A 115343-nucleotide genomic window follows, 5' to 3' on the forward strand; every position below is an offset into this window, starting at 1 on the left:
ATCGATGACTACGGGATCTTTGTCTTTGTCATCAGAGCAGGATACCAAGCCTAAAAAGGCGATGTAGAAGAAGAACAATACTTTTTTCATGGTTTTATCGGTTTTGATTTGAGTCAAAATTGCCCGAAGAGTATCACGAAAAAGTCACGGAAGTTTAAAGCTTTCTAATAGTCCTCAGAAGGATTGCAAAAGCGCTTTTCGGATTTGGTGCTAAACTTCGGTTTTTCAATCAGAAGGTTGTCCATTTATAGGGTAGAGAAAAAAACTCGAGAAAAAATTTGCATTTCGTATTTCGTTAGTTAGTTTAGTGTCATAATACACTATGACACTATTCAAATGGGAAAAGTAGTAATCGAACAAATGGGTTTTTCTTATCCTGGAAAGCCAAAGCTTTTCGAAGGATTGGATTTGACATTAGCGAGTGGACAGGTGGTAGGTCTGCTAGGGAAAAACGGGGCGGGGAAGTCTAGCTTTCTTCAAATTCTTGCTGGCTTATTATTTCCAAATGACGGTCAATTGTCTGTTTTCGGCTATATTCCTGAGCAAAGGTCACCGGCATTTCTTCAGGAGGTATTCTTTGTGCCGGATGAAAATTTTCTTCCTGAGCATCTATCCGCTCAAGCATATCAGCTGATTTTACAGCCTTTTTATCCCCGATTTGATAGGGAGACTTTTACACGGTTGCTAGATCGATTTGAAGTGAATTCTCAGGAAAAGATTAAAAACCTATCCTTTGGTCAGCAGAAAAAAGTTGGATTGGCAATGGCCTTGAGTTCAGGTTGTGCACTGATTCTGTTGGATGAGCCAACGAATGGACTAGATATTTCGAGTAAATCCGCTTTTCGAAAGGAACTGATTTCAGTGCTTAGCGAAGATCAGACTGTAGTAATTGCCACACATTTGATTCGGGATTTGGAGAATACACTGGATCGGGTGATGATTTTGGATCAAGGGCAAATTAAACTGGATGCAGACCTTAGTGATCTAGCCGATTCACTGCATTTTGGTTTTAGTCAATCGGAGGTGTCTGATGCGATTTTTTCTCAATCTTCAGCTTTGGGTGTCCAATTCATTCAGGAGCGAACTACTCAAGCCCAAACGGTAGTGAACCTAGAATTACTCTTCGAAGGGGTCACCGCAGGGGTTCCGATAGCTTCTTTTCTTTCAAAAACTAATTCCTTGACGGTATGAAAAAGGCTAACACAATCAGCTTGACCAGAATGGGCTGGCTTCTACAATATTATTGGGCTACCTATAAAAAGACTTATTTGACTGCCTTATTGGGATTTGTTGGGTTAATTATTCTGGTTTACCAATTGATCCTATTTTCCAATCATGGCTATCTCACTTTCGAGACAGGTTATGTTCATGGTATTTTTCTCAGTGGGTATTTTGTTATTTGTTTGCTTTGGGTAGGACAAAGCTTCCTAGCTCTGCGAAACCCTCAAAATGCAAAAAGATATTTGATGCTGCCGGCAAGCAACGCAGAGAAATATATAGTCGAGCTTTCAATTAAGATGGCCGGCTTGTTCATCATTTATCCCATTATTTTTTGGGTATCTTCAAATTTAGGTTTGGGCTTATTCCAATTGTTTGGTTCGATTTTTTTTACAAATATCACCATAGATTATTTAGGGATTTTGGAATGGAAGGAGTTTTGGCTGATAGAAAATTTCGGAGAGCAGTTATTTTTTGTAAAGTTGATTCTGTTAGGTCTTTTTGCTCTGATTCCATCTTTGATTTGGGCCGGAAGTTTGATTTTTGGAAAGTATAATTTTATCTGGATGCCATTCAGCTTTATTGTGGTCTACTTGGCAATCAGTGCGACTTCTATCGCATTATCATGGATTATGTTTCCAGGAACTATAACCGTCAATGAGCAAGTGAAATTTGAAATCCTAAAATTTGATCAACCCGAAATACTCCCTGAAACGCCCTTGCTTATCGTAATGGCAGCTATCTGGATTTGGCTGGCGGTCATACTTTCCTATGTGGTTGCGTATTTCAAGCTTACTGAAAAGCAGGTGTAAGATGGACTTTAGCGAACATAAAAACATCTTTCTGCAGATCCGGGATTGGATGGTCGATCAGATACTCACGGGAAAGTTACAACCGGGTGATAAAATCCCCTCAGTTCGGGAGTTAGCAGCGGATATCGAAGTGAATCGAAACACGGTTATGCGAAGTTATGCGCTTTTGGAGGAGGAGGGAATTTTGGAAAATAAGCGAGGGATAGGATTTTTCGTGTCTTTGGGAGCTAAATCAACCCTGTTGAACATTCAGCGAAAAGAGTTCTTTTTGGAGGTTTTGCCTCCCATCATTCATCAGATTCAAGTCTTAAATCTCAATTCAGGTGATCTTGAATCACTTCTTACAGTTATTCACTCAAATGACAATAAATATGAAAAGGAGCAATAAGTTAATCTTTGGATATTTAAGCTTTTTGTGGGTTTCCTTGATGATTACCCTCGTGGTTTCTTTTAGTTTGACCCCTCAAAGAAGCTTTTCCTTTGCAGGTGAGGGGAGGTCAGAAAAATTTGAAATAGATGATGTTTCGGTAGTGAAAATACAGAATACCAGCTACCTAAGAATAGTAAATGCTGACTCAAGCTACTTGGAATACTTTTCGATGCTTGGAGGTGATGTGAAGCCTCCCAAAACAGAGCCTATTCGAAATTACAGGGTCATCAATGATACCTTGTATATCGATCAGCTGCAACAAGCTTCCAATGGAAGTTTTTTGTTAAAAGTGAAAAGCCTCCGTCAGATTCAGGTTATGGATGAGAGTGAGGTGATCTTGAAAAATCTGACCATGGATTCTTTGGTTTTCCAAACCCCGCTCCATCAATTGCAAATCATCGGGCTTGACAGCGGATCGGTAGATTATCGCTCTGGACAGCTATTTCTCAAGGGAACGATCGGGGAATTGAAGGGAAGTATCAAAGATCGGGCTTGGCTGACCATTCCGAGTAAAATCGGGAAAATCAATCTTGAAAAAGGGGGGAAAGCAACGGTATTTGTGGAGTAGAAGTCAGTCTTTTTAGGATCGGAATCTGATGTTTCTCGATCGTAATCGAAAAAATGCACGTTTATTTTCGGTTACGATCGAGAGTTTGCATTAAAGAGGTCATCTGTGATTTTTTTCAGCTTTCCAACTTCATCCTTCTGAATTCCACACTGCCGACTACGACTGGTTCCTGGCTAGTGGTTTGTTTGCATTGCTAACTAAAAATTGGTTTATGAAGACTAGGCATTCATGTATGCTTTAGGGTTGTTCATTAAAAATTTGGTGTTTTTTCAATTTTACCCCTTGACTTACACACATACACACACCATATTTTAGTTTCAAAAAGTAGCTAAATGAGAGTTGGCAGCCCACTAAAGTCGGGGATGTGCAAGCGAGAAACCACTTAAAAAACCTGAGAGTAGCGTGTAAGAAGTTTAAACAAATTTTAACTTTTAAATCAAAAAAAATGAATTCAAAACAAATTAAATTTAGAATCCTAGCTCTCATTTTTATAGCTTTTAGTTATGCTGGTTTTGCCCAGGAAAGTCTTCCGGGTTCATCGGGTGGGGGATGTGAAGTGAGTATGGCATGCAGCTCTAATGAAAATGATTATGTGAGATGTTCAGGTTCAGCATGTGAACGAGACCCGCTATCAAGATCTGTTACCTGTGATGGGGTGACTACTTCGTGTTAATTGATTTGGAGCCTCATTTCATAATTGAGATGAGGTTTTTTTTTAATTAAAACAATAAAAAAGCTATGATTCAAAAGACTACTTTCAGAGTTGTAAGTATTTTGATTTTTATAATTTTCTCAATCTCGTGTAAGGAATCCGAAGAATTAACTATTCCAATTGAAAAATTAACCAAGAAGGCTTCCTTTTTCAATGATTCAAGTGATGAGTTTTTTCTGGTCAATCCCAGTGATATGTTTCAGCTCAATGATAAGATCTTCATTGCAGAGGCAGAACTTAGTCATCTGGCTATTTTTGATTTGAATTTCAAATTCATTAAAACAGTTGGTCGTTTCGGAGAGGGGCCTGACGATTTTTTTTATTTGGGAGAAATGGGGAAAACACCCGAAGGGTTACTGTATTTACATGACCGAGGTCATGAACTCTTAAGATTATTTGATTCAGATGGAGTTGAAAAGAAGAGAATTTCTGTTCCCGAGTCTTTGTATTCTAAAAATTTCATTTTCACTGATAATTCAATTTGTTTTTCTGTTGTGAATGGTCAAAAACCATTTGGCTGCTTTGATTTCAATGGCCAAAAAACAAGAGAATTTGGTGATTTTTTGAATTCGTACCACAATGATTTCCAAAGAAATCAACGAAGCATAGGCGCACTATATCGAGTCGGTAAATCTTCTTATATAAAAATATTACCCACAGAATCAGAGATTTCACTTCTTGACAGCAATGATGTCAAAATTGATTCAGTTGATATTTTTTCAATACCAATTTTCACATCCTATAAGAATAAGGTAAGTCAATTTTATTCTAAGAATTCCGGAAAGAGCTTTATTTCTGTTTTCAAGGATCATTATTTGCATGATGATAAATTATATCTGCTGACATATTCCAGCTACTTGGATGTAGAGGGCAACGAACAGGTAAATACAAATAAAGTGGTTGTTTTAGATGTCACTTCCGACCGAATCACAATTAACTCGGTGTTAGATCTTTCGTCGGAAGTTGATGTTTATTCACAAATCCTGATTTTTGACGGATTTATTCATGCTTTTGACAAAGAGGGTGGAAAGCTAGATCAATTTGAAATACCATGAATCTCACACCTCCATCCCATTGAATGGATTGAACCTTCTCCTTCCCACACCCATGGCTACGGCGCGGCAGACGGTTTTGTCGCCGTATTTGACATTAAGTCGGTCGAGGGCCTGATAGAGGTTGATCTGCTCTTGGCTGTCTTCGAAGAGTTTGATCTGGTAATTGCCATAGACCAAGCTGCTGAAGCGCACGCCGATCAGGCGGATAAGGAGACGACGGCTGTAGAGTTTGCGGAAAAGGTCTTTTACCACAGGCAAGAGCGTATGGTCCGCCGAAGTGTAGGGAATCCGCTGCTGCATGGTGTGTGTTTCAAAGTCCGAGTAGCGAATCTTCACGCTCACGCAGGCGGTGAGTTGGCCTTTTTGCCGGAGCTTGGATGCGAGTTGCTCGCACATGGCGATCATCGTGGCCTCGAGTAGCTTGACGTCAATGGTATCTTCTTCGAAGGTGTTTTCAGAGGAGACTGATTTGGCTTCGGAGTAGGGGATGACCGGAGAGCGGTCGATGCCGTTGGCTTTTTCCCAGATCATTTTGCCGTTTTTCCCAAACGTAGCCTCCAAGAGCTGGGCAGGCATCTGCTGCAGGGTATGGACTTTTTTGACGCCCATACTGTAGAGCGTTTGGGAGGTTTTTTCGCCGATCATGGGGATTTTTCGCACGGATAGGGGAGCGAGAAAGGGCTTTTCCTCGCCGATTGGTATTTGCTTCTCGTTGTTGGGCTTGGCCTCTCCGGTGGCGACTTTGGAGACGGTTTTGTTTTCCGATAGGCCCATGGAGATATTCAGACCGCTCTCGCGGATGATGCGCTGCCGGAGTTCGTGGGCGAGCTTGAAGCAGCCAAAGAAGCGATCCATCCCTGTGAGATCGATGTAAAACTCATCGATGGAGGACTTTTCGAAAAGCGGCACAGATTCCTTGATGATCTCGGTGACTTCGTGGGATTTTTGGCTGTATTTCTCAAAATCCCCCCGCACGATCACCGCCTCGGGACAGAGTTGCCTCGCGGTCCGCATGGGCATGGCCGAGTGTACGCCAAACTTCCTCGCCTCATAGCTGCACGAGGCCACGACTCCCCGGTCACTCGAACCCCCGATGAGGATGGGTTTGCCAAGGAGTCGGCTGTCAAAAAGCCGCTCCACCGACACAAAAAACGTGTCCAAATCCATATGCACAATACTTCTCTTCCCTTCCATGGCCTTTTGTTAATTTTATTGACATTTTGATGTTTATAATTTAATCAAAAAGAGTAGATTTGGAATCGGTAAAGACGCGGGTTGTCTTGAAAAAAAGATATGCTTCGCGAGATAAGGAGATATGCTTGGCAAGATAGGGCTTATCTGACGCAGTCATATCTTGAAAATATCTGCGCAGCTGTCTTTAGGTGAATCAAGTATACTATTGATATTTAAACTATTATAGTGATGGGCGAAAGATCAAAATATATCCCGCTCAAAGAATTGACGATCTATAGATTGGCAAGGGAATTATCCGCTAAGGCTTGGCTGATTTACGAGCGATTGGGATATCATCAGCGTAAAACCTGGGGAGATCAAATGTTAGAGGCGATCGATTCGGTGGGTGCAAATATTGCAGAAGGTTATGCCAGGTATCATTTCTTGGAGCGGATTAGGTTTTATTATATCTCTCGAGCCTCACTTTCTGAGGGAATGGATCATTGGATTGACCTTGGTTTTGAGCGAGGTGTAGTCACTAAAGAAGAACATGAAGCCATGTTTTTGATCGCAAAAAGCCTACAGATTAAATTGAATAGCCAGATAAAAACAACTTATGAAGCCAAGAAGGATTTGGGATAGTTTCGAACTATCTCGCGCAGCATATCTTCATCAGTATCTCAGCTTCAGCCATATCTTAAAAAATATCTCGCGTAGCATATCTTCAAAAGTATCTCAGCTTCAGCCATATCTTAAAAAATATCTCGCGTAGCATATCTTCAAAAGTATCTCAGCTTCAGCCATATCTTAAAAAATATCTCGCGTAGCATATCTTCAAAAGTATCTCAGCTTCAGCTATATCTTAAAAAATATCTTGCCCAGCATATATTAAAAAGATCCATGATATTAAATACTAACCTCAAATTCCTGCGAAAAAAGAAAGGCTTCACACAAGAATCCCTTTCCGAGTTATTGGGAATTTCCCGCTCCAAGCTTGCCGGCTATGAGATCAATATCACCCCGCCCTTGGAAACCCTGGTCAAAATCTCCGATCAACTCGGTGTCTCTATCGATATCTTGCTCAGGGAAGATCTAACTACCTACTCCGAATACAAACTCCGCGAACTCCTGGAAACAGACAAGTTTCTAAGAGGAAGAAAGCTTCGAATCTTGTCCACGACAGTGGATGAGCAGGGAAGAGAATTGATCGAAGTGGTCTCCCAAAAGGCGAAAGCAAGTTACTTGGCAGGATTTGCCGATCCGGAGTTTATCTCCGAATTGCCGAGATTCTCCTTGCCATTTCTACCAATGGATAAAAAACATCGGGTTTTCCAAGTGGATGGAGACTCCATGCTGCCGATTCCTGATGGAGCTTGGATTGTCTGCGAATATGTGGATGACTGGATGGCGATCAAAGATGGAGAACGCTATGTGATTGTCACCGAACAGGATGGGGTGACTTTCAAGATTGCCTACAACAAAATCAAATCCGAACAGAAGTTACTGCTTTGCTCCGCCAACCCGATCTATGTTCCCTTCGAAGTGGATATCGAGCAGGTCAGAGAAGTGTGGAGATACAGGCTGGCAATGGCGGGCCAATGATCAATTTTCAATGACCAATGAGCAGTGAGCAATGAACAATGACCAATTTTCAATAACCAATGTGCAATAAGCATTGGCCAATGGACAAAGTCAAATGACTAATTATCGATGGAAACTGAATAATTTTCAATTCTTCAGTTTGGAGTCCATTTGACTCATGAATTTGTTCATTGAGTTTGAAAATTGATTATTGATCATTCCTCGTTATCCTCCAACTCTACGATCACCTCAATTTCCACAGCAATATTATTAGGCAAAGCCGCTACTCCTACTGCAGATCGGGCATGCTTGCCTTTTTCCCCGAAGACTTCCACCATCAAGTCCGAGAAGCCATTGATGACCCTGGGATGACCTGTGAAGTCAGGTGCCGAATTGACCATACCCAATACTTTCACAAACTGCTTGATCCGGCTCAGGTCTCCTGTGGCGGCTTTGAGGACAGCGATGATCTCCAATCCGGTCAGCCGTGCAGCTTCGTAGCCTTGCTCAGGGGTAAGATCATCTCCCACTTTTCCAAACACATCGGGACCATTTCCTGCCAAAAACAAAAGGTTGCCAACCTGCTTCCATTTCACATAGTTGGCCATGGGCTGACTTACTTCTGGCAGTTCCAGTCCCATTGCTTTCAGTTTTTCTTCGGGAGTTTGGGCAAGTAAAGGGGATGAGACAAAGGCCAAAAAGAGGATGATTCCTGTAAGAGTTAGTGTTTTTGAGTTCATGGGTTTTCAAATAGATTCAGGTCTAAAATAGAGTTTATTTTTCAATACTCAGTTGGCAGTAAGTATTTTAGCAGTAGCTGGAAAAGCTAATTTTTATCAGGTAATGCCCTGATTTATAGCAAATGATTTTTCACTGAGGAATTCCAACTTTAGGCAACGAACCAATCCCAACTAACCATGAAAACGCTAGTAGTTCCTTTCGATTTTTCAGTTTACTCGCTTGCAGCCCTCAAAACTGCTCAGAGAATCAGTACGAAGATGGATGCCCGAATCCTCTGCGTGACGGTGATTCCTTCGGAGGTAGATTGGGATTTGCTTAGCGATGATGCAAAAAACAAGTATCCTGACTTGATTCAGGAAAGGCAGGAAGCAATCGATGTCCTTCCGGAATATATCCGCACAGTCGCACCGGCCAAAGCACAGATCGAGCCGGTGGTGAAAATTGGCGTACCCCATGAGCAAATAGTCCGAGTAGCAGATAAAAACAAAGCCGATATGATCATTATCGGTGCCTACGGCAAAGGCTATCAGGAGGGAAAATTCATCGGTTCTAATCTTCAAAAGGTGTTGAGAAATGCAAATTGTCCCGTTTTGGCGGTCAAAGAAGCCTTGGATGGCAATGCTTTCAGAAAAATAGCCTTCGCCACGGCTTTTGATGCTTCTTCCAAACAAGCCTTTTCCAACATTCTTCCTTTAGCCAAAGCTTTCAAAAGTTCCGTTCATCTGTTGCATGTGAACACACCGGAGCATTTCACCAATTCTACAGATTCTGATCGTGAAATGGCGGAATTCGCCAAAGGCCACGAGCAGTTTGTCATTCATCGGCATGTATTCAATCACCAAGATGCAGATGAGGGAATTGTGGCTTTTTGTGCTGAAAAGGGGATAAACCTAGTTGTCTTGGTTTCTTCCAACCGCAAAGGCAGTTCTTCCTACGTGATTGGGACCACCGAAACGGTAATCTTTAAATCTCCTGTGGGAGTACTCAGCATCAAGTCAAGTTAGGAGCCATTTCCGTTTTCTTGAGTTTGGAAGTCCAGGACTTGGCTGATTGGGTGCTGCAGATGTACGACTGCAGCACCTATGTTTTTTAATCCCTGAAATACCTGCTCTTCGATATGGATCAATGTGGAAATCTGGACCTCGGGTGATTTTTTTTCCATCTGTTCATAGACTTTTTCAGTGAGCTGTTTTTGCCACTTTTTCAGTCCGTGAAATTGCGCTTCGATCGCCTTGAGTGCATCTTCTTTTTCCAAGGCTTCATTCACTTGGCTAAAAATATGAGTCACTTTGGTCCTGACTTCCTTCAGTACAAATTCGGCTACAGGATCTTCCGAATTTTCCAATTCCTTCAAATTGTGGAGAATATCTTTGAAATTTTTGGCTGCATAGATCAGCAGCCTAGTGGTCAAAGTATAGGATGCATAGAGGCTGGCCGACTCATCATCCTGGATTTTCTTTTGCAGCTGCAGGTTGAATCGGGTGATTTCTTCTTCGATTTCTTTCAGATGGGCATACTTCACATCAAGGTGCCTGGACTCCCGGATGAGCCTTGCCCAAATCGACTCCTTCTGTCCATCTGACCTTCTTGTGCCTTTGACGATGAGAAGGATAAAGTCCTGCACCTTTTCCCATAACTCCAGATTCTCTTTTCGCAGTGCCTCTAGTGCCACTTGGGGGATTTCCGGATCGGCTTTTTGGATGTATTCCGTGGGAGAGTTTTCCTCAGTTGCCTGGAAGTTTTTCATCAGCCATTTTTCCAGTTTGGGTAAAAACGGATAAAAAATCAGGATTCCTGTGGCATTAAAGAAGGTGTTGAAAAAAACCAGTTGGATCAACTCCCCCGAATCCGGCAATAGGGACTGGATCAGATGAATGCAGGGATTCACAAAGGGGAAAAAGATCAAGCCTGTGGTCAGATTGAAGACAATATGGCTGATTGCCAACCGTTTTTTATCGGGCTTGCCTCCAAAAGCGCCCAAGCTGATGGTCACTGTGGTCCCGATATTGGCGCCAATGATGACTGCAGCACCTGCTTCGATTCCAATAACCCCGGCATGGATGGCACTTAGTAGAATCACCAAGGTAGCTGAACTGGATTGGATCAGGGCGGTAAGGATGATGCCGGTGAGGAGAAAGACCCAATTCCCATAATCGGCGAGTTGGGAAAAATCTACCCGCTCTGATAGATCCTCAATGGCTGTTTTCATCAAATTCAAACCAAAAAAGAGCATGCCAAAGCCCAAAACAATCAATCCCAAAAAGGATAGGATCGGTCTTTTGGAAAATGTCAGGTAAGTCAGTGTTCCGATGCCAATAAAGGGGTAGGCAAATGCGGAAACCGATATTTTGAATCCCAGCAAGGCTACAATCCACGCGGTCATGGTGGTGCCGAGGTTTGCTCCCAAGATGACGGAAATCGCCGAGCTCAAATTGATCAATCCAGCGCCGAGAAATGCCAAAACCATCAAGGTCACCAAGGAGCTGCTTTGCAAAATGGCTGTGGTCAGAGTACCTGCCAATATTCCTTTCCAGGGCTTATTGGTAAATCCCTGCAAAAATCGACGGAAAGTAGGGCCTGCCATTTCCCGAAACCCATGCTCCATCTGAGACATGCCCAGAAGAAAAAGGGCAAGTCCGGCCAGAAACAGCCAGAAATCTGCAGATTGACTTTCCATAGTTATTTGCTTCTTCTCCTTCCTTGCTGTAGAAGAGGAGGCAATTGATTACCAGAATCGGAATCTCTTTTCGTAAATTCTGTCACGGAAGATCCAGTTATCCCAAATGTCTCTTGACAGGAATATTTCCACTCCCACATTTAGGGTCATGTATCCATCGTATCGATGAGTAAGACCCGAGCCTCTTCGGATTCTTCCGCGGTTATTCAGGATAGCTTGCACATCCGGTTCCCCGTTGTCCAGCATAAATTGGGGATTGCGTATGGCTAATCGTAATCTATCCGGGTTTTGACCGGTGACATAGTCATTGACCAAATCCAAATAGAATTCGCTTACATTAAATGCAGAAATATCATCCATGTAATCAGTCAAGGTAAAGCGATAGTTGCCTTCTACTTTGAGATCCATGTAGACATTGAGCTTATACTTGAAGCCCAATCCCATAGGGAAAACCATGATGTATTTCTCGTAGGGATTATTTTCCAGCTGCAGAGGTCTCAAGTCAATCCAAGTGCCGTTGAGTTCAGCCTGCGGATTGTTGGTAGATACACCTATCCCAAAGAAGATGTAGGGGTTCCAAAGGTGTCTGGTAATGTTATTTAACTTCACCGGATGCCAGTAGTATTCTACTATCCCGGTCAGCTCCATGTTGGAGGCCCTAAAGTGGAGGTTTCTTGGATATCTGAAGGCTCTTGGGTCTGAAGGAGGATCTGAACCGGACATTTTATAATAGGTAAACTCCCCCCGTGCCTTAAGATGAGTTCCGAAAATATAATTGACCGAAAAGCTAGCATTCCAGTCAGGCTGCACCCCTTCGTTGTATTTCCAAAAAGAATAAAGCTCTCCAAAGTATTGGGTAGGGCCAATTCCTGCAGAAATTGACCAAGGTTCTTCAAAGCGGTAGCGATAAAAACTTTGGGAATAAGTTTGACTTATCCCCATTCCTAAGAAAAATACAAATAGAAACTTTTTCATGCTAAACCCTTTCCCCTGCGCTACTATTCGGAAAAGATCAGGAAAAATAGATTAATTATCCAATTTTTCAAATCCTGACCTCAAGTGCAAGTCCCGCTGTGGGTACGGGATTTCTATTTTTTCCTCCGAAAACCTCTTGAAAATTTCATAATACAATTGGCTTTTCAGTACCAAAGGTTTGTTTACATACTCCGATGTCCACACCCGGAGGTTGAAATTAAGACTGCTGTCACCATAACTTTCAAAAAGGACATCCGATTCAGGAAATTTCAAGACGCCGGGATTGGTAGAAGCCACTTCCAAGAGGATTTTCTTCACCTTTTCCGGATCTTCTTTGTAAGAGACACCTACAGGGTAATTGAATCTGACCTTGCGCTCGTTATGCGACCAGTTGATCACCTGACTGTCAATAAACTGACTGTTGGGCACGATGATGCTGATATTGTCATTGGTCAAAATAGTTGTGGATCTTCCCGATATGGAAATGACATCTCCGTTAATTCCCCCTACTTCTATCCGGTCTCCCACCTTGATGGGTTGTTCCAGGAGTATGATCAATCCGGAAATAAAGTTGTTGGTGATGTTTTGCAAACCAAAACCGATACCCACACCGATAGCACCTGCCAAAACTCCAAATGCACTCAGGTCGATTCCATTGGTCTGGAGAATGGAAAAAATACCTGCCAGGATGATTACGTATTTGACTATGGTGCCAATGGACTCTTTGGTGCCGATTTCAATCTCCCTTTTGTGAAGGATTTTTTTGACTATCAACTTTCTTATCCATTCCGCACCTACAAAAAGCAGGGTGAATGAAACAATCAGAGTCAAAATCAAACCTATGGTCAACTTGGTTTCTCCCAAAGAGAAAATATTTTGATTGATTATATTCTCCAGCCACTTCCAAAAGTCCTGCGTTTGATCCATATGTTTTCGCTAAGTATAGGGGATTAAACTTTAATTTAGTTGGGTAAAACTATCCAAACTTTGGGCAATAAACCAGAAATCTTTTTCCAGATCGGCATATGCGAAATATTGTTTTGATTTAGCCTTTGCAACCTTGGTGATTTAAAATAATTGTCTGAATTCTTGTAATTTTGGGACTATGAGTAAGCAAAGAGAAGAATTAGAGCATCGGCTCAAGCTAAGAAATATCAAGCTCTCGGATTACGAGGATATACGGGAAATCATGGTTTCGATTTATCGAAATCAGGGAGGGGCCTGGACCAAACAAGAGCTTAAAAACCAAATAAAAGCCTTTCCTGAAGGTCAGATTTGTATTGAAGACAACGGCAAAGTCATTGCCGCCGCACTGAGTATTATTGTGGATTATGGCAAGTTTGGGGACAATCATACCTACGATCAGATTACCGGTTTTGGAAAATTTGACACCCATGATGACGAGGGAGATACCCTGTATGGGACTGATGTTTTTGTGCATTCCGATTATAGGGGAATGCGATTGGGCAGACGACTCTACGATGCCCGAAAGGAGCTTTGTGAAAATCTAAACCTAAGGTCAATCATCGCAGGAGGGCGGATTCCCGGGTATTCCAAATATGCGGACGAAATGACTCCGCGCAAGTACATCGATTTGGTCAAAAACCGGGAGATTTTTGATCCTGTGCTTTCATTCCAGTTGGCCAATGAATTCCACGTACGAAAAGTAATCACCAAATATCTTCCTGAGGATACGGATTCCCGTGCCTACGCCACTCTGCTCGAATGGATCAATATTTATTACGAGAAAGAGGAGAAACTTATTGGTAACAAAAAGTCTATCGTGCGCCTTGGATTGGTGCAGTGGAAGATGAGAAGATTCTCAAATGTGGACGACCTGATGCAGCAGGTGGAGTTTTTTGTGGATACGGTCTCGGGGTATAAATCCGATTTTTGTCTATTGCCTGAATTTTTCAATGCGCCTATGCTCGCCGAGTTCAATGATATGGACGCCTCTGAGGCAATCAGGAATCTGGCTGACTACACGGACGAGATTGTTTCCAGAATGAGTGATTTGGCTGTATCCTATAATGTGAACATCATCGCAGGCTCTATGCCGGAGTACGATGGGAAAAAACTCCGAAATGTGAGTTATCTCTGCCGAAGAGACGGTACTCAGGATAAGCAATACAAATTGCATATCACTCCGGATGAGGCAGCTTATTGGGGGCTTCAGGGAGGAAACGGAATCAATGTATTTGATACAGATGCGGGACGGATCGGGATTTTGATCTGCTACGATGTGGAATTTCCTGAGTTGGGAAGAATCCTTGCCGAGCAAGAAATGGACATTCTTTTTGTGCCTTTCTGGACAGATACCAAAAATGCTTTCCTCAGAGTTAATACCTGTGCCAAAGCACGGGCCATCGAGAATGAGTGTTATGTGGCCATCACCGGCTCGGTAGGTAACCTTCCCAAAGTGGAAAATATGGATATCCAATACTCCCAATCTGCGATTTTCTCTCCTTCGGATTTCTCATTTCCTCATGATGCCATCGTAGCACAGGCTTCCGAGAACGCGGAAACCACTATTGTGGCAGATGTGGACTTGGATTTGTTGACCAAGCAGAGAAAAGCCGGTAGTGTAAGAAATCTCGAACAACGTAGATTGGACCTTTATTCGATTCAATGGAAACAGAAAAAATAATTCAAGCTTATTTTGCCCATGTCCCTGAGGCAGTTTGGGAAAAAGCCTATCCCATCAAGGTTCTCATCACCGATGTGGATGGAGTACTTACCGATGGAGGTATTATCTACGATGACTTTGGCACTGAATACAAAAAATATAATGTCAAGGATGGATTGATTGTGCAGCATCTGCGCAAGTCAAAAATTCTCGTGGGTGCTATCACCGGAAGGCAGTCTCAGGTAGTCGAAAACCGATGTGAAGAACTCCGGTTTGATTTTCACTACCATGGCATCAAAGACAAAGCAAAAAAGCTCCGAGAAATCCTGGAGACAATGGAAATCGAGCTCCATGAAGTGGCTTACATTGGGGATGATTTGATTGATTTGCCTATTTTGACCCAAGTGGGCTTTTCTATCGCTCCTCAGGATGCATTGCCTTACGTCAAGGCAGCAGTAGATTATGTATCTCCTCTTGCGGGAGGCAAAGGGGTTTTCCGAGAAGTGGGGGATATTCTCCTCCATACCAGAGGCCAATTGGCCCCATTAATTGAAACTTTATCCCAACAGGAATAATGAAAATAAATACACAACCCATGCAAATCCGAGAAGGAATCGTCCTAGGGTCTGAAAAACCAGTCCTTTTTGCCGGGCCTTGTGCGGTAGAGAGTTTGGATATTTGTCTGGAAATCGGAAGCAAAGTCAAAGCTTGGGCTGAAGAGCATGGATTTTCCTATGTCTTTAAAGCCTCCTTTGACAAAGCCAATCGAACCTCCTCGGGTTCATTTCGGAGCATTGGAATGGACAAATCTTTGGAAGTTTTGCAAAAAGTGGGAAAGGAACTCAATGTTCCCTTGGTCACTGATATCCATGAATCTTACCAAGCCGCTGAAGTAGCCGAAGTGGTCGATGTATTGCAGATTCCGGCCTTCCTATGTCGACAGACTGATTTGTTGCTCGCTGCAGGAAATACCGGAAAGGCCGTCAAAATCAAGCGGGGGCAATTCATGGCACCAGAAGATATGCAGTTTGCAGTGAAAAAAGTAAGATCCACGGGCAATGAAAATGTATGCTTAACCGAGCGGGGCTTTTCTCTGGGTTACCACAATCTGGTGGTGGATATGAGAGGTTTGCCAATTATGCGACAATTTGCCCCTGTGGTTTTCGATATTACGCATTCGGTACAGCAGCCCGGAGGGCAGGGAGGAAGCAGTGGAGGACAGCGGGAGTTTGCGCCGTTTTTGGCTAGAGCAGCTGCAGCGACAGGGATTGATGGATTTTTTATAGAAACTCATCCTGAGCCTGCCAAAGCACTGAGTGATGGACCTAATCTAATTCCTCTTCATAGAATGGGCGACTTCCTGAAGATGCTCAAGGAATCCTGGGAGTTGGGAAGAAAGTATCAGGATTTTGCTGTTGAATAATCGCCTTTTATGAAAAACCCGGTCCTAACTCTTCTTTTCTGGTTTTGTGTTTCCACAGTTTTTGGAAGGCAACAACCAGCATCCATCCAAGATCAAATCCGATCCATTTTAGAATATGAAACGCCTGGAGATCAATTACTGATTTCAGGTAGGCAGTTGGATACCAGTCCTTTTATTCATTCATTTTATGTGGATAGGAATTTTGAAGAGGTTTGGACCAAAAATGGTGTGCTGTTGGAATTGGCCTACGAAATGAGGCACGAAATCAAAGAGTCCAAATATGACGGTTTGGATCCCGAGGATTACGAATTGGCTTGGATTGAAGCTTTTTTTCAGACCTTTGAGGCCAATAAAGAATCAAAACAGTCCAATGAGGCCGGAGATTTAGCTGCCTTGGATTTGCTCTTATCCAATGCCTTTTTCCAGCTTTCTGAGGACTTGGAAGTCGGAAAGATCGATCCTTCACGATTAAAAGGAGAATGGGAGATTGAGAGAAAGGGAAGTCGGGTAGATCATTTTGCCTTGTTGAAAAAGGCGGTAGCTGAAAATGATATCCGAAGAAACCTTCAGGCTCTTTATCCCAAATTCACCATTTACAAACGGAGCAGGGAGGTAATCCGCTCCCTCGAGCAAAAATCCAAAGAAGACTCCCTTGATTGGAAAACCTTGAAAGTGGATAAATCCATCAAAGTGGAAGATGTGCACTCTTCTATCCCTTCGTTGAGACAGAGGCTTCAGTTTTGGGGATACTTGGAGTCGGCTTCGCCTGTTGATCCTAAAACTTACGATTCCTTGATGTTTGAGGGGGTGGTTCGTTTTCAGGAAAAAAACGGAATGGAACCGGATGGGATTATCGGCAAAAATACCGTGATCGCCCTCAATGCATCTCCTTCTGCCCTAATTGATAAGGCAAGGGTAAATATGGAAAGGCTGCGTTGGCTGCCTGATACGGTTCAGAATATTGAGCTGATTGTGGTCAACATTGCCAATTTTCAGTTGGACTACCTGAATAATCTGGATACGATTTTTACTTCCCGGGTCATTGTCGGGAAGCGATATCATGAATCTCCCATTTTCAGGGCCGAAATGAGTTATTTGGTTTTCAGCCCCTATTGGAATATTCCTTATTCCATCACCAAGAATGAAATTATTCCTGCGGTAAGAAAAAATTCCAATTACCTCCAAAACAAAAACATGGAGGTGATCACCACTTCGGGAAAACCTGTAAATCCGAGCACTATCGATTGGTCTTCCAAATCCTTTCCTTATCTCATCCGCCAAAAGCCAGGAGGAAGCAATTCCCTGGGCTTGGTGAAATTTATGTTTCCTAATTCCTACAGTGTTTACATTCACGATACTCCGGCTCGCTCCTTATTTGAAAGGGAAGACCGGGCTATGAGTCATGGTTGTATCCGTCTGCAAAATCCCGCGGCCTTTGCCCAGCTGCTTTTGAGAGATGATCCCTCTTGGACGCCTGAAAAGATCGATGCAGCCATGCATCAGGAAAAAGAGCAGATTGTCAATTTGCCGAGAAAAATACCGGTAGTACTGCTTTATCTCACGTTTTGGGCTGATTCCAAAGGACAGCCCCATTTCCGTCAGGATATTTATAACCGGGATGCGGAAGTTTTGGCTTTGCTCAAAAAATAAATCAATCCTGAATGTATTCGGACTGATTGAGGTATTCCTCCTGATCAGCAAAAATGAAAAGAAGTGATCCGTCTTTAATCAAATCGATGACTTCCTTGGAAAGTTCTGAAGGTACTGCAGGACAACCTAGACTTCTGCCAAGGCGGCCTGACATTTTGGCGACTTCTTCGCGCGCATAGTCGGCACCATGGATGACAATTGCCCGGTTTCTTGCCTGATCATTGATGCCTTTTTCCAGCCCGTCCAGTCTGAGCGAGTATCCATGCTTGCCAAAGTAAGTTTCTCCTGTTTTGTAAAAACCAAGGCTGCTTTGGTAGGATTCGGGTCGATTGGAAAACTTCTCAGCCATCAGCATTCCTGAGTTCCTTCCATGAGCTACCACCGTGTTTAGAAGGATTTTTCCTTGGGTGAGATCAATGACCCATAGTCTCTTTTCAGTAGATGGAAGAGAGAAATCAATCAAGGTCAAAACCTGCTTTTCCAGCTCTTCTTCCAGGTTTTCATACCCGTCCAATGCAAAATCCAAGGCTTCTACTGAGGGGATGTTTTCATAGCTTTCGCTCAAATGATCCCAAATGATTTCACTTTTGCTTTTCTCCACTTCAGGTGAATGGTTTGCAGGTATTGGTAAAGGAGGGGTGGAGGTGAAGATCCAGATGAGGGGCAATAGGATTCCCTGGAAGGCGGACATGAGATTCGTTTTTGGGGTGAGACTTTAAAGGTAGGTTATTGTCCAGAAAATCAAATACTTTGCCAGAATAATTGAACTTTCCATTTTGTCAGTACCTTCCCAAAAGTGAACCAATTTCAGGACACTTGCCGTTTTAGCTTTGGTATAGGAAAAAGTTGAGCTTGGCTCTGGAAGTTTATATCTCTACTTTTGCCTTCCAGAAAAAAATAATCCTTTGATATGCAGGGAATTGCTGATGTTGTTTAAGAAAAAATGAAAATCGTTAAACAAAAATTTAATTTACCCTGTTTCTACCTTCAATGAAAGTATCCGTATTTCGAAAAGAGCATTTCAACGCAGCACACAGACTCTACAATCCATCTTGGACTGACGAGAGAAATCAGCAGGTTTTCGGTAAATGCAACAATCCCAATTTCCATGGCCACAACTATGATCTGATAGTCCAACTGAAAGGGGAAATCGATCCTGAAACAGGCTACGTATATGACATGAAGGAGCTCAGCGATCTGATCAAAGAGCATGTGCTAAATAAATTTGACCACAAAAACTTAAACTTGGATACCGATGAATTCAGAAATCTCAATCCATCTGCTGAAAACATTGCAGTGGTTATTTGGAATATTTTGAGGGAAAAAATTGATCGGCGATTCGAACTAATCATTCGACTTTATGAAACAGAAAGAAACTTTGTTGAATACGATGGGAATTGATATTGCCCGCGCTTCCTTTGAGGAAATTGGTGAAGAGCATGTAGGAACTTCTTTCGAAACTCCTCTCAGAGAGGATGCCTTCGAAATGGATGACGACCTCAAGGTGGAGCTCATCGAGAAGCACTTTCGTGAAATCATGAATATCATGGGGCTAGACCTGACTGACGACAGTTTGAAAGGTACGCCTCACCGAGTCGCCAAAATGTATGTGAAAGAGGTGTTTTCCGGCCTCAATCCAAAAAACAAACCGGCAGCCAAGCTTTTTGAAAACAAATACAAATACAATGAGATGCTAGTGGAGAAGGACATTACTTTCCATTCTCACTGCGAGCATCACTTTGTGCCGATTTACGGAAAAGCGCATGTCGCCTACATCTCCAATGGTAGCGTAATCGGATTGTCCAAGATCAACCGGATCGTGCAGTATTTCTCTAAGCGTCCACAGGTGCAGGAGAGACTAACCATGCAGATCGGAAATGAATTGATCGAAGTATTGGGAACTCAAGACGTGGCAGTCATCATGGATGCGTATCACATGTGTGTGAGCAGCCGTGGAGTGAATGACACCAACAGTTCTACAGTGACTTCTTTCTTCTCCGGAAAATTCAAACATGACGAACAAAGCCGCAATGAATTCTTGAAGTACATCAGCTTAGAGAAGTAATTCGAAGCGCAAACTAGACCAACAGGAAGCCGGGCATAAAATCCCGGCTTTTTTTGTTAGTAATGCAAACAAAAGCCCTTTTTATTGATTTTATGATAAAACAAAAAACGAAATGAAGGATAAAAATATAGTAGTAATCGGAGGGAATTCTGGGATAGGAAAAGCAGTGGCTTCAGCTCTCAGTGATCAGGGCGCAAATCTGTTTCTTTACTCAAAAAGCGGAGAAGGTACTACGGCATTGGACATAAGCAGCGACTTTTCAGAGATTCCAGGATTACCCGAGAAAGTGGACGGAGTGGTCTATTGTCCAGGGACGATTAACTTAAAACCATTCCATCGGATTTCGATAGAAGACTTCAAGAATGAAATGGAAATCAATTTTTTTGGAGCGGTAAGAGTATTGCAGGCTTGCATGAAGGGCTTGAAAAAGTCGGATTCACCATCGGTGGTTCTGTACAGCACAGTAGCAGTACAGACAGGAATGGGATTCCATGCAGGAATATCTTCAGCAAAAGGTGCAATTGAGGGATTGACCCGATCATTGGCAGCAGAGTGGGCCCCTTCCAAAATCCGGGTTAATGCCATCGCCCCATCTCTGACTGAGACTCCATTGGCATCGGCTTTACTTTCCACCCCTGAAAAGAAGGAAGCGTCTGATAAGCGTCACCCCTTGGGAAGGATTGGTACTCCTGAAGACATGGCTTCGGCAACCCTCTTTTTGCTGTCTTCGCAATCCTCCTGGATGACCGGGCAAATTCTTCATATAGATGGAGGAATGTCCAATTTGAAATAATCTCAAAACAATTTTACCCCAAATATTGTCTCATAATCGGGTACGGTCCCGAGAAGAACGAGCTGTGAATATGAAGACACCACCTGAATCATTCCTGTTGTTTAAGGAAGAATTGAGGAAGGCCCAATTGGAGAAAGAGAGGCTAAAGCAAGAGTACGAAATGAGGCTGGCAGAGGTCAATAAGGAACTTTGTCGTCTCAAAGAGCAGATTCAGTCCCAGCAAGACATGATGCGGACCACCTTGGAGTATGCTTCTAATTTAGAGACCCGTCTATCGGAATTTCAAGATGAGGTCAAAATTTCCCAATCTCAGCCTAGAAAAACAGTGTATTAACCCAATCCCTCAATTAAAGCCATGAATCAAACTCTAAACCCTTCCGAAATCCAGGACTTCGAGATAGCCTTTGAGGAACGCTACGCGAGGGTATTGGTCAGTGCTGAAAAGAAGATCATCATCTGTGAATTGTTGGCCGATTACATTCCCATCGAGGATTTCCAGTCGGTTTTCCTGCAAATCGGTGAAATCGTAAAAGCAGGTGATTTTGAGAAGTTTATCTTTGACAAAAGATCCCTGAGGGCATTTCATCAGCCCACTATGGAGTGGTATTTCATCCACTGGAAAAAAGATATGCTCGCCTTTGGATTGAAAACTCATCGTAAGATTCTCCCTGCCGAAAAGTGGTTTGAAAAAATGGTTCAAATCGCCAAGGATCAGATTTTGCAAAACTATCCGGATAATATCATCGATCAGCTGGATATTAAATATTGCGACAGCATAGAGGAGGCCATCGTCAAATGATCCGGTATTTTTCTTCTGAAGCAATAATGGATATGGATTCTTTTTTCAGAAGAAATCTGATCAATTGCCTTTCAGGTTACAAAAGCCTAAACCTCATTGCTACGAAAAACAAAAAGGGAGTCACCAACGTGGCTCCCTTTTCTCAGGTATTCCACATCGGTGCAGCTCCACCTTTGGTCGGTATTCTTTTCAGGCCTCATACAGTCAAGCGAGATACTCTGGAAAATATCCTCGACACCAACTTTTTCACACTCAATCACGTCACTCCTTCTTTTTATCAGGAAGCCCACTGGACGGCTGCTAATTGGGAAGGAAGTGAATTTGAGGGTACAGGATTGGAAGAGGAGAAGAAAGGGGATTTTTTTGCTCCCTTTGTCAAAGGAAGTCCGCTGCAGCTTGGCTGTAGTTTAGTAGAGACTCAGACCCTTCAGGTAAATCAGACCGTTCTGGTCATTGGAAGTATTGATCATATTTATATAGAAGAAAAAGGGCTTCGCAAAGATGGATCTTTGGATCTCAATGCGCTTGAAACGGTTACTGTGAGTGGTTTGGATGAGTACCATATCGGAGAAAAGTTGGGTAGATTAGCCTTTCCAAAACCGGGAGTAAATCCAACAGAGCTTTAGGCCTCCTTGGCTTTTAATCCCTTGGAGGAATCATTTGTTTCTGTTTTCCAATAAAACCTGAATTTGCAACTCCTCGAACTCACCGATTCCGGACTTTTTTGTCCTCCCGCGGGGATTTTCATAGATCCATGGAGGCCTGTTGATAGGGCAGTTATTACGCATGCCCATTCCGACCATGCCCGCTGGGGGATGAAGCATTATTTGGCACATCGGGATTCAGCAGAAGTCATGAAGTTACGCCTAGGTGCAGAAATCAGCCTGCATACGCTGGATTACCAAGAAAAATTGGATATCCACGGAGTTAAAATCAGTCTCCATCCTGCCGGCCATATTCCGGGTTCGGCACAGGTAAGGCTAGAATTTCAGGGAAAAGTGGCTGTGGTCAGTGGGGATTATAAAGTCGAAGATGACGGGCTTTCCACACCTTTTGAGCCAGTGAAATGTCATGAGTTTGTTTCTGAATGCACGTTTGGTCTACCGATTTACAAATGGGAGTCACAGGCCGAGATTTTCTCCCAAATCAATTCCTGGTGGAGAGAAAATTCAGCTGAAGGCCGAAATTCGGTACTTTTTGCCTATTCCTTGGGAAAAGCCCAGCGAATCATCCAAAATCTGGATCGGGAAATAGGAGAAGTTTTTGTTCACGGAGCCATCTGGAATACCAATCAAGCCCTGATTGCTAACGGAATCCCTATTTGGGATGTGCCCAAAGTGACTCAGGATATTCCGAAAAACAGATTTAAAGGTGCATTAATTATCGCGCCACCATCAGCAATGGGTACACCTTGGATGCGGAAATTTTCCCCTTATCGGACTGGAATCTGTTCCGGCTGGATGGCTGTACGCGGCTCGCGAAGGAGAAGAGCTGCTGATCGTGGATTTGTGCTTTCGGACCATGCGGATTGGGAAGGATTGGTCCAAGCGATTACAGCTACTGAAGCCGAAAAAGTTTACCTGACTCATGGCAGCACGGCTTCCTTCGGCCGGTTTTTGCAGGAGGAGAAAGGAATAGACGCGGTGGAGTTGCAGACACTTTTTGGAGCCGAGGAAGTGGAATAAGGAATTTGTCCGATGCTGGAAGTCGGAAGACAGATGTTTGCAGCAGAATTAAAGTCCTCTGTAAAATCAATTTTAAGGTACTGGGATTTTGTTGACTTAGCCCATAACTTGATAACCTATAAACCAATTTTAAGGCAATGCTCAAATCCCTAATCTCGATTCTCATTTCCCTAATTTTCATTTCCTGTCAAAATCCTCCTTCAGATTCTATTGACGATACTATAAATACAGTCACTGGGCCGATCCTGATCGACTCAATGGGTTTGACCTTGATTCACGAGCACATGCTGGTTGATTTTATCGGGGCAGATTCGATCAGTTCGGATCGATGGAACCGGGACTCGGTCGAAAAGAAAGTTCTTCCTTACCTTCTGGAAGTCAAAAAACATGGGGTTCGGACTATCCTGGATTGTACTCCAAGCTATTTGGCCAAAGATCCCTTGCTTCTGAAATCCCTGAGTGAGAAATCAGGAATACAAATCCTGACCAATACCGGATTTTATGGAGCAGTGGGAGGGAAATACCTTCCCGACTTTGTCCAAACAGAAACTGCCGAGCAACTTGCTGAGCGATGGATAGCCGAATTTGAAAATGGAATCGAGGGAACGGGGATCAAACCGGGTTTTATCAAGATTTCTGTGAATGAGGCAGATCCGCTTTCGGCAATCGATCAAAAGCTCGTGCGAGCCGCAGCCATCACCCACCTAAATACAGGTTTGACCATCGCCTCTCATACCGGAACTTGGAATACCGCCATTCAGGAAGTGCGGATTCTTCAGGAAATGGGAGTGGAGCCCTCTGAATTTGTGTGGGTGCATGCCCAAAATGAACCCGATTTTGCTAACTATCAAACAGCAGCCGAAATGGGAGTTTGGATCAGTCTGGATGGAATAGGTTGGGCAATTGATCCCTACGTGGAGCGACTGCTTTTCGCCAAGGAAAAGGGAATACTTGGCAATATCCTGATTTCCCATGATGCGGGTTGGTATGATCCTGCTAAGGCAGGAGGTGGGGATTTCCAGCCTTTCACCAATATTTTTGAAAAGCTGATCCCAATCCTGAATGAAAAAGGGTTTAGGGATGAGGACTGGAATCAGCTTTTAATTGAAAATCCTAAAAAGGGCATTCAGTTATTTAATTAGCAAAATTTGAATCTAATTCTTTCCAAGTCCAAATCGCAACTTGTAAGTCAAATTGAAATACCAAGGAAAAATTTCACCCACCCCATAAGCAGAGATACTCACAGCATTTTTAATGTTTGGATTCTTTGACTTCCATTCTGCTTCCAGTTCTGCCAGAAGGCCAAGTCTTTGGTACTTGTTGACAGTGTAAGGCTGGGTCGGGGCCCCGGTAAAGTAAAGGGGCTGGAAGGTATCTCCTCCAAGCTGAAGAGAGGGTCCTATGGCAAAGGCCAATTTGAAACCAGAAGGCCGTTGGAGGATATCGTATTTGAGAGTTGGACTAATAAAAAGTCCTGAGGATTGATCCTTGTTCTTTCCACCTGGTTCTTGTGCCAGTGATGTCGGTGAAGTGGAGAATAAGGATTGATAAAAAGTTAACCCCAGATTAAATGAAGTCCTTTTTCTCAAGTTGACATTCAGCTCATTTGAAAAATTTACTCCCCAAACAGAGTTCGTCCTATCCAAAGTTGAGCCTAGACCAATAGTGTACTGTATCTTTGGTTTATCCTGTCCTAGGGACACAAGTGGGAGATAAACCAAAAATAAAGAGACCAGAAATAGTCGATTTGTTTTCATGATGATTTTCGTTAAAAGTTAGTAAGTCAAACATCCGAAAGAATTTATTAATCAAAAAGAAGGTTTTAATTCTTTTAACTAAACAATTGTTAAATTGATGATGGTGATAATTTTTCAATTCTCCTATCTTTCAATTTTCAAATCCCTCCCCAAATTTTCTTTGCCGAATTTTAGTAAGCGGCTTGCCCTGCTTACCTTTGCGCATGGCAGAACAAATCCTGATCCTAGACTTTGGATCTCAATACACCCAGCTGATTGCAAGAAGAGTCCGAGAACTCAACGTTTATTGCGAAATCCACCCCTACAATAAAGTCCCCGAAATCACCCCTGACATCAAGGGGATCATCCTTTCCGGTTCTCCCTGCTCTGTAAGAGACGAAGGCGCTCCCGATGTCAATACGGATGCTTTCCGCGGTAAACTTCCTGTATTGGGTGTTTGCTACGGAGCGCAGCTTTTGGCCAGCAAATATGGAGGGGAAGTTCTACCGTCCACGATTCGTGAATACGGACGTGCTAACCTTGATCACATCGATCTTCACCACGACCTCTTGAAAGAAATGACTCATGGCTCCCAAGTGTGGATGTCGCATGGCGATACGATCAAGGAGCTTCCTGCCGGATTTGAGGTCATTGCCAGCACTTCATCAGTAAGAGTGGCTGCTTTCAAGGTAGAAGGCGAAAAAACCTATGGTATTCAGTTCCACCCGGAAGTAACCCATTCCCTCGAGGGTAAGAACCTGCTTAGAAACTTTGTGGTAGGTATTTGCGGCTGTGCTCAGGATTGGACTTCCGATACGTTTATTGATGCTACTGTTGCCGAACTCAAGACAAAAATCGGTTCGGATAAAGTCGTAATGGGTCTATCCGGAGGAGTGGATTCCTCTGTGGCTGCCACTTTGATTCATCGGGCTATAGGTGATCAGTTGACTTGCGTGTTTGTGGATAATGGTTTGCTTCGCAAAAATGAATTTGAAGAAGTGCTGGATTCCTATAAGCACATGGGTCTAAATGTGATCGGCGTGGATGCTAAGCAAAGATTCTATGATGCTTTGGCAGGTCTGACTGATCCGGAAGCCAAAAGAAAGGCGATCGGAAGAGTATTTATTGAGGTTTTCGACGACGAAGCACACAAAATCGACGGAGTGAAATGGCTGGGTCAAGGAACTATTTATCCTGACGTGATCGAGTCGGTTTCTGTCAAAGGACCATCTGCTACGATCAAATCTCACCACAATGTGGGCGGACTGCCTGATTTTATGAAATTATCCGTGGTCGAGCCATTAAATACACTTTTCAAAGACGAGGTACGTGAAGTGGGTCGGGCTTTGGAGATCCCTGAGACCATTATCGGCCGTCATCCTTTCCCGGGACCGGGATTGGCGATTCGAATCTTGGGTGATATCACTGAGGAAAAAGTAAAAACCCTTCAGGAGGTAGATCATATTTTCATCCAAGGCCTGAAAAACCATGGTCTTTACGATCAGGTATGGCAGGCGGGAGCGATTTTACTTCCGATTCAGTCTGTAGGTGTGATGGGTGATGAAAGAACCTATGAGCGCGTAGTAGCACTTCGGGCGGTAGGTTCTGTGGACGGGATGACCGCGGACTGGATTCATTTGCCCTATGACTTTTTGGGCAAAATGTCCAACGAGATCATCAATCGGGTGAAAGGTGTCAATCGTGTGGTGTACGATATCTCTTCCAAGCCACCGGCAACCATCGAGTGGGAATAAATAAAAAAAGTTAAAACCCGAGGGCTATTCCCCGGGTTTTTCCTTTCCAAGGCATTTAGGTCCGGTCTTTGGGATTGGAAGAAATGCCTTAAATTTGAATTTCCTGAAAATTCATCCTTTAGTTCAGATCAAATGCAGAGATACCTTTCCTTTCTACTTTTATTTTTTGTGATTCAAATCGGTTTTTCTCAAGGGCTTCCTGAGAATTACCAAAAAGCCAAGACCGCCTTTTCCAACGGAGATTATTGGTCTTCGATCAATGGGTTTAAGGAATTTTTGGAGGTAGAGAAATACGGAAATTTGGCTAATTACGCCGCTTTTCACAGTGCAGAGGCCTATCTTAAGGTAAATCAACCGGCTCAGGCTATAGAAGTTCTCAGGCCTGTTTACTCCAGAAACTGGAGTAAGTCCGATGAGTTGAAATATCTTTTGGCTTTAGGGTATTTTCAAAATGGACAGACTTTGGATGGCTTACGTATGGTACAGCAGATCAAAAGTCCGGAGGTCATGGCCAAGGCTCAGAATGCTGTTTTTGAATTTCTGGTTCAGGCTTCTCCGACATTTTTGGTCACCAATCTTCAGGAGTTCAAATCCAATTCGGGATATACCTCTGCAATGGCTTTTGTACTTCAGCAAAAGGAGATTATGACAGCAGGAGAGCGAGAGGCTCTAAAGGTGATTGGAGAAAGCAACCTGAAAGTGGCTTCTAAGCAAGATGAAGTGCTGGACATTGTGGTCATTTTGCCATTTACTTCAGGAAATACGATGATTTCCAATATCTCCTCTACAGATTTCATTTTTGAATTGTACCAGGGAATCCTTTCCGGCGTGAATCAACTGAAGTCGGAAGGAGTACAGGTGCAATTGCAGACTTTTGACTCCAAGCGGGATTTGAAGTATATCGGAAATCTGCTGAAAGATCCGGCGATTGAAAACGCCGATGTAATCATCGGTCCAATTTACCCGGATGAGACCGACTTGGTGAGTCAGTATGCTGAAGCAGAAAAAATTCCCTTTATCCATCCTCTATCCAACCTTGGAGATCGGTTTGAGCAAATGAAGTATAGCTATTTATTCCGACCTTCCGTCAAGGCCCTTTCTGAAGGGATAACATCTGCTATGAAAAAGGAAAATTGGGGTAAAAGAGTAGCCATTGGCCATAGCTCCGCCTCTCGAGATCAGGCATTAGCTTCTTTGCTCAAGGAAAGGCTTTCGGCAGAGGGGTATGATCTAGTCAAATATCAGGAAGTAGACAGAAGAAATGTAGTTGAGTTTTTCAATGATTTGGGGATTCAAGGCCGTGGAGATTCTGTACTCCGGGCGGATCAGGTAATTTTGCTGGGAGATGATCCGGCTATAGCTCAGCCTGTATTTGCGCTTTTCGAGTCAGTGACTATTTCCGTTCCTACATTGGTCATGGACTCTTGGTTGTCCTTCAATTTCGCCAATTTTGAAATGATCGAGTTTCCGAATTTCTACTTCATCTCCAACAATTCTCCAAACTTTGGAAGTGAAGCTATGAATACGTTTCGGGATCGTTTTTATGAAAGAAATTTGATTTTCCCCAGCCTTAATGCCATTCTGGGAAGGGAGCTGATCTATTGGATCCATACCAATCAAGGGAAGGGGAAAGACTTAAGGAATAGCCTGGATTCCCAAAGTTTTCAACCCGGCAAACTTACCTTTGGATTTAACTTCCAAAACAACAATTCCAATCAATTTTCCCCAATCCTGAAATTGGAAAACGGGGAGCTTATTCCATTAAACTAAACCATGCAGATTTCTGAAAGCAAGCGGCTTTTTGCCTATGCCCAAAACTTCATACCCGGAGGGGTAAATTCACCTGTTCGTGCATTCAGAGCAGTGGGAGGTGATCCGATTTTTATCAAAAAGGCCGATGGTGCCTTTATATATGACGAGGACGACAATGCCTATATCGAATTGATTAACAGCTGGGGGCCGATGATCCTGGGCCATAATCATCCCATGATTCGGGAAGCTGTAATCAAAGCCATGGAAAATGGAACCTCCTTTGGTGCGCCTACTTCCCGGGAGGTGGAAATTGCGGAATTGATTGTGAAAATGGTGCCTTCGGTAGAGAAAGTCCGAATGGTGAACTCCGGAACAGAAGCCACCATGTCCGCCATCCGTGTAGCACGAGGCTACACAGGTCGGGATAAATTCATCAAAATGGAAGGACACTACCATGGGCATGGAGACTCCTTCCTGATTTCCGCGGGTTCGGGAGCGATTACTATGGGAAATCCCGATTCTCCGGGAGTGACTGCTGGTACGGCCAAAGACACCTTGCTGGCCCCATACAATGATTTGCAAGCCATCGAGACTCTGGTAGCAGCCAATAAAGGGGAGATTGCAGCCTTGATTCTTGAACCAGTTCCCGGAAATATGGGACTTACTTTGCCTTTACCAGGTTATTTGGAGGGGCTGAGAGAAATCTGTACCCGTGAAGGAATTGTTTTGATTTTCGACGAGGTAATGACTGGTTTTCGCCTCGCAAAAGGCGGAGCTCAGGAGTTGTTTGGGGTCACTCCGGATATGACTACGCTGGGAAAAATCATCGGTGGAGGAATGCCGGTAGGTGCCTATGGAGGAAAAAAAGAAATCATGGAATTCGTATCCCCTGCAGGACCAGTTTATCAGGCTGGTACTTTATCAGGAAATCCTATTGCTATGGCAGCTGGATTGGCAATGCTAAGGCATTTGGATACTCATCCTGAGGTCTATGCTTCCCTAAACCAAATCGGGAAGCGTATAGCAGAGGGCATTATGAAAATCAATCTTGAGCTTAATCTGAATTACACAGTGAATCATATCGGGAGTATGTATTCTCTGTTTTTCACGGATTCCCCAGTAGTGGACTTTGAGTCAGCTAAAAAGTCGGACACTGCACTCTTTGGCAGGTACTTTCAGGCTATGCTTAAGAGGGGAGTTTATCTGGCGCCAAGTCAATTTGAAAGCTTGTTCCTTTCCACAGCTCTGACCGATGAATTGATTGAGAAGATTCTCTCAGCCCATAAAGAAAGTTTGATTGAAGTTTTAGGATAAAAATTGATTGAAATGTCTGTAAAAGTATACGGAATCAAGAATTGCAATACCATGAAGAAGGCTTTCGATTTCTTGGATGAAAAAGGAGTGCCTTATGAGTTTATCGATTACAAAAAACAAAAGCCAACCATCGAGCTTTTAGAGGGATTTTTAAAAGAAACAGACCTAGCCTCTTTGGTCAATAAACAGGGGACCACTTATCGTAAGATGAGCGATGAACAGAAAAAGGCTTTAGAATCAGAAAAAACCGCCTTGCCCATATTGGTGGAAAATTCCAGCATGATCAAGAGGCCGGTAATTTTGTCTGATAATAAGGTAGTCATGGTTGGATGGAATCCCGAAAAATGGGAAAACTTGCTTAAATAAGAGAATTCTATATTTGTCGGTTTAAGTTTGAATTGCTCTGGGAACAGAGCAATTTTTTTTTGAAAAAGGGAAAAGCATACTTTATGCTGGTTTGACTAATTGAAAACAGAATTTTTTACCAAGGAGTAAGTAATACCCTCTTAGATGCAATTCATTTGCTTTTTCAAGCAGTTTTAAATTTTATGGATGAGTAAAAATACCCATATAATTATTTTAAAAATGGCTGAAATTACGCATTGTTTTACCTAGGTTCATCGCTTAGATTTGTTTCGAAATGCAAAAATAAATATTCGAAAAGCGAATAGATGTATGTTTTTATTTCAATTTACAGATTAGGCAGCATTTTTCTTTCTGCATAATCTGTAGATTAACTATTTGAATAAAAAGAACCAAATTTTAACTATTTATTTAATCAATTAAACTTCAAAAAACCATGAAAAAATCAATTTTATTCTTCGGTGCTTTTGCTTTTGCAGCATCCGTATCGCTTGCTCAAACTCAAACTGGGCAAAACAATTCTTCAACTACCGATCAAACCGGTAATAACAACACAGCTACTGTTGATCAGTTAGGTAATGACAATGTTTCTACCCTCCTGCAGGACGGAAAAAGAAATATGGGTAAGGTAGAGCAAGGAGGATTTGGCGGAGGTGGAACTCAGTCAAACAATGCTGAAGCTTTTATGAGCCAAATTGGAAATGATAATGAAGCATTAATTCAGCAGAGACAAGGTTTTCCAAGTGGTACCGCAGCTAGTTTTCATGAGATCATCCAAGATGGAAAAGAGAATAATGCTATACTAAGAACTTTCAATGGAGGTAATCAAGGTTATGTATTGCAAGTAGGTAATAGAAATGATGCCAACGGAAGTCAGTCTCAGTCTGGTCATATTCTTTTCATTGACCAAATCGGAAATGATAACGTGGCTGTAGTAGATCAGTTGGGAGCAAAAAATAATTTTGCGGAAATTGGTCAAACTGGGAATGATAATGATGCCAAAACTATGCAAAGAGGAGACACTAATTTTGCTTATATTTTTCAAACTGGCAATGATAATGTTGCTACTGAAATTAAGCAGGATGGAGACTTTAATTTAATTTCTGTGTTTCAGGATGGTAATATGAATAACTCCACAATCAATCAACTTGGTAATCTAAACATTGGGGAGGTAAGTATTCTTGGAAATAGCAACATCACTACCTTAACTCAAACTGGAAATGGTAATTACTCTTTGCAGTTAGTGACAGGAAACGGTAACATGTCTACAGTTGTTCAGAACTAATATCCTCTAAAATTTAATCAGCCGGATTATTCCGGCTGATTTTTTATTATGAAAAGACTTCTTCTTCTTCTTTCAGGCATTGTCTTGGCCTCTTATTCCATGGGTCAGGAAAATTCCGCAATTTCCACGCAAACTGGAAACTCCAATTCTTCTACCCAGACTCAAACGGGTTTTCAAAATCAATCGGAGGCCACAAGCATAGGTGACGAGAATACGATAATTCTTGTCCAGCGGGGAGAGTATAATGAGTCCTATCAAGAGCAAACCGGAGATAAAAACCGGGCTGTGGTAAGACAGGTGGGGTCTGAGTTTTTGCAGACCTTTACTTCAGGCAACCTTGCAGAACAATTTCAAAATGGGAACAACAATAGGGCAACTATTACCCAGTTGGAATTCGGAAATAACTATGCCTATCAGGAACAGAATGGCAATCGAAATCGAGCCAGAATTCTACAGGCAGGAGGGACTGGAGTTTCTAATCCAGACGATGACTTTTCGGCTAATTCTGTATTTTCTTCTTCCTTCAGTTATAGCAATGAAGCCTTCCAAATTCAAAAAGGAAACAGAAATGAAGCGCGTTCTGCACAGTTTGGATTCGATAATTTCGTAGCCATAGACCAAAGTGGTAACAGGAACAAGGTGGGTACTTTCCAGCTTGGTGTGGAAAATGAAGCGGAGGTAATCCAAATTGGCAACAGAAACTATTCGGGCGACCGTGCCCTAGTCAATCCTGGAATCTTTCAGGAAGGTGCTGAAAATTATGCCTTTCTTCTTCAGGAAGGAAATGAAAACAGCCACTTCACCACTCAAATTGGACAAAATAACGAATCTTATCAAGACGTATCCGGTGACCTAAATGAGGGGGTAACTGATCAATATGGTCGAAGAAATTATGCTGAAATGGAGCAACTTGGAACAGATAATTTTGCTTCGATTGTACAGGATGGGAGAAGAAATTTCTCTGAAATTTCCCAGACAGGAAACCTGAACAATGCTCAGTCGTTTCAGTTAGGAAATAGAAACTCTTCGGTTATTATCCAGAGATAATTATAACTTTAGCTGCATATGAGACCCAATTGTTTAATTTTTGCTTTTATTTCCTTTTTTCTTCTTTCTTGGCAATTACACGGTCAAGAATTACAGAGTGAAAGAGAATTGAGATTGATAACCAATCAGATTATTTCAACCTCCGGCGTAGTCTCAGGCAATGAAGCCTTGGTAAGACAGATAGGAGACAGGAACGACTCACGAGCAATCCAAGAAGGGCAAAATTCCCTCTCGATAATTCAGGAAGGGAATGTTAACTTCGGATATGTAGATCAGATAGGTTCTCAAAATCAGGCAAATCTTAGACAATTGGGTTCTTTTAACGAGGCGAGTCTTTGGGCAATAGGACAAAATATTTCCATTAACTCCACTCAAGAGGGTAACGGAAATGTGATTAATGCATTTTTAGAAAATAACGGTTCAGCAGGCAGGACTGCTGATTTGGTTCAGTTAGGCAATGGAAATAGAATAGATATTGCGTTGCTGGGCAATGGATTTATTTTTTCAGGAGTTCCGACTGCAGAAGTGAGGCAAGTCGGTAACCAACATACGTTAGAGGCAATTATTGATCCTTTTACAGGACCAATTTCAGTAACCCAAAATCCGGGCGCCAATGGGGCAGGTATGAGTTTGAATATTTCAACCTCTCTATTCAATTTCCAAATGAGAAGATGATAATTTGTAATTTTTTGAGATTATAATTATCTAGAAGTTGATTTTAAGAGTATGTTGAGTTATAAGTTCGGATTAACATTACAATTTTTACTGATTTTTTGCCTGATTTGGAACTTCTCCTTAGGGCAATCTCAGACTATTTCTGCGCCAGTTCAAACTGACACTACCAAGGTTTCAAAGGGGAATACCTCCGATTTTTTAAAAAGCTTAGTTCAGGAAGTTAAAAATCAAGAAGTTCAAAAAAAATCATCTGACGTGGTTTTGGAGATTGACGGCTTATTGATCGATGATACCAAAACAAAAGGCGGTAGGGATTTTTATGACCTTTTCTTTCGGGACTGGATAGCACCTCCCGACGCAAAAAATTATTCAATTTTTATTGTTGAAAGACCATTTAGATTAAATCAGACGACTATTGAAATTTCAATAAATGAAATTTTGGTCTTTCAGGCATTTCTCCAACCGAGAACAGACTACATTGAAGAATTAGCTCTCCAATCCATAGGGATTACCCAGCAATACCTTGTTCAGTATGAACAGTTGGTTCGTGAATTGGACGGAGAGGAACGAAAAGGATCAGGAATATTTTAATAAAAGGAATATGAAAAAATTGATTGCACTTTCTGCGTTTTGTTTTCTGTTGATGGGAACAGCTGAGGTTTTCGGTCAACGGTTTGTGTACACTCCTAGAAATCCAGCTTTTGGAGGAAATACCTTTAATTATCAATGGATGTTAAGTTCTGCACAGGCTCAAGACACATTTGAAGATCCGAGGAGTGCTGGAAGAGATCAGTTTGGTCTAGGCAGGGATCCTCTAGGCGATTTTTCAGAAAGTCTTAACCGTCAAATTCTAAGCAGACTTTCCAGAGAGATAATTGAAAGACAGTTTGGAGAGGAGTCCTTGGAATCCGGCACTTACAATTTAGGGGATTATCAAATCGACATCAGAAATTCCGGTTCAGGGCTAGTGGTGACCATAGTCGATAATGTGACAGGAGCAACCTCCACAATTGAAGTTCCATTCTTTTAATTCTCTTTAATGACGGTTTATAAGTTCCTATTTCAGAAAACACCTCATTTTTCCATCCTTCTACTTCTGGTGTTCCTCGGGGTGGGATGTTCGCCATACTATTACCAACCTTTTCAGGAAAGAAAGGCACAACTGGGACCAGAAACTCCAATGAAGAGTGAGTTGCTGGAACTACCTCCGCCTCAAGATCCGATTTATGTGGCAGTATATAAGTTTAGAGATCAAACAGGTCAGTATAAAGAATCCAATGTAGGGGCTAGCTGGTCTACTGCTGTCACCCAAGGTGCTACGAATATTTTGATCAGAGCGCTGGAGGAGTCTGGCTGGTTTGTTCCTATTGAGCGAGAAAATATCAGCAACCTGCTAAATGAACGAAAAATCATTCGGTCAAGCAGAGAACAATATGAGGGAACTACAGATATTTTATTGCCTCCATTACTATTTGCCGGAGTTCTGCTTGAGGGTGGTATTATTTCCTATGAAACAAACATCTACACTGGAGGTGCCGGTGTTAGGTATTTTGGGGCTGACGCTTCAGCCAGATACAGGGAAGATAGGGTGAGTATCTATCTCAGGGCTGTATCTACTAACAATGGTAAAATCCTGAAAACCATTTACACTACAAAATCAATTTTGTCACAGGAAGTTTCTGCAGGATTCTTCAGGTATGTGAAATTTAAGCGCCTTTTAGAAGCAGAAACTGGGTATACTTATAGTGAGCCCACTGAAATGGCTATCACAGAGGCAGTTGAAAAAGCGGTCTACAGTATGATTATTGAAGGTGTTGAAGATCAATTGTGGAATTTCAGGGATACTACCGAAGTCACTCAGAAAGTGATTGCAGATTACAATGAGGAGAAGAAGCAAAATATTCAAACTGATTATATCGGCAGAATGTACGATTCTAATCTTCGCTCCAATTTTTTTGTCGGAGGTCTAGGGACTCTTCAAACCTACGAGGGGGATTATTCTAGCAGCCCGTTTACTCCCGGATTTCGTGGAGAGTTCGGCTTTGGTTTTACGAAATCATTATTCCTCAAAGGAGCTATTGGGTTTCAGCAAATTGAGGTGACTGACATATTCAGATCTGCTGATGCATATTCAGATGTGGGCTTGACTTACCTAGCAAACTCTGATGGTAAGATATCTCCTTATTTAGGAGTATCCGGTGGTTCCTTTTTTGATTTGCAGGGAGAGGGTGTAGGCCTTTCAGGAAGAAGTTGGCTCCCGTATGTTCGCTACAATGGAGGTGTGGAATTTATGGTTTCAAATAAAACGGCTCTTGTCGTGGACGGATTCTTGAATCAAATGCTTTATGACTCTTTTGATGAAGTCTCTTCCGGTACATTCAATGATTTAGTGTGGGGATTTGGAGTGGGTTTAAAATTTTACTTAGGCAATCAATCAAGCAATGAATAAATTTAATTTAGTTCTGGTCATTTTTCTTTCCTTAATATCTTTTTCCTGCGAGGAAGAAAAATTCGACGTTGAAAAATTCGGCTCGATTTCAGGTATTGTTGTAGATGGCAATGATTACACTGCTTTGTCGGGTGTTCAAATTACCACCACTCCTCCGAGTACAGCTATTTTGACTGATGAAAATGGCTCATTTCAATTGGAAAAAGTTCAGGAAGGGGATGTAATCATTACTGCAAGAAAAGAAGATTATTTGACCGGTACAGTCAGTATTGCAGTTTTTGAAAACGAGAATACCAACTTGACCTTTTTTCTAAGTAAGGATGAAAATGATGTGGGAAGTGTCGTTCTCTTTGATCCTGTTCCGGGTAATGGTGCCGTAAATCAAGGTTTGGACTTGACGCTAGGATGGAATGTAGATCAAAGTCAACCTGATGTGCTCCTAACCTACACCGTATTCTTATTTGAGTCCAATAGCACCGATCAAGAGATTGTGGGCCAAAACCTGACTACTACTGAAGTAATTGTTGCCGACCTAAAACCCAATACTACCTATTATTGGTATGTACTGGCAAAATTTGAAAATAGAAATGTAGCAAATAGTCCAACTTGGACATTCAGAACTGGAAGTGGAAGTTGATAGATTATGTTTAAGTATTTATTTTTTAGACCAAATAGTGAAGTTGACAAGACTCTGATTGGACTTATCCGATCCGAAGGTTTCGAATGTGTCATTTCGGAGGATTTGACGGATGCCTTTGATAAAATTGATTCAGGTGAAATCGAGTTTATTATTTTAAAATCAGAACTTGGAAAGAAGCAGGTTTTCGATTTATACCTCTCATTGAAATCGAAAATAGGTGGCGGTCGAACAATTTTTTTTCTAGTTGTTCCGAGGGAAACCAAAAAAGAAGAGGTCATTCTTTATTTGGAAATGGGCTTTGAAAATTTGTTTTTTCTGCCCTATAATCCTGAAAGCGTCAAGTCTAAAATTCAAAAATTAAAAATCAGTAAATCCTCATTTGATTTATTTAGATCCCACGATTTTGTATCCTGGTTGCAATTGTCAAATAAGCCAATGGCTCTTGTAAAAAATGATTCAGTCTATTTCGCCAACGAATCCTTTTTAGAAATCACCTTGTTTTCGAAAAATTTTGAAAGTAAAACATTCGGTAAGCTTTTCCCTTTGCCAAATAATGAAAAGGAAGAAATAGATCGATTTAGATTTTTTAGCCAATTATCCTATTCCATTACAATTAAGAATGTTTTCTTTTCCCCAAATAGGGTATTTGACTTGAAATTGTTTAGGGGGAAATTTTCCCCGAGCAACTCTTATTTAGTCGAGATTTTGGGCCAAAAGCTCAATGATGAGACTATGGAAATAAAAAATCGTTCTAATCATCTGTTTTCTGTTTTATCCCAAAGAGAAAGGGAAGTATTGTTTCTTTCGGAAAAAGGACTTCAAATGAAAGAAATAGCAGTAAAATTATCTTTATCAGTTCGTACCATTGAAAGGCATAGATCCAGTATTTTGAAGAAGACCAGCTCAAGCAATATTTTGGAAGCATTGGCAAAAACCAAGAATTGAACAAATGCTTAGAGTGATCCCAGCCTTTTAAAGGATTCCTTTGACAAAAATCATCCTTTCAAAAAGTGATTATCCTAATACACAATGGTATCACTTGGAATTTTAGGCAGTTGGAAGCCTCCTGTTTCCAGTGAAAACGGGTATTTTTTGGTAATTGCCCCTTGGCTTAAAGGAGTGTCAAAAGCAAAGACTTTTTCCAATTTGGGGATTTGCAAAAGCTTGTCCAGTTGCTCGAATTGAATGCTGGTTCCATTCAAATAAAGCCATTTCAAATTGCTATTGGCAGATAGGATTTCCAGGTTTTTTCCATCTATTTCCATTTGATTAAACTTGAGAATGGTCAGATTTGGGAATTGGGCCAAGGAGGGAAGGATTTCCTCAGTTCCTTGGGTTCCGCTAAGGTCCAGGTAGGCAATATTTTCACGGATGCCCATCAAGCTCTTCAAATCAGCATCTGTAAATTCAGGGAAATTGATGCAGGAAACCTTTAGAAAAGCGGATCCAAAAAAAACTGGCTCAACATAAAATCCTTTTGCCTTGGCAAAAGAAATGGAGTCCTCAGAGGCTAAAGATGGCTGTATTTCTGGATAAAAAGGAATTTCCTCCCTGAGAAAGAAGGGATCCAATATTTTTAGTTCTGGTTGAGCCTGTCCCAAGGTCAAAGTAGGGGAAGCTCCCTTTTCAAGCCATAAGCGTATGAGTTCGATTTCTTCCTTTTTGGGTTGTCTTTTCTCCTTTGGGGGCATGTGATCTTCGTCCTCCAGAGGCAATACCAGTCTGGAATACAGGCCACTTTCTTTCCAATTGACCAAATGGAAAATAGCTCCATTTTCCCCGCCTTTTTGCACCCCTTCCCAAGAACTCAAATCGAGTTCACCTTTGGAATTTCTTGGATTGTGACAGCTTTTGCAGTTCGAATTAAGAATGGGTTGGATAACCTGCTCAAAGTAGGCCAAATTTTCCCAACCTTGTTCGGGTAAAACCAAGCCTTGATTTTCTGAGATTTCTCTCCCCAAAAATGATTGGATTTCTGGTGGCAGTACTTCAGTAAGGTACTCTTCCCCATGGGTAATATTTCCTCCCAAATGACCGGTAAGCAGAAGAAGGATCGATAGACCGGCTGCTTGATATTTGATGGCTGGAATTATTGATTCTTTTCCTTTCAAATAGAAAAAAATCCAAAAGGAAAATGCAGTCGTCGCCAGCCCAAAGTAAAAATGGAATTGGACAGTTTCCCAACCAAATCCCTCATGCTGGTATTGAAGAAAACCGGATGCGGAAGAAAGCGCTGCTGAAATTCCTCCCAGTAAAAAAGCCAGTCGAATAAAGGGGACTTGATTTTTAAAGTCTTTGAGCGGAAAAAAGACCAGAATAATTCCAAAGATGAGGAAGCCGATCGGTAAATGAACCAGCAGGGGATGAAGTCGGCCTAAAAGCGGTAAAATGAAACTCAGCATATCAGGCGATTACAGATCGGATCAATTCTCCATGCACATCCGTGAGTCGGAATGGTCTTCCCTGGAATTCATAGGTGAATTTTTCATGGTCAAATCCCATCAAATGTAAAATGGTGGCGTGGAGATCATGAACGGAGGTTCTTTCCTCCAAACCGGAAAATCCAAAATCGTCGGTGATTCCGTAGCTCATGCCTTTTTTCACTCCTCCTCCAGCAATCCACATAGTAAAGGCATCCACATGATGATCCCTACCCTTGAATCCCTGCACTTTTCCTTCCCGGTTTTCCTGCATCGGAGTTCTTCCAAATTCTCCACCCCAGACTACCAAAGTCTCTTCCAAAAGGCCTCTTTGCTTCAGGTCAATGAGTAAGGCCGTCATCGGTCGATCAATTTCCCGGCATTTATTTCTCAAACCCATGTCAATCGACCCATCATGATCGGTACCATGCGTATCCCAACCCCAATCGTAAAGTTGAACGACTCTTACCCCTTTTTCCACCAGCTTTCTGGCCAAAAGGCAGTTATTGGCGAAAGATTCCTCCCCGGGTTTAGTGCCATAGAGTTGATGGATATGCTCGGGTTCGTCATTGATATTCATGACCTCAGGAACCTCAATTTGCATGCGATAGGCCATTTCGTATTGGTTGATCCGAGCGAGGATCTCTGGGTCTCCAAAATTTTCGAAATCTTCCTGATTAGCTTGATTGATGGCTGAAATGACCTGTTTTTTCAAATTCCTGGACATTCCTTTCGGATCTTCGAGGTACAAAACGGGATCGCCTTTGGAGCGGCACTGTACGCCTTGGTAGACAGAGGGCAAAAATCCTGAACCCCAAACGCTTTTTCCTGCATCCGGTGTTTTCCCGCCCGAGGTCAATACCACAAAACCCGGGAGATTTTGATTTTCAGTTCCTAACCCATAAGTCACCCAGCTACCCAAACTTGGCCTACCCAATCTAGGAGAACCAGTTTGCATAAATAATTGGGCAGGGCCATGATTAAACTGGTCTGTATGCATGGCTTTGAGAAAAGCCACCTCATCTACGACCTTGGAAAAATGGGGGAGAAAATCAGAAACCCACGCACCGGATTCTCCATGTTGGGAGAATTGGGCTTGAGGTCCCAGCATCTTCGGGACTCCACGGATGAAGGCAAATTTCCGCCCTTCCAATAAACTTTCCGGACAGTCTTGATCGTGGAGTTTGGCCAACTCAGGCTTGAAATCAAACAATTCCAGTTGGGAAGGAGCGCCTGCCATGTGGAGGTAAATGATGGATTTGGCCTTCGCCAAAAATGGAGCGGGAATCGGGGCCAATGGGTTTAGATCCCGCTCGCTTAACTGAAGTCCTTTTGGAACCGAATTACTTTTCCCCAAATCACAGCCGAAAAGCAAAGGAGCTAAGGCGAGTCCACCCACCTTGCTGACACAGTCCAGGAGGAAATGTCTTCGGGTCTGATTTTGGAGTTTCCGGGTTTGCAGTTCTCCGAGAAGTTTTTCCAGATGGGACATGTCAGGGTTTGGTTAGGTATTCGTCCAAATTCATCAGGGCATTGGCTACCACTGTCAAGGCTGCCAACTCTGAACTTGCTCCGGGATAAAATGCTTCCTTTTCCTCTAAGGACTGGTCGAAAGTATTTTTTGAGGAAATGTATAGCTCCCTCATTGTCTGTTTTTTGCCAGAAGAAATTGGCTGAAACACCAGAGTCTCATACAACTTTTCAATGGCTTTTTCAGGATTTTGCTGGCTGACTTCCCAAGCTTTTTCACTCAGATTTTTTGCCGCTTCTAAAAACACAGGATCGTTCAAGGTGGCTAGGGCCTGCAAAGGGGTATTTGTCACCAGTCTTTTTCCGAGGCAAACTTCCCGGCTTCCTGCATCGAAAGTGATGAAAGAAGGGTAGGGGCTCGTTCGTTTGAGGAAGGTGTAGATTCCCCGACGATAGCGATCTTCTCCTTCACTTTCTACCCAAGATTCTCCATTGTAAACCGTTTGCCAGATGCCTTCAGGCTGAGGGGGCATGACAGGTTTGCCATACATTTTTCGGTTTAGAAGACCACTGGAAGCCAAGGCTTGATCCCGGATCTGCTCCGCGGAAAGACGAAATCGGGGACCTCGGGCATACCATTGATTTTGCGGGTCTGCTTGGAATAGGGAAGGGGATATGTCTGATGATTGCCGATAGGTAGATGAAGTGACGATCTCCCGAATCAGGCTTTTCATACTCCATTGGTAATCATGGATGGTTTTCCAAGCCAGGTAATCGAGAAGCTCGGGGTGGGATGGGGAGTCCGACTGGGTTCCCATGTCCTCAAGGGTAGCCACCAATCCCCTTCCAAAAATCTGGTCCCAGACCCGATTGACTAGCGTACGAGCAGTCAAAGGATTGTCACTTGAAGTTAGCCAATAGGCAAAACCCAATCGATTTTTGGGCCAGGAGGAATCCCAATTACCCCATGCTTTCGGAGCTTCTGGGTTTACCTGTTCGCCGGAAATCATCCAGTTTCCTCTTTCAAAGACATGGGTTTTTCTCACCATGTAAGATGGGTTTTCAATGAGGATGGGAAGTCGTGTTCCCCGGAAGGCTAGAAGTTCGGTCCAGGTCTTTTGTATTTCAGCATAACCGGGTTTTCCTTTTCCTTTTAGGGAAGGAACAAAGGCAAACCAGACAATAGCCGAGGTATTTTGCTGAGGTTTTGCGCTGGGATTTTGGGCTTCGAAATATAGATTGACAGGACTATCCACCACTTTAAATGTAATTTCTTGGATGGTTTCCATGCTTGGTTTTTTCAGTACAAAACTTGCCAGGATTTCTCCTTCTGGGCCATCCTTTCGGATGACCATCTTTGTTCCGTCAATCGCAGACCGAAAGTCCAGCAGCATCTGGTCTGAACCCTGAGTGTTGATGTTTTTGTAGACCGCAGAGCCTCCCGGCCAAATCCCCAGCCACTTGGTATCGATTAACTCTGCTTTATTGAAATCTGTGGCCAAGTGAGCGGCATACTTTGGTTCATAGAATTTCAGGAAATCCGATCTGGATTGGGCGGCTTCTTTTCCTTCTTCTTGCTCTACCCATTTCAGGATGGAATTGATTTTAGTTTGTTCGGCTTCCTCGTAAAATCTCAGTCTTGGCTCCTCGTCATGGGTGTCTTCGTCCCGGGTATTATTGAAAAAGGCATAGGATTGGTAGTATTCCTCCTGTCTAATCGGATCATAGGGATGACTGTGACACTGTACGCAGGCCATGGTTGAACTTTGCCAAACTTCATAAGTAGTGTTGACTCGGTCCAAAACTGCCGCTACTCGAAATTCTTCATCCTCCGTTCCGCCCTCGTCATTGTTCATTGTATTTCGGTGAAAAGCCGTAGCGCTCAGCTGATCCTGGCTAGGGTTGGGTAAAAGATCCCCTGCCAGCTGTTCGATGGTAAATTCATCGAAAGGTTTGTCATCATTGAAGGCTCGAATCACCCAGTCCCGATAGGGCCAAAAAGTCCTGCTGACATCCCGCTCGTAGCCTTTAGTATCTGCATAGCGAGCGAGGTCCAGCCACCAGGTTGCCCATTTTTCTCCATAGGCTTCTGAGGAAAGCAGCTGATCGACAGCTTGCTCATAGTTGATTTTGCCGGAGGAAAAGTCCTTCACTAATGCATCCGAAGGAGGCAAACCTGTGATATCCAAGGCCACTCGTCGAAGCAGTCGCATGGAGTTTTCTTGAGGAGAAGGAGTCAGGCCCTGAGTTTCAAGTTTTTCTCGGACAAAAAAGTCGATTGGAGCGAGTGTATTGGATTCATTCCCTCCCAGACTTGCTGCGGTGGGATTGGCTGGAAGCTTGGGTTCCTGTACCGGCTCATAGGCCCAATGTTTTCCCCATTTGGCTCCTTGATCGATCCATTCCTTGAGTAGTTCGATTTCTTCTTCGCTAAGTTGGGCACGCTGGTAAGGCATGCGGAGCTCAGGATCGGAATGGGTCAAACGCTTAATCAACTCGCTCCCATTGGCATCTCCGGGAATTATTGCCGGATGTCCGGATTCGGTAGGAGCAAAGGCATCCTCTTCAAACAGGACACTAAAACCGCCATTTTTCTTGACTCCACCGTGACAGGAAATACAGTGTTTGTTGAGAATGGGTTTGATCTCGGTGCTAAAATCAACTTTTTCCTCACCTGTCCAGAAAAAATATACCAGGGCTAGGCCAACTGCCAAAGTGAGGAATATTGCCCATTTTTCTCGATTCATATTTTTCTAAAAAAGAAAAATAAGCAAATCCTCAAGGAAGCGAAAGTCTTTCGAGATGAATAGGCAAAAGAAAAGCCTGAGAATTCAGGCTTTTTGGGAATTATTTGGCTGGGAAATAGTCGGGAAGATTCTTCAAAATATCCTCCGTCATTGCATCCAGGTCATAGTCCGGTTTCCATCCCCAATCCTCTCTCGCACGACTGTCGTCGATGCTGTCTGGCCAAGAGTCTGCGATGGCCTGACGGAAGTCGGGATTGTACTCAATCTGGAAGTCAGGTACGTGCTTTTTGATGCTTTCAAAAATTTCTTTCGGAGAAAAACTCATTCCGGATAGGTTGTAGCTCGATCGAATTTTCACAGATTCACGAGGAGCATTCATCAAATCCAACGTGGCTTTGATAGCATCCGGCATGTACATCATCGGAAGGTAGCTATCCTCCCGAAGGAAACATTCGAATTTTTCCCCGGCTAAGGCCTTGTGATAAATATCCACCGCGTAGTCGGTCGTTCCGCCTCCTGGAAGGGATTTGTAGCCGATCAATCCAGGATATCTCAAGCTGCGGATATCCACCCCATATTTTTCAAAATAGTATTCACACCATCTTTCTCCAGCCTGTTTGCTGATCCCATAGACAGTATTGGGTTCCTTGACGCAATATTGCGGAGTATTGACTTTTGGTGTATTCGGCCCAAATACAGCGATAGAGGAGGGCCAATAAATTTTATCCAACTTAAGGTCTTTGGCTAGTTCAAGAACAGAAAGAAGACTGTCCATATTCAGATGCCAAGCAAAGTGCGGGTTCTTTTCCCCCGTAGCAGAAAGCACCGCGGCCAAGTGGTAAATCTGCGTGACTTTTTCTTCCTTGACCAAATCTCTAACTCCTTCTTTGTTCAGCACATCAAGTACCTCGAAGCGGCAATAGTCAAATTCGGATTTTGCAGAATCTCTTAAATCAGTTGCGATCACTTGATCACCTCCAAATTGATCAGCTAGTGAGCGGGTGAGTTCCGAACCAAGCTGCCCTGCAGCTCCGATAACCAAGATTTTTTCCATAGAAAGGTCATTCGAAAAACCCTAAAAGTGGCCTTGAGGGTTTTTGTTTATATTTGGGTTTGCTAGCGCAAAAGTAGCAAAAAACCCTTCCCAGAATTGAAAAAATCAAGGCTTACCAAGGGATTTTTGACCAACGGAAACCAAATACATACTATAACTTCCAACTTATGTACGACCAGTTTAAACCCAAATTAGAGCAAGAGTTACAATCCATTCAAGATGCGGGACTTTTTAAAAGAGAGCGAATAATCACTTCGCCTCAATCGGCGGAGATCACCATCTCAGGGGGTCAAAAAGTCTTGAACTTTTGTGCCAACAATTATTTGGGACTTTCTTCTCATCCAAAGGTAATCGAAGCAGCTAAAGCTGCGATTGACTCTCATGGTTTTGGAATGTCTTCCGTCCGTTTCATTTGTGGTACTCAGGATATTCACAAGGAGTTGGAAAAGAAGATTTCCGAATTCCTAGGCACGGAAGATACCATTCTTTATGCAGCCGCATTTGATGCCAATGGAGGAGTATTTGAACCACTTTTGGGTCCTGAAGACGCGATTATTTCAGATGCGCTCAACCACGCTTCCATTATCGATGGAGTGAGACTGTGCAAAGCCATGCGTTATCGCTATGAGCATAACAATATGGCTGATTTGGAAAAACAGCTTCAAGACGCTGTGGCTGCAGGTGCAAAGCAAAAAATCATCGTAACCGACGGAGTGTTCTCTATGGATGGTACGATCGCTCAGCTGGACAAAATCGTGGAATTGGCTGAGAAGTATGAAGCTTTGGTCATGTCTGACGAGTGTCATTCTACCGGGTTTATGGGTAAGACGGGCCGTGGAGTTCATGAGCACTGTGGTGTCATGGGCAAAATCGACATCATCACCGGCACCTTGGGAAAAGCCCTTGGTGGAGCTTCCGGAGGATTTACTTCAGGAAGAAAAGAAATCATTGAGTTGCTACGTCAGCGTTCTAGACCCTATTTGTTTTCCAACACCTTGGCGCCTTCTATTACGGGAGCTTCTATTGCGGTTTTGGATTTATTGTCAGAGACCACGGAGCTTCGGGATAAGCTGGAGTCCAATACTGCATACTTCAGAGAAAAGATGAATGCCGCCGGATTTGATATCAAGCTTGGAACACACCCGATTGTGCCGGTAATGCTTTACGATGCAGTGCTTTCGCAGAAAATGGCGGAGAAGCTTCTGGAAAAAGGGATTTACGTGATCGGTTTTTACTACCCAGTAGTTCCAAAAGGCCAGGCTCGAATCCGAGTTCAGATTTCTGCCGGCCATGAAAGACATCATCTCGATCAGGCAATAGCAGCATTTATTGAGGTGGGAAAAGAGCTAGGAGTGATCAAGTAAGTCAAGTAACAGATACACAAAAGGCCGGGATTAATTCCGGCCTTTTTATGATTTGCTGGTCATGGCCAGCTTTTTCTTTTTGCTGAGATCATACTCAGATAGACTTTCAAATCGGTCGTCCAAGTCTTCATTATTGAGATAATCATTGAGGATTTCCCTGACTTCCTGGAAGGAAAGATTGTGAAGAACTTTTCCATTTTTCATCATAGACACCTGTCCCGTTTCTTCAGAAATGACCAAAATCAGCGCATCAGTAGCTTCTGACATCCCGATTCCTGCCCGGTGTCTTAGTCCGAATTGCGCGGGTACTTCTCGTTCAGTTACCGGGAGAATACAACGGGCGGCTTTGATGCGGCCATTGTGAATGATCACCGCACCATCATGGAGGGGACTGTATTTGTTGAAAATGGAAATCAGCAGTCTTTTGGAGAGTTCTGCATCCAGAATATCCCCTGACTCAGCGTAGAATTTAAGCTCTGAACTGCTGGAGATGACCATGAGAGCACCTGTATTGCTCCCTGCTAAGGTTTTGGAAGCATCAATGATAGGTGAAATATTGAAGGCTGAGTTTTCCTTTTTTCTCCAAAAGAAAAGAATATCCTTCCAGATGTTGTCATTGGACAAGAAAGAGGAGCGCCCTACAAGAAGTAGAAATTTTCGGATTTCAGGTGCAAAAATGATGATCGCTGCAATGACACCGACCCCCATAAACTGCCCTAAAATGGAGGAAAGGAGTTCCATTCTCACCGCTCTTACAAGCAGGTAAATGAGGTAAATCGAAAGGAAGCCCAGGAAAATTTTGATAGCAACACTTCCTTTAAGCAACTTATAGATTTGATACAAAAGTGCCGCAACCAACGCAATATCGATCATATTGACGATGGAGATATCTAAAAATCCAATTTTAAAAAGAATACTCAAGGGTATAGTTTTTCGTATAGTTTAATTGTTTCCTTTGCTTCTTTAACGTCATGTACTCTCAGGATGTTCACTCCCTGTTGCAAGGCAACCATATGAAGTGCTGTAGTGCCGTTTAAAGCCTCCGAGGCAGTCACTCCAAGGGTCTTATAAATCATTGATTTTCTTGAAATTCCTGCCAATACCGGTAAACCCAAAGAACGGAACAGGTGCAAATTTTTCAGCAATTGAAAACCCTGTTCTGCGGTTTTGGCAAAACCAAATCCAGGATCTAAGATTACATCTTTGATGCCAAGTTTTTTAAAAAGATCTACTTTTTCAGCAAAATAGTACAAAATTTCGGGAATAAGATCGGAATAGTCCGACAAACCCTTCATGGTTTGGGGAGTGCCTCGCATATGCATGGCAATATAGGGAAGGCCGGAATCGGCAACGACCCGGAGAATTTCGGGATCAATATTTCCTCCGGAGACATCATTGATCAAATCAGCACCAGCTTCAATTCCCTTTTTTGCCACTTGACTTTTAAAAGTATCCAAGGAAATCAGCATTTCTGGGTAGGCATCTTTGATCCATCCAATAGCAGGAACTACTCGGTCAATTTCTTCATTTACAGAAATATCTACTGCTCCCGGCCTGGTACTATAGCCTCCCAAGTCTAAAATATCCGCACCTTCCTTCACCATTTTATTAGCTTTGGTCAGAACTTGTTCTTTGCTGATTTTTACTCTGCTTCCTTCGAAAAAGGAATCCGGCGTAAGGTTCAAGATGCCCATTACTTTGGGCTTTTTTAAAGACAAAAGCCGTCCCTTGATTTGTAATGTATATTTTTGGAGAAATAATTTATCTTCGGTCAAATAAGGAGGATTTCCCTGTAGCATTAAATAAAAAGATTTTGGAGACTAAAACCAGCAACGAATATAGCCAAGTAATCCATCGATGTAAAGAACTCTTCAGGAAGAAAACCCTGGATTATGGCACAGCCTGGAGGATTTTAAGACTAGCTTCTATTACCGATCAGATCTTTATTAAGGCACAAAGAATCCGGTCCATTCAGGAGAAAGGTACGCAAATGGTCAATGATCCCTTGGAGGATGAGTTTGTCGGGATTATCAATTATTGCCTGATAGCTTTGATGCAGATTTCCCTGCAAAAGGAGGAAAGACTGGAGATTCCTTATGCTGAACTTGAACCGGTTTATGATCATTGGGTGAAAGCCACAAAGGGGCTTTTGGAAAATAAAAATCACGATTATGGAGAAGCGTGGAGGGATATGCGGGTAAGTTCCATGACGGACATTATCCTCATGAAACTCTATCGGGTAAAGCAAATAGAAGACAATGAAGGTAAAACTGTCGTATCCGAAGGCATAGAAGCCAACTATCAGGACATGATCAATTATGCTGTCTTTTGCCTAATCAAGCTGGGATATCACCAACCTACTTCTGCTTGAAAAGCAGGCTTGATCACCTTTTAAATTAATTTTAATCATTTGAAGAACTAGACGGAATGAACAAACAAGGCATACTTTGGCTCCTGAGACTATTGGTCGGTGGGCTTTTTATCTTCTCAGGATTGATCAAGGTCAACGATCCTGTTGGCACTGCAATCAAGCTAGAGGAGTATTTTGATGTCTTTTCGAATGATATTGCTTCATTTTTCTACTTATTCAAGCCCTATGCACTTGCTATCGCCGTAATCCTAGTGGTTTCAGAGGTAGTTCTTGGTGTGATGTTGATTTTAGGAGTTAAGCTCAAGCAGACCGTTTATGCAATCGGAGCCATGATTCTGTTTTTTACTTTTCTCACTTTCTTTTCCGCCTATTTCAATAAAGTGACGGACTGTGGATGCTTCGGAGATGCCATCAAACTTACCCCTTGGGAGTCCTTTTACAAGGATGTAGTCTTGTTGATTATGATTTCCTTTTTGTTCTTTTTCAGAGATGATCTTCCAGAAGAATCTCCCAAATGGGCAAAAATCAGCTCTACGGTGGTATTGATTGGGTCGATTGGTTTAGCCATATATGCCATCCAAAATCTTCCTTTCATTGATTTCAGAGCTTACAAGTCTGGAGTAAATATTCAACAAAACATGCAGCCCTCTGCACCTTTGCAGTATACCTATGTGATGAAAAAGGGTGGAGAAACCGTCGAGTTTGATCAGTATCCCAGTGAAGAAGGTTACGAGTTTGTGGAAATGGTTTTGAAAAATCCCGAGGCTTTACCCAAGATTTCTGATTTCGCAGCATGGAATGAGGAAGGTGACCAAACAGAGTTTCTATTTGCAGGTAATAAGGTGGTGATTCTGAGCAGTAATCTAGCTAAGATGGATGATGCCAACCTCGAAAAAATGGATAACCTGGTCAAGTCATTGCAAGGTGCTCCGGTCGATGTAGTCTTTATGGCTGCAGCTACCCAGGAGGAGATTGACCGGGTGATTAATGAACAGAATTGGAGTGTAATTGGTCTTCAGGCTGATGCCACGGTAGTGAAAACTATCATGAGAGCAAATCCTGGGATCATGATTCTAAAAGACGGTGTGGTCATGAATAAATACCACCATAATAATACCCCGGAGCCAACTGAAGTTCTCGATTACTTTTTATGAGCAAAGGTTTGAAAGTTGTGCTAATAGGGCTGCCAGGAGCTGGCAAAACTACCTTTGGTAAGCAACTGGCCAAAGAGCTCAATTTTCCTTATTTTGACTCAGACGGACTGATCGAACAAAAACATCAGATGAAAATCCCTATGATTTTTTCCGTTTATGGGGAAGGGAAGTTTCGCGAGTGGGAATCAGAGGCGCTGGAGGATATTTTGAAAACGGATCAGTCCTTTGTCCTGTCTACAGGTGGAGGCGCACCCTGTTTCAATGACAATATGGATTTAATTAATTCCAAAGGAATATCCGTTTACTTGGATGTGCCTTTGGATGTGATTTCGCAAAGGCTCTATTCAAGTAAAATTCAAAACAGGCCAATGTTTGAAGGCTTGGATAGTGGGGAAATAACTTTAAAGCTAAAGAGCCTCCTTGCGCAGCGGGAATATTTTTACAATCAGGCAAAAATAAAACTCAGCGGAGAAGACTTTTCCGCTGAGTATCTCATGTATGAATTGATCAATCAACTTAAAAGTTGAATCCAACGGTCAGAATCCCTGATGTGATTGAGTTTTTGATTTCTGTCAAAGGACCAAAATTGAATCCGTCCTCGTCCAATACTTGATAGCTACGATACAATTGGTCGTATTGCTGGTTGAAAATTGTCAAGTCCAAAGTAAAAGAACCTGTTCGGATACCTACCCCTCCACTGATAATCTGAGTACTCTGATCAAAACCAGGAGAATTAGAATAAGGGTCACCTAAGTAGGAATATCCACCTCGGATTCGGAACATATCCAACCAAATTTCCCCTCCAACCCGATAATTTACGGTACTGCTATAAATATCTCTGATTACTTCATTATCAGGTCCCTCGTCAAAATCTCTTGAGTTTATTCTTGCAGTGCTGTAATCCACCCAATCCACATCGGCTGAAATGAACCCTTTTTTACCAAAGAAAAACGTCGCACCACCACCTATTTTCAAAGGGGTATTTAGTCCATAATTACTGATTACCAAATCAGAAAAGGCGTCCTGTTGGCCCAAAGTAATGTCTTCTGGTTCGTAATAGTAATTATTGTAATCTGTGAAAACCGCAGCTTCATACTCTTCATTCAAACCATACCAAGTTGGCGTCTGGAAAACAAAGCCAAGGTTGAGGTTGTCCATCGGCTTATAAATCACCCCAAGATTCACGTTTACTCCAGCTCCATTAATAAATAAGTTTTCCTGCAGAGAGGATGTGGCCAAGGGTTCATCGACAAATTCTTCGTTATAAACTTTGAAGGAAGAAAAGTTTAAAGTCCTTATCCCCAGACTACCTCCCAAGAAAAGTTTGTGATTGAAGTTTGCTCCGTAGCCGAATGTCATTTGATTGGCACTTCCTTCTCTACGGATATTTTCATCCTGAAACGGTAGCCCTAAGACAAAGGAGTCATAGACGTTGGGATTGGGAATTGGATTTCCTTCTTCATCAAATGCAATTGGGTTGATTTGATAGGTTTGGTAGGCCAATCCAGTTAAGCCAAAATTTTCTATTTGGCTTTCCGGAATTCCAAACGAATCCTGGAGATAAAAGTCAATAATTGAACTTTGACCCGGAACGTCAGAGAAATAACCAAACTCTGTGTTGAAGTTTGCTATCCTTTGGAAACTCATCGCCCAAGCTCCTCCTTTAAATGCCTTGCTTTCCATTAAACCCTTAGGTTTTGCTCCCACATAGCTGATATTAGGCAAAGAAAAGTTTGAGGTATTATATTCTCTGGATTGGTCAAGATATTGGGTTTGTACCCCCCAATCTGAATAGCCTAGACTCAAGCTTATTTCAGATGTGCGGAAAAATCCAAGTCCTGCAGGATTACCTGCAATATTCGAGACATCCCCGCCAAGGGACCATTGGGTACCACCGACCCCCATAATCCTTGCGGAGCCTGAAGGTACTACTCTGCTGAATCTAAATGCGTCTTCAAAATATCCACTTTGAGCATTTGCAATAGAAGCACTTAAAATCAAAAGCATAAAGATGCTAACTGAAATTCTCATTGGCATTACCATTTGATCTATTCAAATAAACGGGCTTACAGAAAATTTTGGATAAAAAAAAGGGGAATTAATTTCCCCTTCCTCCTCTGGATCCTCCAGAGCTGCCTCCAATGGATCCGCCTGAACTTCGGCTAGGAGCACTAAAGCTACTCCCACCTGAACTTCGGCTTGGTGAGCTAAATCCCCCTGAGCTAGATCTGCTTGGAGAGCTAGATCTGTTATAGCTTGGACTCGTAGATCTATTGTAACTTGGACTTGTGGATCTGTTATAGCTAGGGCTAGTTGATCTGTTGTAACTTGGACTCGTAGATCTATTATAGCTTGGTCTGCCCGATCTGTCATAAGATGGATTTGTTGACCTATTATAAGTAGGGCTAGAAGATCTTGACGGCGAAGTGGCATATCTTCCCGCAGGATAAGTAGCACCTCGAGAATTTACTCCTCTATCGTACGCAGCGGATGGTCTCGCTGAAGGAATAGAACTTCTTGTATTTACTGCACGATCAGCGGCTGGAGAGTTTACATTTCTAACTGTTCCGGTTCTGCTTCGTCCAGTATTGTAATAGTCATTTTGTGATGTTCCAAAATCTCTGCTGGCAACTCTTGAATTTTCGTTTGCAGAAATTCTTCTTGGAGAAGTACCTGCAGCATTGGCATCTCTTCTGGCTTGAGCTCTTGCTGTGTTAGGAACAATACCTGCTTGACTAGCTCGGAGCCCAGAATTTGTGATTCCTGCACCTCGGGTTGGACGAGCGCCATAGACAACTCTTCTGCCACCATATTCACCTCCTGGAAGTACATAAATAGGCCGTCCTGCATAGATTGGACTACCCCATCCGAAACCTGGATATCCCCATCCATACATTGGGTATCCCCAGCCAAAGCCTGGTGCACCCCATCCCATCATCCAAGGGTTGCCCCATCCCATGCCCATCCATGGATTGCCCCAACCAAAACCAAAACCAAAACTTAAATTAAATCCTGGTCTCCAGCCCCATCCTGGCCCCCAGAAAGGGTCGTAAAAGCCCATTCCCCATGGACTAAACATGGAACCGAATCCAAAACCGAGGTTAAAGTTTATGTTTGGAGAATTGCCATTTTGATTTCCATTGGTTGAGTAGAAGTTGTCATAGGCATTGATGTTGCCTTGAGCTATCTGTTCTGAACCTCCTTCATCAAAATAAACAACTCCGGATTGGTCAGCCTCTGATGTGGCCTGATATCTGGAAATATATTCCGGATTGACATTTCTTGTGCTAAAATTCTCCTCAGTCAGAGAATTCTCATTTTCCAGTGATTGGAAGGTTTTGGGATTGTTGTTTTCTACTGCGTATTGAGTGGCTATTTTGACGTCTGATGCCATGAAATAAAGATTGTCATTGGCGCCATTCATAGCCATTTTATTGGTGCTACAAGAACTGATTGCAAGTGCACCTAGTAGTATTGAAGCTGATATGATGGGTAATTTCTTCATTTTTGAAGTCGATTGTTACTTTCTTATACGGACTGACTGGACCGGGGTTTTACTTTTTGGTTTATATTTGCCAGCCCTAATTAAGCAAAATTAAGCACATTTTAATATTCCCCAAAAGCTAATGAGCAAAGGATTACCCAAGAGAAGTGAAGATTATTCACTCTGGTATAACGAATTGGTAAAAAGAGCTGACCTAGCCGAAAATTCGGCGGTAAGAGGATGTATGGTCATCAAACCCTATGGATTTTCCATTTGGGAAAAAATGCAGGCAGAATTGGATCGGATGTTTAAGGAAACCGGTCATACCAACGCCTATTTCCCATTATTTATCCCCAAATCCTATCTCAGCAAAGAGGCCTCACACGTGGAGGGATTTGCCAAGGAATGTGCTGTGGTGACTCATTATCGACTCAAAAATGCCGAGGATGGCTCAGGAGTTATTGTTGATCCAGAGGCTAAATTAGAGGAAGAATTGATCGTCAGGCCGACCTCAGAAACGGTAATTTGGAGTACTTATAAAAATTGGATTCAATCTTACCGGGATCTACCTCTTTTGATTAATCAGTGGGCCAATGTGGTCCGTTGGGAAATGAGAACCCGATTGTTTTTGAGGACAGCCGAATTCCTATGGCAAGAAGGTCATACTGCCCATGCCACAGCTGAGGAGGCGAAGGCAGAAACTCTTCAAATGATGCAGGTGTATGCTCAATTTGCAGAGGAGTTTATGGCATTGCCTGTGATTCGGGGCAGAAAAACAGAAAATGAGCGATTTGCGGGAGCTGACGATACCTTGTGTATAGAAGCCATGATGCAAGATGGGAAAGCCCTTCAGGCCGGCACTTCCCACTTCCTAGGACAAAACTTTGCCAAGGCTTTTGATGTCAAGTTTGCCACCAAAGAAGGTGGATTGGATTATGTATGGGGCACTTCATGGGGGGTTAGTACTCGATTAATGGGGGCCTTGATTATGGCACATTCTGATGATAATGGGTTGGTTTTACCTCCAAAATTGGCTCCAAATCAAGTCGTAATTGTTCCGATTTACAGAGGAGAAGCGGAATTGGAAGCTATATCTGAAAAGGCTAAAGAAATCATGATGGCCTTAAGGTCCAAGGGCATTTCAGTGAAATTTGACGACAGAGATACACACAAACCAGGCTGGAAATTTGCAGAATATGAACTGAAAGGAGTGCCAGTCCGAATTGCCATGGGCCCAAGGGATTTAGAAAACGGAACTATCGAAATTGCACGAAGAGATACCCTGACCAAGGAAACTTTTCAGCTTTCAGAAATGCCAGTTGAGGAGAAAATTTCTTCCCTTTTGGAAGAGATTCAAAAATCGATCTTCGAAAAGGCCCTTTCCTTCAGAAAGGAAATGACTACAGAAGTCAATTCGTGGGAGGAGTTTCAGCAAGTTCTTGATCAAAAGGGCGGTTTTGTGTCTGCTCATTGGGATGGCACCTCCGAGACGGAAGATAAAATAAAAGAATTGACCAAGGCTACCATTCGCTGCATTCCTCTCGACAGGAAAGAAGAATCAGGTGCCTGTGTGTTTTCTGGCAAGCCTTCTGAAGGGCGGGTTTATTTCGCCAAAGCTTATTAAAATAAATTCCCGGTTTTACCGGGTTTTTTTATTTCCTGCTTTCCTTTCGAGCGGATTCTTGTATTTTTAGGAATTCCTCAAGCATGTTATGGAAATTCTCATTTTATCCAGCCTTTTGATCATAGGACTAATCCTTTTACTGGTCGAGGTTTTATTTATTCCGGGCACCACCATTGTCGGAATCTTGGGTTTCGCAGTAAGTATTGCAGGAGTAATCTACGCTTTTTCTGAATTTGGATACGAGACTGCAATCTGGGTCACCTCCATAGCTGCAATAGCCAATCTGGCAGCCGTATGGTATGGGTTTAGCTCTGGGGTTTGGAATAAATTCTCCTTGAAAACCTCAATAACGGGTGGAGCGTTTGATGGCAGAACCGAGGGCTTAGAAGTAGGGATGAAGGGAAAGGCAGTCTCGGATATTAAGCCTATAGGAAAGGCCTTGTTTGGTGAGCAATTATTCGAAGTGAAATCTGAATCCGGATTTTTGGAAGCGGGCAAGGACATTGAAATAGTCAAAGTAGAAACCAATAAAATCATAGTCAAATAAATATGGATCCATCAAGTTCAATTTTCATTTTGGTAGCTGCCTTAGCGGGAATTACCTTACTCTTTATCTTTCTTTATTTTGTCCCTGTCAATCTTTGGATTACTGCTCAGTTTGCCAATGTCCGTGTGGGAATCGGCGAATTGATCGGTATGCGGATTAGAAAAGTGCCGCCAAGTGTGATCGTTAATTCATTGATTACTGCTACTAAGGCTGGTTTGGCTTTGACCACCAATGAACTGGAAACCCATTATCTGGCAGGTGGAAATGTGCCCAATGTGATTCGAGCTTTGATTTCAGCTGACAAAGCAAATATCAACCTTTCCTTCAAGCAGGCCACAGCGATTGATTTGGCTGGTAGAGATGTATTTGAGGCCGTTCAGATTTCGGTAAACCCCAAAGTGATCAATACCCCAAGTGTGGCAGCAGTGGCCGCTGATGGGATTCAATTGATTGCAAAAGCGAGGGTGACCGTGAGAGCCAATATCGCTCAATTGGTAGGTGGTGCCGGAGAAGAGACAATTCTTGCACGAGTTGGAGAGGGGATTGTGACTTCTATTGGTTCTTCGGTGAATCATAAAACGGTATTGGAAAACCCTGATAAGATTTCCAAGCTGGTTTTGCAGCGGGGTTTGGACGCGGGGACCGCATTTGAGATTCTTTCGATTGATATTGCAGACATTGATGTGGGTACTAACATCGGTGCAAAACTACAGATAGACCAGGCATCTGCTGACCTAAAGGTGGCTGAAGCCAAAGCGGAAGAAAGAAGAGCGATGGCAGTGGCATTGGAGCAGGAAATGAAAGCTAAATCTGTAGAGATGAGAGCCAAGGTAATCGAGGCAGAAGCAGAGGTTCCCAAAGCACTTGCAGAGGCTTTCCGCAATGGAAGCTTAGGTGTCATGGACTATTACCGAATGGAAAATATCAAGGCAGACACCACCATGCGTGATTCTATTGCCAGCTCGGATAAAGATTCGAAAGATTCAGGCTCAAATAAAAATGAGAAGAAATAAGAATGAAAAAACAAGAAAGGGAGCGATCAAGCTCCCTTTTTTCGTTTTCCTTCTGTAGGTTCCGGGATAAGAATTACCGGGGTATATGCCTCTTTTACAAGAATCTCCTGATTGGTCCAATCTGGAATAATCCGGTCATATTCCATAGGATAAATGACATCGCCTGAAGCACGGAAAGCACCAATTTTTCCGTCTTTTGAAAGAAGGATGAAGTCGTTATCCTCAACTTGGAGAAAGCTGTATTCATTCTGAAAAATCTCTTCCCCGTCTTTGTTTAGAATTCCTCTCTTTCCATTTTTCTCAACCAAGAAATAGCCCTCTTTTAGCCTGCAGATTTGGTCAAAGGGTAAAGAATTCAACTTTTCTCCATTTTCATTTAGAAGGTAAAATCCTTCATCGGAACTCACTACTGTCTTTCCCTCGCTAGTCTTTTTAATTTCTTTCCATTCCGCTATTCCTTTGAAGTCTCCTGATTTATTGATCAGTCCCCATTTTGTTCCTTGTTTATATGGAGCAAGGTTTTCGGCAAAGGTTCCAACTTCTTCAAAAGATGGGGGAATCACCCACTCTCCTGAAGAATTGATAAACCCGAATTTCCCGCCTTTTTTAGCTGGGAAAAGCCCTTCTTTACCCTCGCCAATCCATTCCGCATCAGATTGTGGATTTACCTGCCAGCCTTTTGGACCATAAAGGCCACTTTTCTGCTCTCTAAAGCGTACAAAGTAATTTTCTCCACTGATCCATTCCACTTCTTCCATTCCGACGGCATCGAGGAAAATCCCGTCCTCCTTCATGATTCTTCTCAGCTTTCCATGAATGTATTCAAGCATCAAATGTCCTGATTTGGTGATTTTGTGGAAGGAATTGTAAGTGACGTCTGCCTTGATTTCGTCTCCTTTGATGAGCAAATACTGATTGTCGTTGAACCCGTAGAAATGATTGTTTCTGGTGTATTCCAACTGCTCCAAAGTAGGTGACAAAACGTAGTCTCCCTCCTCATTGATAATGCCAAAACCTGATTCTTCTTTTGCCAAGAGATATCTTCCGTCGTTTTCTTCAAGGAGTTCATAGGGTCTTTGGGGATCTTTGGACTGAGGTAGGAAGTATTTCCCGCTTTTCTGGGCAATGACCACTCCAAGATGAGTCAAGTGAGCCTCTTCAAAAGAGCCGATTGGAGTTGTTTTTCCACTTCCTCTCTCAAAGACAAAATAATTGTTTCCTTTTTTCCCAAGTAGGCGGGTGGTATAAGTCAGGATTTCATCAAATTCTGCCGGGAGTACTTGTTGTCCATACTCATGATAGGCCCCAATGCCATTTTTTCCTTTTACCAAAATCCAAGGACTTAAATATTGGTAGACATCCTCTCCTTCCAAGGTGACGATCGGGTTGAGGTTTCTTGCCAAGAGAAAAAGTTGGTTGTCTTTTTTTCCGATCCGGACACTCTCTGAAAAGACATACACTTCATCGTACACTGCACGACTTTTCAGATTTCCCTGAAGGTCGTACACCTCCCAGGTCTGACCAAAGGATCTAAATGAAAAAAGTCCTAGTGAAATAATAAAGAATAGGAAAGCCAATCGCCTGTTTTTCATGGAATAGGGAGAATTCAAATGGGCCCAAAGATAAAAAGGCCAAAGGATCTGCAAATTACCTTTGGCCATTTCTTTGGAGTTAAGTGAGAATTATTTTTCAGTGGTGATTTTTTCCAAATCAAATAAGTCAGTGAGTATCTCGATCATCTCCTCAGCCTGATCTCGTTGGCATGCTGCTTTGAGCTGGATTACAGGTATTTTGATGATTTTTTGCATCATGCTTTTGGTAATCTTTTCAATGAGGACCTGTTCTTTTGGATCTGCATTCTTCAGATATCTGCTGATTTCTTCCTGTCTGATTTGCTCTAGACTTTGCTTGAGTTTATTGATGGTAGGGGAGACCATCATTTCTTTTTTCCAGTTGAAAAACTCAGCAATGCTTTCTTCGATAATGGTCTCTACTGCAGGAATTGCTCCAAGACGTTTGTCCAAAGCAGCAGAAGTTTTGCTTCTTATATTGTCTACATTGTAAAGGATGGCTCCTGGTACATCTTCGACGGTAGTTTCTATACTTCTTGGGACTGATAGATCAATAAATAATTTATAGCTCTGGATATCAAAGCTTTTGACCAATTCTTTGGTAATGAAGGGTTCATTCTTCATGATCGAGCTGACGATGACATCAGCTTCTTTCATGGCTTCAAGGGCGTTTTCAAATGGTACCACTTCAAAACCTAAAGGTGCTGCGATTTCTTCAGCTTTGCTGTAGGTTCTGTTGGTGATTTTTACCTTGGCCTGGGGGAGGTGTACCATGTTTTTGGCCACATCTTCTCCAATCTCGCCTACGCCAATCAGCAATATTCTTGGCTCAAAGGTGTTCACAGTCAAGCTTTCGATCAATTCCACCGTAGCATAAGAAAGCGAGGCCGCACCATCTCTAAAGGCAGTTTCTTGTACTACCCTTTTGTTAGTGAAGAAGATAGTGTGCATCAACCGGTGGAGAAAGGGGCCTGCCATATCCAAATCAGCAGCAGCCTGATAAGCTCTTTTCACTTGATTGGATATCTGAATGTCACCGATTACCTGCGCCTCAAGGCCCATGCTGACCCGGAATAGGTGCTCTATGGCTTGATTGTCTTCATTGAGTACTTCAAAGTAATTGAGGTAATTTACGACATCAGTTACCCCTTTTTCCAAACCTATAAGCTTGATGATTTCAGTGCTGAGGTCAAGTTCATGCCCGTAATAGACCTCTGTCCTGTTGCAGGTAGACAGGATCAGTGCATCACTCAAGCTGAAAAAATCCTTCGCCTTCTGAAGTATTCTTCTGATTTCCTCTTCTGTCAAAGAAATGTGCTCTCTAATTTGGACAGGAGCGGTTTTGTGGGATAAACTGATCGCTTTAAACTTGTTTGGCATGCCTACAATTTCTTGCAATGCAAAAATAACAGAGATCGGGCCGTGAAAGGTTTAAATTACAGGAACGAAAATTAATTTAGAATTTGTCTAAATAAAATATTTGATTTTCCTCATTTTTTTATTCGACTATTGACTCCGCTAAGGTTTATTCCTAAATTATTCGATGGAATAACTTTTGATTTTTTAAATGAAAAAGAGGCTTCAATTTTGGTTCAATACCTACTTCGGTTTTTCAAGTAAGGAAACAGTGGGTTTTCTATTGGTAGTGCCAATTTTAGGCTTGCTCAGTTTTGTCCCATTTCTTATTTCCTGGGTTAAAAATCAAAAAGAGGCTCTAAGCTATGTAGAATATACACTGGCCGTGGATAGTCTTGAAAAAGCGGGAGTAATCCTCGTTTCTTCTCCGTTACTGGCTTTCAATCCGCAGGACACAGTCAAAAAAGACTTCAAATCCAATCAATTAGAACGAATTAATAGGATTCCATTTTCTGAGGCGGATTCCATTACCCTTCAGATCGTACCCGGAATAGGACCTGCCACTGCAGGCAGAATCATCAAATACCGTGAGAATCTGGGTGGATTTGTTGCAAAAAGCCAGCTAATGGAGGTGTATGGAATGAAGGCCGAAACTGCTGAAGCGGTTTGGGAATTTTTTGAATTTGATCCGGGCATTCGAAAAAAACTTCAGATCAATCAAACCGAGGCTGCTGACTTGGCTAGACACCCTTACATTTCCTATTCTGAGGCAAAAGTGATCGTGGCTTACAGAAATCAGCATGGGGCATTTCGGAATTCAGAGGATCTGCTTAAAATCAGAATCTTCAAAAAAGAATGGGTAGATAAAATTAGCCCTTACTTGAATTTTGACTAGTTGATTGCCGGCAGTGAAATAAAATTCTGGCATATTTGGGCCATGATTGACCCTGTAGAGATTCAATTTCCCATTCTCAACCTCCCCCCTTTCCAAACTAAAATCAAGGAAGAAAATGGAAAGCTGATGATTCTGGATTCTTTACGGAAAAAATATTTGGTATTGACTCCTGAGGAATGGGTCCGGCAACATTGGATCAATTATTTGATCGAAGGGATGGCTTATCCCAAGGGTCTTTTGTCTCTTGAAAGAGGTTTGAAATACAATCAACTATCAAAAAGGACTGACTTGGTGGTATTTGATAGGGAAGGAGAGACTTTCCTTTTGGTAGAATGCAAAGCCCCCTCTGTAAAAATCAATCAAAATACCTTGATCCAAGCCCTTACTTACAATAAACCATTAAATTGTCCCCATATTATTCTTTCAAACGGTTTTCAGCATATCTGTATGTCTTTTGATGAAAGTAAAGGAGAGTTTGTTCAGAAAAGTACTATCCCAAAAGCTCCTTAAATTTTTCTTTCGAATTATGATTTTTATCATGTTTTTCTTACATTTCATTCAGTACGCCTAGCACAATTTCCAACATGAGTTCTCATTCCCATAACACACCCTGTGAGCTCTGTGCGAGTAGAAAGCATTCGCTCTTTTCAGACTTGCCCGAGCAGCATCTTTGTACCATCTCTGATCATAAAAATCTGATCTCCCATCGAAAAGGGCAGATTCTCTACTATGAGGGGACCAATCCTTTGGGGATTTTTTGTATCAATTCAGGCGTCGTAAAAATCTACAAAACTGCCTCCAACGGAAAAGAGCAAATCATCCACCTAGCCAAAAAAGGAGATTTCCTAGGCTATGCTGCACTCCTGGGTGAGGAAAACTACACGAATTCAGCGATGATCATTGAGGATGCCAAGATCTGCTTCGTTCCAAAAAATGCATTTTTGGCTACCCTGACTAAGAATACTGAGTTTTTCAAAAAAGTGACCAAAGCCATCAGCCACGAACTTGGGGAGATGGAGGCGAAGCTAACCGACGCCACTCAAAAAAGTATTCGGGAGCGCTTGGCATTTGTGCTATTGCAATTGGCCGATTCCTATGGAATAGAAGGAGGAGGCAGTCAGAAAATTGATCTTATTCTCAGCAGAGAAGAAATCGCTGGAATAGTAGGTACTGCGACCGAGTCAGTGATTCGCTTACTTTCCGAATTCAAAAAGGATAAACTGATTGAATTGGATGGGAAAAAGATCATTATTCTGGACAAAAGAGGATTGGCCCGGCTTTCGGATTTTTACGCCTGAGGAGAACCTTGATTAAAAAAATGGAGTTTTGCTCCTATGGTTCAGTCATCGATTCGTTTCTTTTCCTTCCGGGCCCAAGTGCTTTTGTGGCTTTTGCTCCTGCCTTTAGTTGGACATAGTCAGTCTTTAGCTTATAAGACCTTACTTTCTGGTATTTATGACAAGGATTTTCCTTTGATCTATCCTGAGGAGATTCAGGATTTGAGTCGATATCAAGTATTGGATACCAGAGAATGGGAAGAATACCAAGTCAGTCACCTTCCGGGTGCTATTTGGGTCGGGTATGAAACTTTTTCTTTGGAAAAACTGAAGGATGTCGACAAAAACAAACCCGTGATTGTCTATTGCAGTGTGGGAGCCCGATCCCAGGATATTGGTAAAAAACTGCAGGATCAAGGTTTTAAAGATATTCACAATTTGTACGGAGGGATTTTCCATTGGGTCAATGAAGAAAACCCCATAGTAAGCGAAGGAAAACCCACTGATCGCGTACATACTTATTCCAAGACCTGGAGTATTTGGCTCAATAAAGGACAAAAGGTTTACTGAGCTTTCCTGTCTTTGTCCGGACATTTGACATTCTTGGCTCATCCTTCCGGGATTTTGCATCGTATCTTCTGAAAAAATAGCTCTTGCTCTTTCGCCCATTTATTCGATTTGAGCTTCGGAGTAGTTTTCAAAAGTGCAGAGCAACTAATTCAGACAAAATCAAAATCATGAAAATCTTAGCTTCTCGATTTCTTCTTCTTTTCCTCACGATCGTCTCCTTTTCATGCGGCAAGTCTACCTTGGGCATGGCAGGGACTCAGCCTCCTAGTCATCAGATTTGGAATGAACTTCTTCAAAGCCATGTCAAACCTGATGGGATGGTCGATTACAAAGGGTTCATCAGGGAAAAGGCCAAACTGGAAAAATATCTGGCCATGATTTCTTCGCAAGCTCCCGACCGAAAAACCTGGTCCAAGAATGAGCAGATGGCTTATTGGATCAATGCCTACAATGCATTTACAGTCAAATTGATCGTGGATAATTATCCAGTGGAAAGTATTCGTGACCTTGGGCCTAAACTTAAAATCCCTTTGATCAAGGATGTTTGGCACTATAAATTTTTCAAAATCGGAGGGGTAGAAAGCAGCTTGGATGAGATCGAGCATTCTATTTTGAGAAAGGAGTTTGAAGAACCCCGAATTCATTTTGCCATCAACTGTGCTTCTATTTCCTGCCCTCCCTTATTGAATGAGGCCTTTGTGGCGGATAAACTTGAAAGTCAGCTTCAAAAAGTAGCCGTAGCATTTGTGAATGACCCCACCAGAAACAAGATATCTACCAATCAGGCTGAGGTGTCTTCCATTTTTTCTTGGTTTTCAGGTGATTTCACCAAAAATGGCAGTCTGATTGATTTTCTGAACAAGTATTCCAAAGTCAAGCTGAATTCCAAAGCCAAGATTTCCTACATGGATTACAATTGGAATCTCAACGAGTAGGGGTCAATTTTCTTTATCTTTCCAAAAAAGTCCATCATGGCAAATCGACACATTGTGATTCTGGGAAATGGAATCGCGGGAATTACCTGTGCCAGACATCTCAGAAAAAAGGATGATCAGGTCCGGATTTCGGTAATTTCCGGAGAAAGCCCTTACTTTTTCTCCAGGACAGCTCTGATGTATGTCTTTATGGGACACATGAAGTTTGAGCATACCCAGCCTTACGAAAGCTGGTTTTGGGAAAAAAACCGAATTGAACTCATTCATCAATGGGTAACCGAAGTGGACTTTGCTTCCAAAAAACTCATCTTCTCCAATGATGATTCCTTAGATTTCGATGTGTTGGTCCTGGCCACTGGATCTAAGCCGAATAAGTTTGGCTGGTCAGGTCAGGACCTGGATGGTGTACAAGGACTTTATTCCAAACAAGACCTGGAGCTGATGGAAAAGAATACTGGTCCTGAAGTAAAAAGAGCTGTAATCGTCGGAGGAGGTTTAATTGGAATTGAAATGGCCGAAATGCTGGCCTACAAGAAGATTCCGGTTACTTTTTTGGTTCGGGAGAAAGGCTTTTGGGACAATGTCTTGCCTAAGGAAGAATCTGAATTGGTTGGAAGACATATTCTCGAGCACCATGTCGATCTTAGGTTGGAAACCGAGCTCAAGGAAATCCTTTCGGATTCCCATGGACGAGTCAAGGCCGTGGTAACTTCTGCCGGAGAGGAAATTCCCTGTCAATTTGTGGGACTCACCGCAGGAGTAAGCCCCAATGTGGATTTTCTGAAAAATACAGCCTTGAAGGTCAATCGAGGGATAAAGGTGGATTCCTTTTTCCAAACCAACTTACCCGATGTGTACGCTATCGGAGATTGTGCGGAATTTGAGGAAGCCCCTGCAGCTGACCGAAGGACAATCGAGCAGGTTTGGTACACCGGAAGAATGCACGGGGAGACTTTGGCAGAGACCCTTTGTGGAAGGAAAACATCCTACCGACCCGGGGTTTGGTTCAATTCCGCTAAGTTCTTCGACATCGAATACCAAACCTACGGCACGGTTCCACCAAAATGGAATAAAGAGGAAGTGAAAAGTTTCTTTTGGGAGCACTCGGGAGGAAAGGTATGCTTCCGCATGCTGATGGATCAAAACCATACCCTTTTGGGAATAAATACATTTGGCCTGAGACTCCGGCATGAATTCTTTGATCAGGCAATCCGGGAGAAATGGACCGGAGAACGAGTCATTTCCAAGTTGCAAAAAGCGAACTTTGACCCGGAGTTTTTCCCGGATTTTATCACCTCAATTCAAAGGCAATTCAAGAAAGAGCACGGAGGAGATTTTGCTCTGAGCAAGCCTTCTTTTATTCATAAACTATTCGGAGCAAAAATATGAAGTTGATCGAAAAGATAGGTTTGGGACTGTTTCTGATTGGAATTACCATCTTCACGGTAATCCCTTTTTTGGGAACATACACCCTCAGCGAAAATTTGGTCCTTGAAAACACGAAGGAAATCCATCAGGAAAAAATGGTCGAAATCCTCCAACCTATGTACGGGCAGGAGTTTGGTTCCAATTTTTCTTTTCTTTCTGAGTTTGGAAGAAGGTTCAATGAATACAATGACCAACTCAAAGCTCAGCAGCAATGGGACCAAGTGATTTGGGATGATTACGGATTTGCCTTGGCAAAAGCGGCCCTTCAAAGCCCAGTAAGAGATCAGCCTTGGCTTTGGTTTGTTCTATCTATTGGATTGGCTGTTTTGGGTGGGTATTTATACAACTTTCGTAAATTTTCAGATGAACCTTCCGGCATCAAAAACAACGGAATATTTCATTCCAAACTAAAAAATCGAGGTTGGTTGGGAATGATTACCGGAGGTTTTTTGATTTTGTTTTATGTGGTTCTCTATTGGTTTCCGGCCTATTTGGTGAATTTGGTGTGGATGGTGGATCCTATTTCTCGCGCTCTTTCGGGAAATCCGGCCAGCCAATGGTTCCTGTACGGGCTTATTTATACCCTCGCCATTTTGGTGATGGGGGTACGGATGTTCCGAAAATACAGAGGAAATAAGTATCAGCAGCTCCGTACGGCATCGGTGATGTTTTTTCAAACAGCCTTTGCTTTCCTGATTCCCGAAATATTGGTATTGCTTAATCAGCCCTACTTTGACTTCAAGAATATTTGGCCTTTGGACTATGATTTCTTTTATGATTATCAGGTCAGTACCTTTCTCTCAAGTGGAGGAGTGGGGATGTTTATGCTGATTTGGGGTATTTTATTGATTATAGTTGGGGTTCCTGTTTTCACTTATTTCTTCGGGAAAAGATGGTATTGCTCTTGGGTTTGCGGTTGTGGAGGTTTAGCAGAGACTGTGGGAGATCCATTCAGGCAGCTTTCGGACAAATCACTCAAAGCTTGGAAATACGAGCGAGTTATCATACACAGCGTCTTGGTCTTGGCAGTGGTAATGACGGTGGTGACTATCGCGAATTATTTCTCCGGATTTAGCTTTTTGGGAAATGTGACCAACCAGCTACATTCGTTCTACGGTTTTGCGATTGGGTCAGCTTTTGCAGGAGTGGTAGGAACTGGATTTTATCCATTCATGGGGAACCGGGTATGGTGTCGTTTTGGTTGTCCACTTGCTGCTTATTTGGGAATAGTGCAGCGATTCAAATCCAGATTCCGAATCACCACCAATGGCGGTCAGTGCATTTCTTGCGGCAACTGCTCAACTCATTGCGAGATGGGAATTGATGTACGCTGGTATGCGCAGAGAGGCCAAAATATTGTACGATCCTCCTGTGTAGGCTGTGGAGTTTGCTCTGCTGTCTGTCCCAGAGGAGTACTCAAGCTGGAAAATGGTCCGGAAGAAAACCGTATTCAGGAATTGCCAATTCTGATTGGCAATGATTCCATTAAGATCAATGCATAAATGATTTTCATCTATATCCTCTGCGGTCTGTATGTCTTGGGAATGCTATTCATTTTCATCTACAGTCTAGCCCAGGGGCATCTTTTGTTTCATTTTCTCAAAGCAAGGAAGCATTGGGACCAGATTCCTAAGCTAAATCCGGAGTCTTGGCCTAAAGTCACCATTCAGCTGCCTGTCTTCAACGAGCTCTATGTGGTCGAAAGGCTAATCGATGCAGCTTCCAGAATCAATTACCCCAAAGACCTCTTGGAAATCCAGATTTTGGATGACAGCACCGACCAAACCAGCGAATTGATTCAAAAGAAAATTTCAGAGTACCCGGAGATTAATTTTATCCACCTTCATCGCAGCAATCGCCAAGGATTCAAAGCCGGGGCTCTTCGCGAAGGCTTGGAGTCTGCCAAAGGAGAATTTATCGCAGTGTTTGACGCGGATTTTGTCCCTGACCCGGACTTCCTGTTGAAGACTTTGCCTTATTTTTCATCGGAAAAAATCGGAATGGTTCAGACCCGCTGGACTCATCTCAACAGGAATTATTCCTTGCTCACCAGGCTTCAGGCCTTTGCGTTGGATGCTCATTTTTTCATCGAGCAAATGGGAAGAAATGAGCAGGGGGCTTTCATCAATTTCAATGGGACAGGAGGGATCTGGAGAAAGTCCTGCATCATCGATGCGGGTAACTGGCATGACGATACGCTTACTGAGGATTTGGACCTCAGCTACCGTGCCCAAAAGAAAGGCTGGCAGTTTGTCTACAGACCCGAAATCGAATCGCCAGCAGAGTTGCCCCCCATTATGTCTGCCATAAAAAGTCAGCAGTTCCGCTGGACCAAAGGTGGTGCAGAGTGTGCCGTAAAGCATGCCGGCTCTGTCTACGAGAAACCTTTGCCTTTCCGGGTCAAATTCCACTCCTTCGCACATCTATTTAATAGTGCCATTTTTATTGCCGTATTGGTTACCAGTCTGAGTAGCATCGGCGTGTGGTGGGCAGGTGAGTTAGGCTTAATTCCGCCTGTGCTTTTCCGGTTATCCGCGGTCTTTCTGCTTGGGTTTGTCCTGATTGCCGGAGTTTATCTGGTTTCCTATTTCTATGGAAAAAAGAGCTTTGTGGATTCGGCTTTGGGAGTGGTGTGGCAGCTTCCCCTGTTCCTTTCGGTTTCTATGGGTTTGGCTTTGCACAATGCCCAAGCAGTATGGGAAGGCCTCACCGGTAAAAAATCTCCTTTTATCCGTACCCCCAAGTTTAACTTGGAGTCCGGCAAATCCAAACTGACTAGCAATCGATATCTTCATCTGAGAATGCCTATCACCACTTGGTTTGAAGGAGTTTTTGCTTTCATATTCATTGCCATGGTTGTTTTGGCTTTTCGCGAGCAAAACTTCCTCTTCCTTCCCTTTCACTTGATGCTGGCCTTTGGGTATAGTCTTGTTTTTGTGACTTCCTTCAGGTCCTATGCCTTGGGAAAATAATCCCCACCCATGAATAATCCCCCAATAGTTGACGTAATCATCCCGGCTTACAACGAAGAGAAATCCATCCCAAAGGTCATTGGGGAAATCCCGGGATTTGTCCGGCATATTGTGGTAGCCAACAACAATTCCACAGATCAAACCGGAGAAGTGGCGAAAGCAGCCGGAGCAATAGTGGTCTTCGAACCTCAAAAAGGCTACGGAAAAGCCTGTCTGACAGCTATGGATTGGATCAAAGCCCAGGAAATCCAGCCAGATATCGTGGTGTTTTTGGACGGAGATTACAGCGACTATCCGGAGGAAATGCGTGATTTGGTGAAGCCGATTGTGGATGGGAAAGCGGAAATGGTGATTGGTTCCCGAGCCTTGGGGATGAGAGAAAAAGGGTCCATGACCTTGCCTCAGGTTTTTGGAAACTGGCTGGCCACGACGATGATGAAGTACATGCAGGGAGCGAAATTCTCTGATTTGGGACCCTTTCGAGCCATTGTATGGAAAAGGCTGCTAGACTTAAACATGGTCGATCAAAACTTCGGTTGGACCATCGAGATGCAGATCAAAGCCCACAAAGCAGGTCTTCGCTATACCGAAGTTCCGGTCAATTACCGAAAGCGAATCGGAGTTTCCAAAGTCAGCGGTACCATCAAAGGAGTGATCGGCGCAGGGTATAAAATTATTTTTACGATCTTCAAGTATTGGTAATTCTGTCTCAAGTTTGCAGTTACAGTAGGCAGCAAGTTCTTATCGAATTGGCTATCCCTTTGAAAATCAGAAAATGAAAAATCCTTTATTCCCTTTCCGAAATCCGAAATCTGAAATTCGATATTTCAACTTTTCGGTTCTTTTTCTACTCTTCCTTTTTGCTTGCAGCTCTCCAGGTCGAGAAGGCGTCGAGGAAGAGCAATTTGCCAAGTATTGGTATCAGGGAAAAGCAGAAATCAATGTCTTTGACCTCCAACAAAGCCGGTATGGACAAGTGAGGGAAGGGCAAGCAGTGATGATTTTTGTGACAGAGGATTTTTCCAGAACCAAGCAAGTCAAATTGGACAATCCTCAAGACCGTCCTTCGGATGCCCAAAAGGTCATGAAGCTCAATATGACCCGGGAATTTGTGACGGGGGTTTATCCTTACCACACCATGCTGTCTGTATTTACCCCGGTATATGAAGAGACCCTTTCTCCCAAACTCACCGCTTCTGTAACAGAATGGTGCGGGCAGTCCTTCGTTCAAATGAATCATAAAAGTGGAAAATATACAGCGAAGTTGTTTTCCTACTTCGAAGAGGAGGGAGATGCCGAGGTCAAAATCAATGCACTGCCTGAAGAGGAAATTTTTAATCTGATCCGATTGAATCCGGAACTGGTTCCAATGGGCAATTTGGCACTGATTCCAAGTCTGATCTTTCAGAGATTTGCGCACATTCCACTCAAGGTTGAGCAAGCAGCTATTTCTAAAAAAAGCTTAGGCTCCAATCAATCGGAAATAGAAGTGATGTATTCCAATTTGGGAAGGAAGGTTGCCATCAGGTATCAGGATTTCTTTCCTTATGAGATTTTGGGATTTACCGAGACTTGGACCAAAGCCAATGGACAGCAGGAAGTGACCACCGCTGTTCGCACCCAAATGCAGCTTTTGGATTATTGGAATAAAAACGAAAAGGTATTTGAACCGCTTCGTAAGGATTTGGGGCTTTGATATTTTCTGAAAGGGAGTTTCAGATACCGATGAAGATATTTGCAGGTCTTTTAATTCCGAGATTTTTTGAGTCATGATGAAACTTAATAGCATGAATACCGAATTCAAACAAGTCGTTTTACTGATTGAAGAATCCAGAAACCGGGCTTTTCAGAAAGTAAACGAGGAATTGGTCATTTTGTACTTTAAGATAGGGAATCTTGTTTCTGATAAAGTTTCAAATGGTGTGTGGGGCGAAAAAACGGTAGATGAGTTAGCTGATTTTATACAAGAGAATTGTCCTGGCTTGAAAGGCTTTAACCGCCGAGGGTTATATCGAATGAAGCAGTTTTATGAGACTTATACATCGCATGAATTTGTTTCAACTTTCAATTTGTATTTGCAAAATTTAGATAATCAGTTGGTTAAAATTGTGTCGCCACCGGTGACACAATTGTCAGCTATCGAAAACAAGTATTCTCAAATTGTGACACCACTGGTGACACAAATAAATTGGGCGAATCATTTACTGATTCTTTCAAAAACTAAGTCTGCGGAAGAAAAGATTTTTTATTTGATCAATTGTATTACCCAAAAATTCTCAAAAAGGGAATTAGAAAGACAGTTAAATTCTGCGGCATTTGAACGCACGATGCTTTCTAACAAACGAGTTGCTGATGGTCAATCCAAAATTCCAGAAGGTCTTTTTAAAGATCCTTATATTTTTGAGTTTTTGGATATTCCTGATACCCATTCAGAAAAAGACTTGGAGAAAGCGCTTGTTATTAATCTCCAAAAATTCATTCTCGAAATTGGAAAAGGATTTACCTATATGGGAAATCAATTTCGGTTGCAAGTTGGGAATAAAGACTACTTCACAGACTTGCTGTTTTATCATCGGGATTTACAATGTTTGGTCTTGTTTGAATTGAAAATAAAAGAGTTTGAACCCGAATTTTTAGGAAAGCTTAATTTTTATCTGGAAGCCTTAGATCGGGACGTAAAACGGACTTTTGAAAATCCAAGTATTGGGATTTTACTCTGTAAAGGGAAAGATACGGAAGTAGTAGAGTATGCCATGGCGCGAAGTACTTCAGCTGCAATAATTGCAGACTACGAAACTAAGCTGATACCAAAATCTGTATTAGCTAAAAAACTCCATCAACTGGTAGAACGATTATCTCAGAATTAAATGAATCTCAAATCTTGATTGATACCTACCACAAAGAGCTTAAATATTTCCTGATCCTCTCCATGATGGGGATCTTGTTTTTCCTTTCGCAAGTACCAAGAGAGGAATTCGGTTTGACTTTTTTGATGTTCAGTTTGGCCTTTGCAGGGATGGTTGGGCTGTTTTTCCTCAGTGAAGAAAAGGTCAACTTTCGTCAAATTTTGCTTGTAGGGCTGCTTCTTCGATTTGCTGTCCTTTGGTTTGTACCTAACTGGTCTGATGACTATGTGCGTTTTCTCTGGGATGGGGAATTGCTGAAATTGAGTCAAAATCCATACACTTTGACCCCAAGAGAATGGCAAGAGGCCAACATTAATCCCGAAAATGCTTATGAGAATCAGCTCTTCGAAAATCTAAATTCACCTGATTACTATTCTGTCTACCCTCCGCTCAATCAGGCAGTTTTTTGGTTGGGGGCAGTAGCTTCCCAAGGCTTTGTCTGGAATGGGATTTTGGCTATTCGTCTGATTTTGATTTTGGGAGAAATCGGGGTTTTCCTATTGCTTTGGAGGCTTTTGGCAGCTTTTCAGCTTCCTCAAAAACAGATTTTTTGGTATTGGTTCAATCCCTTGGCGGTTATGGAAATTGCGGGAAATCTGCATTTTGAGGGCTTGGTTTTACTCTTTCTTTTGGCAGCAATTTGGGGGATTCAAAAGGGTAAATTGGGAATTTCGGGAGGCTTTTGGGGCTTGGCGATTGGGATGAAACTTTTGCCTTTGATGCTGGGACCTGCTTTCTTGGCATTTGGAAAAGTAAAGAGGACTGCTTGGTTTTGGACAGGCACCATTGTCGCTATATTCTTTTGTTTTGTGCCTCTTTTGATTGATAATTCTTGGAGAAATTTTCTTGAAAGTATCAAGCTGTATCAGGGTAAATTCGAGTTTAACGCCTCTATTTACTACCTCCTGCGCGAAGTTGGTTTTTGGATCAAAGGGTATAATACCATCGCAGATTTAACCAAAGGGCTTAGCTTTTTGACATTTACTTTGATTCTTTATTTTTCTTGGAAAAGAAGACCTACAACCACCTTGGAGTTGATTGATTTGTGGGTTTTGATCTATTTGATTTATCTGATTTTGCAGCCTGTGGTACATCCTTGGTACATTTTACCCGCCTTGGGGCTGAGCTTGATGAGTAGAAAAGTTACATTTCTGCTTTGGAGTTTTGGGGCGATTTTTTCTTATCAGGCGTATGGAAATGAGGCTTTTCATGAGAATCCCCTTTTTCTGACTCTGGAGTATAGCTTGGTGGTTTTTGGGATTTATTGGGATTACCTTCGGCAAAAAAGAAACCTTAATTTCGTTTCATGAAATCACCCATCCGACTCTTTCTTGTACTGATTTTAGTCCTTCAATTTTCCTGTTCCAAAAGTCCTGAGCAGCAGGCCCAAGATCTTTTGGAAAAATCTATCCAAGCCCATGGAGGTCAGGAAGCCTGGGAGGAAATTTCTTTGCTCAAATTCAGAAAATGGACTCGTTTGCTGGATGAAAGCGGAAATATAGAGTCAGAATTGGACCAATACCTAGAATTCCGGTTTCAGCCCTATTTCGAAGGAAAAATCACTTGGGAAAAGGATAGTATCAAACATTTAATCAGTTGGGATGGGGCCAAGATCCGCTATCGAATGGGAGAGAATGAGGTGCAAAACGAGGATTTTTTGGCTGCAAAAAAGAAAGATTTTGATGCGGCTTTTTACACCGTAGCCCAGCCTTGGAAGCTTTTGGACCAAGGTGGCAAATTGATTTATGAAGGGAAAAAAGTCTTGGAAAACGGGAAGGAAGTAGAGTCGATCCGGGTGGATTATGGACCTGATTCCGATACTTGGTGGTACTTTTTTGACCCTGCAAATTTCTTGATGGTGGGAAATGAGGTTCAGCTAAAAGACCACCGAAGTCTGGTATATGACCTTTCGGAAGAAAATATTGACGGATTGAAACTTCACGGAGAAAGGGAGAGTTGGAGAGTCGATGAAAAAGGCCAAAGGCTTTTTCTCCGGGCAGAGTACAAGTATTCGGAGTATAAGATTGAAAAATAGTAGAACCAGGAAGGAAATACCTTGAATTACAATAGAAATATCCTTCGCGCCGCTCAGGGAAATAGGCTTTGCGGAACAGTCAAAGTATTTCAACCTCCGAAGGAGGTATTATTTCTATAATATCTCCATGTATTTCTTCCCAGTTTCCAAGGAATTTCCATTAAAATTTAAAACCATGAAAATCACCCAATTGATATTTACCCTTCTTCTTTTTACACTGGCGATTTCCTGCAATCAACGAACTGAAGCAGAAAAAATCGTCGATGCTGCCATCGAAGCTCATGGGGGCAATAGATACGAAGAGGTCAGGATTGACCTTGATTTCAGGGATATTCATTACACGATTTTCAAAACGCCCTCCGCTTTTGAATATATCCGGGAGTTTACAGATTCTACCGGAGTAGTTCGGGATGTGCTGAATAATTCAGGATTTGTCCGAACCGTCAATGGTACGAAGATCGACACTTTGACCGAAGAGCGGATTGGAGCTTTCTCCCGGTCGGTCAATTCTGTGGCATATTTTGCCTTTTTGCCCTACGGCCTCAATGATCCTGCTGCAGTCAAAACCCACCTCGGAGAAACTGAACTCAATGGAAAGGCCTATGACTTGATTAAAGTTACTTTCAAGCAAGAGGGTGGTGGAGAACATTTTGAGGATGAGTTTTTGTATTGGTTTGGCAAGGAAGATCACCTGATGGACTTCATGGCCTACAGCTATCATACCGATGGGGGAGGAGTGAGAATGAGGGAAGTCAGTGGAGTGATGGAAGTGGGAGGAATTCGCTTCCAAAACTATCTGAATCTCAAGCCAGAAGATAAAAATACCCCTGTGGAAAGTATGCAGGACTTGTATATTTCCGGTAAATTGGAAAAACTATCCGAAATCAATCTGGAAAATATCCGGGTAGAACCACTTCCAAAATAATTGACCCAACTCCCCATGAAGCCAAGGAATCAAACGTATTTGTACAGTTCTGTGGGCTTCATTTTCGCTCTGCTGATTTTTTGGAATTTTTATCCAGAAGAAATACCTGTGAAAGTTGAAGAGCGATGGAAGGGTGTATGTTGGGTAGGAAGCCGAAATCCCCTCCAAGGCGGCGAATTGGCAGCTTTAAATCAAACAGGCGCCAATGCCCTTTCTCAGACGCCTTTTGGCTGGCAAAGTGATCCTAACTTGCCTGAAATCCGATGGGATATGGGAAATGATCGGAGATGGTGGGGGGAGACTCCTCTTGGGATTCAAGCCACACTTGACTCCTCCTCACAGTATCAAATGACCAATATGCTCAAGCCTCATCTCTGGCTGAGAGATGCTTGGGTGGGAGAGGTTGAAATGAAATCAGAGGAGGATTGGAAGCTTTGGTTTGCCAACTATCAGGCTTTCATTCTGGATTATGCACGACTGGCGGAGGAACTGAAGATGCCTTTGTTATGCATAGGTACCGAATTGGAAAAAACCTCTTCCAGGGAAAAGGATTGGAGAAAGGTGATTCAGGAGGTTCGAAAAGTCTATACCGGAAAGCTGACGTATGCAGCAAATTTTACAGAATTCGAACAGGTTAAATTTTGGGATGCGTTGGATTACATAGGGGTTCAGGCTTATTTCCCTCTAGCCAAAGGCCATGATCCATCCCTTTCTGAATTGAAGTCTTCGTGGCAAAAGCATCTCCCCAGAGTTGAGACTTTGGTTCGCCGGTTTAAGAAACCTGTAATTTTCACTGAGATCGGATATTGCAATACCCTGGATGCAGCGGTAGAACCATGGGTATGGCCACATGAAAGAAAGGAAATCCCATTTTCGGAGGAGGTTCAGGCGAGATGTTATGAAGCATTTTTTCAGACGGCCTGGGAGAAGGAATGGATGGCAGGCGTGTTTTTTTGGAAATGGTATCCTCAGGCCCACGATAGACAGCCGGATTTTACCCCGCAGGGGAAACAGGCCGAAAAGGTAATGCAAGCCTATTTTTCTACTAGGTGAATATCACCTCCTTGTGTGACTTTTGTCATCGTATTTGATCAATCAGAGGTCTAGATTTACCCATGTGATTTTTAAACGACTATTGATATGCAAAAGAACATGGGAGTAACTGACAAGACCATCCGGCTGATTGCTGCCGTAGCTTTGGTCGTCCTGTATTTTACAGGGATTGTGGAAGGAACCTTAGGAGTGATTGCCTTGGTGGTTGCCGGGGTTTTTGTCCTGACTAGCTTGGTGAGTTTCTGTCCGCTATATCCCATTTTGGGAATCAATACATGCGCAAAGAAAAAGGTTACATAGGTTAATAGATAATTGATAGTGCTTTCAAATTGAGGGAAAGGCCGGAAACATCTGTTTCCGGTTTTTTTATTTCTGGCAGTGATCTTCTTTAAAAATTTTAGTAAATAGACCAGACAATCGACCCTAAATCTTATGAACAAAAGAAGAGAATTTCTGAAATCAGCAGGTATCACCGGACTTGGACTTTTTGGTGCCGGGGGTGCTTTTGCAGAATCCATGAACACGCTGCCTTTAGAGGCTAACTATGGAAGTTCCAGACTTCAGACTTTCAATATGTGTGGTTTTGCTGCTCCAAAATTAGAAACCGTAAGAGTGGGGATAGTGGGGCTGGGAATGAGAGGTCCCGGAGCAGTGGATAGACTGAGCAAAATAGAAGGAGTGGAGATCACAGCACTTTGTGATTTGCTTCCTGAGCGTGCAGAAAAAGCCAAAAAATCCCTGGAAAATACCCCTCATAATCCGGACTTGTATTCTGGAAGTGCCTTTGCTTGGAAAAAGATGTGTGAAAGGCCTGACTTGGATTTGATTTACATCGCCACGCCTTGGGAATGGCATGTGCCCATGGCCGTTTTTGCTATGGAATCAGGAAAGCATGCTGCGGTGGAAGTGCCTGCAGCAAGGACGCTGGATGAATGCTGGCAGCTGGTAGAGACGTCTGAGCGTACCAAAAAACACTGCATGCAATTGGAGAATTGCTGCTATGATTTTTTTGAATTGATGACTTTGAGGATGGCTAGGGAAGGATTCTTTGGAGAAGTAGTCCATGTGGAGGGAGCCTACATTCATGATTTACTGTGGCTTAATTTTGATAAGGAAAAGGGCTATCAGGGTATGTGGCGATTGGAAGAAAACTTCAGGAACGGGAACCTTTACCCCACGCACGGCTTGGGCCCAATCTGTCAAATCCTCAATATCAACCGAGGGGATCAGATGGACTATTTGACTTCTATGTCTTCGGATGATTTTCAGATGAAGAAGAAAGCTATTGAATTGGCAGAGCAGGATCCTTTTTGGAATTCCTACGCTGCCAAAAACTACCGTGGGAACATGAATTCCACCGTGGTGAAAACCAAAAATGGAAAGACCATTTTCATCCAGCATGATGTGACCTCGCCCAGACCTTATTCCCGTCTTCACGTGGTAAGTGGTACGGAGGGTTTTGCCCAAAAATATCCCGAGCAAAAAGTTTCTAAAGGCCATAGCTGGATGAAAGAGGAGGAGATGAAGGAATTGCAGTCAAAATACACTCCTGAAATCGTCCAGAAAGTAGGTGAGCTGGCCAAACAAATCGGAGGGCACGGAGGCATGGATTTTATGATGGATTGGAGACTGATTGACTGTCTGAGGAATGGCCTTCCTTTGGACCAAGACGTTTACGATGCGGCCCTTTGGAGCTGCATCACCCCGCTGAGTGAGTGGTCAGTAGCCAATCGCTCCAATTCGATTGATATTCCTGACTTTACAGGAGGGCATTGGAAAACCAATAAGCCTGTGCCTATTACCCTTGAGGGTGGTGGTACGACCAAAGTAAGAGTTTAAAAAAAAGGAGGCCAAGTGCCTCCTTTTTTACTTCAATGCCTTTTTAACCAGTTCTTCCAGTTTCTTCCGGTCATTTTTCGCCGAAGACAAATCTACCAGCGCTACTTTTCGAAAATCGATAGGATGGCTTTCGCTCTGTAAGCTAATATAGCCAGATGCCAGAGGCATTCCATCGACTTTTACTTTGGGGTCTACAGGGGCTACATTTCCTCCTCCGATTTGAGGTTGGTAATAGCTGATGACAGTGTCTTGTCCTACCAAGTGATGCACTTCTTCACTACCCAACACAATAAAATGAGCCGTCACCCACTGATCTCCATGGAAGGTTTCCGATTGAGAATTGATGCAGTGAGGAGTGAACAGCGTGTCGGCCATCACGACATTGGTACCGGGGGTACAAAGATTGCAAGTGGTTCTTTTGTCCTTTCCGTTTCCTCCAAGAAACTGTCCTTCTATCGAAATCGGAAAATCCTGATCCTTGAGCATGGTTTTGGGGTCTTGGCTGTGGAGCATCGCCCCGCTGTTTCGGATAGCCCAGCCTTCTCCACCGGGGCATTGATCTCCTACAAAGCGGTATTCCACTTTTAGCAAATAATTGGAAAAGGGAGTATTGAAAAAGATGTGTCCGTATTGACGGTCAAAGCTGGAATATCCATCGTACCTGACTTTCAACAGACCGTCTTCTACACGAAAAGTATTCGCAAAATTTTCACCAATGTCATGGGTTCGGATTTTTATGGTCCAATCGTCAAGGTCTTTCCCATTGAAGAGGCTTATCCAAGTAGGCTCATTTATTTTGGCATATAGTCCAAAAGTAATTAGCAATCCCAATAACGGAAGGGCTAGTCTTTTCATTCTTCTTTTCTCATCCTGAGTACTGCCCAGACCGGATAATGGTCGGAATAAGTGACTTGATCCAATACCTTATATTCTACCAGCTCAAACTTCCTGGAGTCATACCAGATGTAATCGATTCGCATGGCTTCCTCACCTGTTCTGTAGGTAGCTTGTTCGTTTCCAGCTTCTCTGCCAGCTTCTTTCCAGTGAGATGGAATGCTTTTGTATTCTTCTGAATCTGGAGTAAAATTCAAATCTCCCACCCAAATCACCGGTTTATCCAGGGTTTCCGCATAGGAAATGAGGGAATCTAACTGAGCCATTCTGTTTTCGGTGAATTCATGGCAAAGATGAGTGCCTCCAAAATAGAATTCTTCCAGTGTTTTCAATTCAGCTTTGACCCAGGCTACTGCACGTGGCTCTCCTCCTGCTGGATTGGGTAGAGGAAGGGTGTGATAGGCTGATCCTTTTTTCGCTAAAAGACCCTCGCCATATCCTCCTTCTTCAAAATCCATGGCTTTCCCGAAGTATCCTTTGTAGCCAGTCTCACGGGCAAGTTTGCGCATGAAGTCCAGCTTACGATTGTAGATTCGTTCAGATCTAAGCGTCATGCTATCTACTTCCTGAAGGGCTACTACTTCCGGCTGATTGAGGATGAGGTAATCAGAAATCAAATGAAAAGTACTGTCTCCCTGTTTGTTAGGGTTTTCCCCATGATAGATATTGAAGGTGAGGATTTTGATCTCTTGAGCCGGGCTGAGTTGGATGGTAAAACCCATCATTAAGAGAAGAAAGAAAAATTGCTTCATACCCAAATGTATCAAATTGTATTCCATCCCGACAAGTTTTTTTACAGATACAATTTTTTTTGAATAGGATTGGAAATTTCTCCTAATTCATGAGGATATTGGATTCATCGAGGGTAAATCAAAATAAAATTCTCAATAAGTATGGTTTTGTTAAAATTTTAAATGGCTGGAAATTAAAATGAAAATAGCAGTCAAAATTTTGATTTTTCTCCTTTTGCTTGTGGTTTTGGCAATGGTAGGGGTAGGGTTTTACGCTGAGACCTGGGTCAATTCCAATTTGGCCTTAATCATCAATTCAAACGAAGATAGAAAGTATGACCTCAAATTTGAGAAGGCTGAGTTAAACCTCATCGGAAAGAAAATTAAACTGGAAAACATAGTTATCGATCCTGTAAGAGAACTGCCTGCCTCCTACATCGAAGGCAAAATGCAAGAGGCGGTTCTCCTCAATGTTGACTTGATGAAGTTGGTTTTTGATAGAGTAGGAATCATCGAAAAACTTGAATTTATCCATCCCGAATTCATCATCCATCATATCCCGGATAGTCTGAATCAGCATCATTCTGCCAACTCCCTTCAGGATCTTTTTGGAGATCTTTTGGCAAGGGGGGAAATAAAAAATTTCACATTGAAAAAAGGCTCGGCATCACTTTTAGAAGATGGAAATGAAACTGGCTTTTTGAAAGATCTTTCCATTTCAGTCAAAGGCCTGGCTACCGATTCTGTTTTGATCAAACAATTGATCCCTTTTCAATTTGAAGAGTTGAATATTGAATTGGATAGCCTTTTTTATCAACTCAAAACCGGGCAAAACTTCTTTCTCGGCAATTCATCGATTGATTCAAAATCAGCAAAGATCAAGTTTGAAAATGTGATTTTGGAGTATAAGGAAAGTCTTGAATCTGCCTCTCGATCGCTGGATTACCAAACCGATTTGATAAATGTTAGGCTGGACTCCTTGGTATTCTTCGGTGTAGAGGCAAATACGAATTTCTACTCGGATTTGGACGTGAGAGCTGAAAAGCTACTTGTGGCAGGGCTGACACTTGCAGATTTTCGAAATAAAACCAAGCCCCGACCAAAGGCTGAATCAAAACCCATGTTTCAGGGAATGATTAAGCAGTTGAAATTTCCTTTAAAATTGGATACACTTCAGATTGCCAACGGTCACATTTCCTATGGAGAGAACGTTCCTCAAAAAGGGGAGTCTTGGCAAATTCATTGGACAAAACTCGACGGCCTAGTTACTAATCTGACCTCCATTCCAGAGAATCAAAGTGCATTTGGTCAATTTGAAGCAAGGATTTTTGGCGAAGTAAAAGGTGAGGGTAAGCTTGATTTTAGCTTAAAAGTGCCCTACAATCGGGAAGAATTCTTTTTGGATGTCAACTTGTCAAATTTTGATATGACAACGCTTAACTCTACGCTCAATCCCATCATGAACGGAGACATCACCTCTGGACATATGGATCGATTGAAAATGGTGATCCATGCCTCAGAAACTCAGGCTAAAGTCGATATGATTTTTGATTATAGGGATTTGAAAGTGGAACTGTTTAATAAAAAAGGAAAGAAAAAGAACATTCTTTCTTCCTCTCTTGCCAATCTCGCTTTGAATCATTCCAATCTCCCCGGAGAAAAAAAATACCTGACGCCATCCTATGCATTAATGCGAAATAAAACCCGTGGGCCCTTTTTTCTAATCTGGCAAAGCACCAAGGAGGGTATGATGAAAATCGTCCCTGGAGGTGCTGCAAGGTCGCTTTTGGAAGCTAAGGAGGATTGATTTTTGATCGAATGAATGGATTTTAATTCGGGTTTAGTAATTTAGTTGAATGGAAAATTTTTCAACTGATAAGCTTGACCTTGCTGCCCGATTTGTCAATACCACAGGAGCTCATCTTTTTTTGACAGGGAAGGCCGGAACCGGAAAAACAACTTTTCTGAAAGAGTTAGCGGGCAAAACCCATAAAAAATTCGTCGTGATTGCTCCGACCGGCATAGCTGCACTCAATGCCGGAGGGGTCACCATCCACTCTCAATTTCTCTTGCCTTTTGGGTCTTTTTTACCTGTCAGAGAGCCTGAGGGGAATTATACTGATCGCTTTGGATTTGTGTCCCAACTCACTTTGGCGAGGAAGCATCCCCTAAATCAGATCCGAAGAGATGTGCTCAAATCCATCGACCTATTGGTAATAGATGAGGTCAGTATGCTTCGTGCAGACATTTTGGATGCGATTGACTATCGGATGCGGAGTGTGAGGCGAAAATTCAATATTCCTTTTGGAGGAGTTCAGGTATTGTTTATTGGAGATTTGCATCAGTTGCCGCCTGTAGTGAAGGATGAAGAATGGGCGGTGCTTAAGCAGTTTTATGCTTCTATGCATTTCTTTGAAGCTCGATGTCTCAAAGGTGCGGGAATGATCTATCTGGAATTGGACCGGATTTTTAGGCAGCAGGAAGAAACATTTATCCGGGTGTTGAACCATCTTCGGGACAATAGGCCCACTTTAGAAGATATCCGCCTGCTAAATTCTCATTTCAAAAGTCCGGATGAAATTCGGCAGTTAAAAGATTGCATTACCCTGACTACACATAACTACAAGGCAGACGAAATCAATCGTAGGGAACTGAATCTTTTGGCAGAAAAGTCCTTTTTCTACGAAGCAGAAGTAGAGAAAGACTTTCCTGAAAATCTATTTCCCTTACCCAAAGAAATTGAGTTGAAAGTAGGAGCGAGAGTGATGTTTATCAAGAATGATACCTCCGGCCTATCTTCCTATTTCAATGGGAAACTAGCCACAGTTCTGACTCTGGAAGAGGATCAGATTGTGGTGGAAATGGATGGGAGCGGGGAAGAATATGTCCTGAGAAAGGAGCTTTGGGAAAACAAAAAATACCAGATTAATCCCGAAACCAAAGAGTTGGAAGAAGAGGTGATAGGGACATTTTCTCAATATCCCATCAAGCTAGCTTGGGCCGTGACCGTGCATAAAAGTCAGGGATTGACATTTGATCGCGCTATTATTGATGTGGGGCAGGCTTTTGCTCCCGGGCAAGTGTATGTGGCTTTGAGCCGGCTTCGAAGCTTGGACGGTTTGGTTTTAGGGACTAGAATCAGGGAAGATGTCATTTATACCGATCCCAAAGTGGTGGATTTTGTCAAATCCACGGATCAGCAAGAAGACCTGCACCAGCTTCTCCTACACCGTCAGGGGTTCTATTTGCAGGATTTGATAGATCAAACATTTGAATTTGAAAGCCTTTTGCAGGCTTTGAGGCTATTTGCCAAAGAGCATGACAGTTCGATGGAGTTTGAAGATCCTGAAATGCAAAAAGCCATTCCTGAGATCTATTCTCATTTGGAAAAAGAAGGGGAAAATACCCGGAAGTTCCGCGCTCAATTGATGATGCTTTTGCAGCAAAAGGAAAGGGAAAAGCTTCAGCAGAGATTGGAAAAAGGAATGGAATATTATCTGGATTTTCTCAGAAAACCCATCGAAATTATCCTGCTGCAGGAGCTGAAAACCGAGGCGCTCAGTAGAATCAAAAGCTATCAAAATGACCTGAGTGAACTGGAATTGGACCTGCTGAAAAAGTACATTCAGATTTCTAGTGTAGGAAAGTTGATTCAGCATATCCTGCATGGAGAGACCACTGGAAAAATCGGTGATTTTGATCAGGAAGCAGGGAAAATGCGAAAAGAGATGCTGAGCAAGCTAAGAATGGAAAATCCCGAGCTTCTACTTCCAAGTAAAACAAAAACTGGTCGGAAAAGAGCAAAAAATCCCAAACCATCCCTTCCTTCAGAGCCAAAAGAAAAGAAAGAAGACACCAAGTCCTGGAGTATTCGCCTGTATCTGGAAGGGAAAAAACCAGAGGAAATTGCCGAGGAACGGGGTTTTGCCTTAACCACTATCTATGGCCATCTAGCTCATGGGGTACGCCAAGGCTTGATTCCATTGGAGGATTTAGTGGACCCATCGACTATTGCAGAAATTCGGGCTGTGGCGGGAAAGTATAATGGACTAAAGGAGTACTATGAGCATTTTAACGGCCAATTTGATTATGAAACCCTTCGGCTCGTCATTTACAGTGAAAAGCAGGAAAAAGAAGATTAACGCTATCAAGTGAGCAGTCCATAGAATGAATACTAGGGACTGCTTTCCGACTTAATAGATTGGTTCCGTCAAAACACTGAGGATCGTCAAAATTCCCTCCTTATAATTCCCCAATCGGATATTTTCATTTGGACTATGCTGATTGTTGTCAGCATTCACGGTAGGGATGGTTACAGCTGGAATACCCAAAGCATCCACAAAGGGAGATATCGGAATGGAACCACCCGAAATCCGGATTTGTACCGGTTCCTGCCCAAAGGCCCTGGACATGGCCTTTCTCAACCAGGCTCCTGTCGGGGAGTCCATGGGAGTCCGGAAAGCCTGATAAGAAATGGACGTATTCACTTTCACAATTTTTGGATTGCTCATTCGCTCTTCGTCCGTGGGGTCTTTTTCTACAATATGGAAACCCTGATTTCGGATATGGTCTTTGATCAGGCCAAAAAGCCTTTCCGGATCCGACTCAGGCACCAATCTCATATCCAATTCTGCCACGGCTAGGTCAGGTACAATGGTTCTGGCTTCCGGTCCTACCCAAGCTGATCGCATCCCCCGAATATTCAGAGAGGGATATTGAATGCTTTCCTGATAAGTCTGTCCGACTTTGTCGGTTCTTCCCAAGCCCAATCGCTTTTGGATTGCAATCTCATCATCGGGAACAGCCTGAAGTATTGCTTTCTCTGTGTCCGTTAGATTGATTCCATCATAGAATCCCGGGATAATTACCCGGCCTTCCTCGTCTTTCATGGAAGCAAGAAGTTGGCTCATCAACAAGGCCGGGTTGGGAGCATAGTTTCCATAGTGGCCGCTGTGTTGGGGTAGTTTTGGACCGTAGGTGGTAAGAAACAATTCCGAAATACCTCTGGCGCCATAGCTAAGGGTAGGCAGGTTGGAGGTGTGTCTTGGGCCATCCATGATCAGCATCAGGTCAGCTTTCAGTTTTTCCTTGTATTGGACTACAGCTGCCGGAAGTCGGGGTGAGCCTTGCTCTTCTTCAAAATCCAAAATGATTTTAATGTGGTAATCCGAAGTTAGGCCTTGTTCAATCATCGCATCCCAAGCGGTAAGGAACATGGCGAAAGGTCCTTTGTCATCAGAAGTAGATCTCCCGTAAATCCTCCAATCCGGATTGTATTCAGCTTTGAGTCGGTCCATTGGGATAATCTCCCAGGTTGCGTCTGCTCTTTGTTGTTTTAGTGTGGGCTGGTAAGGATCATCCTGATTCCATTTGCTCCGATCTACAGCCTGACCATCGATGTGAAAGTAGAATAAGGCGGTTTTGGTAGCCCCTGCTTGCTTTTTTTCTGACAAAAGCAAGGGGATGCCTCCTGTATCCAAACGCTCCGAGGTCCATCCTCTGCTGGCAAAAGCTTGTTCACACCATTGGATATTGGGTTCGATCTGCTCAGGATAATAGGCGTCATTGGGAATCGAAACCAGTTCGTTGAGGAGTTGGATACCTCTTTGCCAATTGGCCTCCGTGAGCGTTTCAAGTTGGGATTGGTCAGGAGTCTGGGCGGAAAGGTTAAAGAAAATCCCTAAAACCGGGAGAAGAATTAGCTTTTTCATGGATGATATTTTGGGGAAAATAGGCAAAAGCCCCCCTTCATCCAAGTTCATTTTCTTGAGATTTTCTTTGGGTAAGGTCAAAAAAAAAGCCGCGATTGCGGCTTTTAGTTTAGTAGGTGTATTTGACAAAGACTCGCTTGCTGATGGTCTGCTGATCGGGATTAATGACCATTTCCGGGGCAGGGGCTGCATCAGCCATGACTCTCACATTCATGTCGTATCGTGGTTGGGGAGAATAGTTGGGCTCCATTCCCACATAGAAAACCCGCATTCCCTGGAGTTTTAAAGTACTGCCAATTAGCAAAGCCCTACTTTCGGCATCTTTTAGCGCTTCCGCCAAAAGGGTGTTTTCCAAAGACTTCCGGGTACTTTCCGCAATGCCAAAGTGGAAATTGTAACTCATATCTCCGGAAGATTGAATGGCATCGGAGATTTTGTGCAAGTCCTCATTGACTGGAGTAGTTACTATCCGAAGAGTCTGACGCGCGACGTAACCGCTGTCTCTCGAGGATCCACTTCGATAAATCCGATTTACATCCACGGAGTAGTTGTCAGCGATTAACTGATAGTTTTTGATTTTAGCCTTTTTCAAGCCTTCAGCTAAAATCTGAGCTTTTTTATTCAGCATAGTTACCGCATCGTTGACACGCAGAGATTTTTCTTCCAGACTGATGGTGAAAACCGCCTCATCAGGAGCGATTTTCCTTTCTGCATATCCTTCTACCTCGATGAGTGGCACTTGCTGGGTCATCTGCTGCGCAAAGACGAATGAAGAAAGTCCTAGGAAAAGGGAAAGTGTGAGAAGATGTTTCATATGAATATTAGTTTGCCTTGTTCCAATTCAAAAGCCGCTCCATTTAAGTTAAATACGGCTGAATTTTAGAGTTTTTAAGACTTGTTTATCTCAAATTCCACTCCAAATATTCCAAAGTGCTGATTTCTGGGCCACCACCACGATTAGCCGATCCTGCCTGAACCCATATTTTTCCATCTAAAAATGCTGCGCCTGTGCCGTGTCTGCCTTGATTCAGATTTGGAAGTTTACTCCAGGTGTGAGTGCGGGTGTCGAGCACTTCCACCTCGGAATGAGCTGGGACTTGAACTCCGCTTTCTCCGTTCAGCACGATCAGATAAGGACCGATTCCCAAGTTGGAATTGCCGGCACGTTCGGTTGGAATTCCGTTTTCGATAGTGTGCCAAGTCTTGGTTTTGAAGTCGTAGTAGTCCACTTCTTTGATGGTGGTGTCTATGACTCGGTTGTTTTTTGCATTGGAAGTTCTCCCACCGGCGAGGTATAAACGGTCTCCTACTATTGCTGCACTGATATGGTCTCGGGCTCTAGGAGCATCAGAAAGTGAAGTCCATTTGCCGGTTTTTGGGTCAAGTTCATCAAACCACGAGACGAAACCGTCATAGTGCCCATCCTGAATGCCGCAGACCATATAGATTTTATCGTTTCTTACAAAAACCCCCGCTGAGCCTCTAGTCCGACCTTCGGGGAGGGTCGGTCCATCTCGCCAGGTTTTGGTCTTTGGGTTAAAGATCAGAATGTTGGGGATCGGGGTTTCGTGGGGATAACCTCCAGTGAGTGCTCCCACTACCCATATTTCTCCATCGTAGCTGATGGCTTGGAAATGGTGAATTTCCACGGGTGCATCTGCCAGTTTGGTCCAGGTGTTGGTTTTTGGATCGTATTCTTCCACGGGTCTTTCGCCTCGACCTCCCAAGGAATAAAGCTTTTCATCGCAATCTACGAAGGAGTTTTCATGACGGGGAGTGGCTTCGGTTTTTGGAGTAAGGGTAGTCCAAGAATCTTGCGCGAAAAGGCTCGAGGAAAGCAGAAAGAAGAGTAGGATTATGCTGGGTTTCATAGGATTTTCTATTTCGGATATGGGATTTCGGATTTCGGTACTGCTTCAAGCAGATTTACTTTTTCAAGTGATTGATTTTAAATAATTTAAATATTCTTTTTTTCAATTTTTTCAAATCTATAATCTTAAAATCAAATCCCTATGAAAGAGCAATTGAAAATCCGGTTCAAAAAATTCGCTTTAAGTATAATTCAACTTTGTGATACGCTCCCTAGAAGAAACGCAACTTTTACAATAAGTAATCAGATTATCAGATCATCGACATCTATGGGAGCAAACTACAGGTCTGCACTACGTGGTCGATCTACTGCTGAATTCCTATCTAAATTGGGTATTGTCGAAGAAGAATCCGATGAGACCTTGTATTGGCTTGAATTGATCTCAGATTCTGGTTTGGCTAGTAAAGAGCAAATAGAGCAACTTTGGAAAGAATGCAATGAATTATTGGCGATTGTTGTCTCTACGATCAATACCACTCGCAAAAACCAGAAAAACTCAAAGTCTTAGTAATCAACTTTGAGTTTTATCAGACCGAAATCCAAAATCCGAAATCCGAAATCGTCTATTTTCCCAAATCTAATATATCCCGAATCTTATTGATCTCGGCCATTTCTTCATAAAGGCCTTTGCTGTCTCCCGATTCGATTTTATTCCTGAAATCAGTCAGATTGGCAATAAATCCATCCAATGCTGCAAGGATATTCTCCTTGTTTTCAGTGAAAATCGGAGCCCACATCGCCGGGCTGGATTTGGCCAGTCGTACGGTGGAAGCAAATCCCGAACCCGCCATATCAAAGATGTTTTTGTCATCCTGCATTCGCTGAAGGACTGTCTGCCCGAGCATAAATGAGGAGGCATGGGAAAGGTGAGAGACAAAAGCCAAATGCCGGTCATGCTCCTCCGGGTCCATAAATCGCAGCTTTAGGTTCAGTGCATCAAAAAGCTCATAGGCTTTCTCCTTCAGATGCAGGTCTGTTTTTTCCAGCTCGCAAATGATATTGACTTTTCTGTTCAGAAGATCTGCAAAAGCAGCTTTTGGGCCGGAATATTCTGTTCCGGCAATCGGGTGAGCAGCCAGATATTGCTTCCTCTTGGGGTGATCGGCCATCAAAGCGCAAAGCTTGGCTTTGGTCGAACCTACGTCAAAAACGAGCGTGTTTTCCCCCACCTGATCCAAAGTCTGTAGCAACAGGTCACCCAGAGTGTCCGCAGGAGTAGCCAAAATCACCAAGTCTGTATCCGCATCCGGAGTTTCTTTGGCTTCGGTGATGATCCCTAAGGTCAGGGCATCTTTTAAGTTTTGAGGATTGGAATCGTGACCGGAAATAACCAATTCTGGGAATTTTTGTCTGGCTCCCAGACCAAAAGAACCTCCCAAAAGTCCAAGTCCGATGATGTGTATTTTTTGCATAGCAAGGTTAAGGTTTGATACGGTTTATTGCTTCCAGAATTTTGAACTCAGGCATACAGAGAGATATCCGAACGTACTCGTTTCCTTCCGTGCCAAAGATTTTTCCGGGAGTGATGAAGATGTTTTTTTCATAAAGTAGCCAATCCACCAATTCCTCGGGGGATTTTTCGCCTTTTACTTTACACCAGACAAACAACCCTGTGGAGGATTTGTCATAGCTCAGGCTGAGTTGATCAGCCAATTTCCAGACGAGTTTTCGGCGGTTGGTGTAAATTTCATTTTGGTCAGCAAACCAACTTTTCCCCAAGGAAAGTGCGGCAATAGCCCCTTTTTGCAGGCCCAGAAACATGCCTGAATCCATGTTGGATTTCACTTTGAGCACCGCCTCGACCAAATCAGACCTTCCGCAAAGCATGCCCACCCTCCATCCGGGCATGTTGAAGGTTTTGCTTAGAGAGTTGAGCTCTAAGGCCACGTCTTTTCCGCCCGGAATGCTCAAAATGCTTAAAGGCTGAGGATTCAGAATATGGCTGTAGGGATTGTCATTCACCAGGATGATGTCGTGCTTTTGGGCAAAAGCAACCAGTTCGGTCAGGATTTCTACCGAACCAGCCGCTCCGGTAGGCATGTGTGGATAGTTGATCCACATCAATTTTACTCGGCTGAGGTCTTGGTTTTCCAAATGCTCGAGATCCGGTCTTCCTTTTTTCTCCAAATCCAAGGAGTAAAAAATCGGCTCAGCTTCCAGCAATTTGGTCACTGAGGTGTAGGTAGGATATCCCGGATTGGGGATCAAAACCTGATCGCCTGGATTAAGAAAAGCCATGCTGATATGCATAATGCCTTCCTTGGACCCCATCAAGGGCAAGATCTCTTTGTTTGGAACCAACTCTACCCCAAACTCCCGGTGGTAAAAGGAAGCCATGGCAATCCGCAATTCGGGAATGCCCTGATAGCTTTGGTAGCCATGGGCCTGACCGTTTTCGGCAGTGGCTTTGAGTGCCTCAATCACACTGCGATCGGGAGCTAAATCAGGTGACCCAATACCCAAATTGATGACAGGTTTCCCCTGAGCAATGAGCTGGTTTACTTCTCTGAGCTTGGCCGAAAAGTAGTACTCTTCGACACTGTTGATTCTGTTTGCGAATCCCTTCATCCTTTCCTGCTTCTGTATTCCCCAAAAATTTTCAAGTCACCAAAATCTTTGACAACCAGACTCATTGCCTCCCGAAACTGATTGTAGTCCCCAAACTCCGCATCGATGAAAAAGGCATATTCCCAGGGCTTTTCCATTACCGGAATCGACTGGATTTTGCTCAGGTTCAGCCCCTTTTCGGCCAGCATGGTAAGTAATTTGGCTAATCCTCCTGATTCGTTTCGGATGGTTATTTTCATCGAAGCTTTGTTGGGAAGGATTTTGGTATGTATGTTTTCCTTTTGCAAAAGGATAAAGCGGGTGAAGTTGTCCTTCACCGTCTGAATGTCTCTGGCTAAAACCTCCAATCCATAGATCTCAGCTGCGATTTCACTGGCAATTGCGGCAACTCCGGTTAGTTTTTCCTCTGAAATCCGCTTGGCTACCGAGGCGGTATCTACATCGTCAAATTGCTGGATATGCGGATGTTTTGCCAAAAAAGCCTTACATTGAAGCAAAGCCATAGGGTGAGAACGGACTTCTTTGATTTCTTCGATGGTTTGACCTGGCAAAGCCATCAGCTGATGGGCAATAGGCAGGTAGTATTCATCCCGGATAAAGAGCTCATATCGATCGATGAGGTCGTAATTCGGTAAAATGGCGCCGGCGATAGAGTTCTCGATGGCCATCACCCCAAAATCAGCCTGTCCCTCTGCTACGGACTTGGCTACTGGCTCAAAAGTATTGAAGGTCAAAATTTCGGTTTCAGTACCGAAATTTTTCAAGGCAACTTGATGATGGAAGGAACCCGGCACTCCCTGGATGGCAATTTTTAGACTCATGCTTCGCTCAGGATTTCAGATTGTACGCCTGTCAATGCAACATGCTTCCAAAAGCTGGGGTAAGACTTATTGACCACATCGGGCTCTTCGATCAGCACTTCTGTTTTGGTCAACAGAGGCATAAATGCCATAGCCATGCGATGGTCGTCGTAGGTGTGGATTTGCACTTGATGAGGCATGGTGACCGATGGGATGACTTGGAAAACCTCGGGCTCGATTTCCTTCAATTCGGCGTTAAACTTGGCCAACTCTTGCTGAAGGGCATAGATTCGATCGGTTTCCTTGATTCTCAGACTCTCGAGGCCAGTGAAAATGGCATTTTGACCCAAGATCGCGCAGGTCACTGCCACTGTCTGGGCAAGGTCGGGACAATGGGTGAAATCCCAGTTTTGAAGGCCTTTTACGGGCTGTTTCTGCAATAAAACGCCACCTTTTTCAAAAGTAGATTTCACACCTAAGTGATCCATGATCTCCACAATAGCGGAGTCTCCCTGAAGGCTGTTTTCTTTCAAGCCTTCTAAAAATAGCTCTCCCGAATCCGCACAGGCCAAGAGGCTAAACCAATAGCTCGCGCCCGACCAGTCGCTTTCCACCGCAAAACGAGTGGGTTGGTAGTATTGATGAGGAACATGGATTCTGTTTCCTTCCCAAATGTAGCTGATGCCGAATTGAGCCATCAGCTCCAAAGTCATCTCGATATAGGTCCGACTTCCGACTTTTCCTTCCAGCTCAATCTCCAAACCCATGGGTAAAATCGGTGCAATCATCAGCATCGCCGAGATGTACTGACTGGACACATCTCCACGGATTTTTACCTTATCGGTGGTCTGCTCAGGAAGTCCGTGAATGGCCATAGGAGGGTAACCTTCGTTGTTCAAATAATGAATCTCCGCTCCGATGGACCTCAGGGCATCTACCAGTATTCCTATTGGTCGCTCGCACATGCGGGCAGTACCGGTCATTACCTTTTTCTGGTTGGTCACTGTGGCATAGGCGGTCAAAAAGCGCATAGTCGTCCCAGCATCCAAAACATCAAATACCGGAGGACTGGTTTCCAACAAACGGATCATGGTTTGGGTGTCCCGGGCTTCTGCCAGGTTGGTGATTTCGTTTTTTCCAAAAGTCAAAGCATCGATGACCAAGGCCCGATTGGATTCACTTTTGGAGGAAGGAAGTGGGATTTGTATAGAGTCAAATTCGCTTTTTTGAGCAAGGCGAAGGATATGCATAAGGGAAATGATCTAGGCCGTAGCCGGTTGTAGTTGCTGGTAATAGTGGATCGCATTCTTGATTTCCTCTCGGTTCACCGGGATATTGTAGGTACAATTGCCGATGGATTCGAGAAGAGAAAAAAGAATCGTTTGACCTTCGTTTTTCTTGTCTTGGGTGCAGATGTCAAGTATTGGGTCGAGTTCGTGAGCGGAAAAGTCAACTTTCCCATAGACCTGAAGAAGGAATTGGCTCATTTCTTCAAACTCTTCAAAGCTGAGTCCCACTTTTTTGAAGGAAAGAAAGCCCTCAGAGATCATTCCCAAGGCAATGGCTTCCCCATGAAGGAGATGGTTTTGGGTATCGAGGAAAAAGGACTCAAAGGCATGCCCAATGGTATGGCCAAAGTTGAGGATTTTGCGCAGTCCATTTTCTTTGGGGTCGGCCTCTACCACTGCTTTTTTGATTCCTACAGAGTGGCGAATCAGACTTTCCCAGTCTTGAGTTTCCCAATTTTTGGATTGGAGTTTTCTGAAATAGGCTTTGTTCCGAATCAATCCGTGTTTGATGATTTCCGCATAGCCCGACCGAAGCTCGGTTTTGGGTAGTGTTTTGAGAAATTCGGGGGCGATTACTACCGTTTCGGGTTCGTTGAACACGCCGAGATGGTTTTTTAGCCCTTTGAAATCCACTCCCAACTTGCCTCCAACGCTGGCATCCACTTGAGATAGAAGGGTAGTGGGGCAATTGATGAAGCGGATTCCTCTTTTGTAGATGCTTGCGCAAAAACCACCCATATCTCCGATAACGCCTCCGCCAAGATTGAGCATGAGTGCTTTTCGATCTAGAGCCTCCTCAGTCATTCGACTCCAAATCAGGGAACAAGTGTCCAGATTTTTGTGAATTTCTCCCGCTGCAACGGATATGAAAACTGTGTTTGAAGGCAGGATCTCCTTCACAATTGGAAGACAATGATGCTGGGTATTTGTGTCTGTCAGAACCACCAATCTGGAAAAGGAAATTTGAGCCAAAAGCTCAGAAAGGTATGGGTTGATATCAGATGAGAAAATGACGGATTCCACGGATTGACCGATTTGATGAAGAAGCTAAGTTAGGAAAGCAGCCCCGAAAGGGACAGCCTTCCCGAATTTGAGAGCAGATTTATTTTTTAACCGGTTCGGCCTCACGCAATTGTTTTTCCTGACGCTTCACGGATTCTTCATGGATGCAGTAAAGAAGCTCTTTCATGAATTTCTCACTCAGGTGTTTCTTCACTCCTTTTTGCGTTCTGGATTCCATTACTTCTTTCCAGCGATCGGATTGAAATACGGTAAGATGGTGCTCGCGCTTATGATTACCGATCTGATCAATTACGGCAAATCTTTCCTGAAGAATATCCAAAAGCTGGTCATCCAGGTGATCCACTGCACGACGAAGATCCTGTAGACGCTCATCGGGCTTCATGTTTTCCAATGGAGTTTTGAAGTCGATCGAGAGGATGATCTCCTTCAGTCTATTCGGAGTCACTTGCTGCTTGGCATCCGACCAGGCTTTGTCAGGGTTGTGATGAGTCTCGATCATCAAGCCATCAAGACCAAAGTTCATTGCGCTTTGAGCCACTTCCAGCAAACCATCCCTTCGGCCCACAATGTGCGAAGGGTCGTTAATGACTTCCATTCCGGTCCACTCACGCTTAAGGTGAATCGGCATAGACCAGTTGGGCTTATTTCTGTAGCGCTTGTCGTAGGCGTCAGAGAATCCTCTATGGATGGCTGCAAGCTTATCAATGCCTACAGCGTACATTCTTTCCAAAGCCCCCATCCATAGTTCTAGGTCCGGATTCATCGGGTTTTTGATCATCACGGGTATATCCACTCCTCTGAGAGCTTCGGCAATCTCTTGGACTGCGAAAGGATTGACGGTAGTCCTGGCTCCGATCCACAGGACATCTACCTTGTGCTTGAGGGCAGACTCCACGTGCGCAGCATTACCTACCTCTGTGGTGATGGGGATATTGAGCTGATGGCGGACAATTTCCATCCACTTCAAGCCTTCTTCACCCACGCCTTCGAAGGAACCAGGTCGGGTTCTAGGCTTCCAAATCCCTGCTCTGAAGAGCTGGGGAACCATATTTTCTTCCTTCATTTCTTTACAGATCTGCTCGATCTGTTCTGGTGTTTCGGCGGAGCAAGGTCCTGCGATGATCAGCGGAGTGGTCAATCCCAATCCCCAGTCTTTGATTTGTTTGTGTGGCTTCATACGGCTTGAGCGTTTAAATGAAAAAAGCCCGGGTCTTTCGAACCGGGCTTTTGTGTTTTTATTTTCTTTTAGTTTTTGGCTAGGCAATACACAGCTCCGATTCGATTTTGTCTTCGAAAGTAAAAGTAAAAGAAGGTAAAATAGATTGCTGCTGTGATTAACATGCCCTAAAAGTAGGAGGGGAATTTTTAAATACAAAATTATTTTTGAAAGAAATTATTGAAGAGTTTCAATTGAAAAGGCTAAATGTTTGCGAATATTTCAATTGATCTGTTAAAAAAGACTCATTTTGAAATAAAATTTGTCTATTTTCCTATTTGTCGATTTAATATTTTGTTAAAATCTTTATTGAATTATTTGTGCTGGTTGAAAGTGACCTTAAGCTTATTTTTTGAACTTTGAAACATTTCTCAAGGATTAGATTGTTTTGACTGCAGATTGACTAACTTAAGCTATGAACTATCGCGACTATATAGAAATTAGACCTGATAAGCGATTTGGGAAACCTTGCCTGAAAGGAACTAGAATCAGTGTCTATGATGTCCTAAACTGGTTGGCAAATGGGATGTCAAAAGCTGAAATAATAGAAGATTTTGAGGAGATATCTGAGGAAATGATTAACGCTTGTCTTGCATTTCAAGCAACTCATAATTAGTCTCTTTTCAATTTATTTTCTTGATACTAGCTTCTTGATACCAGATACTTTTAGCTCACAGCTAGTCATTAGCCTCTCACTTATCCAAGATCTCCGTCTGCTTTCTGATCGATTCCTGATGGATCACCCGGTAGATCTCTTCGACGGCCTCTGAGTTCAATCCCAGTTTTCTTCCCCATTCCGGTCTGGATTGAAACACCTCCTGCCAACGCTCCCGCTGAAAAGCGGCCACATTGTTGGCTTTTTTGTATTCTCCGATTTTTTCGACCAAATGCATTCTTCGGGCAAAAGCCTCCAATAGCTCCCGATCGGATTCATCGATTTGCTGACGGATTTCTTCCAGTTGATGAAGAGCATCCGGTCCCTCAAAGTGAATTTTTCGGGTTTTTAAATAACCAATTAGTTCTCCAAGAGCTTCAGGAGTCAACTGTTGTGCAGCATCTGTCCATGCGGTATCCGGCTGATAATGCGACTCAATCATCAGTCCGTCAAAATTCAAATCCAAGGCCTTTTGGGCTATTTCCGGTACCAAAATCCGCTTGCCCGAGATATGGCTGGGATCGTTGATCATTGGGATTTCCGGACGGATGGTTCGAAACTCGATGGGGATTTGCCACATCGGTGAGTTTCGGTGGATGGTATCCCGATAGTTGGAAAAACCCCGATGGATTGCACCAAGGCGAGTTAGCCCCACACTCTCCAAGCGCTCAAATGCTCCTAACCACAAAGCCAAATCTGGATTAACCGGATTTTTGATCAAAACCGGAATATCCACTCCTCTGAGACTTTCGGCAATTTCCTGAACCGTAAACGGATTGACCGTGGACCTAGCCCCAATCCAAAGCACATCAATTCCACTTTTTAATGCCTCTTCAACGTGATTTGCCGCCGCCACTTCGATAGCAAATCTGACAGGATACTCTTTCTTTATTGATTCAATCCAAGGTAAAGCCAACGCTCCTATGCCCTCAAATCCGTTGGGCCTCGTTCTTGGTTTCCATACTCCCGCTCGGATCAATTGAATATTTTGCTTGACCAACTCAGAGACAGTTGCTCGCAATTGCTCAGGTGTCTCCGCACTACAGGGGCCTGCAATCAGGAAGGGGGCTTTTTCGAAATTAAATTCCGGAAAAGGAAAAAGATTTGTCATACTTGGGTTCATGGATGCAAAACTAGCTAGCCATATCCAAAGTTTCTTTGGATGAAAATTTTTGGATTTTTTCCTCAAACGCCTCCGGCAAAACCCAAACAAAGCGGAAGTGCCTGTGGTTTTTTTGATATCTTTGCAGCCTTAAATGAGCGATATGCCCGTCAAACCCAAAATTTCTTTTGAGAATCTGGAAGTGGCCTTTGCTTCCAAATCCGATGCAGAACTCAGAAAAATGTATCTGATTTTTGCAACCTTGAACAATAACCTGATCTCTGATCTGGGGATTGGCTTGGCCAACTTGGCCTTCAAGCTCAAGCTTCCGGTCAAGGGAATCATGAAAAAGACCATGTTTGGGCATTTCTGTGGGGGAGAAACTATCGCAGAAAGCATTCAGGCAGCGAGTAAGCTCGCCAAATATGGGGTGCATGCGATTTTGGATTTATCGGTCGAGGGAAAAGGAGATGAGGCTTCTTTTGACAAAACCTGTGAGGAAATCCATCAGACGCTCATCGAATCAGCCAAGACGGATTACATGCCTTTTGGGGTTTTCAAAGTGACCGGTTTGGGGGATTATCATATTATGGAAAAAATTCAGGCAGGTGAAAAACTCAGACCGGCTGAGGAAAAGGCATTTGCCAAAATGAAGGGGAGAGTGGACAAGCTCTGCAAGTCAGCCCACGATTTGGGCTTGAAAATCCTCGTGGATGCTGAGGAGTCCTGGTTCCAAAATGTAATCGATGACCTGGCTTATGAAGCCATGGAAAAATACAATCGGGAGCGCTGTGTGGTGTACAATACCTATCAGATGTATCGCCATGATTCCTTGGAACGATTGAAAAAGGCGCATCAAGTGGCGCTGGAGAAAGGTTATCATTTTGGTGCCAAGCCGGTTCGGGGTGCATACATGGAGAAAGAAAGGGAAAGAGCCGAGGAAGTGGGCTATGTGGATCCGATCCAACCCAATAAAGAAGCAACCGACCGGGATTACGATGCGGCCATTCAATACAGTGTGGAAAATGGAATTTACTTGGTTTGTGCCACACACAATGAGAAAAGCTCCTTGCAGCTAACCGATTGGATGAATCTCCATGGGATTGATCCCAAATCGGATCGGGTATTTTTCTCTCAACTTTATGGAATGAGCGACAATATATCCTTCAATCTGGCTAAAGCCGGATATCGTGTAGTCAAATACGTACCATACGGTCCGGTCGAAAAAGTAATGCCTTATCTAACCCGTCGCGCAGCGGAAAATACTTCCATTGCTGGCCAAAGCAGCCGAGAATTTGAGCTGGTGAAGCGGGAAATGAAGAGAAGAAAGAGTAGGGGGTAGGCCTTTTTCGAAAGTCAGAATGCTGAAGTCTGAAATCTGAAAAAGTTGACAGTAAGCAGTTAGCTGTTTTAGTCTGAGCACCTAAGAGACGAGAGTCTTACAGTCGAAGCCAGGTTGGAATAGGCGGTTATAAGTGAGTAGTAAATAGTAAGTAGTAAATAGGATTTGATCGTCCAAGTAGGGTTAAAAACATCGAACATCGGACATCAAACATCGGACAATAATTAACAAACAGAATGCAACTTCTTAGCGAACAGGAACTTGAACGTAGAAAAGACAGGGAAGAACTTTATGCCTTGGGGATTAATCCCTATCCGGCGGAGTCTTTTCCGGTCAATGTAACTGCCGAAGATATTCATAGAAATTACGAAAACAGAAAGACCGACTACAAGGACATTTCGATAGCAGGAAGATTGATGAGCCGAAGAATCATGGGTTCGGCCTCTTTTGGGGAAATCCAGGACTCTACCGGTCGCCTTCAGATCTATGTTCGTCGAGACGATATTTGTCCGGGAGAGGATAAGACCCTTTATAACAGCGTCTTCAAAAAGCTCTTGGGGATAGGTGATTTCGTTGGACTCAAAGGATACATTTTTACCACCCAAACAGGTGAAATTTCCCTTCACGTGACTGAGATGAAGGTCCTCTCCAAGGCGGTAAAACCTCTTCCTGTCGTGAAAAGAGACGAAGAAGGCAATGTCTATGACGGATTTACCGATCCTGAGCAGCGCTATCGTCAGCGATACGTGGACTTGACGGTCAATCCTGAATTCAAAAAGACATTTATCACCCGTTCCAGAATCATTTCCAACATGCGGCGCTATTTTGACGATCATGGATGGCTGGAAGTCGAGACGCCAATTCTTCAGGCAGTGCATGGTGGAGCGGCCGCAAGGCCATTTATGACCCATCACAATACCTTGGACATGCCGCTTTTTCTGAGAATCGCCAATGAGCTTTACCTCAAGCGATTGATCGTGGGAGGATTTGACGGGGTTTATGAGTTTGGAAAAATGTTCAGAAACGAAGGCATGGACCGAACTCACAATCCGGAATTTACCTCTATGGAAATCTATGTCGCCTACAAAGATTATATCTGGATGATGGAGATGGTGGAGGAGTTGCTCGAAAAAGTCACTGAATCCATTCATGGTGAGACGGTCGTGAAAGTGGGTGGAAAGGAAATTGACTTTGCAGGGCCATACCGCCGGCTGACCATGTTTGATTCCATCAAGGAATATGCAGGCATCGATGTGAGCGAAATGGATGAAGAAGGACTGAGAAAAGTTTGCGCTGACCTGGGTATCGAAGTGGATCCTTCCATGGGCAAAGGAAAACTGATCGATGAGATCTTCGGTGCCAAGGTGGAGGCCAATTTGGTTCAGCCAACTTATATCACAGACTACCCGATCGAGATGACTCCCTTGGCGAAAAAGCACCGCAGCAAAGCAGGATTGGTGGAGCGATTTGAGCTTTTTGTCAACGGAAAGGAAATTGCCAACGCCTATTCCGAGTTGAATGATCCGATCGATCAGCGTGAGCGATTTGAGGAGCAACTGAAACTGGCCGCTCGAGGAGACGATGAAGCGATGGCCATGGATGAGGATTTCCTTCGCTCGCTGGAATACGGCATGCCTCCTACTGCCGGTTTGGGTATCGGAATAGACCGATTGACCATGCTTCTGACTGACAATTCTACCATTCAAGAAGTCTTGTTTTTCCCTCAGATGAGACCGGAGAAAAAGGCGGTGGAACTCACCGAGGAAGAAAAAGTAATCATGGACTTACTGGGTAAAAACCATCCTGCTTCTCTTCCCGAATTGAAGTCTCAGTCCGGCCTAAGTGGCAAAAAATGGGATGTATCCATGAAAGGACTTTCTCAAAAAGGCTTGGTCAAAGTGACCAAGGAAGGAGAGAGTTTGACAGTGGATTTTATTTAGTAAACGAAATTCTATTACCTTAAGCCCTGGATTTTATTCAGGGTTTTTTGTTTTGCTATTTTGAAAAATGAAATTATATACTTTTAGCTTATTCTTAATTTTAGTAGGCTGCAAGTCAAGCAATCCAACCATCGAAAAAGATGAAGTTTTTGATGTGGCTGCCATTATTACTGAGTTAATCGAAAGCGGATATATTGATCGAAAAATACCAATCTCTGATAGATTGAAAACAATAGAATACTACACTTTGGAGTATTCCGATGATAGTCTTTTAGCGCCTCCCCCAACTCCATTTGCTAAAAATGAAGAAGATATTATTAAATGGGTTGATTCTGAATATTTTCCAAATGACTCAACTACAAGAAATCATATTCGATATCAACTCAAGTATTTAAACGAAAATAGAAGTCAATTTCGTTTGATTAAAGGGGATTTGAAGTTGAGAGAATTCGACAAAGTCTTTCCGGGTCATTGCTATTTTTTTTATAAACCCATTTTTAATCAGGATTCTTCAGCTTTGTTTCTTCAACACGACAGATATTATGGTTATTTTGGTGATGGAGGTATTCATGTGGTGGTGAAGGTAAATCATAAATGGGTAGTTAATAAGGCTGTTCATACTTGGGAGAATTGATACAGATAAAAAGAAAGCGTCAATCTTTATTATTCATTTCATAATTTTCATTTCAAAATCATCTCTCTCAGCTCGACCAGTCTCCTCAGCTCTTTAATTTCCTTGAGTACATTTTTTCTAATCAAAAGGGTCAGGATTATTCCCGGAATAAAGTAGGAACAAACCATGGCTCCCATCCAAAAGGAAGGAATGTACTTGGAAAATTCAGGTAGCAATAGAATGAATCCCAAGGTATATCCACCGAGTGTCAAATAAGTGAAAAACCCATGAATCCTAAGTCGAAGCTGAAGGTATTTCTTTTCAGATTCCAGATTTTCCAGGGCAGATTGGGTGATTTCCTTTTTTCTAGATCGACTGATACTGTATCCCTCAAGCAAAATTCTGAGCAGGAAAAACCCCAACATTATCCCCACACCCACATGACTCAGCCCGTCTCTAAAGCCAAAATAAAAGAGTAGAAAATAGCACATCATCAGAAAAGTCGAGCTTAAAATCAGGAGTGTGCTACGTTGAAACCTGAAGCTTTCCCGATTGAGTCGTTTGGCTTCATCGATGAGGTTTTGGGTAGGGGGTGGAGTAGGGAGATCGGCGGCGGATTTTTGCCAGCCGGATTTGAGAATATTTCCTAATTCATTCATGATTGATCAATTTTTTGAGTCTGAGTTTAATGCGGTGAATCTTTACCCGGAGGTTTCCCTCCATGATTCCCAGGATGGAGGCGATTTCTTCCTGAGGGACTTCATCCAGGAGAAGACCGGTAATCAGTCGATCGATTTCCGAGAGCTTTCCCATCGCTTCAAAAAGCATTTTGCTCGGGTCCGTCTCGGTAAATTCAATGATCTCGGCAGTTTCCTGATCCCGAAGTATTTCTCCGAGTTTTTCTTCTTGGGATCTTTCTTTTTTGAGATGATTCAGGCAAGTGTTGACGGTGATGCGGTAGATCCAGGTTTTTGGAGAAGACTCCTTCCTGAATCGGTCCAGATGATTCCATACCTGAATGAAAACCTCCTGCGCAAGGTCTTTGGACTGGTCCTCATCTCCTTTGACAAATCCCAGGCAAAGCTGGAATACCATCCGATAATGCGCCTGATAGAGCGATTCAAAGCTGATGGGCGAGGAATGACTCACTGGGAAATGAAGCTACTAAGTTGCTGATTGAACCACTCCGGCTGATCCAGCATCAGGTAATGCCTGCTCTCAGCTGCGAAAGCAAAGGTCGTATGAGGAAGGGTGGAATATTGGTTTTTCATGGTTTCCATAGCACCGGGGCCAAAGGGTTGTCCTGCCACCATAATCAGCACGGGAGCTTGAATGCTGGGCAAAAGCGGTCGGCTGTCCAATTTAAGCAGATCTACATATCCAAAGACAAAAGTTTTTCGATCTGCCATACTCATCCAGGATTTGACTTGGGCTTGATCTTCTGGGCGAGTCATCATGTTTTGGGTCATTTGATCCAGATAGGCACCTCGCGCGGCCTCATCCATCGCGATCAACTGGTCATTGTAAGGACTTTGGTAGGTTAAAGCTTCGGCTGGTACTCCGGGCATCATCACCTCCCGCATGCAGGCAAGCGCATCGACAATCACTACTTTTTGGATTTTGTCTGAAAAATAAGCAGCCAAATCCAAGGCAAGATTTCCACCCATGCTGTGCCCGACGAGGGTGATATTTTCCAAATTCTGATCTTCGATATATGTTATCAGATCTGATTTGAGTTTGCCATACCAGGGCATTTCGACCGGAGAGACCCCTCCAAAACCCGCATAGGTTACTACATGGGATTGAAAATTCGGGAGATTTTGGACGGTGGTATTCCAAACTTCCCCGGGAGTAGCGAATCCCGGGAGAAAAATAATGGGCTTTCCGGAGCCTTTGCTTTCTACCTTGACGGAAGATTGAGCGTAAAGGGAGCTCTGAATCAGTATCAGAACGAATAGGAGGAGAAGGGGCTTTTTCATATCAAGAAGAGTTTGTTTTTCTTCTTGGAAAACCAAAGCGATGATTTGTTACACCCTTTAGGATGAATTTTATTTTTTCTTAAAAAAAAGGAGACAGTTGCTATACCCGAGATCCATTTTCATAGAATAAAAAAAAACAACCCTCTGGAAAAAGAATGAGAAAAGATGAAATAATTAGCTAATAGCTAGGCTTTTATGGGTTTTGGTTTTATTTTCAAATCCATCGATTTTCTAAAAATGCGTGACGTAACGATGACGGGGAGTACGAATCCCCACTTTTCGGCAATGAAAGCCCAATTTTTGAGGTGCTATGACGAACTCTCCCGAATGGCAAGGCAAAAACTAAGCATGGAGTACCATTCGAGTACTTTGGATACAGCCGCTTTGGTCCATGAAGCCTACCTGAAAATGGATAATCATGAAAAAGGTTATGTAGATAAAAAGCACTTTTTGGCTATTGCAGCTATTGTAATGCGAAGGTTTTTGGTGGATTATGCCCGGCAAAAAAAGAGTCAAAAACGTGGTGGTGATCAAATCCAGCTCACCTATGGCTCAGCCAATCAGGCCGTAATGACATCCCCGGAAGAAGTACTTCAGCTGAATGATGCCCTCAACCGACTTAAAGCACTCAATAATCGACATAGCCGGGTAGTGGAATTTCATTTTTTCGGAGGATATAAGCATGAAGAGATCGCCGAGATGATAGGCGTTTCCATTGATACAGTCAGAAGAGACTGGCGTCTTGCCAAGGCTTGGTTGAGTAAAGAACTTAGAAGGTAATCCAATGAAAAGAGGCGATGGAAAGTGGGAACAGGTGGAGATACTTTTTCATGAGTTGACCTCTCTGGCTCCTGAAGAAAGAACTATTCGACTCAAGAAGCTTTCTGAAAATGACCCTGAGCTTTTTGATCAGCTTACCTTGCTCCTTCAGGAAGATGAAGAATCGCACCCGCTTTTTCAAGTGGGGTCAAAAAGTGTTTTTTCCATTTTGGAAAATGACCACGAACTTTTAGGGGGAAGGATCGGCTCCTTCCAATTGCAGGAAGTGGTGGGCCAAGGTGCCATGGGTACCGTGTTTAAAGGAATCCGAGTGGATGGCCAATTTGATCAGGTGGTAGCTATCAAGCTGATGAAGCCCTTGCTAATCCATCCGGCTTATCGCAGTTTTTTTGAACGGGAGCGACAGATTCTTGCCAAGCTCAATCATCCCAACATTGCCCGTTTGTACGATGGAGGGTTCACAGAAGATCAGCGGCCTTTTTTTACCATGGAGTGGGTCTCTGGACTTAATCTATTGGAATACTGTCGAATCCATCGATTGGGGTTGAAGGATCGGTTGTTGCTTTTCTCTCAAGTTTGTCAAGCTGTGCGCTATGCACATCAATCTCTGATCGCCCACTTGGATATCAAGCCTCAAAATATCATTGTCAATGAGGATGCACTGGTAAAACTCTTGGATTTTGGGGTCTCCCAAATGTTGGAAGAGGGAAAAGAGCAGGAGAGTAATTTCACTCTTGCCTATGCATCTCCAGAACAAATAGAAAGAAATCACCCCAACACCGTTTCGGATATCTATTCATTAGGAGTGGTGTTGTTCGAATTGCTTTGCGATCATCACCCTTTCCAAAATTATTTCAAAGAGCCAGAAAAACTTAAGAATGCCGTTTTAACTTGCAATCATCAAGAATTCATTCTGCTAAAGGATTTTGGCGATGTTCCATTCGGTGAAGACCTAATGTTGATCTGCCAAAAAGCCATGCAGAGGTATGCAGATGACCGATATGCATCAGTGGATGAATTGATTCGGGATTTGGATGATTTTGGTCAAAATTATCCTGTGGGAGCTCACCCGGATGAATGGACTTATCGGGCAAAAAAATATATAAGAAGAAACCGAACTGTGCTCGCGGTAGCCAATACTGCGGTTTTACTCCTTTTGGCTATGGGTTTCTATTATACCTTCCAGCTGAGAGAGCAGCGAAATATTGCCCTTGCCGAGGCAAAACGAGCCAATCAGATCACCAACTTGATCACAGATGTGTTTTCTGCCGCAGACCCAAATATTGGTGGAGCAGATACGATAACAGCAGTGCAGCTCTTGGATGAAGGATTGAAAAATCTGGAAAAAAATCTGGGTGACGACCCAGCCCTATTTGCTGACATGCTTCTCCGCTTGGGTCCGGTGTATTTGAGCTTAGGGCAATACGAAAAGGCGAAAAATACTATCGAGGAAGCTTATCGAATCAATTTGCAACAGACAGGAATATCTGAAGAGACTCTAGCCAATAATGAGGTGTTGATATCAAGCTCATACTTTATGTTTGGTAAACTTGATTCAGCCGTTATTTTTTCAGAAAAAGCCATCCAGAGACTTACTGATGCGGGAATCAAAGAGGGTGAGTTATTGGCAAGCGCCTTATTGGAACTCGGGACTGTCTGCTATGATATTGCTGATTATGCACGGGCAGATTCCGCTTTGACAGCAGGTTTGCGCTTGTCCAGGTTGGCAGACCCAACTCCTAATGTCGAACTGGCTACTTTGCTCCATATGAAAGGGGCCACTGCCAGAAAGCTAGACAGATTGGATTCAGCCAAAAAATACCTAACCGAATCTCTGGAGATGAAAAGGCAGCTTTTTGATGAGCCTCATCTGGAAATAGCCTACGCCTACAACTATTTTGGGAGTTTTTATCAGGACATGGAGGATTATGAGCAGGCGCTGAAGTATGTCAAAAAATCTTTGGAACAAAGAGAGGCTATTCTAGGAAAGTATCATGTAGAAACGGTAGCCAGTATGGGTAATCTGGCTAGGACTTATATCGGTCTGGGAAAACCTGAAGAAGCCATTCCAGTCTACCAGTCGACGATCTTGGTTATTGATTCCATTTTTGGCAGATCTCACTACTACTATGGGGCACTTCATGGGAGTTTGGGAAATGCTTATTATGCATCCGGAGATTTAGAAAATGCCCGGGAAGTATATGAAACCAGCTTGGAGATTTTTGACGAATTGCTCTCTGATAAAGACCCCCGGAAGGCTAGCCCAAGGCAAAGATTGGGAAAAATCGCAATGGATGAGGGGCGATTTCAGGATGCCCGGTTTTACTACGCCGAAAGTCTGGAAATCAGAGAAAAACTTCTTCCTCAGGGCGATATTCAAATCGCCCAAAGCCAACAAGCTCTCGGTGAAAGCCTGTTAGCGATGGGAGATTTTTCTACCGCCATAGAATATCTGGAAAAAGCGCTGGAGACTGCCAATCAGAATCCGGATGAGAATCAAAATTTGATCAATCAGTTGAACTCTTCGTTGGCAGAAGCTTTTGGCAATTCAGGAAATCCGGAAAAAGCTTCTTTCTATGCTTCCTCAATAGAACAAGGGAATTAGGCGGTCCAATTCCTTATCTCTAGTTTAACAGTTGACCTGATTGAGTACGATCTGGGTACAAAGGTTCCTTGCGGTCGTTTCCAGACATACCTGTGTCGGCTTATTGTAAGTCCGGTCTCCGAGGAATTTCCACGCAAATCCATCTTGGAATTCTACCGTCAGACGGATATCAAATGCCCCGGCAGGTACTTCTTTCACTACTTTTCGATTCTGTACGATTTCTCCACTACTAATCGCTTTGCTGGAGGTGACTCCGTTGTTTATTATTTTATAGGTAATGGTGAACCTGACATCTATTCCGCATATTCCACTTTTGTTGTTAAGGGAGATTTCTCTTGCAGGATGTTTCTTTTCCTCACAGGTTTGGACGTCATATTCGGTGGTATATCCGAGTTTGGCGGTGGTATTGTCTTTCAGATAGTGAAGCTTATAAGAGATGGGTACACCCGGATTATTTCTGGAATAAACGGCATTTTCACCCTTGATGATGTATTCCAAATCAGCGAAGTTTTTGGCACTTACTGCCTCGGAAGCCACAGATGCATTTCCTCCGATGGTCACCACGGTAATGTTGGAGGTATTAAGGATGGCCTTATACTTAGCCTCTAGGGTTCCTGAAACTTGGGTTAATCCTGTGGCATAATTTAATGCGCCCTCCAATTCAGCAGAGGTAGCACTGGTAGTGGTGGTCATTCGAAACATGATGATTCGACCATAATTGACTGCCTGAACATAGGCTGGGGGAGAATCGGGACCAAATTTCTGTTCGATCTCAGTGATACTCGCATCCGGGCCGAATACTTGTCCCGGACTGGTGGGGGCATCCATGGTGACGGAATAGAAAACCTGCTTGAAGGACATCATGGCTACTCGCTCAGTAGAGGAGGATTGGAAATTAAACTGGGTTTCTACATCCCCACGAGCCCATTCTACATTCAGGCCGATATCCATACTGACCTGACGGCTGCTGTAAGAAGTGCGCGCAATGTAGCTTGAATTGGCTGCATTGACGTAGCCTTCTTGATAGGCATTGGCATTCCACCACTCAAGCGCTTCATCGATTTTGGTTTGCACATTGGAGTTGGAGGGTTTATCTACTTTCAGACTGCCGTTTTGACCCATACCTGGAAGGTCAATTCTCAGTGTCATCGGTGCCCGGTCCACTCCGGCGGGTGTAGGTAGCCCCCCTAATGTGGCTTTGTCAGCAATGACTAAGGCTCCGGGATAAATGATCCCATTGGTGGGCCTGAGAATGGCGATATCCTCAAAGTTGTTTTTGAGGTCATATTTTATCGTGCGGCATTCCAGATTTCCTCCGGGAATGGGGGAGGAGTTGACCCGGTTGCTGATTTCTGTGCGCTGAGAGCCTCCGGGAATGCTTTGCACATTCAGAAGTGAATTTGGGTCTGAGTTCAACCCTCTGAGATAGTCTGTGATGCTTTCTGCATCAGGTGAGATTACAATTGGGTCATCTCCTCCTCCTCCTAAGGTGTCACAGCCGACTAAGGCCGAAGTGAGCAAAAAGGCAAAAAGTACTTTTCGCTGGTTTTTGAAAATTACATTCATGGCAAATAGAGTTTTTGGTTGTATCTCTATAGGCGCCAAATGCAATTAAAAGTGGTAACGGAAAACTGAAAAAAAATGAATTTATTTTCAAAAATACCTTTTTGATGGCTATAGGCTATTATTTTTCACTTTTGACGATCGGCATACCCAAATACCTTCTGAAGCAAAGGGCTGGTTCTAGCTCCTACATTTTGCCGGATTTTCAATTCCTCTTTAGCGATCTCTACAAAAAGCCCATCGATGGCTTTTTTGGTGACAAATGCCGTGAGATCGGTGTCCACTTTTTTGACCAAAGGAATCCTATTGTATTGATTCATCACATCCGACCAGTATTTGGTGGCATCGACTTTCTTCAGACTGGTATCGATGATCGGAGAAAACTTCTCAGTAAGTGAGGCTGTCGTGCTTTGTTCGAAATAGGTAGTGGCAGCATCGGATTCTCCTAAAAGGATTTTTTGCACATCCTGAAAACTCATCTGCTTGATAGCTGCAGTGAAAATGGGCTTGGCCTCCTGGGCAGCATCTTCAGCTGCCCGGTTGAGACTGGTGATCACTTGGTCGCAAAGGGAGCCAAAACCCAATGATCTGAGTGTGTTTTCTACACTTTTTGCCTCTTCGGGAAAAAGAATCTTGACATCCAAATTGCCCAGGTAGCCATCTTGGAGTGATAGTCGGTCTACGCTGATGCCTGTTCCTTTTTTCAGGGCCTCTTTCAATCCGGAACTGATCTCTGAAGTAGAAGGATTGCCTGCAAGTTGCTCGGCTTTATCCAAGAGCTTGCCAATCTGTGCGCTGGAAGAACAGGAGGTAAGCGAAAATACGGTAAGAAGGAGAGAAGAGAATACGGTCTTTAGTTTTGGGAAATTCATGGGTGATTAATATGGCTATCCCTTTATACAGAATAAATGCAAAGCGAGTTCTTTTTTTTCGAATATCCGCCAAGGTCTTCGGCTCCTATGGATTTTAATGAAAAAGCTTGGTGAAGAAAAGGTGGATGTTTTATGAAATAAATTTAAAAGAGTTCTGATTTTGTTTTTAATTTGAAAACAAACTCTCTTGATTTTTGAAGAAACCGAAAAATGAACCTTAGAATCAATTCTGAATATGGCACGCTTAGAGCCGTTTTAATGCACAGGCCTGGTAAAGAAATCGATAGGCTTACCCCTTACAATAAGGAGTTTTTACTTTTTGAGGATGTGCCCTATCTAGAAGCCCTTCAAAAGGAGCACGATGCTTTTTCCAATCTGATCAAGGAATCAACCGGGGCTCAGGTGTATCAACTCAGAGAGCTTTTGATTCGGGTGTTGTATGACCGTGAGATTTTGCTTAGACTGATGAGGGACTCTCTGAAAAGGTCTGGCTTGTCCCATTTGGCCGAAGATATTCTGGAGCGATACAGTACGGCAGAATGCGCAGGAATATTGACAGCAGGCTTGAAGATTCATGAGTTGAAAAGGAAAATACCCAATCTCAACCCCGGTGAGCTGATGGATTATGCATTTGCTATTCCGCCTTGCCCCAACTTGTATTTTCAGCGAGACCCAATGGCCTTGACTCCGGGAGGGATAATTTTCTCGTCTATGAAAATGGAAGGAAGGCAGCGTGAGGCTGATCTGCTCCGGACGATTTTTGAAAATCATCCGGATTTCAAGGAGCATGTAAACTGCCTCTATCCCATCAATGGGCATGATAGTCCGCCGAGCATTGAAGGCGGGGATGTGATTATTCTTTCCCATGAGGCGGTAGCTATCGGCAACTCGGAGCGAACTGACGAAAAAGCCATTTATCATGCTGCCAAAGCGCTTTTGGCAGAAGGTTCGGTTAAGCGTGTGTATGAAGTTCATTTGCCCAAAAAGAGGAATTTCATGCATTTGGACACTGTCTTCACTGTTTTGGATGAAAATCTGGTACTCACCTATCCTGATGCGATGAATTCCGTGCTTCAGACCTCCCTTTATACACTTAAGGACATGCTGGGAGACCGGGTAAATATTCGAAGGGAAATTTTGAAGGAGTCCTTATTGACGGTTTTGGAGCGGGAAATTCCCCATTTGGAGATCCTGGCTACGGCGGATGGCAACCCGGACTATTCCATGCGGGAGCAGTGGTTTGACGGGGCCAATGTCTTTGCGATCGGTCCCCGAAGAGTAATCAGCTACAACCGTAACATTCATACCAACCGAGCACTAAGAAATATGGGTGTGGAGGTATTGGAAATCCCAAGTTCGGAGCTTTCCCGAGGGCTTGGGGGGCCGAGATGTATGACCATGCCGATCAGCCGGGCGAGAGTCTAGCGGTCTAGGAAGGATCTTCTTCTGGAGACTTTGAGGTCTTGAAGTAGGCTGGATTTCACCCGGATGTTGATATTGTAGGAGGTAAATCGTCCAAATGGAATCCAGTTGACATCCATCTGCCAGCAGTGTAAGTCCCGGGCTAGTGTGATCATCGTTTGCCGGAATTCGCTGGCCTGAATATCGTAGCTCGTGTTGAAATTGATTTTCCATTTTTCACTGATGGACAAGTCCCCGCTTATATTGACGCCTTGGGTAATATTGGTTCGGTTATCCACCTGTTTGGAGTAAGCCAAATTATAGCCTATGGTCAGATTCCAGGGAATATTCCAGTCTATGTATTGACTTGGGTCGGCTACGATTCGGTTGATTTCCATTTGGGCAAATTCATCCATTACTCCCCCCCGCTGAAGGAAGTCTTGGGTGATTTCATCCCTCACCTGACCCGGGTCAGGCCCTCCTCTTGGATTAAGAGAAGCATTCAAGTTGAGAGATGCATTTCGGATGGTGCCGATTCCCTGTCCATTTTTCCAGGCATATTGGTTGATTCTTCTGAAGGTGGTGGTTTCCTGATTCTCATTGCTAAATTCACCTACTGCATAGGGGTCAATCGTCGTGCTGACGTTTACAGATACTTTTCTTTCAAAAAGGCTGGTTCGTGCCGAAAGCTGAAAAGGGGCAAGCTGGAATGAATCTGCCGCGAAATTGTAAGCCGTATTGAAGTTCAGGGACTCTAGAAGTGGGATCTTTTTAGTGCTGGCTTCGGTGCTGTCAGTTTCTGTTTTGATTTTTCCTTCAAATACATTTCGAACGGCAAAGCTCATTGCCCGGGATTCTCCCAAAGGCGCTCCACCAAAAATAAAACCCAGGTGTCTCGAAAAAAGCTGCGTTCTCCCGGTGGCATCGGCTTGGACTCTTTGATAATACCCAAAAGAAGGGTCAGAAAAGTCCGGGGTGAAATTGAAAGAAATCGTTGGGGCCATGTGGTGACGGATGGTCTGAAGCTTGCCTTTTCCGCGGAAATTATAAAACCCGTAGAAGTTAGTATTCAATGCAAATGAGCTGTTGAAGAATCCAACCCGATTAAAACCATCCTGAACGATTCTATCTACCCTCTGAGTGGATGGATTGTAGTAAAAGTTAAGCCGCTGCAAATACCAAAGCTCGGTGTAATTAAATGAGGCGGTACCTGTGAAATAGTTGAACAAAGTAAAGTTGGAGCTGACAGGGATCGTGTTTCTGGCTCCGTTATTGGCGTTTTGGAGAAGTAAGCCCAAGTTGTCTACCGTAAAAGGAATCGTCTGTGGGCCATCACCGATGATGGGGTTGTTCACTCCAAATTGCTGCTGAATCCGGTTGGAAACGGTGTTCTGAAGATTGAAATTCCAAGCGACGTTCAGAGTCTTAAGTGGTTCAAATTTGATGTTTTTGAATGGACTTTGCCGGTTCATATTCATGGAGATGGTCGGTAAGTCCAAGCGAACCTCTCCCGTCTGCACACTTTGGGAATGTCTGAAATTGGCTGACATGGAGAACGGTGTTCCCACAAACTGCTTGGAATAAGAAATATTTGAATTCAGATCAGCTGTGATATTGTTGTTGAAGTTGTTGGTACTGATGATGTTATTGAAGTAGCTGGTCGAACCGGCGTTGACTGAGGCGGAGAATCTTCCGGTACCTCTGGAGACAGGCGAATGGTTCCACTGAATGCGGAAAGTGTTGTAATCCACGGGGTTCAATTCGGTCTCTGGGCTGACGAACTTTTGAAAATCTACATTGAATCCTCCGTTGTAGCGGTATCTTTTGGTGTAGACTGCCTGGGATTTGACTCCCCATCCCCCTTTGGAGTAGATATCCCCGGTGATTTGGGCATGGATGTAATCGTTGATTGCGAAGTAATAGCCAAAATCTCTGAGAAATAGACCTCTTACCTGTTCCTTTCCGTAGCTAGGGAAGATCACACCTGAAGCTTTTTCTTCTGGGGTATCGGGAATGATCCCAAAAGGCAAGCCTAAGGGAGTTGGGATTCCGTTGAAATACAGATTAAATGGACCGGATACGACCTGCTTGCCGGAAATGGATTTGATTTTGGAGGAAGAAATGTGCCAATGAGGCTCCGTGAGCTTACATGTGGTGTAATAGCCGTGGTTTAAATAGATACTTCCATCCTCGGTTTTTTTGATTGTCTCTCCACGAAGAATCCCATCCTGCTGCTCCGTTACCACGTCCTTGATGATGGCTTTTTGGGTTTTGAAGTTGTACCGCATTTCCTTTCGGATCTCATAGACTGTCCCTTTATCCTTGAAAAAGGGATTGCCCGTCACGTTGCCCAAACTGTCCGTGACCCCTGTGGCATAGATTTCGGAAGTTTCCCAGTCGATTACGATCTGATCCGCGTCGAGCCGCATTTCTCCATATTCAAACCAGGCGTTTTTATAGAGATAAATTCTGTTTTCCCGGAAATCGGTAATGATGCTGTCTTCTGCGAAATAAAGAATATCGGTCTGAATATCGCTCCTGGGCACAATATTTGCCGAATCTAAGCGAATCAAAGTGTCTGCTTGAGTCGGCAAAGAATCCGAGATAATGGGATTGCGAGCAGGAGGAGTGAGCGTATCAGGCAATATCAGGGTCTTTTCCCTTGGTGGATTGGTAGGTCGTTGTGCTTCCGCCGAAAAAGTGGAAATCCAAAAGAGGGAAAGGAACAAAAAAAGGATTCTCAAATCCGACACTGTGGCTTGCGCTTTGATTAATTTGGATGAAATTTCGCGTAAAGTTAATTCGATTGCCCTCATGGAACGGTTCAATAACAAAAAAATTCTCTTAAGTTTTCTTATAACTATTCCCTTTTTGTTTGGAGGATTTATTCCCAATGAAACGATGATGCCGGCATTCCGGATGAAAAAAATTGTATTAGATGCAGGTCATGGCGGAAGTGATCCTGGTAATATTGGTTCCAAAGCCAGAGAAAAAGATATTAATCTGGCAGTGACCTTACTGGTAGGGAAGTATATCAATGAAAATATGCCGGATGTGGAAGTGATCTACACCCGGAAGGATGATAGCTTTCCGACCCTGAAAAAACGTCCTGAAATTGCCAATACGAATAAGGCTGACCTTTTTGTTTCTATTCACTCCAATTCTGCTCCAAACAGATCCGCCTATGGGACCGAGACTTTTGTGATGGGGACCAAGCACTTTGAAGCCAACTTTGATATCGTAAAAAGAGAAAACTCAGTGATTCTTCTGGAGGAAAACTACAAGGAGGAATACGAAGGCTTTGATCCCACTTCCCCTGAATCGTACATGCTTTTTAATCTCACTCAAAAGGGATTTATCGGAAATAGCTTGAGCTTGGCTGAGCAGGTGGAGACCCAATTCAGAGATCGAGTGGGGCGAAAAAACAGAGGAGTGAAGCAGGGGCCTTTTTATGTACTTTGGACTCCATCCATGCCGAGTGTGCTGATCGAGTTGGGTTTTCTCTCCAATTCTTCCGAAGAACAGTTTTTGATGTCCAAGCAAGGTCAGGAGTACATGGCTTCGGCAATTTTTCGTGCCATTCGGGATTATAAAAATTCCATCGAAGTCAACTGATTCTCAGACAGCTCAAAAAGAAAATCGCCCTTTTTCCCTCAGAAAAGGGCTTTTTTAATACTTTCGCTCGTAAACTTCTCCTTTTTTATGGAGTTTGTACCCTAGATAAACCCAAATATACCATGCAGTCTCAAATGGAAAAGAAACCAACTATGCAACAACTTCTCGAACAGCTTCAGACCAAACTAAATGAAGTCAAAATGGGAGGTGGTGCCAAACGAATTCAGTCCGAACATGCCAAAGGAAAGCTTACCGCAAGAGAACGAATTGAATACCTGATTGATCCTCAGACAGATTTTTTGGAAATCGGAGCCTTTGCTGCTGATGGCATGTATGAAGAAGAAGGAGGCTGTCCATCCGCAGGAGTGGTCACAGGGATTGGATATGTGAGCGGGAGAATGTGCGTGATCGTAGCCAATGATGCGACTGTCAAAGCAGGAGCTTGGTTTCCCATGACAGCCAAAAAGAATCTTCGAGCTCAGGAAGTTGCCATGGAAAACCGCCTTCCGATTATTTATCTGGTGGACAGTGCGGGTGTTTTCCTTCCCATGCAGAATGAGATTTTTCCTGACAAGGAGCATTTTGGAAGACAGTTTCGCAACAATGCAAAAATGTCGGCCATGGGTATTGTGCAGGTGGCCGCTATCATGGGAAGTTGCGTAGCAGGTGGGGCTTATTTGCCTATCATGTCTGATGAGGCTTTGATTGTAGACCAAACTGGCTCGATCTTCTTGGCAGGGTCCTATCTCGTAAAAGCTGCAATCGGTGAAAATGTAGACAATGAAACGCTAGGAGGAGCCACTACCCATTGTGAAATCTCCGGCGTGACGGATAACAAATACGCAAATGATCAGAAATGCCTGGATGCGATCAAGCAGATATTTTCCACTTTAGGAGAAAATCCAAAAGCAGGATTTGACCGAATTGAATCCAAAGCCCCGGCAATTTCTCCAGAGAAATTGCTTGAGATTTTTCCTCAGGACCGGGTAAAACCTTACGATATGCTTGAGATTCTGGCGGGATTGGTCGATGGAGGAGAACTTCAGGAATACAAAAAGGATTACGGTAAAACCCTAATCTGCGCCACCGCCCGAATCGATGGTTGGGCAGTAGGTATCATCGCCAATCAGCGGAAAATCGTAAAAACTGCAAAAGGTGAAATGCAGATGGGAGGGGTAATCTACTCCGATTCTGCTGACAAAGCCGCCCGATTTATCATGAACTGCAACCAAAGGAAAATCCCTTTGGTCTTCATTCAGGATGTCAGCGGCTTCATGGTAGGGTCAAAAGCGGAGCACAGAGGCATCATCAAAGACGGCGCAAAAATGGTCAATGCTATGGCTAATTCTGTGGTGCCGAAGTTTACTGTTGTGGTGGGGAACTCCTATGGCGCGGGTAATTATGCGATGTGTGGGAAAGCTTACGATCCACGGCTGATCATCTCTTGGCCTACAGCCCAAATGGCGGTGATGTCAGGAGCATCAGCAGCTAAAACGCTTCTGCAAATCAAGGTGTCTTCTCTAAAGAAAAGCGGGAAAACCATCACTGAAGAGGAGGAAAGCCAGCTTCTGGAAGAAATTACCAATAAATACAACGAGGAATTGAGTCCTTACTATGCGGCGGCTCGTCTTTGGGTGGATGGAGTCATCGATCCTCGGGAAACACGAAAGACCATTAGCATGGGAATAGAGGCTGCGAATCATTCTCCGATCACAGAAAGATTCAATGTGGGCGTGATTCAAACCTGATCTTTTCTTATCTTCTAAGGACAAATAGTAAAGCATGAATGAATTGACTCCTTCGGAAATGATTGCTTTGGTTTCTCTCTTGGACGATCCGGACCAGGAAGTAAAAAGTCACGTGAGAGACAAAATCATTTCATTGGGCTATGGGGTAATCCCCTTTTTGGAGCTGCGATGGGAGTCCAGCTTCAATCCCGAACTCCAGAAAGAAATTGAGGATTTGGTGCATGATCTTCAGTTTTCTTTGCTGAAAGACAGACTGAAGGATTGGAGAGATTCTGAAGACCGGGACTTGTTGACTGGGCTTTGGATCATCAATACGTATCAATATCCCGATTTGGAGTTTGAAAAGCTCAATGCGGAGATGCATCAGATTTACTTTGAAGTCTGGACTTCATTCAAAAATGACCTGCAGCCATACGATCAGATTCGGATCATCAATAATGTTCTTTTCAATACGCTAAGGTTTTCTGCCAATACCAAGAACTTTCATTCTCCGGGAAACAGTATGCTTTCCACTGTATTGGACACCAAAAAAGGAAACCCGATCAGTTTGTGTGCGATTTATTTATTGGTAGCCAAGAAATTGGGGCTGCCGGTCTATGGAGTTAATTTGCCCAATTTATTTGTCCTTACTTATAAATCTTCAGATATCACCTTTTATATCAATGCTTTCAACAAAGGCTTGATTTTTAGCCGGCAGGATATTTACAATTATCTGGAGCATCTGAAGATTGAGCCAAGAGAGGAGTTTTTCGAGCCTTGTTCGTATTTGGAGATCATTCTCCGCTCTTTGAGGAATCTTGCCCATTCCTTCGAAAAGTTGGGAGAAGCAAGCAAAGTGGCTGAAATCAAAGAGCTGATTGCTATTCTCAGCGATCAATAAGTCCTTAAGTTACATCCCACAGGTCTCACCTGACTGGCTGCCGGAGATTCCCCTTTTGCAATCTGATTCAGCGCGCGCTCCAGATGTCGTTCGGTCACTGCGGATTCGGCTTGAGGATTATTGTCGATGGCCCCTCTATAAGCAATCTTTGGACCCTCGGCAGATGGGATCAAGACGATCACTTCCGGGATTTTGGTAATCCCAAAGGCTTTAGCCCACTCCTTGGAATAATCGGAAAGGTAGGACATGTTCAATCCACTTTCATTGATATGATTTCTGAGCGGAAGAAAATCAGCCTCCGTATTTCCTGACTCCGGATTGACCAAAGCGAAGGTGAATCCCTGATTCTGGAAATTGCCCCTCAAAGCCTTGATCCGGTATTCATACATTTTCACAAATGGACATTCTAGGGTATGAAAGATCAAAACCAAACCTTTGCCTTTGACCATGGAGGTCAGTTCCATTGTTTTTCCAGTTACTGCATCTGGAGCCGTGAGTTGAGTATAGGATTGGGATTTCACTCCAAAAGAAAATGAAATCAGGAAAAGAAGAAGAATTAGCTTTTTCATAGTTCAAGTGGGTTTAGGGTCTGGTATAGGCAGGGACAAATTGGCCTTTGGACCAATACTGATTTTGACCGCCTAATTCACCAAATCGTGTAAGTAAGGATGATATTTTCCAGTTTCCTTACTTGCACGGTATAGTGATGGTCTGCAAACTTCGTACCTCTTATTCGACCTTTGATGACAGAGGCTTCGCTTGAAAAGGGCTCCAAAAGGATATTTTCCCGAAAGGAGACTCCTCTTTTGCCTTGACATTTAAAGATGGACTCTTTCGCTGACCATGCCATGGTGTAATGAATCGGATCTTTTTCCAAAAAATCCAACTCAGTGGCATCCAAAAACCGGAAGCCGATTCTCAGGATTTTTTCACGGATCAAATCCATATCGATTCCCACCGATTGGGACTTGTGGAAAATAGCACCCGCCAATCCCGGAGTATGACTGAGTGATACAAAGCCCTGACCGGACATGGATTGGGATTTGCCATGCTCATCTTTGAAAAAACCAGGGTAGGGCTCACCCAGGACCTCTAAGGCCTCATGAATGGCGATCCGTGCCGTGGTCCATTCCAGTCTTTTAGCAGGATGGGAGATGTTGGCTAGGGAAAGCTTTTCACGGAAACTCAGAAAATCCAAGGATTGATTTTCATAGGAATCGATATTCTTTATGGCTAAAGCTGAGTGAGAATCAATTTTTTCTATTTTTGTTTGCATACGCCGGTAGGGCTCCACGGTGATTCCGTTCAATATATGGCAAAAATCCAAGTAAATAAATTACATACGCTTACCGGGCACAATGACTGCATTTATGCCCTGACAGAGGGGAGCGATCCCCGATTTTTTTATACCGGGGCAGGAGATGGAATGGTGGTAGAGTGGGATATGGATCGCCCAAAAGACGGGAAGTTGATCGCAAAGCTTCCCAATTCTGTTTATGCCTTGGAAGTAGATCGCGAGCGAAATCTTCTGTTTATAGGCCACAATTTTGAAGGGATTCATGTCATTGATCTCAATGAAAACAAGGAATTGTGGAGTATGAAGCTGACCGATCAGGCCATCTTTGACATTAAGGTATATGGCAATCTGGTATTGGTAGGCACTGGAGATGGAGTGCTGATTATCATAGACTTAGAAAATAGAGCGGTAAAGCAGCACATAAAGCTGAGCTCCAAAAGTATTCGGGTGATGGCTATTGCCCAGGGAAAAAAGCATCTGGCACTCGGACTGAGTGATCATACCATCAAAGTTCTGGATTTGAATTCCTCTTTTGAGCCCATTGCCAATCTGGTGGGCCATACCAATTCCGTTTTTGCTTTAGGGTATTCTCCGGATGAGAGTACGCTAGTCAGTGGGGCAAGAGATGCTCATTTGAAATTTTGGAACTCCCAAGACTACAGTCTTGCTGAAAATGTCGTGGCTCACCTTTTTGCTATTAATTATCTATCTTTCAGAGAAGACGGGAAGTGGCTGGTCACCTGCTCCATGGACAAATCCATCAAGGTCTGGGATCCGGTAAATTATAAGCTACTGAAAGTCATCGATAAAGCCAGAAATGCAGGTCATGGTACCTCGATCAACAAAATTCTATGGAATTCCTACAGTGATCAGGTCGTATCGGTGTCGGACGACAGAACCATCTCCATCTGGAAAATCGAAGAAGAAATTTTGTAAAAGCCAATGAAGGATCAGTAGAGAAAAACAGGTTTCCATCTGGATATAATTTGGAATCTTTTCCTCTTCCCCAAAATAATAACTAGAATCCCATGAAAATATCCCCAACTGCCATCCGCCAAAAAGCTTTTGAAACAGCTTTTAGAGGTTTTGAGAAAAAACAGGTAACCGATTTCCTTGAGGAAATGAGTGTGGCCATGGAGCAGATTAATCATGAAAATCTCGAGCTGAGAAGCAAGTTGCAACAGGTAGAAGCGGAAGCCAAAAGGCTGAAGGATGTGGAGGATTCACTTTTTCGAACGCTAAAAACTGCCGAGGATACCGGAGCGAGTATCATCACTGAGGCGACCGAGGCGGCGGATCAGATCATAGGAGAAGCCAATCAGATTGCGGAACAAACTGCAAGAGAGGCTCAGCAATATGCACAAAATGTAAAAGCTCAGGCTGATGAGCATGCACGTGTCATCACTTCTGCCGCCGAAGTCAAAGCCAAAGAGACCATCAAAGAAATCCGGGAAAGTATGCAAAGCTTGGTGAGAAGCTATGACGGACTTTTGGAGCAGCGGGAGGCATTGGTCAAAAGTCTGAAACGGCTTTCTCAAGATGCGCTCAATCAGATCGAACTCTCCGATGCACACTTTTTCCGAATCGATGCCAAAGCTTATCAAAGAGCCGTGGATGAGCTCAGCAGATCCAGTCATTTCACCATGGCTAACATCGCCAACCTTGCTCCGGCTGTGGCTGTCCCCCACAAAGAAGATGAACCTGAGGACCAATTTGAGGAGGATATGTCAGAAGCCCACCTGGATGAGGATACCCAAAAATCTGTCGAAGCATTACAGCATGACTTGGAAGAGCAGGGTGAGTTTCCGGTAGAGGAAGAGCCCATCGAGGAGAATGTGTTT

The 115343-nt window shown here is 43.3% G+C and carries 109 protein-coding genes (2 of these 109 cut by a window edge); 71 read left to right on the forward strand and 38 right to left on the reverse strand.

Annotated elements, in window-relative coordinates; genetic code table 11:
* Positions 1-90: the beginning of a DM13 domain-containing protein gene (locus AAA938_RS02420; RefSeq protein ID WP_338227025.1), read on the reverse strand. Its footprint begins 366 nt before the window's first position; 90 of the gene's 456 nt are visible here — the first part of the coding sequence; it begins with the start codon at positions 88-90; its stop codon lies off the left edge, out of view.
* Positions 91-336: 246 nt separating this feature from the next.
* On the opposite strand from AAA938_RS02420, the gene AAA938_RS02425 reads away from it, so the two are divergent.
* The 5 genes from AAA938_RS02425 (at position 337) to AAA938_RS02445 (ending at position 4795) form a co-directional block, all read left to right on the forward strand.
* The gene (locus AAA938_RS02425; protein WP_338227026.1) at positions 337-1191 is read left to right on the forward strand and encodes an ABC transporter ATP-binding protein; all 855 of its coding nucleotides are present in this window, start codon (positions 337-339) and stop codon (positions 1189-1191) included.
* Positions 1188-2030: a hypothetical protein gene (locus tag AAA938_RS02430; RefSeq protein WP_338227027.1), complete on the forward strand. Its 843-nt coding sequence runs from the start codon at positions 1188-1190 to the stop codon at positions 2028-2030. The genes AAA938_RS02425 and AAA938_RS02430 overlap by 4 nt, the downstream gene beginning before the upstream one ends.
* A 1-nt stretch (position 2031) precedes the next feature.
* Positions 2032-2418 carry a GntR family transcriptional regulator gene (locus AAA938_RS02435; RefSeq protein ID WP_338227028.1) on the forward strand — a complete coding sequence of 129 codons (387 nt, stop codon included), beginning with the start codon at positions 2032-2034 and terminating at the stop codon, positions 2416-2418.
* On the forward strand, positions 2402-3028 hold the full coding sequence (locus AAA938_RS02440) for a hypothetical protein (RefSeq protein ID WP_338227029.1): 627 nt from the start codon (positions 2402-2404) through the stop codon (positions 3026-3028). Before AAA938_RS02435 ends, AAA938_RS02440 begins: the two co-directional genes overlap by 17 nt.
* 738 nt (positions 3029-3766) lie before the next feature.
* The gene (locus AAA938_RS02445; protein WP_338227030.1) at positions 3767-4795 is read left to right on the forward strand and encodes a 6-bladed beta-propeller; all 1029 of its coding nucleotides are present in this window, start codon (positions 3767-3769) and stop codon (positions 4793-4795) included.
* 3 nt (positions 4796-4798) lie between these two features.
* Here the strand turns inward: AAA938_RS02445 and dinB are convergent, their stop codons facing one another.
* A complete protein-coding gene (dinB, locus tag AAA938_RS02450) occupies positions 4799-5989 on the reverse strand; it encodes a DNA polymerase IV (RefSeq protein WP_338227031.1) in 1191 nt (396 codons plus the stop codon).
* 228 nt (positions 5990-6217) lie between these two features.
* Between dinB and AAA938_RS02455 the strand changes: the two genes are divergently transcribed.
* Together AAA938_RS02455 and AAA938_RS02460 are read left to right on the forward strand one after the other, a co-directional pair.
* Positions 6218-6610, forward strand: coding sequence for a four helix bundle protein (locus AAA938_RS02455; RefSeq protein ID WP_338227032.1), 393 nt, complete (start codon positions 6218-6220; stop codon positions 6608-6610).
* Positions 6611-6868: 258 nt separating this feature from the next.
* A complete protein-coding gene (locus tag AAA938_RS02460) occupies positions 6869-7570 on the forward strand; it encodes an XRE family transcriptional regulator (protein ID WP_338227033.1) in 702 nt (233 codons plus the stop codon).
* Between the two features lie 194 nt (positions 7571-7764).
* On the opposite strand, the gene AAA938_RS02465 is transcribed toward AAA938_RS02460, so the two are convergent.
* Entirely contained in the window at positions 7765-8289 is a 525-nt protein-coding gene (locus AAA938_RS02465) for a RidA family protein (RefSeq protein WP_338227034.1), read from the reverse strand.
* A gap of 177 nt (positions 8290-8466) precedes the next feature.
* On the opposite strand from AAA938_RS02465, the gene AAA938_RS02470 reads away from it, so the two are divergent.
* Positions 8467-9294 (forward strand): universal stress protein, encoded by an 828-nt coding sequence (locus AAA938_RS02470; protein WP_338227035.1) that lies wholly within the window; start codon positions 8467-8469, stop codon positions 9292-9294.
* Here the strand turns inward: AAA938_RS02470 and AAA938_RS02475 are convergent.
* From AAA938_RS02475 to AAA938_RS02485, 3 genes are read right to left on the reverse strand one after another with little or no spacing between them, the layout of a single operon-like run.
* A complete protein-coding gene (locus AAA938_RS02475) occupies positions 9291-10967 on the reverse strand; it encodes a Na/Pi cotransporter family protein (protein WP_338227036.1) in 1677 nt (558 codons plus the stop codon). The genes AAA938_RS02470 and AAA938_RS02475 overlap by 4 nt on opposite strands.
* A gap of 48 nt (positions 10968-11015) precedes the next feature.
* Positions 11016-11942 carry a DUF6089 family protein gene (locus AAA938_RS02480; protein ID WP_338227037.1) on the reverse strand — a complete coding sequence of 309 codons (927 nt, stop codon included), beginning with the start codon at positions 11940-11942 and terminating at the stop codon, positions 11016-11018.
* Between the two features lie 51 nt (positions 11943-11993).
* Entirely contained in the window at positions 11994-12869 is an 876-nt protein-coding gene (locus AAA938_RS02485; RefSeq protein WP_338227038.1) for a mechanosensitive ion channel family protein, read from the reverse strand.
* Positions 12870-13047: 178 nt separating this feature from the next.
* Here AAA938_RS02485 and AAA938_RS02490 point away from each other — a divergent pair, with 178 nt between their 5' ends.
* Genes AAA938_RS02490 through AAA938_RS02505 form a run of 4 tightly spaced genes read left to right on the forward strand, consistent with a single transcriptional unit; the run spans position 13048 to position 17641 of the window.
* A complete protein-coding gene (locus tag AAA938_RS02490) occupies positions 13048-14589 on the forward strand; it encodes a GNAT family N-acetyltransferase (protein ID WP_338227039.1) in 1542 nt (513 codons plus the stop codon).
* Positions 14571-15143 (forward strand): KdsC family phosphatase, encoded by a 573-nt coding sequence (locus tag AAA938_RS02495; protein WP_338227040.1) that lies wholly within the window; start codon positions 14571-14573, stop codon positions 15141-15143. Before AAA938_RS02490 ends, AAA938_RS02495 begins: the two co-directional genes overlap by 19 nt.
* Complete coding sequence (gene kdsA, locus AAA938_RS02500) at positions 15143-15991, forward strand: 3-deoxy-8-phosphooctulonate synthase (RefSeq protein WP_338227041.1); 849 nt, start codon at positions 15143-15145, stop codon at positions 15989-15991. Before AAA938_RS02495 ends, kdsA begins: the two co-directional genes overlap by 1 nt.
* Positions 15992-16000: 9 nt before the next feature.
* A complete protein-coding gene (locus AAA938_RS02505; protein ID WP_338227042.1) occupies positions 16001-17641 on the forward strand; it encodes a L,D-transpeptidase family protein in 1641 nt (546 codons plus the stop codon).
* Position 17642: 1 nt separating this feature from the next.
* Here the strand turns inward: AAA938_RS02505 and AAA938_RS02510 are convergent, their stop codons facing one another.
* A complete protein-coding gene (locus AAA938_RS02510) occupies positions 17643-18332 on the reverse strand; it encodes a murein L,D-transpeptidase catalytic domain family protein (RefSeq protein WP_338227043.1) in 690 nt (229 codons plus the stop codon).
* A 299-nt stretch (positions 18333-18631) separates the two neighbouring features.
* On the opposite strand from AAA938_RS02510, the gene AAA938_RS02515 reads away from it, so the two are divergent.
* The 8 genes from AAA938_RS02515 to AAA938_RS02550 all read left to right on the forward strand — a co-directional run bounded on the left by AAA938_RS02515 (position 18632) and on the right by AAA938_RS02550 (position 24125).
* Positions 18632-19042 (forward strand): 6-pyruvoyl trahydropterin synthase family protein, encoded by a 411-nt coding sequence (locus AAA938_RS02515; protein WP_338227044.1) that lies wholly within the window; start codon positions 18632-18634, stop codon positions 19040-19042.
* Positions 19002-19706 carry a GTP cyclohydrolase I FolE gene (folE, locus tag AAA938_RS02520; protein ID WP_338227045.1) on the forward strand — a complete coding sequence of 235 codons (705 nt, stop codon included), beginning with the start codon at positions 19002-19004 and terminating at the stop codon, positions 19704-19706. The genes AAA938_RS02515 and folE overlap by 41 nt, the downstream gene beginning before the upstream one ends.
* Before the next feature lie 112 nt (positions 19707-19818).
* Entirely contained in the window at positions 19819-20499 is a 681-nt protein-coding gene (locus AAA938_RS02525; protein ID WP_338227046.1) for an SDR family NAD(P)-dependent oxidoreductase, read from the forward strand.
* Positions 20500-20569: 70 nt separating this feature from the next.
* Positions 20570-20833 carry a hypothetical protein gene (locus AAA938_RS02530; RefSeq protein ID WP_338227047.1) on the forward strand — a complete coding sequence of 88 codons (264 nt, stop codon included), beginning with the start codon at positions 20570-20572 and terminating at the stop codon, positions 20831-20833.
* A 21-nt stretch (positions 20834-20854) separates the two neighbouring features.
* A complete protein-coding gene (locus tag AAA938_RS02535; protein ID WP_338227048.1) occupies positions 20855-21298 on the forward strand; it encodes a hypothetical protein in 444 nt (147 codons plus the stop codon).
* 32 nt (positions 21299-21330) lie between these two features.
* A complete protein-coding gene (locus tag AAA938_RS02540) occupies positions 21331-21924 on the forward strand; it encodes a flavin reductase family protein (protein WP_338227049.1) in 594 nt (197 codons plus the stop codon).
* Between the two features lie 63 nt (positions 21925-21987).
* Entirely contained in the window at positions 21988-22983 is a 996-nt protein-coding gene (locus AAA938_RS02545) for a ligase-associated DNA damage response exonuclease (RefSeq protein WP_338227050.1), read from the forward strand.
* 137 nt (positions 22984-23120) lie between these two features.
* Entirely contained in the window at positions 23121-24125 is a 1005-nt protein-coding gene (locus AAA938_RS02550) for a phosphotriesterase family protein (protein ID WP_338227051.1), read from the forward strand.
* Between the two features lie 12 nt (positions 24126-24137).
* On the opposite strand, the gene AAA938_RS02555 is transcribed toward AAA938_RS02550, so the two are convergent.
* Positions 24138-24740 carry a hypothetical protein gene (locus tag AAA938_RS02555; RefSeq protein ID WP_338227052.1) on the reverse strand — a complete coding sequence of 201 codons (603 nt, stop codon included), beginning with the start codon at positions 24738-24740 and terminating at the stop codon, positions 24138-24140.
* Between the two features lie 203 nt (positions 24741-24943).
* Here AAA938_RS02555 and guaA point away from each other — a divergent pair, with 203 nt between their 5' ends.
* The 12 genes from guaA (at position 24944) to AAA938_RS02615 (ending at position 36943) form a co-directional block, all read left to right on the forward strand.
* Positions 24944-26473 carry a glutamine-hydrolyzing GMP synthase gene (guaA, locus tag AAA938_RS02560; RefSeq protein WP_338227053.1) on the forward strand — a complete coding sequence of 510 codons (1530 nt, stop codon included), beginning with the start codon at positions 24944-24946 and terminating at the stop codon, positions 26471-26473.
* A 132-nt stretch (positions 26474-26605) separates the two neighbouring features.
* A complete protein-coding gene (locus AAA938_RS02565; protein WP_338227054.1) occupies positions 26606-28243 on the forward strand; it encodes a hypothetical protein in 1638 nt (545 codons plus the stop codon).
* 3 nt (positions 28244-28246) lie between these two features.
* Positions 28247-29539 (forward strand): glutamate-1-semialdehyde 2,1-aminomutase, encoded by a 1293-nt coding sequence (hemL, locus tag AAA938_RS02570; RefSeq protein ID WP_338227055.1) that lies wholly within the window; start codon positions 28247-28249, stop codon positions 29537-29539.
* Between the two features lie 12 nt (positions 29540-29551).
* A complete protein-coding gene (locus AAA938_RS02575; RefSeq protein WP_338227056.1) occupies positions 29552-29905 on the forward strand; it encodes a Spx/MgsR family RNA polymerase-binding regulatory protein in 354 nt (117 codons plus the stop codon).
* A gap of 433 nt (positions 29906-30338) precedes the next feature.
* A complete protein-coding gene (locus AAA938_RS02580) occupies positions 30339-31187 on the forward strand; it encodes a hypothetical protein (protein ID WP_338227057.1) in 849 nt (282 codons plus the stop codon).
* Positions 31188-31235: 48 nt separating this feature from the next.
* Positions 31236-32234, forward strand: a complete 999-nt coding sequence (locus AAA938_RS02585) for a hypothetical protein (RefSeq protein WP_338227058.1) — start codon at positions 31236-31238, stop codon at positions 32232-32234.
* 108 nt (positions 32235-32342) lie between these two features.
* Complete coding sequence (locus AAA938_RS02590; protein WP_338227059.1) at positions 32343-32909, forward strand: hypothetical protein; 567 nt, start codon at positions 32343-32345, stop codon at positions 32907-32909.
* Positions 32910-33164: 255 nt separating this feature from the next.
* Positions 33165-33500, forward strand: a complete 336-nt coding sequence (locus AAA938_RS02595; RefSeq protein ID WP_338227060.1) for a CsgE family curli-type amyloid fiber assembly protein — start codon at positions 33165-33167, stop codon at positions 33498-33500.
* Positions 33501-33510: 10 nt separating this feature from the next.
* Positions 33511-33939, forward strand: coding sequence for a curli production assembly/transport component CsgF (locus tag AAA938_RS02600; protein ID WP_338227061.1), 429 nt, complete (start codon positions 33511-33513; stop codon positions 33937-33939).
* A 150-nt stretch (positions 33940-34089) separates the two neighbouring features.
* The gene (locus AAA938_RS02605) at positions 34090-35358 is read left to right on the forward strand and encodes a CsgG/HfaB family protein (RefSeq protein WP_338227062.1); all 1269 of its coding nucleotides are present in this window, start codon (positions 34090-34092) and stop codon (positions 35356-35358) included.
* Positions 35351-35995, forward strand: a complete 645-nt coding sequence (locus AAA938_RS02610) for a carboxypeptidase-like regulatory domain-containing protein (RefSeq protein WP_338227064.1) — start codon at positions 35351-35353, stop codon at positions 35993-35995. Before AAA938_RS02605 ends, AAA938_RS02610 begins: the two co-directional genes overlap by 8 nt.
* Before the next feature lie 6 nt (positions 35996-36001).
* Positions 36002-36943 carry a response regulator transcription factor gene (locus AAA938_RS02615; RefSeq protein WP_338227065.1) on the forward strand — a complete coding sequence of 314 codons (942 nt, stop codon included), beginning with the start codon at positions 36002-36004 and terminating at the stop codon, positions 36941-36943.
* 74 nt (positions 36944-37017) lie between these two features.
* Here the strand turns inward: AAA938_RS02615 and AAA938_RS02620 are convergent, their stop codons facing one another.
* The 4 genes from AAA938_RS02620 to AAA938_RS02635 all read right to left on the reverse strand — a co-directional run bounded on the left by AAA938_RS02620 (position 37018) and on the right by AAA938_RS02635 (position 43689).
* A complete protein-coding gene (locus AAA938_RS02620; RefSeq protein WP_338227066.1) occupies positions 37018-38400 on the reverse strand; it encodes a c-type cytochrome domain-containing protein in 1383 nt (460 codons plus the stop codon).
* 1 nt (position 38401) lies between these two features.
* The gene (locus AAA938_RS02625; protein ID WP_338227067.1) at positions 38402-39910 is read right to left on the reverse strand and encodes a DUF1501 domain-containing protein; all 1509 of its coding nucleotides are present in this window, start codon (positions 39908-39910) and stop codon (positions 38402-38404) included.
* A 1-nt stretch (position 39911) separates the two neighbouring features.
* Complete coding sequence (locus tag AAA938_RS02630) at positions 39912-42635, reverse strand: PSD1 and planctomycete cytochrome C domain-containing protein (protein ID WP_338227068.1); 2724 nt, start codon at positions 42633-42635, stop codon at positions 39912-39914.
* A 100-nt stretch (positions 42636-42735) separates the two neighbouring features.
* Entirely contained in the window at positions 42736-43689 is a 954-nt protein-coding gene (locus AAA938_RS02635) for an NAD-dependent epimerase/dehydratase family protein (RefSeq protein WP_338227069.1), read from the reverse strand.
* A gap of 167 nt (positions 43690-43856) precedes the next feature.
* Between AAA938_RS02635 and kbl the strand changes: the two genes are divergently transcribed.
* Positions 43857-45053, forward strand: coding sequence for a glycine C-acetyltransferase (gene kbl / locus AAA938_RS02640; protein ID WP_338227070.1), 1197 nt, complete (start codon positions 43857-43859; stop codon positions 45051-45053).
* A 45-nt stretch (positions 45054-45098) separates the two neighbouring features.
* On the opposite strand, the gene cdaA is transcribed toward kbl, so the two are convergent.
* Both cdaA and folP read right to left on the reverse strand, forming a co-directional pair.
* Positions 45099-45974 (reverse strand): diadenylate cyclase CdaA, encoded by an 876-nt coding sequence (gene cdaA, locus AAA938_RS02645; RefSeq protein ID WP_338227071.1) that lies wholly within the window; start codon positions 45972-45974, stop codon positions 45099-45101.
* On the reverse strand, positions 45971-46747 hold the full coding sequence (folP, locus tag AAA938_RS02650; protein WP_338227072.1) for a dihydropteroate synthase: 777 nt from the start codon (positions 46745-46747) through the stop codon (positions 45971-45973). Before folP ends, cdaA begins: the two co-directional genes overlap by 4 nt.
* Positions 46748-46866: 119 nt before the next feature.
* Between folP and AAA938_RS02655 the strand changes: the two genes are divergently transcribed.
* From AAA938_RS02655 to AAA938_RS02665, 3 genes are read left to right on the forward strand one after another with little or no spacing between them, the layout of a single operon-like run.
* Entirely contained in the window at positions 46867-47424 is a 558-nt protein-coding gene (locus tag AAA938_RS02655) for a DUF1599 domain-containing protein (protein WP_338227073.1), read from the forward strand.
* 56 nt (positions 47425-47480) lie between these two features.
* Complete coding sequence (locus AAA938_RS02660; RefSeq protein ID WP_338227074.1) at positions 47481-48578, forward strand: BT_3928 family protein; 1098 nt, start codon at positions 47481-47483, stop codon at positions 48576-48578.
* On the forward strand, positions 48575-49105 hold the full coding sequence (locus tag AAA938_RS02665) for a shikimate kinase (RefSeq protein WP_338227075.1): 531 nt from the start codon (positions 48575-48577) through the stop codon (positions 49103-49105). The genes AAA938_RS02660 and AAA938_RS02665 overlap by 4 nt, the downstream gene beginning before the upstream one ends.
* Here the strand turns inward: AAA938_RS02665 and AAA938_RS02670 are convergent.
* Complete coding sequence (locus AAA938_RS02670) at positions 49095-50609, reverse strand: OmpP1/FadL family transporter (RefSeq protein ID WP_338227077.1); 1515 nt, start codon at positions 50607-50609, stop codon at positions 49095-49097. The two genes, AAA938_RS02665 and AAA938_RS02670, sit on opposite strands and share 11 nt — an antisense overlap.
* 67 nt (positions 50610-50676) lie before the next feature.
* Entirely contained in the window at positions 50677-52083 is a 1407-nt protein-coding gene (locus tag AAA938_RS02675) for a hypothetical protein (protein ID WP_338227078.1), read from the reverse strand.
* Positions 52084-52204: 121 nt separating this feature from the next.
* Here AAA938_RS02675 and proS point away from each other — a divergent pair, with 121 nt between their 5' ends.
* From proS to floA, 3 genes are all read left to right on the forward strand, one after another.
* Positions 52205-53686, forward strand: a complete 1482-nt coding sequence (gene proS / locus AAA938_RS02680) for a proline--tRNA ligase (RefSeq protein WP_338227079.1) — start codon at positions 52205-52207, stop codon at positions 53684-53686.
* Positions 53687-53774: 88 nt separating this feature from the next.
* Entirely contained in the window at positions 53775-54233 is a 459-nt protein-coding gene (locus AAA938_RS02685) for an NfeD family protein (protein WP_338227080.1), read from the forward strand.
* A 2-nt stretch (positions 54234-54235) separates the two neighbouring features.
* Positions 54236-55246 carry a flotillin-like protein FloA gene (floA, locus tag AAA938_RS02690; protein WP_338227081.1) on the forward strand — a complete coding sequence of 337 codons (1011 nt, stop codon included), beginning with the start codon at positions 54236-54238 and terminating at the stop codon, positions 55244-55246.
* Between the two features lie 26 nt (positions 55247-55272).
* On the opposite strand, the gene AAA938_RS02695 is transcribed toward floA, so the two are convergent.
* Both AAA938_RS02695 and hemA read right to left on the reverse strand, forming a co-directional pair.
* Positions 55273-56838, reverse strand: coding sequence for a WG repeat-containing protein (locus AAA938_RS02695; RefSeq protein ID WP_338227082.1), 1566 nt, complete (start codon positions 56836-56838; stop codon positions 55273-55275).
* Positions 56839-56928: 90 nt separating this feature from the next.
* Positions 56929-58197, reverse strand: coding sequence for a glutamyl-tRNA reductase (hemA, locus tag AAA938_RS02700; protein WP_338227083.1), 1269 nt, complete (start codon positions 58195-58197; stop codon positions 56929-56931).
* 187 nt (positions 58198-58384) lie between these two features.
* Here hemA and AAA938_RS02705 point away from each other — a divergent pair, with 187 nt between their 5' ends.
* The 17 genes from AAA938_RS02705 (at position 58385) to AAA938_RS02785 (ending at position 75008) form a co-directional block, all read left to right on the forward strand.
* Entirely contained in the window at positions 58385-59068 is a 684-nt protein-coding gene (locus tag AAA938_RS02705) for a ComEA family DNA-binding protein (protein ID WP_338227084.1), read from the forward strand.
* Between the two features lie 42 nt (positions 59069-59110).
* A complete protein-coding gene (locus tag AAA938_RS02710) occupies positions 59111-59578 on the forward strand; it encodes a type I restriction enzyme HsdR N-terminal domain-containing protein (RefSeq protein WP_338227085.1) in 468 nt (155 codons plus the stop codon).
* A gap of 74 nt (positions 59579-59652) precedes the next feature.
* The gene (locus AAA938_RS02715) at positions 59653-60366 is read left to right on the forward strand and encodes a Crp/Fnr family transcriptional regulator (RefSeq protein WP_338227086.1); all 714 of its coding nucleotides are present in this window, start codon (positions 59653-59655) and stop codon (positions 60364-60366) included.
* Between the two features lie 36 nt (positions 60367-60402).
* Positions 60403-60915 carry a rhodanese-like domain-containing protein gene (locus AAA938_RS02720; protein ID WP_338227087.1) on the forward strand — a complete coding sequence of 171 codons (513 nt, stop codon included), beginning with the start codon at positions 60403-60405 and terminating at the stop codon, positions 60913-60915.
* A gap of 167 nt (positions 60916-61082) precedes the next feature.
* A complete protein-coding gene (locus tag AAA938_RS02725; RefSeq protein WP_338227088.1) occupies positions 61083-61850 on the forward strand; it encodes a DUF547 domain-containing protein in 768 nt (255 codons plus the stop codon).
* 36 nt (positions 61851-61886) lie between these two features.
* Positions 61887-63239, forward strand: coding sequence for an NAD(P)/FAD-dependent oxidoreductase (locus tag AAA938_RS02730; RefSeq protein WP_338227089.1), 1353 nt, complete (start codon positions 61887-61889; stop codon positions 63237-63239).
* The gene (locus AAA938_RS02735) at positions 63236-64780 is read left to right on the forward strand and encodes a 4Fe-4S binding protein (RefSeq protein WP_338227090.1); all 1545 of its coding nucleotides are present in this window, start codon (positions 63236-63238) and stop codon (positions 64778-64780) included. The genes AAA938_RS02730 and AAA938_RS02735 overlap by 4 nt, the downstream gene beginning before the upstream one ends.
* Complete coding sequence (locus tag AAA938_RS02740) at positions 64781-66250, forward strand: cellulose synthase family protein (RefSeq protein ID WP_338227091.1); 1470 nt, start codon at positions 64781-64783, stop codon at positions 66248-66250.
* Positions 66251-66259: 9 nt separating this feature from the next.
* Entirely contained in the window at positions 66260-66952 is a 693-nt protein-coding gene (locus AAA938_RS02745) for a glycosyltransferase family 2 protein (protein ID WP_338227092.1), read from the forward strand.
* 73 nt (positions 66953-67025) lie between these two features.
* On the forward strand, positions 67026-67946 hold the full coding sequence (locus AAA938_RS02750; protein WP_338227093.1) for a hypothetical protein: 921 nt from the start codon (positions 67026-67028) through the stop codon (positions 67944-67946).
* Between the two features lie 91 nt (positions 67947-68037).
* Positions 68038-69117 (forward strand): PDDEXK nuclease domain-containing protein, encoded by a 1080-nt coding sequence (locus AAA938_RS02755; protein WP_338227094.1) that lies wholly within the window; start codon positions 68038-68040, stop codon positions 69115-69117.
* A 14-nt stretch (positions 69118-69131) separates the two neighbouring features.
* Positions 69132-70466, forward strand: a complete 1335-nt coding sequence (locus tag AAA938_RS02760) for a glycosyltransferase family 87 protein (protein WP_338227095.1) — start codon at positions 69132-69134, stop codon at positions 70464-70466.
* Positions 70463-71191 carry a hypothetical protein gene (locus tag AAA938_RS02765; RefSeq protein ID WP_338227096.1) on the forward strand — a complete coding sequence of 243 codons (729 nt, stop codon included), beginning with the start codon at positions 70463-70465 and terminating at the stop codon, positions 71189-71191. The genes AAA938_RS02760 and AAA938_RS02765 overlap by 4 nt, the downstream gene beginning before the upstream one ends.
* A gap of 175 nt (positions 71192-71366) precedes the next feature.
* On the forward strand, positions 71367-72116 hold the full coding sequence (locus AAA938_RS02770) for a DUF6503 family protein (RefSeq protein WP_338227097.1): 750 nt from the start codon (positions 71367-71369) through the stop codon (positions 72114-72116).
* Positions 72117-72131: 15 nt separating this feature from the next.
* A complete protein-coding gene (locus AAA938_RS02775) occupies positions 72132-73169 on the forward strand; it encodes a glycoside hydrolase family 113 (RefSeq protein WP_338227098.1) in 1038 nt (345 codons plus the stop codon).
* 87 nt (positions 73170-73256) lie between these two features.
* The gene (locus AAA938_RS02780; protein ID WP_338227099.1) at positions 73257-73469 is read left to right on the forward strand and encodes a YgaP family membrane protein; all 213 of its coding nucleotides are present in this window, start codon (positions 73257-73259) and stop codon (positions 73467-73469) included.
* A 132-nt stretch (positions 73470-73601) separates the two neighbouring features.
* Entirely contained in the window at positions 73602-75008 is a 1407-nt protein-coding gene (locus AAA938_RS02785) for a Gfo/Idh/MocA family protein (RefSeq protein WP_338227100.1), read from the forward strand.
* 27 nt (positions 75009-75035) lie between these two features.
* Here AAA938_RS02785 and AAA938_RS02790 read toward each other — a convergent pair whose 3' ends face one another.
* Positions 75036-75863 carry a 3-keto-disaccharide hydrolase gene (locus AAA938_RS02790; RefSeq protein ID WP_338227101.1) on the reverse strand — a complete coding sequence of 276 codons (828 nt, stop codon included), beginning with the start codon at positions 75861-75863 and terminating at the stop codon, positions 75036-75038.
* Positions 75860-76654 carry an endonuclease/exonuclease/phosphatase family protein gene (locus tag AAA938_RS02795; RefSeq protein ID WP_338227102.1) on the reverse strand — a complete coding sequence of 265 codons (795 nt, stop codon included), beginning with the start codon at positions 76652-76654 and terminating at the stop codon, positions 75860-75862. Before AAA938_RS02795 ends, AAA938_RS02790 begins: the two co-directional genes overlap by 4 nt.
* Before the next feature lie 178 nt (positions 76655-76832).
* On the opposite strand from AAA938_RS02795, the gene AAA938_RS02800 reads away from it, so the two are divergent.
* Together AAA938_RS02800 and AAA938_RS02805 are read left to right on the forward strand one after the other, a co-directional pair.
* The gene (locus AAA938_RS02800) at positions 76833-78440 is read left to right on the forward strand and encodes a DUF748 domain-containing protein (protein ID WP_338227103.1); all 1608 of its coding nucleotides are present in this window, start codon (positions 76833-76835) and stop codon (positions 78438-78440) included.
* A 49-nt stretch (positions 78441-78489) separates the two neighbouring features.
* Positions 78490-80775, forward strand: a complete 2286-nt coding sequence (locus AAA938_RS02805) for a helix-turn-helix domain-containing protein (protein WP_338227104.1) — start codon at positions 78490-78492, stop codon at positions 80773-80775.
* 51 nt (positions 80776-80826) lie between these two features.
* Here AAA938_RS02805 and AAA938_RS02810 read toward each other — a convergent pair whose 3' ends face one another.
* The 3 genes from AAA938_RS02810 to AAA938_RS02820 form a co-directional block, all read right to left on the reverse strand.
* Complete coding sequence (locus AAA938_RS02810) at positions 80827-82344, reverse strand: M20/M25/M40 family metallo-hydrolase (protein ID WP_338227105.1); 1518 nt, start codon at positions 82342-82344, stop codon at positions 80827-80829.
* A 109-nt stretch (positions 82345-82453) separates the two neighbouring features.
* A complete protein-coding gene (locus AAA938_RS02815; RefSeq protein ID WP_338227107.1) occupies positions 82454-83158 on the reverse strand; it encodes an SIMPL domain-containing protein in 705 nt (234 codons plus the stop codon).
* Positions 83159-83243: 85 nt separating this feature from the next.
* Positions 83244-84215, reverse strand: coding sequence for a Kelch repeat-containing protein (locus AAA938_RS02820; protein WP_338227108.1), 972 nt, complete (start codon positions 84213-84215; stop codon positions 83244-83246).
* 141 nt (positions 84216-84356) lie between these two features.
* On the opposite strand from AAA938_RS02820, the gene AAA938_RS02825 reads away from it, so the two are divergent.
* Positions 84357-84722 (forward strand): four helix bundle protein, encoded by a 366-nt coding sequence (locus tag AAA938_RS02825; RefSeq protein ID WP_338227109.1) that lies wholly within the window; start codon positions 84357-84359, stop codon positions 84720-84722.
* Positions 84723-84777: 55 nt separating this feature from the next.
* Here AAA938_RS02825 and AAA938_RS02830 read toward each other — a convergent pair whose 3' ends face one another.
* The 6 genes from AAA938_RS02830 to AAA938_RS02855 all read right to left on the reverse strand — a co-directional run bounded on the left by AAA938_RS02830 (position 84778) and on the right by AAA938_RS02855 (position 91071).
* Complete coding sequence (locus AAA938_RS02830; protein ID WP_338227110.1) at positions 84778-85626, reverse strand: prephenate dehydrogenase; 849 nt, start codon at positions 85624-85626, stop codon at positions 84778-84780.
* A 7-nt stretch (positions 85627-85633) separates the two neighbouring features.
* Positions 85634-86782 carry a pyridoxal phosphate-dependent aminotransferase gene (locus AAA938_RS02835; protein WP_338227112.1) on the reverse strand — a complete coding sequence of 383 codons (1149 nt, stop codon included), beginning with the start codon at positions 86780-86782 and terminating at the stop codon, positions 85634-85636.
* The gene (locus AAA938_RS02840) at positions 86779-87603 is read right to left on the reverse strand and encodes a prephenate dehydratase (protein WP_338227113.1); all 825 of its coding nucleotides are present in this window, start codon (positions 87601-87603) and stop codon (positions 86779-86781) included. The genes AAA938_RS02835 and AAA938_RS02840 overlap by 4 nt, the downstream gene beginning before the upstream one ends.
* The gene (locus AAA938_RS02845) at positions 87600-88832 is read right to left on the reverse strand and encodes a 3-phosphoshikimate 1-carboxyvinyltransferase (protein WP_338227114.1); all 1233 of its coding nucleotides are present in this window, start codon (positions 88830-88832) and stop codon (positions 87600-87602) included. Before AAA938_RS02845 ends, AAA938_RS02840 begins: the two co-directional genes overlap by 4 nt.
* Before the next feature lie 12 nt (positions 88833-88844).
* Positions 88845-89894: a 3-dehydroquinate synthase gene (aroB, locus tag AAA938_RS02850; RefSeq protein WP_338227115.1), complete on the reverse strand. Its 1050-nt coding sequence runs from the start codon at positions 89892-89894 to the stop codon at positions 88845-88847.
* A gap of 79 nt (positions 89895-89973) precedes the next feature.
* Positions 89974-91071, reverse strand: coding sequence for a chorismate mutase (locus AAA938_RS02855; protein ID WP_338227116.1), 1098 nt, complete (start codon positions 91069-91071; stop codon positions 89974-89976).
* Between the two features lie 454 nt (positions 91072-91525).
* Here AAA938_RS02855 and AAA938_RS02860 point away from each other — a divergent pair, with 454 nt between their 5' ends.
* Positions 91526-91726: a DUF433 domain-containing protein gene (locus tag AAA938_RS02860; protein WP_338227117.1), complete on the forward strand. Its 201-nt coding sequence runs from the start codon at positions 91526-91528 to the stop codon at positions 91724-91726.
* Positions 91727-91802: 76 nt separating this feature from the next.
* Here AAA938_RS02860 and AAA938_RS02865 read toward each other — a convergent pair whose 3' ends face one another.
* The gene (locus tag AAA938_RS02865; RefSeq protein WP_338227119.1) at positions 91803-92876 is read right to left on the reverse strand and encodes a chorismate mutase; all 1074 of its coding nucleotides are present in this window, start codon (positions 92874-92876) and stop codon (positions 91803-91805) included.
* Positions 92877-93030: 154 nt separating this feature from the next.
* Between AAA938_RS02865 and AAA938_RS02870 the strand changes: the two genes are divergently transcribed.
* The 3 genes from AAA938_RS02870 (at position 93031) to AAA938_RS02880 (ending at position 96783) form a co-directional block, all read left to right on the forward strand.
* Entirely contained in the window at positions 93031-94209 is a 1179-nt protein-coding gene (locus AAA938_RS02870) for a proline dehydrogenase family protein (protein WP_338227120.1), read from the forward strand.
* 236 nt (positions 94210-94445) lie between these two features.
* On the forward strand, positions 94446-96149 hold the full coding sequence (gene lysS / locus AAA938_RS02875; protein ID WP_338227121.1) for a lysine--tRNA ligase: 1704 nt from the start codon (positions 94446-94448) through the stop codon (positions 96147-96149).
* A 67-nt stretch (positions 96150-96216) separates the two neighbouring features.
* Positions 96217-96783 carry a hypothetical protein gene (locus AAA938_RS02880; protein WP_338227122.1) on the forward strand — a complete coding sequence of 189 codons (567 nt, stop codon included), beginning with the start codon at positions 96217-96219 and terminating at the stop codon, positions 96781-96783.
* A 47-nt stretch (positions 96784-96830) separates the two neighbouring features.
* Here AAA938_RS02880 and AAA938_RS02885 read toward each other — a convergent pair whose 3' ends face one another.
* The 3 genes from AAA938_RS02885 to AAA938_RS02895 are packed head-to-tail and all read right to left on the reverse strand — an operon-like array spanning position 96831 to position 98741.
* A complete protein-coding gene (locus AAA938_RS02885) occupies positions 96831-97421 on the reverse strand; it encodes a hypothetical protein (RefSeq protein WP_338227123.1) in 591 nt (196 codons plus the stop codon).
* The gene (locus AAA938_RS02890) at positions 97414-97911 is read right to left on the reverse strand and encodes an RNA polymerase sigma factor (RefSeq protein ID WP_338227124.1); all 498 of its coding nucleotides are present in this window, start codon (positions 97909-97911) and stop codon (positions 97414-97416) included. The genes AAA938_RS02885 and AAA938_RS02890 overlap by 8 nt, the downstream gene beginning before the upstream one ends.
* Entirely contained in the window at positions 97908-98741 is an 834-nt protein-coding gene (locus AAA938_RS02895) for an alpha/beta fold hydrolase (RefSeq protein ID WP_338227126.1), read from the reverse strand. Before AAA938_RS02895 ends, AAA938_RS02890 begins: the two co-directional genes overlap by 4 nt.
* A gap of 237 nt (positions 98742-98978) precedes the next feature.
* Here AAA938_RS02895 and AAA938_RS02900 point away from each other — a divergent pair, with 237 nt between their 5' ends.
* Complete coding sequence (locus AAA938_RS02900) at positions 98979-99521, forward strand: ECF-type sigma factor (RefSeq protein WP_338227127.1); 543 nt, start codon at positions 98979-98981, stop codon at positions 99519-99521.
* Positions 99522-99525: 4 nt separating this feature from the next.
* A complete protein-coding gene (locus AAA938_RS02905) occupies positions 99526-102126 on the forward strand; it encodes a tetratricopeptide repeat protein (RefSeq protein ID WP_338227128.1) in 2601 nt (866 codons plus the stop codon).
* Positions 102127-102150: 24 nt separating this feature from the next.
* On the opposite strand, the gene AAA938_RS02910 is transcribed toward AAA938_RS02905, so the two are convergent.
* Positions 102151-103692, reverse strand: a complete 1542-nt coding sequence (locus AAA938_RS02910; protein WP_338227129.1) for a thiol-activated cytolysin family protein — start codon at positions 103690-103692, stop codon at positions 102151-102153.
* Positions 103693-103817: 125 nt separating this feature from the next.
* On the reverse strand, positions 103818-104561 hold the full coding sequence (locus AAA938_RS02915; RefSeq protein WP_338227130.1) for a DUF4197 domain-containing protein: 744 nt from the start codon (positions 104559-104561) through the stop codon (positions 103818-103820).
* Positions 104562-104771: 210 nt separating this feature from the next.
* On the opposite strand from AAA938_RS02915, the gene AAA938_RS02920 reads away from it, so the two are divergent.
* Entirely contained in the window at positions 104772-105986 is a 1215-nt protein-coding gene (locus tag AAA938_RS02920) for an arginine deiminase (protein ID WP_338227131.1), read from the forward strand.
* On the opposite strand, the gene AAA938_RS02925 is transcribed toward AAA938_RS02920, so the two are convergent.
* The gene (locus tag AAA938_RS02925; RefSeq protein WP_420915721.1) at positions 105983-108715 is read right to left on the reverse strand and encodes a putative LPS assembly protein LptD; all 2733 of its coding nucleotides are present in this window, start codon (positions 108713-108715) and stop codon (positions 105983-105985) included. The genes AAA938_RS02920 and AAA938_RS02925 overlap by 4 nt on opposite strands.
* 61 nt (positions 108716-108776) lie before the next feature.
* Between AAA938_RS02925 and AAA938_RS02930 the strand changes: the two genes are divergently transcribed.
* The 3 genes from AAA938_RS02930 (at position 108777) to AAA938_RS02940 (ending at position 112205) form a co-directional block, all read left to right on the forward strand.
* The gene (locus tag AAA938_RS02930; RefSeq protein WP_338227133.1) at positions 108777-109577 is read left to right on the forward strand and encodes an N-acetylmuramoyl-L-alanine amidase family protein; all 801 of its coding nucleotides are present in this window, start codon (positions 108777-108779) and stop codon (positions 109575-109577) included.
* A gap of 152 nt (positions 109578-109729) precedes the next feature.
* On the forward strand, positions 109730-111325 hold the full coding sequence (locus AAA938_RS02935; protein ID WP_338227134.1) for an acyl-CoA carboxylase subunit beta: 1596 nt from the start codon (positions 109730-109732) through the stop codon (positions 111323-111325).
* Positions 111326-111359: 34 nt separating this feature from the next.
* Positions 111360-112205, forward strand: coding sequence for a transglutaminase-like domain-containing protein (locus AAA938_RS02940; protein WP_338227135.1), 846 nt, complete (start codon positions 111360-111362; stop codon positions 112203-112205).
* Here AAA938_RS02940 and AAA938_RS02945 read toward each other — a convergent pair.
* Both AAA938_RS02945 and AAA938_RS02950 read right to left on the reverse strand, forming a co-directional pair.
* On the reverse strand, positions 112199-112774 hold the full coding sequence (locus AAA938_RS02945) for a redoxin domain-containing protein (protein WP_338227136.1): 576 nt from the start codon (positions 112772-112774) through the stop codon (positions 112199-112201). The two genes, AAA938_RS02940 and AAA938_RS02945, sit on opposite strands and share 7 nt — an antisense overlap.
* Positions 112775-112851: 77 nt before the next feature.
* Positions 112852-113481, reverse strand: coding sequence for a 4'-phosphopantetheinyl transferase family protein (locus AAA938_RS02950; protein WP_338227137.1), 630 nt, complete (start codon positions 113479-113481; stop codon positions 112852-112854).
* 36 nt (positions 113482-113517) lie between these two features.
* On the opposite strand from AAA938_RS02950, the gene AAA938_RS02955 reads away from it, so the two are divergent.
* Positions 113518-114438 carry a WD40 repeat domain-containing protein gene (locus tag AAA938_RS02955; protein ID WP_338227138.1) on the forward strand — a complete coding sequence of 307 codons (921 nt, stop codon included), beginning with the start codon at positions 113518-113520 and terminating at the stop codon, positions 114436-114438.
* Between the two features lie 92 nt (positions 114439-114530).
* On the forward strand, positions 114531-115343 hold the 5' portion of the coding sequence (locus AAA938_RS02960; RefSeq protein WP_338227139.1) for a DivIVA domain-containing protein. The gene runs 174 nt beyond the window's last position; the window shows 813 of its 987 coding nt (coding positions 1-813); the start codon lies at positions 114531-114533; its stop codon lies off the right edge, out of view.

The sequence above is a fragment of the Algoriphagus taiwanensis genome (genome assembly GCF_036245645.1).
Taxonomy (GTDB): Bacteria; Bacteroidota; Bacteroidia; order Cytophagales; family Cyclobacteriaceae; genus Algoriphagus; species Algoriphagus taiwanensis.

What these genes read in the sequence shown, in the direction of transcription:
- AAA938_RS02710 (WP_338227085.1), top strand. Translation starts at nt 59,111, where the DNA reads ATGATTGACCCTGTAGAGATTCAATTTCCCATTCTCAACCTCCCCCCT.
- AAA938_RS02630 (WP_338227068.1), bottom strand. Translation starts at nt 42,635, where the DNA reads ATGAATCGAGAAAAATGGGCAATATTCCTCACTTTGGCAGTTGGCCTA.
- floA (WP_338227081.1), top strand. Translation starts at nt 54,236, where the DNA reads ATGGATCCATCAAGTTCAATTTTCATTTTGGTAGCTGCCTTAGCGGGA.
- AAA938_RS02540 (WP_338227049.1), top strand. Translation starts at nt 21,331, where the DNA reads ATGGATTCTTTTTTCAGAAGAAATCTGATCAATTGCCTTTCAGGTTAC.
- AAA938_RS02905 (WP_338227128.1), top strand. Translation starts at nt 99,526, where the DNA reads ATGAAAAGAGGCGATGGAAAGTGGGAACAGGTGGAGATACTTTTTCAT.
- AAA938_RS02685 (WP_338227080.1), top strand. Translation starts at nt 53,775, where the DNA reads ATGGAAATTCTCATTTTATCCAGCCTTTTGATCATAGGACTAATCCTT.
- AAA938_RS02820 (WP_338227108.1), bottom strand. Translation starts at nt 84,215, where the DNA reads ATGAAACCCAGCATAATCCTACTCTTCTTTCTGCTTTCCTCGAGCCTT.
- AAA938_RS02930 (WP_338227133.1), top strand. Translation starts at nt 108,777, where the DNA reads ATGGAACGGTTCAATAACAAAAAAATTCTCTTAAGTTTTCTTATAACT.
- AAA938_RS02480 (WP_338227037.1), bottom strand. Translation starts at nt 11,942, where the DNA reads ATGAAAAAGTTTCTATTTGTATTTTTCTTAGGAATGGGGATAAGTCAA.
- AAA938_RS02705 (WP_338227084.1), top strand. Translation starts at nt 58,385, where the DNA reads ATGAAAAAGAGGCTTCAATTTTGGTTCAATACCTACTTCGGTTTTTCA.
- AAA938_RS02845 (WP_338227114.1), bottom strand. Translation starts at nt 88,832, where the DNA reads ATGCATATCCTTCGCCTTGCTCAAAAAAGCGAATTTGACTCTATACAA.
- AAA938_RS02810 (WP_338227105.1), bottom strand. Translation starts at nt 82,344, where the DNA reads ATGAAAAAGCTAATTCTTCTCCCGGTTTTAGGGATTTTCTTTAACCTT.
- AAA938_RS02750 (WP_338227093.1), top strand. Translation starts at nt 67,026, where the DNA reads ATGAAAAATCCTTTATTCCCTTTCCGAAATCCGAAATCTGAAATTCGA.
- AAA938_RS02455 (WP_338227032.1), top strand. Translation starts at nt 6,218, where the DNA reads ATGGGCGAAAGATCAAAATATATCCCGCTCAAAGAATTGACGATCTAT.
- AAA938_RS02530 (WP_338227047.1), top strand. Translation starts at nt 20,570, where the DNA reads ATGAAGACACCACCTGAATCATTCCTGTTGTTTAAGGAAGAATTGAGG.
- dinB (WP_338227031.1), bottom strand. Translation starts at nt 5,989, where the DNA reads ATGGAAGGGAAGAGAAGTATTGTGCATATGGATTTGGACACGTTTTTT.
- AAA938_RS02765 (WP_338227096.1), top strand. Translation starts at nt 70,463, where the DNA reads ATGAAATCACCCATCCGACTCTTTCTTGTACTGATTTTAGTCCTTCAA.
- AAA938_RS02525 (WP_338227046.1), top strand. Translation starts at nt 19,819, where the DNA reads ATGAAGGATAAAAATATAGTAGTAATCGGAGGGAATTCTGGGATAGGA.
- AAA938_RS02885 (WP_338227123.1), bottom strand. Translation starts at nt 97,421, where the DNA reads ATGAATGAATTAGGAAATATTCTCAAATCCGGCTGGCAAAAATCCGCC.
- AAA938_RS02515 (WP_338227044.1), top strand. Translation starts at nt 18,632, where the DNA reads ATGAAAGTATCCGTATTTCGAAAAGAGCATTTCAACGCAGCACACAGA.
- AAA938_RS02660 (WP_338227074.1), top strand. Translation starts at nt 47,481, where the DNA reads ATGAACAAACAAGGCATACTTTGGCTCCTGAGACTATTGGTCGGTGGG.
- AAA938_RS02535 (WP_338227048.1), top strand. Translation starts at nt 20,855, where the DNA reads ATGAATCAAACTCTAAACCCTTCCGAAATCCAGGACTTCGAGATAGCC.
- AAA938_RS02870 (WP_338227120.1), top strand. Translation starts at nt 93,031, where the DNA reads ATGCCCGTCAAACCCAAAATTTCTTTTGAGAATCTGGAAGTGGCCTTT.
- AAA938_RS02635 (WP_338227069.1), bottom strand. Translation starts at nt 43,689, where the DNA reads ATGGAAAAAATCTTGGTTATCGGAGCTGCAGGGCAGCTTGGTTCGGAA.
- hemL (WP_338227055.1), top strand. Translation starts at nt 28,247, where the DNA reads ATGCAGATTTCTGAAAGCAAGCGGCTTTTTGCCTATGCCCAAAACTTC.
- AAA938_RS02485 (WP_338227038.1), bottom strand. Translation starts at nt 12,869, where the DNA reads ATGGATCAAACGCAGGACTTTTGGAAGTGGCTGGAGAATATAATCAAT.
- AAA938_RS02720 (WP_338227087.1), top strand. Translation starts at nt 60,403, where the DNA reads ATGGTTCAGTCATCGATTCGTTTCTTTTCCTTCCGGGCCCAAGTGCTT.
- AAA938_RS02940 (WP_338227135.1), top strand. Translation starts at nt 111,360, where the DNA reads ATGAATGAATTGACTCCTTCGGAAATGATTGCTTTGGTTTCTCTCTTG.
- AAA938_RS02615 (WP_338227065.1), top strand. Translation starts at nt 36,002, where the DNA reads ATGTTTAAGTATTTATTTTTTAGACCAAATAGTGAAGTTGACAAGACT.
- AAA938_RS02755 (WP_338227094.1), top strand. Translation starts at nt 68,038, where the DNA reads ATGAATACCGAATTCAAACAAGTCGTTTTACTGATTGAAGAATCCAGA.
- AAA938_RS02830 (WP_338227110.1), bottom strand. Translation starts at nt 85,626, where the DNA reads ATGCAAAAAATACACATCATCGGACTTGGACTTTTGGGAGGTTCTTTT.
- AAA938_RS02920 (WP_338227131.1), top strand. Translation starts at nt 104,772, where the DNA reads ATGAACCTTAGAATCAATTCTGAATATGGCACGCTTAGAGCCGTTTTA.
- AAA938_RS02835 (WP_338227112.1), bottom strand. Translation starts at nt 86,782, where the DNA reads ATGAAGGGATTCGCAAACAGAATCAACAGTGTCGAAGAGTACTACTTT.
- AAA938_RS02935 (WP_338227134.1), top strand. Translation starts at nt 109,730, where the DNA reads ATGCAACAACTTCTCGAACAGCTTCAGACCAAACTAAATGAAGTCAAA.
- AAA938_RS02945 (WP_338227136.1), bottom strand. Translation starts at nt 112,774, where the DNA reads ATGAAAAAGCTAATTCTTCTTCTTTTCCTGATTTCATTTTCTTTTGGA.
- AAA938_RS02495 (WP_338227040.1), top strand. Translation starts at nt 14,571, where the DNA reads ATGGAAACAGAAAAAATAATTCAAGCTTATTTTGCCCATGTCCCTGAG.
- AAA938_RS02460 (WP_338227033.1), top strand. Translation starts at nt 6,869, where the DNA reads ATGATATTAAATACTAACCTCAAATTCCTGCGAAAAAAGAAAGGCTTC.
- folE (WP_338227045.1), top strand. Translation starts at nt 19,002, where the DNA reads ATGAAACAGAAAGAAACTTTGTTGAATACGATGGGAATTGATATTGCC.
- AAA938_RS02860 (WP_338227117.1), top strand. Translation starts at nt 91,526, where the DNA reads ATGAACTATCGCGACTATATAGAAATTAGACCTGATAAGCGATTTGGG.
- AAA938_RS02575 (WP_338227056.1), top strand. Translation starts at nt 29,552, where the DNA reads ATGTCTGTAAAAGTATACGGAATCAAGAATTGCAATACCATGAAGAAG.
- AAA938_RS02800 (WP_338227103.1), top strand. Translation starts at nt 76,833, where the DNA reads ATGAAAATAGCAGTCAAAATTTTGATTTTTCTCCTTTTGCTTGTGGTT.
- kdsA (WP_338227041.1), top strand. Translation starts at nt 15,143, where the DNA reads ATGAAAATAAATACACAACCCATGCAAATCCGAGAAGGAATCGTCCTA.
- AAA938_RS02855 (WP_338227116.1), bottom strand. Translation starts at nt 91,071, where the DNA reads ATGAAGCCACACAAACAAATCAAAGACTGGGGATTGGGATTGACCACT.
- AAA938_RS02955 (WP_338227138.1), top strand. Translation starts at nt 113,518, where the DNA reads ATGGCAAAAATCCAAGTAAATAAATTACATACGCTTACCGGGCACAAT.
- AAA938_RS02740 (WP_338227091.1), top strand. Translation starts at nt 64,781, where the DNA reads ATGATTTTCATCTATATCCTCTGCGGTCTGTATGTCTTGGGAATGCTA.
- AAA938_RS02895 (WP_338227126.1), bottom strand. Translation starts at nt 98,741, where the DNA reads ATGAAAAAGCCCCTTCTCCTCCTATTCGTTCTGATACTGATTCAGAGC.
- AAA938_RS02775 (WP_338227098.1), top strand. Translation starts at nt 72,132, where the DNA reads ATGAAGCCAAGGAATCAAACGTATTTGTACAGTTCTGTGGGCTTCATT.
- AAA938_RS02470 (WP_338227035.1), top strand. Translation starts at nt 8,467, where the DNA reads ATGAAAACGCTAGTAGTTCCTTTCGATTTTTCAGTTTACTCGCTTGCA.
- AAA938_RS02735 (WP_338227090.1), top strand. Translation starts at nt 63,236, where the DNA reads ATGAAGTTGATCGAAAAGATAGGTTTGGGACTGTTTCTGATTGGAATT.
- AAA938_RS02780 (WP_338227099.1), top strand. Translation starts at nt 73,257, where the DNA reads ATGCAAAAGAACATGGGAGTAACTGACAAGACCATCCGGCTGATTGCT.
- AAA938_RS02425 (WP_338227026.1), top strand. Translation starts at nt 337, where the DNA reads ATGGGAAAAGTAGTAATCGAACAAATGGGTTTTTCTTATCCTGGAAAG.
- AAA938_RS02785 (WP_338227100.1), top strand. Translation starts at nt 73,602, where the DNA reads ATGAACAAAAGAAGAGAATTTCTGAAATCAGCAGGTATCACCGGACTT.
- AAA938_RS02610 (WP_338227064.1), top strand. Translation starts at nt 35,351, where the DNA reads ATGAATAAATTTAATTTAGTTCTGGTCATTTTTCTTTCCTTAATATCT.
- AAA938_RS02725 (WP_338227088.1), top strand. Translation starts at nt 61,083, where the DNA reads ATGAAAATCTTAGCTTCTCGATTTCTTCTTCTTTTCCTCACGATCGTC.
- AAA938_RS02475 (WP_338227036.1), bottom strand. Translation starts at nt 10,967, where the DNA reads ATGGAAAGTCAATCTGCAGATTTCTGGCTGTTTCTGGCCGGACTTGCC.
- AAA938_RS02840 (WP_338227113.1), bottom strand. Translation starts at nt 87,603, where the DNA reads ATGAGTCTAAAAATTGCCATCCAGGGAGTGCCGGGTTCCTTCCATCAT.
- AAA938_RS02915 (WP_338227130.1), bottom strand. Translation starts at nt 104,561, where the DNA reads ATGAATTTCCCAAAACTAAAGACCGTATTCTCTTCTCTCCTTCTTACC.
- AAA938_RS02605 (WP_338227062.1), top strand. Translation starts at nt 34,090, where the DNA reads ATGAAGAGTGAGTTGCTGGAACTACCTCCGCCTCAAGATCCGATTTAT.
- AAA938_RS02625 (WP_338227067.1), bottom strand. Translation starts at nt 39,910, where the DNA reads ATGTCCCATCTGGAAAAACTTCTCGGAGAACTGCAAACCCGGAAACTC.
- AAA938_RS02790 (WP_338227101.1), bottom strand. Translation starts at nt 75,863, where the DNA reads ATGAAAAGACTAGCCCTTCCGTTATTGGGATTGCTAATTACTTTTGGA.
- AAA938_RS02880 (WP_338227122.1), top strand. Translation starts at nt 96,217, where the DNA reads ATGAAATTATATACTTTTAGCTTATTCTTAATTTTAGTAGGCTGCAAG.
- AAA938_RS02865 (WP_338227119.1), bottom strand. Translation starts at nt 92,876, where the DNA reads ATGACAAATCTTTTTCCTTTTCCGGAATTTAATTTCGAAAAAGCCCCC.
- AAA938_RS02825 (WP_338227109.1), top strand. Translation starts at nt 84,357, where the DNA reads ATGAAAGAGCAATTGAAAATCCGGTTCAAAAAATTCGCTTTAAGTATA.
- AAA938_RS02555 (WP_338227052.1), bottom strand. Translation starts at nt 24,740, where the DNA reads ATGAAAACAAATCGACTATTTCTGGTCTCTTTATTTTTGGTTTATCTC.
- folP (WP_338227072.1), bottom strand. Translation starts at nt 46,747, where the DNA reads ATGGGCATCTTGAACCTTACGCCGGATTCCTTTTTCGAAGGAAGCAGA.
- AAA938_RS02730 (WP_338227089.1), top strand. Translation starts at nt 61,887, where the DNA reads ATGGCAAATCGACACATTGTGATTCTGGGAAATGGAATCGCGGGAATT.
- AAA938_RS02430 (WP_338227027.1), top strand. Translation starts at nt 1,188, where the DNA reads ATGAAAAAGGCTAACACAATCAGCTTGACCAGAATGGGCTGGCTTCTA.
- AAA938_RS02580 (WP_338227057.1), top strand. Translation starts at nt 30,339, where the DNA reads ATGAAAAAATCAATTTTATTCTTCGGTGCTTTTGCTTTTGCAGCATCC.
- lysS (WP_338227121.1), top strand. Translation starts at nt 94,446, where the DNA reads ATGCAACTTCTTAGCGAACAGGAACTTGAACGTAGAAAAGACAGGGAA.
- AAA938_RS02600 (WP_338227061.1), top strand. Translation starts at nt 33,511, where the DNA reads ATGAAAAAATTGATTGCACTTTCTGCGTTTTGTTTTCTGTTGATGGGA.
- guaA (WP_338227053.1), top strand. Translation starts at nt 24,944, where the DNA reads ATGGCAGAACAAATCCTGATCCTAGACTTTGGATCTCAATACACCCAG.
- AAA938_RS02465 (WP_338227034.1), bottom strand. Translation starts at nt 8,289, where the DNA reads ATGAACTCAAAAACACTAACTCTTACAGGAATCATCCTCTTTTTGGCC.
- AAA938_RS02675 (WP_338227078.1), bottom strand. Translation starts at nt 52,083, where the DNA reads ATGAAGAAATTACCCATCATATCAGCTTCAATACTACTAGGTGCACTT.
- AAA938_RS02910 (WP_338227129.1), bottom strand. Translation starts at nt 103,692, where the DNA reads ATGAATGTAATTTTCAAAAACCAGCGAAAAGTACTTTTTGCCTTTTTG.
- AAA938_RS02440 (WP_338227029.1), top strand. Translation starts at nt 2,402, where the DNA reads ATGAAAAGGAGCAATAAGTTAATCTTTGGATATTTAAGCTTTTTGTGG.
- AAA938_RS02805 (WP_338227104.1), top strand. Translation starts at nt 78,490, where the DNA reads ATGGAAAATTTTTCAACTGATAAGCTTGACCTTGCTGCCCGATTTGTC.
- AAA938_RS02670 (WP_338227077.1), bottom strand. Translation starts at nt 50,609, where the DNA reads ATGAGAATTTCAGTTAGCATCTTTATGCTTTTGATTTTAAGTGCTTCT.
- AAA938_RS02745 (WP_338227092.1), top strand. Translation starts at nt 66,260, where the DNA reads ATGAATAATCCCCCAATAGTTGACGTAATCATCCCGGCTTACAACGAA.
- proS (WP_338227079.1), top strand. Translation starts at nt 52,205, where the DNA reads ATGAGCAAAGGATTACCCAAGAGAAGTGAAGATTATTCACTCTGGTAT.
- AAA938_RS02585 (WP_338227058.1), top strand. Translation starts at nt 31,236, where the DNA reads ATGAAAAGACTTCTTCTTCTTCTTTCAGGCATTGTCTTGGCCTCTTAT.
- AAA938_RS02665 (WP_338227075.1), top strand. Translation starts at nt 48,575, where the DNA reads ATGAGCAAAGGTTTGAAAGTTGTGCTAATAGGGCTGCCAGGAGCTGGC.
- AAA938_RS02815 (WP_338227107.1), bottom strand. Translation starts at nt 83,158, where the DNA reads ATGAAACATCTTCTCACACTTTCCCTTTTCCTAGGACTTTCTTCATTC.
- AAA938_RS02565 (WP_338227054.1), top strand. Translation starts at nt 26,606, where the DNA reads ATGCAGAGATACCTTTCCTTTCTACTTTTATTTTTTGTGATTCAAATC.
- AAA938_RS02550 (WP_338227051.1), top strand. Translation starts at nt 23,121, where the DNA reads ATGCTCAAATCCCTAATCTCGATTCTCATTTCCCTAATTTTCATTTCC.
- AAA938_RS02795 (WP_338227102.1), bottom strand. Translation starts at nt 76,654, where the DNA reads ATGAAGCAATTTTTCTTTCTTCTCTTAATGATGGGTTTTACCATCCAA.
- AAA938_RS02900 (WP_338227127.1), top strand. Translation starts at nt 98,979, where the DNA reads ATGCGTGACGTAACGATGACGGGGAGTACGAATCCCCACTTTTCGGCA.
- AAA938_RS02505 (WP_338227042.1), top strand. Translation starts at nt 16,001, where the DNA reads ATGAAAAACCCGGTCCTAACTCTTCTTTTCTGGTTTTGTGTTTCCACA.
- AAA938_RS02695 (WP_338227082.1), bottom strand. Translation starts at nt 56,838, where the DNA reads ATGAAAAACAGGCGATTGGCTTTCCTATTCTTTATTATTTCACTAGGA.
- AAA938_RS02490 (WP_338227039.1), top strand. Translation starts at nt 13,048, where the DNA reads ATGAGTAAGCAAAGAGAAGAATTAGAGCATCGGCTCAAGCTAAGAAAT.
- AAA938_RS02950 (WP_338227137.1), bottom strand. Translation starts at nt 113,481, where the DNA reads ATGCAAACAAAAATAGAAAAAATTGATTCTCACTCAGCTTTAGCCATA.
- AAA938_RS02445 (WP_338227030.1), top strand. Translation starts at nt 3,767, where the DNA reads ATGATTCAAAAGACTACTTTCAGAGTTGTAAGTATTTTGATTTTTATA.
- kbl (WP_338227070.1), top strand. Translation starts at nt 43,857, where the DNA reads ATGTACGACCAGTTTAAACCCAAATTAGAGCAAGAGTTACAATCCATT.
- hemA (WP_338227083.1), bottom strand. Translation starts at nt 58,197, where the DNA reads ATGCCAAACAAGTTTAAAGCGATCAGTTTATCCCACAAAACCGCTCCT.
- AAA938_RS02770 (WP_338227097.1), top strand. Translation starts at nt 71,367, where the DNA reads ATGAAAATCACCCAATTGATATTTACCCTTCTTCTTTTTACACTGGCG.
- AAA938_RS02620 (WP_338227066.1), bottom strand. Translation starts at nt 38,400, where the DNA reads ATGCTGAGTTTCATTTTACCGCTTTTAGGCCGACTTCATCCCCTGCTG.
- AAA938_RS02715 (WP_338227086.1), top strand. Translation starts at nt 59,653, where the DNA reads ATGAGTTCTCATTCCCATAACACACCCTGTGAGCTCTGTGCGAGTAGA.
- AAA938_RS02435 (WP_338227028.1), top strand. Translation starts at nt 2,032, where the DNA reads ATGGACTTTAGCGAACATAAAAACATCTTTCTGCAGATCCGGGATTGG.
- AAA938_RS02510 (WP_338227043.1), bottom strand. Translation starts at nt 18,332, where the DNA reads ATGTCCGCCTTCCAGGGAATCCTATTGCCCCTCATCTGGATCTTCACC.